Here is a 94,342-nt window from a genome sequence, read left to right on the forward strand (position 1 = left end):
GGTGTAGGTCTGGAAGGTGGGGTGTGGAGGGGAGGATGGGTTTTTTTTTTTTACGCGTCTCGTGGGGCTCGGAGATGTGTATAAGAGACAGACATCGGGCTGACGCTCGACCCGGCGGATGCCGTGGGCCAGGCGACCGTGACGGAGAGGCGCGCCGGGTGAACCGTGCGCGCCGCGAATTAGGCTCGAGGCCGTGCTCGGTTCATCTGTCGAGGTGCATGTCGATCGTGAGAGCGTCGCCGCCGGCGACGATGTCGTCTCGCATGCCGCGGTGGTGCGCGTGCGGCGGGGTGCGCGGCTCAGCGCTGTCATCGAGCAGGTGTCGCCGGATGTGCGCGTGGCCGGTTGGTCGTGGGTCGTGAAAGTCGATGGTGTGACCGCCGCGGTGTGGTCGGTCGATCACGGGGTGCAGCTGCTGATCGCCGACCGCCGGGTGACGCAGAAGTCGGTGACGATCCTGTTCCGCTACTTCCTGCAGATCGACCCGGTATGGCTGTTCGCTCGTCTGGAGCAGGGGGCCCGCCCGAACCGCGAGGCGCTGCGCGCCGAGTATCAGGCGCGCTGACGGCTCTCGCATCGAGGCCGGTCATTCTGCACAATGGCCGATGCTGAGAGGTACTCCACAGGTGCCGGGATGCGGAGCGGTGAGCGTCGGGGCGGATGCCTATCGTCGCCTGCATGAACTATCGCGAGCACCTGGTCGTTCCGTCGTCCGTGCGCGTCGAGGTGTCGGTGCCGGGTCACCCCGAGTGGGACAGGACGATCGAGCTTCCGAAGCACTCGCCTGAGACATGGCTGTGGGAGGCCTACTTGCTCAGTGTCGGTATCGAAGCGTGCGACGAGGAGGTCGCCGCACTCAGGTATCGCCACCCGCACGTCTACTGTGGCGAGAGCTGGGTGGTTCGAGACGAGTGGTCCGCGCCGTTCGCGGCCCGTGCCGTGCGTTACGCGGGTGATGACTTCTTCGGCGATGATCCAGCCGCACTCGCCGATGCAGCGGTGCGAGTGCCGTCGTTTCCGTTCGAACTCGACATCACCGTTGAGCGCGCGTCCGGTCGGCAGGCGGGAGACGCGAGCGTGTCGATCGTGGGTGCCGGCGTCGACAGTTCGCTGCGGCCCTCGAGGGACTGGCAGACGAGCGCGCAGCCGCTGGATCTGGATCAAGCCAACCGCGAGCTCGTCCGTCGCTTCGGCATCGTCGTGCCGTTCGTCCGCTCGGAGTCCCTGCGCGCCATTCCCGACGACACCTCCGCGGGCTCGCTGATCGCTGATCTGCTCGCACCGCTGACGCCGGTGCGGCGGCTCGCCCTTCGGGCTCATCTGAACGCCACCGACCTGCTCGACGCGAATCAGCTGGACATCGACGCGGTGCGACAGGCGACTCACGCGCTGCGCGCCCTGATCGATGCGGTCGGACCGGACGGCGCCGACCAGGACGCCACCACCGGGTGGCTGCCGACCGACGTCGTCGACAGGGTGGTCGCCGGCGTCGAGTGGGATGCTGAGACCGCGGCGGCTCTGCTCAGCTCGTTCGCCCGGCGTGCCGGGCTCATGCGGCGGCTGAGAGGACGGGTCGTGGTCACCGCACTCGGGAAGCAGCTGATGTCCGATCCTGTCCGGGCATTCCCGCGCATCGTCAGCGCGATCGCAGATGGGGCGAGAAGGTACTCGTACTCGTACTCGTTCGACACCAGCCGTTTCTCTCGCGCCGCGGCTCTGCTCGCACTCGCCGATGGATCCGCAGCATCGTACGACGAGCTCGCCGGATACCTCGAGCAGGCGCAGGCGGCGCGTGACACAAGAAGCTACGACGAGTACGGCGACTGGTACGACTCCGGCCGTTCCCGCGCGGGGCTCGATCGGGGCGAATCGGATCGCGTGCTCCGCGAGCTCACCGACGGACTGCTCGCGCTGTCGGCTCCCGGTGCCTTCGGCCTGGTCGCACCGCACATTCGGGCGGTGGCGCGTCTCGCCTTGCAGCGTGGCTGAGCGTTGGGTGCGGGGACTCTTGAGCACCGCGCCAGACGAGAGCGGCTCGCAGATACCCGAACAAAGTTTCGGTAATTGCTTGATTTCTTGATCGAACAGAAGTACTATTGATGCATGTCGAAGCTCACGCCGTTGATCGAAGCGATGTCGTCGCTCGATCGATCGTGGGGCGATGCGGAAGATGCCACGGATCTGACCCGTGAGCAGTTGATCGCCATCGACAGCGCTATCGGGATGGTGAAGCGTCGATTGGATGCCGTGCACGCCGACGTCGCCGCGGGGATCTCTCGCGAGTCGCGTCCTGAGCTCGGAGCAGGCAGCCTGGCCAAGCAGCAGGGGTACCGCACGCCGGCGAAACTCATCGCCGCGACCACCGGCGTCTCGACGGGGGATGCGATTCGACTCATCAAGGTTGGGGAGGCGACGGCTCCGCGGGCGGATCTGCTCGGTGATCGGCTTCCCGCGCGCTATCCGCTGGTGCGGGAAGCCCTGTCTGACGGTGCAGTCAGTTCGCAGGTGGCCGGGCTCATCATCAGCCTGCTCGATCGGTGCCGTATCGCTGCAGGGCCTGAGCGGACGAGCGAGGGCGAGCGGATCCTCACCGAGGCCGCGGTCGGGCTGTCTCTGGACGACGTGCGCAAGCTGATCGTCCGTGCCGAGGCGTGGCTGGACCCGGACGGAGTGGAGCCGCGCGCGGAAGAGCAGCGCGCGAAGCGGTCACTGACGATGTTCGAGCGTGACGGGATGGTTCACCTGAACGCGCTGCTCGACCCCGAGAGTGCCGCCCCGGTGATCACCGCGATCCGCGGATACGTCACCGCTGCATTCGCGGCCCGACAGGACGCACCGGATCCCGAGGCGCCGGATGCCGATCGCCGTACCGTCCCGATGCTGCAGGCCGACGCTCTGAGCCTGTTCGGATCACACATGCTCGGCTGCACCGCGCAGACGCCCGCGCTCGCAGGGGCGACGGTGGTGGTGCGGATGACTTTGCAGGATCTTCAGGCGGGCACCGGTTCGGCGACGATCGACGGGATCGATCAGCCGATCAGCATCAGCGCCGCTCGCCGGATGGCCGCCGACGGCGGGATCATCCCGTGCGTTCTCGGCGGAGACAGTGAAGTGCTCGACTGGGGGCGTAGGCGACGACTGTTCACCCCGGCCCAGCGTCTCGCTCTCGCCGAACGCGACGGCGGATGCGCCATGTGCGGGCTGCCGCCCGGCATGGCCAAGGCGCATCACATTCGATGGTGGCAACGCGACGCCGGACCGACCGACCTGGCGAATGGAGTCTTGCTCTGCGAGACCTGTCATCATCGCATCCACGACAACGGGTGGGACATCCGCATCGACCCACCCGGACACGGCAACACTGTCTGGTTCGTGCCACCACCGCACGTCGACCCCGCTCGCACGCCTCGCCGGGGTGGGAGAGCACGCTTCGACATCGCGGCCTGATCGTGCGCGTCGGTGATCGTCGTGCGGTCACGGCGCATCCGCCAGCTGTAGTGCCTGGTTCAGGTGGGGCCAGCGGTGATTCGTCAGGCTCGGTGGCCAGGGTGGGGTCAGTGGCGCGTCGGCAGGCTCGGGATGGGTCAGTCGCTTCGTCAGGCTCGGTGGCCCGGGGTGGGGTCAGTCGCGTCGTCAGCCTCGGCCGCCCAAGCCGGGGTCAGCCGCTTTGGCTGGCTCGGCGGCCCCGGTGCGCCTCAGTCGGCTTCGTCAGGTGCAGTGGCCCATGTAGGGCTCAGGGCCAACAGTGCCCGCTCAGGCCGACCCGCTCCACGGCGCCGGCACGATCACCCAGGCGACGCTGGCTGCCGTGCCGCCGGTGACCTCCCAGGTGTGCGGCTCGCGGCCGGGGAAGGTCAGTGCATCGCCGGCGCGCAGCGCGACCGAGCGGTCGGCGAAGCGCACGGTCACCTCGCCTGAGATGACGTGCAGCACCTCGACATCGCAGTTGATCGTGTACAGCTCCGCCCCGCCGTGGGCGTGCGGTTCGAGCTCGGAGCGCAGCAGCTGCACCCGCTCCTCGCTGCGCGGCGAGAGCAGGCGCTCGTCGGCGTGCATGCCGCCGAGATTGATCCGCGGCGCGTCAGCGAAGGTGACGTGCTGGATCTCGGGCTCCGTAAACAGCGCACCGACCGGCAGCGAGAGCACCTGACACAGCTGCACGAGGGTCGACACGCTGGGGGAGGTCTCGTCGCGCTCGACCCGGCTGAGGAAGCCCTTCGACAGGCCACTCGTGGCGGCCAGCTGGCTGAGCGACATGCCCTGACTGCTGCGCGCCGCGCGCAGTTTCGCGCCGATCGGCGTGGTCACTGCATCGGCGTGCGGGTGGATGGCGCGCATGGGCACTCCTCGACACAGGACGGCGTCCTCTTGACGCACGCCGTGCGACGCGCGTATGGTCACTCAAAGGTTGCCTCCAACGTACCAAAGGTTGTCAAATATGCAACACCCTGTTTCGGGTGAGAACGAGCTCCCCGCCGACACCACCCCCTCGCCTGCCACCGCGCCGCGCGGCCCGGTCGACGCCAGCGTCGTTCCGCGCTTCGCCGGCATCGCCACCTTCGCGCGCCTGCCCCGCCTCGACGAGGTCGAGCGGGCGGAGGTCGCCATCGCCGGCATCCCGTTCGACAGCGGCGTCAGCTACCGACCCGGTGCTCGCTTCGGCCCGTCGCACGTGCGCGAGGCCTCGCGTCTGCTGCGGCCGTACAACCCCGCACAGGACGTCTCGCCGTTCGCCGCGCAGCAGGTCGCCGACGCCGGCGACATCGTCGCCAACCCGTTCGACATCTCCGCCGCCGTCGCCGAGATCGAGGCCGGCGCGCGGGCGCTGCGCGCCAAGGCCGACCGCCTCGTCATCATCGGCGGCGACCACACCATCGCGCTGCCGCTGCTGCGCGAGGTCGCCTCGGTGCACGGGCCGGTCGCGGTGCTGCACTTCGACGCGCACCTCGACACCTGGGACACTTACTTCGGCGCCCCGACCACCCACGGCACACCTTTCCGCCGGGCCTCCGAAGAGGGCCTCATCGATCTCGCGGCGAGCATGCACGTCGGCATCCGGGGTCCGCTGTACGACAAGAGCGACCTCGAAGACGACGAGCGGCTGGGCTTCGCCATCATCACGAGCGAGTATCTCGAGACGCACGGTGTGGCATCCGCGATCGAGCGCATGCGCGCCCGCATCGGCGACAAGCCGCTCTACATCTCGATCGACATCGACGTGCTCGACCCCGCGCACGCCCCCGGCACCGGCACCCCCGAAGCGGGCGGCATGACCAGTCGCGAGCTGCTGCGCATGCTGCGCGCGCTCGCCGACTTCCGCATCGTCGGCGCCGACGTCGTCGAGGTCGCTCCCGCCTACGACCATGCCCAGCTCACCGCCGTGGCGGCCAGCCACGTCGTCTACGAGCTGCTCAGCGCGATGGCCCCGCGCACCCCGCAGCAGCAGCCGCCGCAGCAGCAGCAGCCGCCGCAGCAGCCGTCCACGGAAGAGGTCGCATCATGACCACCCCCCAGCCCGCAGCGGTCGAGGCGGCCGCCGCCGCGATCGTCGACGCGTTCGCGGCGACCGACACCGAGCGCTACTTCGCGGCGTTCGCGCCGGATGCCACGTTCATCTTCCACACCGAGGCCGCCCGCCTCGACAGTCGAGCCGCGTACGAGCACATCTGGGCCGAGTGGCTCGAGAGCGGATGGCGCGTGCTCTCGTGCGCATCCACTGACAGCCGCGTGCAGGTGTTCGATGGGGGCGGCATCTTCACGCACACCGTCGACACCACCGTCAGCACCGCCAACGGCGACGAGTCGTACCGCGAGCGCGAGACCATCGTCTTCACCCTCCACGGCGATCAGCTGATCGCCGTGCACGAACACCTCTCGCCGCTCACCGGCACCCCCTGATCAGATCCACGCGCCCGCGTGACGACGCGATCGCAAGGCAAAGGAGCTTTACGATGTCCCTCTATACCCGCCTCGAGCAGAAGCTGCAGACCCAATCCGACGATGCCGGACCCATTCGCGGCACCTATTCCACCGGGCGCCTGCTGATGATCTGGCTGGCCGCGAACCTCGTGGTCACCACCCTGCTGACCGGAACACTCTTCGTCCCCGATGTGCCCTACGGTCTCGTGCTGCTGCTCATCGTCGGCGGCACGGTCGCCGGCGCTGCCGTGCTCGTCGCGGTCGGCACGATCGGGCGCCGCACCGGACTGCCCACCATGGCCCTCACCCGCGGCCCGTTCGGCATCCGTGGCAGCCTGCTGCCGGTGGCCGCTAACGTCGTCATCCTGATGGGGTGGAGCTGGGTGCAGGCGATGCTCGCCGGCATCGCGCTCGACTACGTCGTGATGACGTTCACCGGCTTCTCGAACCCGGTGGTCTTCGCCGTGCTCTGCCAGACGATCGTGGTGATCCTCGCGATCTTCGGCCACGCCGGCGTCGCCAGGGTCGAGCCCTGGTTCGCGGTCGTCATCCTCGCGATCGCGGCGTACATCTTCGTGACCGCCTTCACGACGTTCAGCCCCGCGGAGTTCACCTCGATCGCCACCCCGGATGCTCCGTTCTACACCTCCGGTCTCGTCTTCGACGTCGTGCTCGCCACCGCCATCTCGTGGACCGTGCTCTCGGCCGACATCAACCGGCTGGGTCGCACCAACCGGGCCAGCGTGGTCGGTGCGGGCGTCGGGTACACGCTCTCGACGATCATCTCGATGACCCTCGGCGCGACCGCGATGGCCTACGTCGTGCTCAACGGCGGCGACGCGGTGGCCTTCGACCCCGTGACCATCATCGAACCGTTCGGCTGGATCTTCGGCGTCGCCATCTTCCTGTCGGTGATGGCCACCAACACGATGGTCGTCTACGGCATGGTCACCACCGTCGTGAACGCGGTGCCGGGAACCCGGATGCGGTTCCTTCCCACCGCGCTCGTGCTGGGCATCCTGTCGATCGTCGGCGCGACCTTCTTCGGTCTGCTCGATCAGTTCACGACGTTCTTGGTGACCATCGGCGCTCTGTTCGCGCCGATCTTCGCGATCATGATCGTCGACTACTACATCATCAAGCGCGCCTCCTACGACCACGACATCCTCGACGCACGCGGCGGACGCTACTGGTACCAGGGCGGCATCAACTGGCTCGCGGTCGGCGCATGGGTGGTCGGCGCGGTGCTCGCCTACGTCTGGGCGTACGTGCTGCCGCTGCCGTTCGGATCGACCGCCCCGGCGTTCGTGATCACGTTCGTGCTGTACCTGCTCGTGTCGTGGCCCACGCGATCGCAGGACGGCGCCGGCCACGTCGGCAACCTCGCCGAAGAGCCCGTGCCGGCGGGGCGGAGCTGAGCGGATGCCGAAGCTGCGCGACCTGAGTCATCCCATCCGCGACGGGATGATGGTCTACCCCGGCGACCCGCATGTCGCGATCAGCCCGGCGCTGACCGTGGAGCGTGACGGTGTGCAGGTCGAACGCGTCGATATGGGGTCGCACACCGGCACCCACATCGACGCTCCGGCGCACACCGTCGCCGGTGGCCGCACCATGGCCGAGGTCACTCTCGACGAGCTCGTCGGCGATGCGCTCGTGCTGCGCGTTCCGGGGCTGGCGGATCGGCAGCGGTACGGCTGGGACGATCTCGCCGCCGCGGGGCAGATTCCGGATGCTGTTCCCGCGATCGTCATCATCGACACCGGCTGGGCGCAGTGGTTCGGTCAGGACCGCGCGACCGACCACCCGCATCTGCACCCGGATGCTGCGGCCGAGCTGTGGCGGCGCGGCATGCGCGTGCTCGCCGTCGACACGCTCAGCCCCGATGAGACCGGCGGTTCGTCGGCGGAGTTCCCGGTGCACGGGATCGTGCTGGGCGGCGACGGCCTGATCGTGGAGAACATCTGCGGCCTCGCCGACCTGCCCGCCCGTGTGCAGGTCGGGTTCTTCCCGTTCAAGCTGCAGGGCGACGGCGCGCCGGTGCGGGCGGTGGTGTTCGAGCGAGAGTGATCCGGCCTACGCGAACCCGCCGCTCAGGCGCCCGTGGAACGTGCCGCTCGCGTCATTCATCCCCGTGATCTCGACCGTCTTGCCGTATGCCGCGTACTTCGTCTCGATGGCATCCAGAGCGGCGACGGTCGACGCGTCCCACACGTGCGATCCGGAGAGATCGATGACCACCCGATCGGGGTCATCGGAGTACGAGAACAGTGTGGTCAGGTCGTTGCTCGAGGCGAAGAACAGCTCGCCCGTCACGGTATAGGTCGCCACGCCGTCGGAGACGACGCGGGTCACGTCGACCAGGTGCGCCACTCGCCGCACGAACAGCACCGACGCGACCAGCACGCCGCCGACCACCCCGACGGCGAGGTTGTGGGTCAGCAGCACGAGCACGACGGTCGAGACCATCACGAAGGTCTCGCTCTTGGGCATCCGCTTCAGAGTCGACGGGCGCACGCTGTGCCAGTCGAAGGCGCCGATCGCGACCATGATCATCACCGCGACCAGCGCTGCCATCGGGATCGTCGCGACGAAATCGCCGAACACGACCACGAGCAGGAACAGGAAGACGCCGGCGCAGAACGTCGAGATGCGGGTGCGTGCACCCGACTCCTTCACGTTGATCATCGTCTGGCCGATCACCGCGCATCCGCCCATGCCGCCGAACGCGCCCGACAGGATGTTCGCGACGCCCTGCGCCCACGCCTCGCGTCCCTTGCGCGAGTGAGTGTCGGTGATCTCGTCGACCAGCTTCGCGGTGAGGAGGGACTCCATCAGCCCGACCAGCGCGACGGCGATCGCGAACGGCGCGATGATCGTGAACGTCTCCCAGGTCAGCGGCACGTTCGGGATGAACAGCGACGGCAGGCTCCGCGGCAGCTCACCCTGATCGCCCACCGTCGGCACGGCGATCGCGAACGCGAGCACGACCCCGGTCACGATCACGACCGAGACGAGCGGCGCGGGGATCACCCTGGTGATGCGCGGCATCACGATCATCACCGCGATTCCCAGCGCGACCAGCGGATATACCAGCCACGGCACGTCGATCAGCTGCGGGAACTGCGAGCTGAACACGAAGATCGCCAGCGAGTTCACGAACCCGACCATCACGCTGCGCGGGATGAACCGCATCAGCTTCGCCACCCCCAGCACCCCGAAGATCACCTGGAACGCCCCGGCGAGCAGCACCGTCGCGATGAAGTAGTCGATGCCGTACGTCGGCGCCACCGGAGCGATCACCAGCGCCACGGCACCCGTCGCCGCGGTCACCATCGCCGGTCGCCCGCCCAGGAACGCGATGGCGACCGCCATGATGAACGACGAGAACAGTCCCACCTTCGGATCGACCCCGGCGATCACCGAGAACGCGATCGCCTCCGGGATCAGCGCCAGCCCGACCACGAGACCCGCGAGCACCTCGCGGGTCAGCATCCGCGGGCTCTTCAGCGCGGTCAGCACTGACGGGTTCGGCCGGTAGCGGGCGGGATCATCGACGGATGCGGTGGACATGAGTGCTCCTGAAGACGCCTCGCAGGGGTGAGGCAGACGTTCAAGAGTAGAGCGGATGCCGTGGATCGGCGATCTCGGAGTCGGGAGGTGTGCAGGCGCGCTGGCCGGCAGCGCAGGTCGAGACGCTGAGCGGAGGGCATCACGCCGGCGGCATATTCGGCAGGTACTCCGCCACGATCCACCGGCTGATCGCCTCGACGACGTACTCGCGCTCGCCGTCGGTGAGCGCGTGCCCCTTGTGGACGCCGTGCCAGCGCGACAGGCAGGTGCGGCAGCAGGTGGCGGTCGCGTGCTGTGCGACGAAGACCGGATGCCCGCGGTACGGCGTCTGCTTGCCGTCGTTGCGCGGCTCGGCCGGCGCCAGCCGCTGATCGACGATCTCGCGGGCGTGACGACGGACGGTCTCGATGCCGCGCAGATCGACGATCGCACGGTCGCGTCCGTGCAGGTGGAATCGCGCCCGGAACGGATGCTGCCCGATCCGGCGCAGCCGGTCATCCAGATCATCACTCATTGCAGACATTGTGACGACAGGCGCCGACATTGGCCATCACCGCCGCGATTGTCAATCCCGCGCGCGGTCTGGCCGGCCCGGCGTACGCTTCCCGCATGTCCGACACACACGATTCCGAAGAGACCCTCGGCGCCGAAGACCCGCAGAACCCCGCCGCGAAGGATCCGTCCGACTGGGTCACGGGCGATGAGCCGATGACCGCGCCCCAGCGGAGCTACCTCGACACCCTCGCTCGCGAGGCCGGCGAGGAGCTGCCGGGTGACCTCAATAAGGCCCAGGCATCCGAGCAGATCGAACGGCTGCAGCAGAAGTCGGGCCGCGGCACGTCGTGAGGACGCCGGCGCACCATCTGTGCGCCGGCGACGCGGCCATCAGTCGATGTTCGTGTACTTCTCGCCGAAGTCCTGCTGCTGCGCCGCCGCGCGATCCTGCATCTGCTCGTCGTGCGTCGGCGCCCGGTCGTCGGGGCGATCTTCCGCGGCGGCGTCGGACGACTCCCGCGAGTCGTCATCCTTGCTCAGGTCGGGGTCGGTGCCCTCGGCCTTCATCGGGTCGGTCGGGAACGGCGTGGGATCGGACATCGTGGCTCCTGTCGGTCGATGAAGGCCCAGCGTGGCATCCGGCGAACGGCGACGGATGCCCGTTGACAAACCCCCTCCGCCCGCAAGCCGTTCCGGGCGGGCGCAGGAGCGGCCGCGGCTCCGTCAGGAATCCGACCCCTCATCCGGCTCCCAGCGCAGCAGGTCTCCGGGTTGACAGTCGAGGGCCTGGCACAGGGCATCCAGTGTGGTGAAGCGCACCGCCTTCGCCCGCCCGTTCTTCAGCACCGCGAGGTTGGTCGGGGTGATGCCGATGCGCTCGGCGAGCTCGCCGACGCCCATCTTGCGGCGGGCGAGCATCACGCCGATGTCGACGATCACCGCCATTCAGATCACCTCGCCCAGCTCGTCGCGCAGCGTGCGCGCCTCATCTTCGCGCTCGATCGCCTGGCGCAGCAGTGCCTTCATCACGATCACGAGCAGCGCGAACCCGGCGAGCACCAACCCGGCGCCGGCGATCAGCCCGACCATCCCCGGCGCTACCTCCCCCGGCGCCAGCAGCGCGGCCAGCGCGAACGCCAGCACCGCAGCGGCCGAGATCGTGCCGACGATCACATCGACGTAGCGGAACGACGAGACCTGGAAGATCGAGCCGCGGCGCACGCGGGTCAGCAGCATCCAGACGCACACTGCGAACACCTGCATGGTCAGGATGCCGAGCGTCGCGATGCTGACGAGGGTGATGCGTCCCCACAGTTCCTCTCCCTCGAGGTCGCGCCAGACGGCTGGCACGATCATCACCTGGACGACCAGTGAGCCGGTGAGCGCGAGCGCGATCACGACTTTCAGCAGAAGGATGGTGCCGGTGTTCATAGCGGACGCCTCTCGTTGATCAACGATGGGAATCTATCGTTAATCGTTCGGTGGCGCCAGGGGCGCGGAATACAAGGGCGCCGACCCGTCGGCGAGCCCGCGCCGGCGCAGGCGAACAACGCGAGGGAGGATGAATCTCGCCCGAAATCTCCTGCGCCCGCGCGTTCGCCTACGCTCGCGTGAGGCGTGTCTCCGGCCGCCGACGCGCGTCACCGCTGACGCGCGTCACCCCCCCCCGCGCGTCAGCGTGCGGCCGCCACCCCGCCCTCGGCCTCCGCCGTGATGCGGGCGGCCATGCCCGTGAAGATGAAGCCGTGGAACGGCAGCACCGCCAGCCAGTACAGCCGGCCGAGCAAGCCGCGCGGGAAGAAGACCGCGCGCTGCTCGTAGCGGGTGCCGTCGGCATCCGGAACAGCCCGCAGCTCGAGCCAGGCCGAACCCGGCACGATCATCTCGGCTCGCAACCGCAGCAGACCGCCCCGCGAGCCGTCGCCGGACTCGAGCACGAGCGGCTCCTCCACCGCCTCGACGCGCCAGAAGTCGACCGCGTCACCCGGACGCAGAGTCGAGCGGCTGCGCCGACCCCGCCGCAGGCCCACCCCGCCGATCACGCGATCCATGACCCCGCGCACGGCCCAGAGGAACCGCGACGAGTACCAGCCGTTCTCGCCGCCGATCCCCGTGATCACGCGCCACACTTCGGCTACCGGCGCGGTGGTGTGCACGGATCTCTCATCGGTGAACACCGTGCGGCCTGCCCAATCCGGGTCGCTGGGCAGGGGGTCGCTCGGCGCGCCCGAGACCTCGGCATCCTGCCAGCTGGTCTCGACGCCGTCGGCATCCACCCGGCCCAGCGCCATCGCCACCGCCCGTCGATACGGGGTGAGGCCGCCCTCGGGCCGGGGGATCAGCTCGTCGATGGCGTGGTTCTTCATCACGCACTCGTTCTGCAGCGATTCGACCAGCGGTCGCGCGATCGATCGCGGCACCGGTGTGACGAGGTTGACCCAGTGCGATGCCAGCCGCGGAGTCAGCACCGGCAGCGACGCGATCGCCCGCTGTCGCAGCCCCGCCTCGAGGGCGTAGCCGTTCATCATCTGTCCGTAGCGCAGCACGTCGGGGCCGCCGACGTCGGCCGCCGTGTTCACCGACGCGTCGACGCGCGCCGCACCCAGCAGGTAGTGCAGGACATCGCGGATCGAGATCGGCTGGATGTGGTTGCGCACCCACTTCGGCGCGGGCATGTACGGCAGCACATCGGTCAGGTGCCGGATCATCTCGAACGACGCCGACCCCGACCCGATCACCACGCCCGCCTGCAGCACCAGCGTCGGCACACCCGACTCGAGGAAGATCTCGCCGACCCGCACCCGCGAGCGCAGGTGCGGCGACAGTTCGGCATCGTCCGGATGCAGCCCGCCGAGGTACACGATCCGGCTCGCGCCGGCCGCGGCCGCGGCATCCGCCACCGCTTCCGCCGCCGCGGTGTCCTTCTCTTCGAAGTCCTTGCCGCCGGTCATCGAGTGCACCAGGTAGTAGACGACGTCGACGTCGCGCATGGCCTCGGCCACGGCATCGCGATCCTGCGCCTCACCCTCGACGATCTCGACGTCGCGACCCCAGCCGAACGACTCAGCGCGCGTGGCATCGCGCGCCAGCACTCGCACGCGGTACCCGGCGTTCAGCAGTCGCGGGGTGAGGCGCCCGCCGATGTATCCGGTGGCGCCGAAGACCAGCACACGGCGCGCCGATCCGTCGTCACGGGGGATGGCGCGCAGCGCCGGTTCGCGCCCCGTCGGGGTGGTGAGCTCGCTCATGAGAAGAGAGTACGGGCGGATGCCGTGGCGCGGGGCACGGGTTGACGGCGGCGTCCGCGTCTGCCATCCCCTGAAGCGAGGCGACCTCAGGCCGGCGCCTGCTCGGCCTTCTTCTCGCGACGCAGACCGTGCAGCAGCGGCTCGGTGTATCCGCTGGGCTGCGCGGCGCCCTCGACGATCAGGCGACGGGCCGCGGTGTACGCGATGCCCGGCTTCTCACCCTCGCCGAAGGCGAGCTTCTCGTAGTTCGGGTCGCCGGCGTTCTGCTCGTCGACGACGACGGCCAGGCGGCGCAGGCTGTCGTCGATCTGCGCTTCGGTGATCACGCCGTGGGTGAGCCAGTTGGCCAGCAGCTGGCTCGAGATGCGCAGCGTGGCGCGGTCTTCCATCAGCCCCACGTCGTGGATGTCGGGCACCTTCGAGACGCCGATGCCCTGATCGATCCAGCGCACCACGTAGCCGAGGATCGACTGCACGTTGTTGTCGATCTCCTGCGCGACGACCTCGGGCGTGAGGTCGCCCTCGCCGGCGAGCGGCGGCACCAGCAGCGCGTCGAGCGCGTCGTCGCCGGTGGGGGTGAGCGTCGCGCGCACGGCGATCGGGTCGACCTGGTGGTAGTGCAGCGCGTGCAGGGTGCCGGCGGTGGGCGAGGGCACCCACGCGGTCGACGCCCCCGATTGCGGGTGCGCGATCTTCTTCTCGAGCATGTCGTGCATGAGGTCGGGCTCGGCCCACATGCCCTTGCCGATCTGCGCGTGCCCGTCGAGACCGCACTCCAGGCCGATCGAGACGTTGCGGTCCTCGTACGCCTTCATGAACGGCTGCTGCTTGATCAGCGCCTTCGGCAGGAAGGGGCCGGCGTGCAGGGAGGTGTGGATCTCGTCACCGGTGCGGTCGAGGAATCCGGTGTTGATGAAGGCGACGCGATCGGATGCCGCGGCGATGGCCGCCTTGAGGTTCGCCGAGGTGCGGCGCTCCTCGTCCATGATGCCGATCTTCATCGTGCGCGCCGGAAGGCCCAGCAGCTGCTCGGCGCGGCCGAACAGCTCGGCGGCGAACGCGACCTCTTCGGGCCCGTGCATCTTCGGCTTCACGACGTACATCGACCCTGTGCGCGAGTTGGTGCCCTTGTTCGGGCCCTCGAGCTCGGGCAGCGATCCGAGCGAGGTCATGATGGCGTCGAGGATGCCCTCGAACACCTCCTCGCCGTTGCGATCGAGCACGGCGGGGGTGCGCATCAGGTGCCCGACGTTGCGGATGAACAGCACGGCACGACCGGGCAGGGTGATCTCGCCGCCGTCAGCGGTCGTGTAGGTGCGGTCGGCGTTCGGCACGCGGGTGAAGGTGCGGCCGTTCTTTGTCACCGATTCGCTGATCGAGCCGTCCATGAATGCACGCCAGTTGCGGTAGCCGAGCGCCTTGTCCTCGCCGTCGACGGCGGCGACCGAGTCCTCCAGGTCGAGGATCGTCGTGATGGCGGATTCGAGGACGACGTCCTGCACGCCGGCGGCATCCGTCGAGCCGATCCGACCCGCGCGGTCGATGACGATCTCGGCGTGCAGGCCGTGGTGCACGAGAAGCACGGCGGTCGGGGCGTCCGCCTCGCCGGTGTATCCGACGAAGCCGGCCGGGTCGGCCATGCGCCGGTCGCCGTCTGCGGTGCGCACGATCAGGCCGTCGGCGTCGACGGCGTACCCGGTGGCGTCGCGGTGCGAGCCCTCGGTGAGCGGGGCGATCTGGTCGAGCAGCTCGCGGCCGCGCTCGACGACAGCGGCGGCGCGGGTGAAGTTGAACTCGGTGCCGGGCGCGAGGTCGCCGGTCTGGTCGATGGCGTCGGTGCCGTACAGCGCGTCGTACAGCGAGCCCCAGCGGGCGTTCGCGGCGTTGATCGCGAAGCGGGCGTTCAGCAGCGGCACGACCAGCTGCGGGCCGGCCATCGACGCGATCTCGGGGTCGACGTTCTCGGTGGTGACGGTGACCTCGGCGGGCTCCGGAACCAGGTAGCCGATGTCGGTGAGCAGCGCGCGATAGGCGTCCTTATCGGGCAGGCCGGGGTTCTCGCGGTGGAAGTCGTCGATCTTCTTCTGCAGCTCGTCGCGCTTCGCAAGCAGCTCTGCATTGCGGGGGCCGAGTTCGTGGATGATCGCACTGGCGCCGGCCCAGAACTCGTCGATGTCGCGCCCGCTCTCGGCGAGTGCCGCCTCGGCGAACTCGACGATGGGAGCAGCGACCGAGAGATCGGCGCGACTGAGGTGCGAGGTCATAGTTCCATTCCTTCTGTTCGAGCGCCGATGCGGCGCAGGGTCTCCAGGGCGATCTCCGCGTCCTGCGCGGGGGTGCCGCCGGCGACCCCGAGGCCACCGGCGTGCTCGTCGCCGAAGTAGATGGGCAGACCGCCGTCGATCGTCGTCAGCAGGCCGCCCGTGCCGAGTGGCAGGGCGACGGCGACGGCCTCGGGGATGAGGGCGGTGCGGCGGCGGGTGGATGCCGAGGTCGCGGCCTTGCGGCGACTCGTCTCGACACTGTGCGGCGTCGCGCCGTCGGCCATGCCGAAGGCGATCACGGTCATCGACGGGTCGGCCACCGACACCACCGGGCGGACGCCGCGTTCGGCGCCGATCTGCATTGCGAGGTCGACCGCCTGTGCCGCGGTGGCATAGGTGATGGCGACGATCCGGCGCGTGGTCGTCATGTCATTCCCCTCCAAAAGTGCAGTTCCAGATTAGGCACCGGTGCATCTTTCGGAGCGGCGATTTCATATGATGGAACTCATGGAGGGAACAGCTGCAACCCCAGGACCCCGCACCCCGTCGAGCGGCACCGCCCCGGCCGGAACGGTGCAATCCGTGGCGCGCGCCTTCTCGCTGCTGGAGGCGCTGTCGGCATCCGGAGGGGAGGCCTCACTGGCATCCATCGCCGGCCGGACCGGCCTGGCCGTGCCGACCGCGCACCGTCTGCTCGGCACGCTGCACCATCTCGGCTACGTGCGACAGCTGGAGGATCGCCGCTACGCGCTCGGCGCGAGCCTGATCTCCCTCGGCAGACACGCGGTGCCGCCGCTCGCCGACGCCGCCCAGCCGCTGCTGCGCCGGCTCGAGGACAGGTTCCACGAGACGGCCAACTTCGCCGTGCTCGACGGCGATCTCGTGCTCTACGCCGGGCAGGTCGCGTCGCGACAGCGCATGCGCATGTTCACCGAGATCGGCCGGCGCGTGCTGCCGCACTCCACCGGCGTCGGCAAGGCGATGCTGTCGACCATGCCCGAGCGGCAAGTGCGCGCGCTGATCACCCGCACCGGGCTGCCGCGCTTCACGCCGCAGACGATCACCGACGAAGAGGCGTTCATCACCGACCTGCGCCGCGCTCGCGGGCGCGGGTTCGCCGCCGACGACAGCGAGCAGGAGGTCGGCGTGCGGTGCATCGCGGTATCGGTGCAGGGACTCGGTCAGCCCGCCGCCGTGTCGGTCTCGGGTCCTGCGGCGCGGATCACCGACGCGACCGTCGTCGAGGTCGTGCGTGCGCTGCGCGAGGCTGCGGCAGAGCTCACCGAGCTCGCGGCCGAGCGGGTCGGGGCCGACGGCGCCTGACCGTGTGACGCCCCCTTGCCGAACGACAGCGAACGACATATCGTTAACTATCGTTCAACAACAGGAGGTCATCATGAACGGATCGTTCCCCTCCAGTGGGTTCAACTTCGGCTCGAGCAACGGTGCGGGCAATCCGCTCGCCGGCGTGTGGGAGGCCGTCGAGCAGCTGCGCAGCGGATTCGAGCAGCGCACCGGCGGCTCGCGCATGGCACGCGGTGACGTGCGCGCGGCGGTCATCTCGCTGCTCGCCGAGCGGCCGATGCACGGCTACCAGATCATCAGCGAGATCGGCGAGCGCTCGGGCGGGGCGTGGAAGCCCAGCGCGGGCTCGGTCTACCCGACCCTGCAGCTGCTCGCAGACGAGGGGCTCATCAGCGCCGACGAGCAGGGCGGGCGCAAGACCTACTCGCTCACCGAGGCCGGCATCGCCGAGTCCGAGACCCTCGCCGCCAAGCCCGCCCCCTGGGAGGGTGCGGGTCAGCGTGGTGGCAGCGGGTCGAGCCATCTCGGCGGCCTGCCGAAGGCGGGGATGGAGCTCGCCAGCGCGGCCGCGCAGCTGGGTCGCACCGGCACACCCGAGCAGGTGAAGGAGGGCGTCGAGATCCTCGAAGACGCCCGGCGTAGGCTGTACGCGATCCTCGCCGAGGGGTGACCGCGCCAGAAGGGGGTTCGGCAGCAGTGCATCGCGCTCGCTATCGCCGGATCCTGCGCTTCGCGGCACGCGCGTTCGTGCAGATCTGGTGGTTCGAGCTCGTGCTGCCGCGCTTCGGGCTGGGGCGCGTCGCCGATCGCACGCGGGATGCCCGGATGCTGCGTCTCGCCCGGCGCTTCCGCGCGCTCGCCGTGGAGCTCGGCGGGCTCATGATCAAGGTCGGCCAGTTCATGTCGTCGCGCCTCGACGTGCTGCCGCCCGAGATCACCGCCGAGCTCGCCGACCTGCAGGACGAGGTTCCCCCCGAGCGGTTCGACGACATCCGTGCAGCTGCCGAAGCGGAACTCGGGATGCCCCTGGCTCAGGCGTTCGCGTCCTTCGACCCGGTGCCTGTCGCGGCGGCATCCCTCGGCCAGGCGCATCGCGCCACCCTCGCGGCCGCGGACGCGGCCGACACCGGACTCTACCGGGTGATCGTGAAGGTGCAGCGTCCCGGCATCGACGGGATCGTCGCGGTCGATCTCGCGGCCCTGCGCCGGGTGTCGCGCTGGGCATCGCGCGTGCGCGCCGTCTCATCGCGCGTCGATGCGCCCGCGCTCGTCGAGGAGTTCGCCGCGACCTGCAACGAGGAGATCGATTACCTGCACGAGGCGGCCAGCGCCGAACGTTTCGCCGAGAACTTCGCAGCGGATGCCAGGGCCGCGGCGCCCGCGATCGTCTGGGAGCGCTCCACGCGACGGGTGCTCACACTCGAAGACGTCACCGCGATCAAGATCAGCGACACGGCGGCGCTGCGCGAGGCCGGCATCGATCCCGCTGACGTCGCGCACGTGTTCGCCCAGGTGATGCTCGACCAGGTCTTCACCCACTCGTTCGTGCACGCCGACCCGCATCCGGGGAACGTCTTCGTGACACCCCTCGACGGCGGCGACTGGCGCTTGACCTTCATCGACTTCGGGATGATGGCCGAGGTGCCCGACGGCATCCGGGCGGGTCTGCGCACCCTCGTCATCGCCGTCGCGGCCCGCGACAGCCACGGCATGATCGTCGCCGCGCAGCAGATCGGCGTGCTTCTGCCCTCGACGAACACCGTCGAGCTCGAGCGCGCCCTCACCATGCTCTTCGCGCGGTTCGGCGGCATGGGCTTCAACGAGCTGCGCGACGTCGACCCGCGCGAGCTGCAGCGGTTCGGGTTGGAGTTCGGCGAGACCGTGCGGTCGCTGCCCGTGCAGTTCCCCGAGAAGCTGCTGCTGCTTCTGCGTGCGGTGTCGCTCACCTCGGGCATGTGCAGCGCGCTCGATCCGGCGTTCAACATCTGGGAGCCCGTCGAGCCGTATGCCACCAAGCTGCTGCGCGACGAGAGCGGCAACCTCATGCAGGACCTCGGCGCGCAGGTGATGTCGAACATGTCGTCGATGTGGCGGCTGCCCGCCCGTGTCGACGGCGTGCTCGACCGCCTCGACTCGGGCTCGCTGACGTTCGACATCTCGAGCCTCGAGCTACGGCTCGACCGCATCATCCGGGTCGCGTACCGCGCGGTGTCGGCCGTGCTGTTCGGCGGGATGCTGATCGGCGGCGTGCTGCTGCTCGAGCCCGCCTCGGGCTGGGGCGTCGGCCTGATGTGCGTGTCGGTGCTGCCGCTGCTGCACGCCCTGTTCGGGAAGCGGTAGCGCCGGCGGATGGTCAGGCGGGGAGGACCTCCCGCAGCAGGTCGTCGAGGGTGACGACGCCGAGCAGGCGGTCGTCGGCGACGACGGTCGCGAGCTGCACGCGCGCCCGGCGCATCCGGGTCAGCGCATCGTAGGCCGACGCCGACGGTGCGAGCACGAACGCCTCCCGCGCGATCGCCGACGCACGGGTGTGCGGCGGGGTCGATAGCGTGTCGCGCACATGCGCCACGCGCGACGTCGGGCCCTCGCCCACCAGGATCCGCAGGTGACTCGACTGCGCGGCCACGGCCTGCAGATCGGCGACGGTGGCCGTCGCGGCGACCGAGGTCGGCACACGGTCGGTGCGCACGATGTCGCCGACGGTCAGGGTGCTGAGGTCGATCACGTTGGCGATCGGCGCGGAGTACACCTCTTCGAGCGTGCCGGCGGCACGGGAGTGCGCCACGAGCTCGCGGATCGTATCGGCATCCTGACCGCCCGCCGCCGCCTTCTCGACCGGCTCGACACCCGAGGCCTTCACGAGCCGGTTCGCCATGTGGTTGATCCACAGCAGGAACGGGCGCAGCGGCCAGGTGAGCGCGCGGGCCGCGAGGCCCGTGGCCTTCGCCGCCGTCTCGGGGTGCGCGATCGCCCACGACTTCGGCGCCATCTCGCCGATGACGAGGTGCAGGAAGGTGACCACGATCAGCGCGATCACGAACGCGACGACGTCGGCGAGCACGTACGACAGGCCCCATTGCTCGAAGACCGGCGCCAGCGCGTCGTCGATCGCGGGCTTCGTGATTGCCCCGAGGGCGAAGGTGCAGGCCGTGATGCCGAGCTGGGCGAAGGCGAGCATGACCGTGAGCTCGTTCACTCCGCGCAGAGCCGCGCGTGCCGAGGCGCTGCGGTCGGCCTCCTCCTCCAGGCGATGCCGCCTGGCGGCGAGCAGGGCGAACTCGACGATCACGAAGAACGCGCTCGCGAGGATCAGGGCTGCGGTGATGATCGTCACCATCCACCAGCTCATGACGCCACCTCCTCGTTCGAGCCGTCGTGTTCGTCGAGATCGAGCTCATGCAGGCGCAGGCTCAGGCGAGAGGGCACGAGTCGCGCCACCTCAATCACCTCGACATCCAGCGAGCGCTCGATGCGGATGCCCTGGATCGTCTCGGCCGCTCTCTCGGGGATGTCGATGCGCAGCGTGGTGCCCGCCGGCGGCAGGTCGCCGTGCACCCGGATCACCAGGCCCGCGATGGTCTCGTCGTCGTCGCGTGTGAGGTCGTGCCCGATGAGCCGCTCGACCTCGTCGAGGTGCACGTCTCCGGGCAGGGTCCAGTGCTGCTCGCCCAGGTGCACGACGCCCTGCGTGAGAAGGTCGTGCTCGTCGGAGATCTCGCCGATGACCTCCTCGGTGAGGTCTTCGATGGTGAGGACGCCGTCGAAGTTGCCGTACTCGTCGACGACGCACGCCAGCTCGTTGCGCGTCTGCCGCATCCGCTGCAGCGCCGCGGGAAGCGGCATCGTGGCGGGCAGCACGACCGCCTCGCGCATCATCTCGGTGACCCGGGTGTCGTCGCGGTGACCACCGCGCAGCACATCGATCAGCTCGACCACCCCGATCGGCGCACCCTGCTCGCCGACCACGGGGTACCGGGTGTGTCCGGTCGCCATCAGCGCGCGCACGGCGCCGACGGTGGTCTGCGGCGAGACGGCGTCGGTCTGGGACCGCGGGATCATCGCGTGCTCGACGTCGCGCTGGGGGAAGTCGAGGATGCGGTCGATGATCATCGACAGATCGTCGGGAAGGTCGCCGCTGCTGCGCGACTCGTCGATGATCGCCTCGAGATCGCGCGCGGTGGCGCTCGCGTCGACGTCTTCGAGCGGCTCGATCCGGGCCAGGCGCAGCAGGGCGTTGGCGGCCATGTCGAACACGGTGATCAGCCATCCGAACAGCATCAGGTAGATGCGGGTGGGCACCGCGAGGGCGCGGGCCAGTGGTTCGGGGTTCGCGATGGCGAGGTTCTTGGGGTAGAGCTCGCCGAAGATCATCGTCACGATCGTGGCCAGCAGCAGAGCGCCGATGGTGCCGATCGTGATCGAGACGGCCGGGGGGATGCCCGCTCCGCCGAGCAGCGTGCCGATCGATTCGCCGATCAGCGGCTCGGCGACGTACCCGATGAGCAGACCCGTCACGGTGATGCCGAGCTGGGCGCCCGAGAGCATGAAGGAGGTGCGCTTTGTGATCGCCAGCACACGCTTCGCCTGCGCGTCGCCCTTCTCTGCCCTCGCCGCCATGCGCGAGCGGTCGACCGACATGTACGCGAACTCCTGTGCGACGAAGAAGCCGCAGGCGGCGATGATCGCCAGCGTCAGGAGGATGCCGACGAGCAGTGTCAGCGCGGCAGCCAGCATCCTGGATCACCCCCTCTCTCAGCGAGGGGGTCGGAAGATCGACCCTCCTGGTCGGGGGAGGTGCGCGAAGTGCTCACGGGTGTTCTTTCTGTAGGGCACGGGTGGGCGTTCGAAGAGTATCCAGCACCCCTATCCGCGCGCTGAGAATCCCGCAATCTCACCCCCCCTCCTGCGTCGAGAGCACCACATGTCGCCGAGTGCACCGCGCGTTCGCGTCGACAGGTCGTGCACTCGGCGAGGTGCCGTGCTCTCGACGCGCGGAGACCGGGGGAGAAAGAGGCAGGAAGAATGTCGGTATTGCAGTGAGATGGCACCAAGCGTCACGAGGTTGGGGCGCCTCGCGCGCCGGCGACCCAGCTTTGTGGTGACACTTTGCTGCGCTGCGCATTGCTCGTCATCGTTGCGCCTCTGCTCCGCGACGGTTCGGTGCAAACGAGGTGAGCAGACACCGACGAGCGCGGTCCGCTCGCACGCTCGCGTTGCCGTCCCCGGTGAGGCCGCGGAACACGGCGTCGGGGATGTCGGGGCTCTCGTCGAACACCGGGCGAGGAAGTTGCTGTGGAGCGGCTCCCGCGGGCCGTACATGATGCGGGCGAGCGGCCTGCGGTTCGGCCCATGCGCGAGGAGCGATATCGGGCGCCGCTCGCGTGGCTGGGGTCCGAAGTCGCCCCCAGGCCGTGTGCTCTGCGGTAAGCCATCGAGAAACCGGCGGACCGGGTGCGCGGCACCCGCTCGGGAGGCCAGGTGGACGACGGTCTTGCCGACGGCGTCCACCTCGGCCGTTGAAGCGCCGCCGTCCGCTCTCCCCGCCCGGCGGCCGTCCGTCGATCCGGTATCGCCCACGAACGACGCCCCGCGATGCCCCTTCACGAGTGCAAGCGCCGACCTTCCGATCGCCGCGGGTCGCGGCGTAGACGGACCCGTCGTCGGAATCGGGTGACCAGAGTCGGTAGATGACGAAGACGACCGTCGGTTCGTCGATGGCCGGGAGCGATTCAGGCATCGGCACCTCTCGCGTCGGTCGGAAGCCGTGAAGGCGCATGCTGTTCGGAAGATGGGTGGGGTGGGCCGCTGACGTATGGCGCACTTCTCGATACGGTCGAGGAAGACCTCTCCCGACGGCACACCAAGGAGCGCACGAATGGCGAACGACCTCCCCAACCTCGCGGACACGATAGAAGTCGCCGCGACGACGCGTCCGGACTGCGACATGGCGATAGCTCGCGAAGTCGCCGAGATATTCGTGCACATGCTGGGCGACGGGCGTTCCGTCATCGACCCGTCGGTCGTCATCTGGACTGCCGAGGCGGCCGAGGAACTACGCCGCAGAATCGAGGACAACCCCATCCTCGGCACCGACGCCGGGCAGTGGGACAAGCTCGAGCACCAGCTCGCCGGCGCCTCTCGCGAGGTCGTGTTGCTGGCGGCCGAGCTCGTCTTCCTCCGCGAGCAGCCGGTCTTCAACGCGGCGCCGGCCACGCGGCGCGAACACCTCACGCGGGTGCTGAAGATGAGTGATCCTGTCGCGTCAGTACCCGAGTGGATGAGCGCCTGCCTTGACCGTCCGACCGAGCAAGCCGGGTTCAAAGGCGGGCAGGGATACAACGGCCGTCTGTGGCTGCATCTCATCTGGGCGGCCACGTTCGTCCGTGAGTGGCGCGGGCGGTCCGAAGAGGAACGATCGTCTGCCAAGTCTGACCCTTGGCGGATGCAGCAGATCATGCTCGACGCCGGAGACAGCGCCCATGACTTCCGAAACGCTATGCAGTTCCTGGCCTTTCCGGCTGCGTTCGATCCGATCTCGTCGACGAACATGAAGACGCGGATTCGATCCGCGCTGGCGGACCGGATCGGAGGGTCGTCGGGGGATGACGCGCTCTCACTGGATCGAGACCTGGTCTCGATCCGCGCCAAGCTCGCGAGTGAGATCGAAGGCACATTCAACTTCTGGTCACCCGATGTGCATCAACTGTGGGACACGGCAGCCGCATCGAAGCCGGCCGCCGTCGATGAGCCACGACCTCGGCACTACTGGCTCCTTTCTCCGGGGGCGCAGGCCTCAGGGTGGGATGAGTTCCAGGTCGAGGGCATCATGGCGATCGGGTGGACCGAAATCGGCGACCTCTCGCAATACGCCGATCGGGAAGCGATCCGGGCCGATCTGGCCAAGGCATCCGGCTCCACGTCGTCGATGAAGAATGATGTGCTGTGTCTCTGGCAATTCCAGAACGAGATCGCCGTCGGCGATATCGTCTACGCCAAGCGCGGCCGTAAGGAGATTATTGGTCGCGGCGAAGTCGTCTCGGAGGCGCGATTCGAGCCGGACCGCGATCTTTGGCGACACGTCCGCTCCGTGAAGTGGACGCACGTCGGTAAGTGGGAGCATCCAGGCGATGCGGTGCTGAAGACGCTCACTGACATAACTCCCTACCGCGATTATGTGGGCAAGCTGGAAGCGCTGTTCGCCGAGGACGATGTGGATGTCGCTGTAACCGAGGAACTCGTCGCTCCGGCCCCGCCTTACGACCGCGCCGCCTTCCTCGACGAGGTCTACCTCGATAGCGCCGCGTACGACCGGCTGCGCGCACTCCTGCTTCGCAAGAAGAACGTCATCCTGGCGGGCCCTCCCGGCGTGGGAAAGACGTACGCGGCCCGGCGTCTCGCGTACTCGATCATGGGCGCGAAGGATCGCACGCGCGTGCAGATGGTGCAATTCCATCAGAGCTACTCATACGAGGACTTCATGATGGGCTATCGTCCCACCGAGGCAGGCGGCTTCACCCTCGCCGAGGGGCCGTTCTACCGATTCTGCGAAGAGGCGCGGAAGGATGACGCGAGCAAGCCTTACTTCTTCGTGATCGACGAGATCAACCGCGGCAATATCTCGAAGATTTTCGGCGAGCTGCTGATGCTGATCGAGGCGGACAAGCGCGGACAGGAGCTTCGGCTGCTCTACAAGAACGAGACGTTCGCCGTGCCGCCGAACGTGCACATCATCGGCATGATGAACACGGCCGACCGCAGCCTCGCCGTGCTCGACTACGCGCTGCGTCGCCGGTTCGGCTTCTTCAACATGACCCCGGGCTTCGACTCGGCGGGCTTCACGGCCTGGCGGCAAGCGGAGGAGAACACCGGCCTCGACGCCCTCGTCTCGACGATCATCGACCTCAACCGCGCGATCGCAGACGATCCCGCGCTCGGCGCCGGCTTCGCGATCGGCCACAGCTACCTCTCGCCTCCGGCGGATGACGACGCCGACGAGGACTGGCTGCGATCGATCGTCGAAGACGAACTCGTGCCCTTGCTCGAGGAGTACTGGTTCGATGAGCCGGAGACGGCGCGCGCGTGGGCGATCAGGTTGCGGGCCGCCGGCGCATGATCGATCGCAGCATCGCCATTCGCAACGTGTACGTGATGCTCGCGTATGCGTTTGGCGCGCTGCGCAGCACTGGCACGGCCCGGATCGCGGCCGAGGAGTTCGACCACCTGCACGACCTGCTCGCCGAAATCCTCGCCGTCGGCGTCGGATCTCAGGTGAAGCGAGGCCTGCATCGCGACTACCTTGCTCGCAGCGAAGAGCTCGCGACCGTGCGCGGACGCATCGACGTCACGCGCAGCGTCGGAGCACGCACGCTGACACGCGGGCGCCTGATCTGCGACTTCGACGAGTACGAGGTCGACACCTCGCACAATCAAGCACTCAAGTCGGTAATCATCCTTCTCCTGCGCCACGGTGAGGTGAAGGAGCCGCGCCGCGACGCGCTCCGGCGCGTGCTTCCCTATCTCGACGAGGTGACACTCGTCTCTCCGGGGTCGATCCGGTGGGATGCGCTGACCTACCATCGCTCGAACGCGTCGTATCGGCTGCTGCTCGGGGTCTGCGAGCTCATCGTCCGGGGGCTTCTTCCCACCGAGGACGCCGGTGCGGCTCGTCTGTCGGAATGGATGTCGGACGATGAGATGAGCAGGCTCTACGAGCGTTTCCTCCGGCAGTACTATGCGTTTCATCACCCCGAGCTGTCTCCGAGCGCACCGACCATCGCCTGGGATCTCGATTCGCCGAGTCTCTTCAGCGGTCAGCTGCCCGCGATGAAGACTGATGTGACCCTGCGACGCGGCGGACGCACGCTCATCATCGATGCGAAGTACTACAAGCAGAACCTCCAGGAGGGCCGGTTCGGCACACAGACCATTGACTCGTCGAATCTGTACCAGATGCTCGCGTACGTGAAGAACGAGGACACGGCTTGCGACGGCAGCGTGGCCGGGCTTCTCCTCTACGCGCAGACGGATGCGGACGCGCAACCCGATCTCGACGTGGTGATCCAGGGCAACCGGATCGGCGCGCAGACGCTCGATCTCAACCAGCCCTGGGCGTCGATCGCCGCGCGTCTTGAGCAGGTGCTCGACTGGCTCGACCCCGTGCCGGAGGCGGTCACATCCTGAACCGAGGCTGATCCAGATCGAGCACGCAGCTTGGGTGACTTTGGTGACGTTCCGGGCCGAGGCGCCCGGCGCGCCGCTTGCCAGTCTGCCGATTGCAGGTGCCGCCTGCCCCCTGCGAGAGCTTGCGACACTGCGTGCCTGCCGCTGGTGATCCGGCAGGGGACGCGTAGCAGGCGCAGTCGAATCGGCGTTTCGCTGCATCGAATGCGTCGGCAAGCGGGACTGGTGCAACGTGAAGCCATCATGTGCAACGGGAACTCGTTCCCAACAGGAAGAAATAAGTTCTTGACAGCGGCATCCACACGTTCTAACGTACAACCAAATGGTTGTACGAACAGAACTCAGCGAAGCGGAGATCGACCGTGTGTTTCATGCACTCGCGATCTCGACCCGGCGTGACATCCTGCGCCGGACGATCGAGCGCGAGTACTCCGTCTCCACCCTCGCGGGCGACTACGAGATGTCGTTCGCGGCGGTGCAGAAGCATGTCGCCGTCCTCGAAGAGGCCGGCCTCATCGTCAAGCGCGCCGAGGGACGCGAGCGGCTCGTCCGCGCGAACCCCGAGATGATCGCCCGTGCGCGGGCGCTCCTCGCCCGATACGAAGAGCTGTGGCGGGCACGCATCGCCCGGCTCGATGACCTGCTGGCCGAGAAGCCGACTGACTCGGCCGACTCGGACGAATCCAATGAAGGAGTCTGAAATGCCTGTCACCGACATCATCACCGACAACGAGAGCCTGACGATGACCGTGATCGCCGATCTCGCCGCACCCGTCGAGCGCGTCTGGGCCGCCTACAGCGACTCCGAGCAGCTCGGCCGGTTCTGGGGCCCGCCGAGGGCGCCGCCGACCTTCACGTCGTGGAACCACGAGGTCGGCGGGCGCGCCACCTACACGATGCACGGACCGCGCGGCGAAAAGGCATCCGGGTACTGGGAGTTCCTCGCCATCGATCAGCCGCACCGCTTCGAGGTGCTCGACGGCTTCGCCGACGAGCAGGGCAACCCGAACGACGACCTTCCCGCGATGCGCATGGAGTTCACCTTCGAGCCCACCGCCACCGGCACCCGGATGCGCAACACCAGCCACTTCGCCTCACTCGAGGCGCTCGAGCAGATCGTCGCGATGGGCGCCGTCGAGGGCACGCGTCTGGCGATGTCGCAGCTGGATGCCGTTCTGCACGACCTCCGCGACTACGCCCAGGGCAAAGGCACCCGTGTCGAGATGCTCGACGACACCCACGTGCGGATCACCCGCCTCGTCGAGAGCCCGCGCGAGCTGGTCTGGCGAGCCCACACCGAGCCCGATCTCATCAGACAGTGGATGCTGGGCCCCGACGGCTGGGAGATGACGGAGTGCACCGTCGGAAACGAGCCAGGCGAGAGCTACCGCAACTCGTGGGCACCCATCGGTGACACCGAGGGCGAGCCGTTCGGCTTCGAAGGCGAGACGCTGCTCGTCGACGCCCCGCGCCGCGCGGTGACGACCGAGCGGATGCAGGGCACCGACGGCCCCGAGACACTGAACGACCTGAACCTGTACGAGGAGGACGGCGCGACCCTGATCACGGTGCTCATCGAGTACCCCGACAAGGAGACCCGCGACATGATCCTCGCCACCGGCATGGCCGACGGCATGGAGGCCTCGTACCAGCGGCTCGAATCCGCCGTCCTCACCGCCTGACCGGATCAGGGGCGGGCTCGATCAGCCGCGGCGGGTGCTCCACAGCGCGAGCCACACGAGCACCGGCTGGAAGAACAGTCGCGCGAAGCGCTTCATGTCGGTGTCGAGCCCGAACCCGTCACGGTGGTGCGTCCACTGCGACACGTTGCCGGGGAAGATCGCGACGAAGAACAGGGCGGTCAGCACTCCGACCAGCCGTCGACGGCGCCACGCGAACAGCAGCGCGGTGCCGAGACCGACCTCGACCGCACCCGACGCCACCACCGTGGTGTCTGGGTCGAGCGGCACCCAGTCGGGCACCTGCGCCTGGAACTCCTTGCGCGCGACGGTGAGGTGGCTGACCCCGGCGAAGGTGAGGAATCCGCCGAGGGCGATACGGGCGAGCATGCGAGCGGGAGACGTCATGCCCCGATGGTACGCGCCGTGTGGAAACCGAGGCCCGCCCGCCGATCGTCGCCCGAGCGTCCGGATGCCCGAGCTGCCCTGCGCACGAGACCGTCGAGCAGCTCGTCGTAGGGGGTGCCCGCCGCGCTGACCAGGCGGGGGAAGTGGGACTCGCGTCGCAGTCCGGGCATCGTGTTGATCTCGTTGAGGACGACCTCGTCTGCCGTCACGAAGAAGTCGATCCGCGCCAGCCCCGCCACTCCCACGGCGTCCGCCACGTCCAGCGCCGCGGCCTGCAGCTGCTGCAGCACGGGCGCGGGAAACGCGGCGGGGATCTCCAGCCAGCCGCCCGCGCCGGCGTACTTGTGGTCGTAGCTGAACGCGGTCTCCCCGTCGGGCAGGTGCACGAGGGAGCCGCCGGTGGCCTGCAACCCGTGAGCGCTTCCGCTCCACACCCCGACGCTCACCTCGGCTCCGCGGACCAGCGGCTGCAGAAGCACCACCGGGTCGAGCGCGAAGGCGACCCCGAGCGCTGCCCGCAGCTCGTGCAGTGACGACACCACGGCGACTCCCACGCTCGATCCGCCCGCATCGGGCTTCACGATCAAGGGCCAGTCCGCGACGCGGGCGAGAGCGGAGGTGAGCAGATCGGGGTCGGCGAGATACGACGACCGGTGCAGCACCCTGGTGGGGATCGTCGGCACGCCGCGGCGGGCGGCTGCGCGCGCCGTGGCGAGCTTCGACATGCCGATCCGGCAGGCGGCCGCAGAGCATCCGACATGGCGGATGCCTCTGATCTCGAGCTCGTGCTGCAGCCCGCCGTTCTCGCCCCACCCACCGTGCAGCACGGGGAAGACGACGTCGTCGGGTTCGAGCTCGTCGAGGATGTCGGCGGCGGTGAAGGCGGTGTCCACGCTCTCCATCCACCACATGCCCCCTCGATCGATCCGGATCGGCATCACGCGATGGTGGGCGGAGAGGGACTCCGCGACGTCGGCGCCGGATGCCAGCGAGACCTCGTGCTCGGTGCTGTCGCCGCCGGACAGGACGATGACCCGGCTCACGCGCCGACCTCCACCCGAGCGACGCGCGGACCGATCGCCGTCAGCACCTCTTGCGGGATCGTGCCCACCGCAGATGACCATTCCGCCAGAGACGGCTCTCCCCGAGCCGGATCGCCCAGCAGGATCACCCGGTCGCCCGCGGTCACCGGGGCGTCGCCCACGTCGATCACCGACTGGTCCATCGAGACAGCGCCGATGAGAGGACAGCGCCGCCCGCCGACGGTCACCGTCATCGCGCGCCCACCTCCGGATGAGCGGCGCGAGATGCCGTCGGCATAGCCCACCGGGATCAGCGCCAGCCGGGTCGCCGACGTGATCGTGGTCTGCCCGTAGCCCACGCTCTCGCCGGCGCACACGTCGCGCGTCTGGCTCACCCGCGTCTGCCACCTCGCCACCGGAGCGAGACCCAGTGGTCGCTCGGGCGTCGGCTCGACGCCGAAGAGGCTGGCTCCGAGCCGCACCAGATCGAGATGGGTCCGCGGGTCCACTGCCGCGGGGAGAGACGCGGCCGCGTGCCTGCGCACGCGCAGCCCCGCCGCCCTGACGAGGGCGACGGCGTCGTCGAGGTGCGCCAACGGCGCGGTGAACTGCGCGGGTGTCGTGCCGGAGAGGTGGGTCCACACCCCGACGACCCGCAGCAGACCGGATGCCGAGGCCGTTGCCGCCGCCTCGAACAGGCGCGCCCACTCCGCACGCGGAGCGCCGGAGCGGTTCATGCCGGTCTCCACCTCGATCTCCACCTCGGCCGCGACGCCGAGCGCGCCCGCTGCGGCGACGATGCGTCCCAGCTGGGGTACGGATGTCGGCGACAGGCGCACGCCGGCGGCGACCGCCGCTCGCACGGGGGCGTCGTCGTGCAGCATCCACGCCAGGATCGGTGCATCGATGCCCGCCCGTCGTAGCTCGATCCCCTCGGCGCATGTCGCGACGCCCAGCTCCGTCGCGCCTCCCGCTAGGGCCGCGCGAGCCGCGCGTGCGGCGCCGAGGCCGAACCCGCCGGCCTTGACAACGGCCATGACGGGCGTGGCGCACACCTCGCGCATGCGCGAGGTATTCGCCTGGATCGCCGCGGTCGACACCGCGACGATGGAGGGACTCGACCCCGTCGCGGTCGCGGTGGGAAGCGCTGCGGGGTCGATTTCGGAGAGGACTGCTGGCATGCTCCCAGTCCACGTGATCGCCGATATCCGACGCATCGGCGCAGCGGCGTACTCGCGTCATCCGCTCGGATGATCTCGCCCGACGCCGACGCCGACGCCGACGCCGACGCCGACGCCGACGACGCCGACCGGTCACCGGCCACACAGCTTCGCAACCGGACGCCGCCTACGGTTGAAGGATGCTCGATTGGACCTCGTGGACCGGAACCGCCATCGCCGTCGGCATCGCCCTGGTGGCCGCGATCGCCGCCGTACTCGCCCCGCACACCATCGCGTCGCTGCTGGGCCGCAGGGCCACCTGGATGCGCGACCTCTCGCACCGCGCGCGGCGCCCGTGGGCGGTGGTCGTGCTCATCGTCGCGCTCTGGATCGCCGCATCCGTCACGCAGCCCGCGCGTGAGGAATGGTGGCCGGCGGTCTCGCACGTGCTGCTGATCGGCACGATCCTCGCCGGGGCCTGGCTGCTCGGCACGGTCACCTCGTTCGCGTTCGAAGGTCTGCTCACCCGCGAGAAGACGACGTTCACGGGTGCCGACCTGCGCCGCCGTCGCACGCAGATCCTCATCATCCAGCGGCTCACGGTCGTGCTCATCGCGGTGATCGCGGTGGGGATGGCACTGTTCTCGTTCCCCTCGCTGCGCGTGGTGGGCACCAGCGTGCTCGCGTCGGCAGGCATCGTCTCGGTGATCGCGGGACTCGCGGCGCAATCGATCTTCGGCAACCTCATCGCCGGCATCCAGATCGCCTTCACCGACTCGATCCGGGTGGGCGACGTCGTCGTCATCAACGGCGAGTTCGGCCGGATCGGCGAGCTGAACCTCTCGTACGTGGTCGTCTACGTCTGGGATGAGCGGCGCCTGGTCATCCCGTGCAGCTACTTCACGACCAACGTCATCGAGACGTGGACCCGCCGCTCGGATGCCATCCTCGGCACCGTCTACCTCGACCTCGACTGGCGGGTGCCGATGGATGCCGTGCGCGCCAAGTTCGACGAGATCATGGATGCCTCCGACGCCTGGGACCGCCGCAGCAGCGGCGTGGTGGTCACCGACTCGCAGGGCGGCTTCGTCACCGTGCGCTGCACCGTCTCGGCCAAGGACTCCGACGATCTGTGGACGCTGCGCTGCGCCGTCCGCGAGCAGATGATGACCTGGCTGCAGCAGGAGCATCCTGACGCCCTGCCGCGCACGCGCGTCTCGCTCGAGAGCTGAGCGTCAGTCGCGGGTCGCCCACAGGGCCAGCAGCACCAGCACCGGCTGCAGGAACAGGCGCCCGAACCGCTTCATCTCGGTGTCGAGTCCGGGGGCGCTGCGGTGATGCGTCCACTGCGACACGTTGCCGGGGAACACGGCGATGAAGAACAGCGCGACGAGCTGCCCGACGCCGCGTCGGCTCCGGCGGGCGAGCAGCAGCGCGGCCCCAAGCGCGATCTCGGCCCAGCCGGATGCGACGACCGTGGCATCCGGATCACCCGGCACCCACTCGGGCACCGCGACGCGGAACCCGCGCCGCGCGAACGTGAGATGCGCCGCCCCGGTGAACAGCAGCAGCCCGCCGAGAGCGGAGCGGGTGATCGTCTGCGGAACGGATGCCATTCCGCGAGTGTACGCAGGCAGCGTCCGCTGTCGGGTCGCGCGAGCTCAGATCAGTCGGCGCAGCGCCTCTTCGAGGGAGATGCCCTGCGCGTCGGCGCGTTCGCGCAGCCGCGCGTGCTCGGTCGCGGTCAGCGAGACGGTGAGCTCGAGCGGGGCGGATTCCGCGGACTCGTCGAGTCCGTCGAGCAGATCCGCGGGCTCGGCCCAGAGCAGGGCGGCATCCTGCTCAGGGCGCGACGGAATCGAGGCGGAGACCGCCATCGCGCCGGCGAGTGCGGCCCCGGCATCCGACGCCGAGACGAAGCCGGGGCCACGACGCGGCTCCTGCTTCTGCTGATACGCCTTCGCGGCGGCGTTCGCGCGCTCGTCGGCGGCTTCGTTCAGCGGATGCCCGGCGTGTCCCTTCACCCACGTGAACTCGACGTCGCGGCCGCGCATCGCCTCATCGATGCCCTCGAGCAGCTCGCGGTTCAGCACCGGGCCGCCGTCGGACTTGCGCCAGCCGCGGCGCTTCCATCCCGGCATCCACTTGGTCACCGAGTCGATGACGTAGCGCGAATCGCACTCGATGACGAGCTTCTCGTCGACACCGGCGGTGGCGCGCAGCAGCTCGAGCACCGCCTGCAGCTCGCCCTGGTTGTTGGTGCCGTGCGGTGAGCCACCCGCGGCCCAGCGGTCGTCGTCGATGTACCAGGCCCAGCCGTTCGGACCCGGATTGCCGAGGGCGGAGCCATCGGCGGCGGCGGTGATCGTCATCCTTCCACCGTACGGCGTCGGTGGGACACAGCCCGAAGTCGGTACGCTCGAGGAGTGACCGGATTCGCGCTGAAGACCGTGATCATCGTGGTCGTGATCGCGCTGGTCGTGATCGTCATCGCGCGCATGTTCCACCGGCCGAGCCCCCAGACGTCGCGGTCGTCGGTCGCCACGCGACGGATACCTCTGCTCGCCTGGCTGGGAGCCGCGGTGCTGCTCACAGTGGGATTCCTCCTCGCGCTGGTGTCGTTCACCTCGCGCTACACCGACGAGCTGCTGCCTCTGCGGATCGCCGCTGTGGCGGCGCTGCTGGCCGGCGGCGTCGTGCTGTTCGTCGCTTCGCGGCGCGCCCGCAGGCGCTGAGCGCTGCTGACGGGTCGGCCGGCTACTCGCCTGCGTCCGGGACGTCCGCTGCGTCCGCCGGGGCGGCCGCCTCGGGCGCCGGCGCCTTCACGGGGAGGACGATCGTGGAGTACTGGGCGCTGAGCCCGACATCCAGCAGATCGAGCGACGGCGCCTCGTCGAGCCGCTCGGTCGGGTTCGTCTCGTCGAGCGGCTCACCGGGCAGTGCGGCCCACGCGCTGGGCTCCTGCGGCTTCTGTGTGAACAGTCCCATGTTCCTTATCCTCATCCGCCTCCGGCCCGGGGGTCGACCTCAGAAGTCGGCGATGACCAGCTTCTTCATCCCCAGCATGCGCTGATAGGCCCCGGGCTTCGCCAGCAGCTCGTCCATGTTCTGGGGCACGACCTGCCAGCTCACGCCGTACCGGTCGACCAGCCAGCCGCACTGCTCGGCATCCGGCACCGCCGACAGAGCGTTCCAGAAGTGGTCGATCTCGGCCTGGTCCGCGCAGCGGATCTCGAGCGAGACACCGGGGGTGAAGCCGAAGTCGTGCCGCACGTTCGAGTCCATGAACGAGAACCACTGCTCGCCGATGCGGAACTCGCCGAACATGATGCTGCCGGCCGCGGCCGTGCCGGAGGCCTGCTCGTACGCGACGACGGTGCCGTACGCGGTGTCGTCGAACAGCGAGAGGTAGAGATCGACGGCCTCGCGCGCCCTGTCCTGCACGTCACCCGAGAACATGATCTGCGTGATCACGAACGGACGCGGGTCGCCGGTCGGGTCGGTCAGCATCAGCTGCCAGCTGACACCGAATCTGTCCTGCACCCAGCCGTAGTGCGGGCTGAACGGGTACTCGCCGAGCGGCATGAGCGCCTGTCCGCCGTCAGACAGCGCAGCCCAGGTCTCATCGAGTGCGGTGCGCGCGGCATCGGCGTCGCCGTCGAACATCAGCGGGTCGAAGTTGAGCATGAACGAGATCGACGGAGTCGGACGGACAGTGTCATCGGAGTTGATCATCGTGATCCGGAACCCGGCGACGTCGAGGTCGACGACGACCGGCTCGCCCTCGAGGCCCTTCTGGAAATCGGGCAGCTCGTCGGGGTAGTGCATCGCGACGTGCGCGCTCGTCCGCGGCAGCGCCGTCGTGTAGAACTCGCCGGCCTCACCCGCGTTTCCGGCGAACCAGATGTTGGGAACGATCTTCTGCGTCATCTTAACTCCATCGTGCTGTCAGTGCTCGTCTTCGTCAGTGCCGGCATCGGCGCCGCGCACCGCGTCGACGAGCTCACGCCACGCGCCCTCGAGCCGCGTGTCGGGAACGACCTGCTCGAGCTGCTTGTCGCGCAGGCGGGCGTGGATGCTCCACACGTATCGATCGGCGCCACGGGCATCCGGATCGAGATGCTCTTCCCACGGACAGCGATCGACGAGCTCGATCCAGGTCGGCGCCTGCTCGGGTGCCGGTTCCGCCCGCCAGCGGCGGCGGAGCCCGGCGATGCCGCCACTGCGCACCACCGCAACGACGATGCGATCCTGCGCATCGTCCGTTCCCGCACCGTCAGCGGGGGTTTCGATCTCGTGCATCCTCGATCACTCCGACCGCGATCCACGCGTCGCGGACCGCTGACTCCACGGTAGACCCGATGCCGCTCGCCGCGGCGATCGTCTTCTCGGCGAACTCGGTGAAATCGGCCGTCGACGACAGATCGCCGATGAGCGCGCGATACCAGGCGAGTCCCGCGCCCTGCCACGCGTGCCCGCCGATCGCGGTCGCCGCCAGCGCGAAGGCGCGGTTCGGGATGCCGGAGTTGATGTGCACGCCGCCGTTGTCCTCCACGGTCTGCACGTAGTCGCGCATGTGCGCCGGCTGCGGGTCCTTGCCCAGCTCATCGTCGTCGTACGCGGTGCCCGGCTCGAGCATCGAGCGCAGAGCACGCCCCTGCACGGCATCCGTGAAGATGCCCTCGCCGACCAGCCACGACGCCTGATCGGCGGTCTGGCCGAGCAGATGCTGCTCGGTGAGCGCGCCCAGCACATCGGCGATCGACTCGTTGAGCGCGCCGGACTGGTCGCGGTAGACGAGCCCGGCCGTGCTCTGGATCACCCCGTGGCCCAGCTCGTGGCCGATGACCGAGACCGACCGGGTGAAGCCGACGAACACCTCGCCGTCCCCGTCGCCGAACACCATGCGCGAGCCGTCCCAGAATGCGTTGTCGTAGTCCTCGCCGTAGTGCACGGTCGCGTTGAGAGGCGCCCCCGCGCCGTCGAGCGAATCGCGCTCGAACGCGTCGAGCAGCATCTGGAAGGTCGCACCCAGACCGTCGAACGCCTCGTTGACCGTGTCGTCGGCCACCGGCTCGTCGTCTTCGGCGCGCACGATGAGCCCAGGCAGGGTCTCGGTGTTCTGCGCATCGAAGATCGTGCGGGTGGGGGCGGCCGCCACCTCGGCGACGAGATCACCGTTCTCATCGATCGACAGCTCGAGCGCCGCGTGGAACGCCGGTCGGCCCGCGATGAGCGTCTGCCGTGCGGCCTGGGCGGCGTGCGGGTAGCGCTCGGATCTCGCCAGGTGCGCCAGCAGGTAACCGGGGACGATGCCCTGGTGAACGGACGTGTATGCAGCATCGAAGGTGCTCATGTGCCGACCCTACGCCGGGGTGCGGACAACGCCCAGGGGTCTCAGCCGGGCCGCGTAGAATCGGCCCAATGACCGATGCCCCCTCGCTGCCCGCCTCCGGCATCGACCCCGACGACCTCGCCACCACCCTCCGGGTGCTCGCATCGCTCGACGAGGTCGATCAGCAGCATCCGGACTACCTGGCCGTCCGCCGTGCCACCGCCAACATGTTCAAGGCCGTCAAGCGCGCGCGTCGCAAGGAGATCCGGGATGCCATCGCCGAGGCCGACAAGGCCGTCGTCGCGCGCACCGCGACCGGCGCCCCCGACCGCATCGATGACGAGACGCGCGGCCTCGACCTGGAGTCCAGCGTCGTCGACGCCCCGATCGCCGGCGAGCTGCTCAAGCCCCGCAACTGCTACATCTGCAAGCAGCCGTACACGCTCGTCGACGCGTTCTACCACCAGCTCTGCCCCGAGTGCGCCCGCTTCAGCCACGGCAAGCGCAACGCCCGCACCGACCTCACCGGTAAGCGCGCCCTGCTCACCGGCGGGCGGGCGAAGATCGGCATGCACATCGCGCTGCGGCTGCTGCGCGACGGCGCGCACCTGACCATCACGACCCGCTTCCCGCGCGACGCGGTGCGACGGTTCTCGTCGTTGCCGGACGCCTCGGACTGGCTGCACCGGCTGCGCGTCGTCGGCATCGACCTGCGCGACCCCGCCCAGGTGATCGGCCTCGCCGACTCGGTCGCGGCCCAGGGGCCGCTCGACATCCTCATCAACAACGCCGCGCAGACCGTGCGGCGCTCGCCGGGGGCGTACTCGCTGCTGGCGGATGCCGAACTGCAGCCGCTGCCCGACGGCCCGCTGCCCGAGATGGAGACCTTCGGGCACACCGCCGACCCGCATCCGCAGGCGCTGCAGGCCTCGGTCGACGCGCACCCGCTGCTGTCGGTCGCGGCGCTGGGCGGCACGGTCGCCGAGCAGGGTGGACAGGCGCTCACGGCGGAGGACCTCGCACGTCTCGCCATGGCGCCCGGTTCGTCGTCGCTCGTCAAGCACGCCGACGGCACGGCTATCGACGCGGGTGGGCTGGTGCCCGACGTCAACCGGGTGAACAGCTGGGTGCAGTCGGTCGAGCAGGTCGATCCGCTCGAGATGCTCGAGGTGCAGCTGTGCAACACCACCGCGCCCTTCCTGCTGATCAGCCGGCTGCGCGCGTCGATGGCCGCGTCGAGCGCCCGGCGCAAGTACATCGTCAACGTCTCGGCGATGGAGGGGCAGTTCTCGCGCCGGTACAAGGGGCCGGGGCATCCGCACACCAACATGGCCAAGGCCGCGCTGAACATGCTCACCCGCACGAGTGCCGGCGAGATGCTCGAGACCGACGGCATCCTGATGACCGCCGTCGACACCGGCTGGATCACCGACGAGCGCCCGCACTTCACGAAGGTGCGCCTGGCTGAGGAGGGCTTCCACGCCCCGCTCGACCTCGTCGACGGCGCCGCACGCGTGTACGACCCGATCGTGCAGGGAGAGGCAGGCGTCGACCTGCAGGGCGTGTTCCTGAAGGACTACCGGCCCAGCCCCTGGTGACCCGGCGGAGCGGTTGTGCAGGCGCGGCGGACTGGGCGAGAACGCGGCGTCACGGCTCCTGGACTGCCGGGGCGCGCACGGTCCGGCGGTATCCGCCCTCGTGAGGTTCGACCGCCCCCGCCGCGACGAACGCGTCGATCCAGCCGCCCATCGGCCACTCGCCCCACCGCTCGGCGAACAGGGCGCCGTTGCGCAGGATGTCGTCGAGGTGGCGCCACGGCGGAGTGCCGGCCGGATGCCACTGGTGATAGGCGTGTGCACCGCCGACCCAGTGCAGACCGATGCCCAGCGAGCGGGCTCGCCGGCCCAGGTCGGTGTCTTCCGCGCCGTACCCCTCGTACCTCTCGTCGAAGCCGCCCAGCCGCGCCCACGTCGCAGGCGTCACCGCGAACGACAGCGACCAGAACAGGTCGTACTCGGCCGGACCCGCGGTCTCGACGACGCCGGTCGCCGGGTTCGGGCGCACCGGATGGGGTCGGGTCATCGCATCCAGCTCTTCGGCGGATGACGGCCGCTGCACGCTCTCCAGGTACGTGACCGGCCCGCACAGCAGACCGTCGGGGTGCGACCGCGCCGCCTCGACGTACCGGGCGAGCACCTCGGGCCCCGGCAGGCAGTCCACGTCGAGGAACACGAGCAGATCGACGCCCTGAGCGACCGCCAGCTCGGCAGCGGCGTTGCGAGCGGCGCCGACGCGCATGCCGTCGCGCCCGGGCGGAACATGCACGTGCAGGGCGCCGTCGAACGGGGGCGGGGGCTCGCTGTCGAGCCACGCCTCGATGCGCACCACCTCGTGCTCGGGCCGCGCGACTGCGTCGAGGAAACGACGCTGGCGGTGCAGGTGCGCGAGGCGATTCTGCGACGCGGGCGTGATCACACCGATCCGTGCGGTCATGAGGCGACCTCCTGTATGGCGTGGGCCGCCCGGGCTGCGGCGCCACGGGCACCCCAGCCGGTCCAGTCCGGGGTCGAGGCGGCGGCCCGCTCGACGAGCGCGGCGATGTGCTCCGGCGACGAGTCGGCGGGCGCCGTGTGGGCGAAGCCGGCGGACTGCAGCACGCGCGCGGTGTGCTCCTGCTCGCCGAACGGCCTGTCCTGGGGCAGCACCACCGCGCGTGCCCCGGCGGCAGCCAGGTCGGCCACGCCGTTCAGGCCGGCGGCGCTGACCACCACGGTCGCCCGGCAGAGCATCGGCCACACGTCGTCGACCCGATCGTCGTCGCGCGCGCCGGCGGTCTCGACCATCCAGCCCCGCGCGGTCAGCTGCTCGGTGGTCTGCTCGAGCTGCGGCGGATCGAGGGTGCGGCTGAGGAAGAGCACGCGGCGCGCGTCTCCGTCGGCGCCCGCGTGCCGATCCCGCCCGTCGTGCCGCGAGATCGCCCCGACGTGACGCACCCGCTCGCGGCGGTCCGACAGCTCCGCCGCATCGAAGAGGCCCTCGGCCCACGGCGCGACGATGCGATCCGCCAGGTCGTGGCCGAGACGGTGCGGGGCGTCAGAGCGATCGCCGGGCTGGGCGAACACCACGGTCGGCACGCCCAGAAGCCGCACGAAGGCGGTGACCTCGACGCTGACGTCGACGACGAACGCCGAGACCGGGGTGCGGGCGATCCAGTCGGCGATCATCGCCAGTCGCGTCTGATGTCCGTCGTGTCCGATCGGCGCCCAGTGCAGCGCGCCGCCGGCGGTGACGTCGCCGAGCTCGTGCGCCTCGCGGCGGATTCCGTCGGCCCCTACGACAGGATCGGCGTCGGCGGGCAGGCGGATCCACGTGGTGCCGCTGTCGAGCGTCGCCGGGGCGGGGAGGCTCGAGAACACGGTGACGTCCTCGTCGAGGTGGCGCCGGATCGCCTGCGTCCGGGTGCGGTGTCCCCATCCGTGGTGGTGCACGTACCAGCCGATCATGCGCCGACCGCCTCCGCGACCCTCGCCTCGTCCACGAGCGCGGCCGGGGTCTGGGCGGCGATGCCGAGCACGCGCTCCACCTCGCGATGACGCCGGGCGAGCGAATGCCGGGCGGATGCCGCAGCGCGAACCCGATCACGGAATGCGCCCGACGCCGACTCGGCGGCGAGGCTGACGGCGGCCCGAGCAAGGGCGCTCACATCGCGGGCGCGCACGACAGCGCATCCGGGCAGCCCGGCGAGCACTTCGCGCGCCCCGCCGGCATCGAACGCGACGACCGGCGTGCCGGTCATCAGCGCCTCGGCCAGCACCAGACCGAACGGTTCCGACCAGACCGGGGTGACCAGCGCGACCGACGACGCGCCGACCAGGGCGCACAGCTCGGGCTGACGCAGCGGTCCGACGTACTCCGCGCCGTCACCCAGGAGCGGCGCGACCTCACGGTCGAAATACACCGGGTCGCCGATGCGACCGGCGATCCGGATGCGTGCACCGGCGAGCAGTGCGGCTCTGATCGCGAGGTGCGGTGCCTTCTCGGGCACGATGCGGCCGAACCACACCCAGTGATCCCCGCCCGCTCCTCGTCGCCATTCGGTGCTGTCGACGCCGTTGGGGAAGACGAAGGCGTCCACGCCCTCCGCGGACCACGAGCGGGCGGTGTACTGGCTGACCGCGAGAAAGCGATGCGGGGCCGACGACGGCAGTGATCGCGCGGCGCGCACCATGTCGGGGAGGGGCGGCGTGTGCAGGGTCGTCACGACCGGAACGCCCAGGTCGCGACTCCACAGGATCGGGTCGCCGTGCAGGCTGTGGTTGTCGACGACGTCGACGCCGTCGAGCGGGTCGGTCAGTCGCGAGCGCACGCGTGCGAAGGCATCCGCCATCCGCCCGCGGTGGCCGGCCGGGTTCTCCGTGTCGGACGCGTCGTGCGTGCGATGCCAGCGCGGGCTCGGCAGGTGCAGGTCGGGGTCGGAGCCGAGGAAATCCGACCCGGCGGCGGCGCACAGGTCGACGCGGTGTCCGCGTCGGCGCAGCCACCGCACCCGATTCCACACCACCGCCTCGAGCCCACCCGCATGCGGCTGGCGCAGAGCATGCCGTTCGGGCGCGACGACCAGCACGCGCAGGCGCTGACCCGCGCTCACGCCTGCACTCCGGCGATGACGTCGCGGTAGAGGCGGGCGTGCGCGTCGCGCACGGCGCGTCTCTGATCGCGTCGCTGCGCACGCCGGCTCGCGACCACCTCGTCTGCCGACGGGGAGTCGTCGCGGGCCCACGTCACCGCGGCGGCCACCGTTCGCGGATCGTCGAGATCGACCACGCGGAAATCGGACGGATGCTGCGACCGGATGTGTCCGACGTCCGTTCCGGCCACCCGAACGCCCAGGTCGTAGCAGAGCTCGACCCATCCGGAGTGCGTTCCGTGCCGGTAGGGCAGCACGAAAAGATCGAGCCCGCCGAGCCACTGCTCGATCTCCGCATCGGTGAGATACGGCGTCCGCCGCACCCGCACGGCGGCATGCCCGTCGGCTGCGGCGACCACTCGCTCGGCGGTGCGATCGTCGCGCACGTTCTCGTTCAGCAGCACCTCGATCTCGACCGCCGGGCCCGACCGCTCGAGCAGCCGCGCGGCGTGCACCGCCGCGCGGACCGCGTTCTCCGCGTCGATGTTCGGGCGCAGGTCGCGCAGGTGGATGCCGACGCGCACGGTCTCGCCGTCGGTGACGCGTCCGGGGTCTGCGGCCTCGTCGAGAAGCGTCGGGTGGGCGAGCACCACGCTCGAGCGACCCCACCGACGCTCGATCTCCGCAGCGGCAGACGGCGTGAGTGTGATCAGTCGATCGGCGGCCGGGACGATCACGTCGAGCAGCGCTCGGTACGGATCCTGATCGACGATCTGCGGATTGTCGAGGTCATGCACCGTGAACACCACAGGGCGGCCCGCGCGGGCGGCCGCATCGAGACCGTCGCGCAGCTCATCCGCCGGGAACGACTCCAACCCGAAGTGCACGTGCAGCACGTCGAACTCGGCGGCGTTCTCGCTGAGCCATCGCGCGGTCATCGCGACCGGTGGCCACCACTGCTCGGGCGGGGCGCCCGGCACCGGAGGGTCGGGCAGCAGCGCGACCCGGTGCGGATCGGTGATGGCCTGGATGTAGGGGTGGACGGACGGGATGGAGGCGACCCGGATGGGCGCGGAGGCTGTACCGATGGTTCCTCCTCGAGTGGCTGAGCGGTCTGAGTGCGCAGATCGCAGGGATGGATGCGTGAAAAATCAACGGGGTCAAGCGGAAAAAGACAGAGGTATACCTTCGAAGCATGGACCCCTCCTCTCCCGACGTCACCACCGTTGCGCCCGCCGAGGCGGCGGTGCTAGGACGGCGTCGGCACTACGGGGAGTTCTACGGTCTGGCCCCTCTGCCCGAGAGCTTCGGCGTCGTGCTCGGCAACTGCCAGGCCGAGTCGCTGCGGCTCGTGATCGACACCGCGGATCGCCGCTTCATCCGAACCCCGCCGGTGCACGAGCTGACGGCCGACGATGCGCGGCGTCTGCACGACGTGGTGGCGGCCGCGCACACGGTGGTCACCCAGCCGGTGCGCGACGACTACCACGACCTGCCTCTCGGCACGCGCCAGGTGGCCGCGGCGACCTCGGCTCGGGTGCTCACGGTGCCGCCCGTGCGGTTCGCGGGGCTGCATCCGTTCCAGGCGGCGATCCGGGTGCCGGGGATCGATGAGGATCCGCCGGTCGTGGCGTACCACGACGTGCGCACCCTCGCGACGGCCGCCGGACTGCCGGTGTCGTCGTCCCTGCCGCCGGATGCCGTGCGGGCCGTCGCCCGCTCGTCTGTCGAGGTTCTGCGCGCGCGCGAAGCGGTGACCGACATCCCGGTCTCCGACCTCTTCGACACGGTCACGGCCGACCACATGCGCACGGTGAACCACCCCGGGAACGCGGTCTGGATGCCGCTCGGCGCCCGCATCCTCGAGGCGCTGGGCGCGGCAGACGGACCGGTCGACCCCGGACGTCCGCTGCTCGACTCGGTGCGCGCCCCGCTCGCCCCGGAGGTGGTCGAGGCATGGGGGCTGGCCGAGGAACCGCGTGCGGAGTGGATCGTGGAGGGACGGATCGTCGACGACGCGGCGGTGCGCGATGCCCACCTGGCCTGGTACGCCGCTCATCCCGAGTTCGTCGCCGCAGCCGTCGAGCGTCTGGCGCCGCTGCTGACCGTCTGGCGCACGGCATGACCGGCACGCCCCTGCTGCTCGTGCACCCCGGCGACCATGGCGTCGCCGTGTACGCCCGTGACATGGCGGCCGCGGTCGGCGCGCTCGGGGACGCGCGCACCGTCGACGCGGGCGAGGTCGGGCAGCTGCCGGAGGGAACGGCCGTGCACGCGCACTTCACCGACCGGCTCTGGGGCGCGTCGCCCGAGGATGCCTCTCGCGTGTTCGCCGATCTCGCGTCCCGCGTGCGCCTGAGTGTGACCCTGCACGACGTGCCGCAGGCATCCGACGGAGAGCAGAACCGGACCCGACGCCGGGCGGCGTACGCGCGGGTGGCGGCCGCGGCCCGCGCCGTCGTCGTGAACAGCGAGCACGAGCGGGCGCTGCTGCGCGAGGAGGACGTGTGGTCGGGTGCGGTCTCCGTCATCCCCCTGCCCGTCGAGCTCGAGGCGGATGCCGGGAGGGGCCGCCCGGACGGATCCATCGGCGTGCTCGGCTTCTTCTACCCGGGCAAGGGGCACGACGAGGCGGCGGATGCGGCGGCCGCGGCGGGGATCAGCAGGCTCACCGTGCTCGGGCGCGCGTCGGACGGGCATGCGGCCGAGCTCGAGACCTTCGTGCGGCGCGCGGCCGGCCTCGGCGTCGAGGTCGAGGTCACGGGGTGGCTGGATGACGACGAGATCGCCCGACGCGGCCGAGCGGTGAGCGTGCCGGTGATCGCGCACCGGCACATCTCGGCATCCGGCTCGCTGGCCTCATGGATCGGCTGGGGCCGACGCCCGGTCGCGGTGCGCAACCGCTACATCGATGAGATGGCGGCGCTGCGCCCCGGCACGATCACCGCCGTCGCCGAGGGCGACCTGGCCGGCGCGCTGCGGCACGCGATCGCGCACCCCGACACGACCTGGCACGGGCTCGCGCGCCTGCCCCTCTCGCGCGCCGACGTGGCGACGGCGTACCTGCGGCTGTGGGACGGACTGGACTCGTGACGGCGCAGGGGTCCGCCGGAAGGCAGGGGTCCGCCGGAAGGCAGGGGTTCGCCGGACGGCAGTGGGTCGTCGGCAACCGGTGGGACTCGTTCGACGGCATCCAGCCCGACCCGCTGCCCCGGGTGTCGGTGATCGTCTCGCACTACGATCAGCCCGCGGAGCTCGCCCGCACCCTGCACGCGCTCGCTGCGCAGGACTACCCGCCGCAGCTGCTGGAGGTCATCGTCGCCGACGACGGATCGCCCGGTGAGGTCGACGTGCCCGACGACGTGATCCTCGTGCGTCAGGACGATCAGGGGTTCCGCCTCGCGGCCGTGCGCAACCTCGGCGTGCGCGCGAGCACCGGCGAGGCGCTGTGCTTCCTCGATGCCGACACGTCGCCGGAGCCCGGGTACGTGCGCGCGCTCAGCAGGCTCCCCGCGCTGCTGCCCGAAGCCGTCGTCGTGGGACGCCGCCGGCATGCCGACTTCTCGGGCATCCCGCCGGAGGTGCCGGTGACCGAGGCCGCCGCCGGGCGAGACTTGCCGGAACCCGTCTGGCTGGCGGAGGGGTACGTGCGCAGCCGAGCTCTGCTCGACGCCGACGACCGGTCGTACCGGTTCGTGATCGGCGCGGTCATCGGCTGCTCGCGCAGCCTGTTCGATGAGGTCGGCGGATTCGACGAGACGTTCACGTCGTACGGCGGCGAGGACTGGGAGTGGGCGCACCGCATGTGGCAGGCGGGTGCGGTGTTCGCTCACGTTCCCGACGCGGTCGCCTGGCACGACGGCCCGGAGTGGGCCGACCGCGAGGGGTCGGGGATGGATCGGGCCAACGCCCAGACCCTGCGGATGCAGTCGTCCATCCCGGTGCCGGGCTCGTCGCCGCGGGCGCTGTGGCCCGGTGCCGCGGACCTCGTGGTTCGCATGCGCGGAGAGCACTCCCCGGCGGCACTGTTCGTCATGGCGGATTCGCTGTTCGCGGCGTTCCCGCGCGCCCGGCTGCTGCTCGACGACATCCCCGCGGCGCTCGATGAGGACCCTCGCGTCGCTCCGGCGCGCGACGACGTCGACGCCAGGGTCGTCTGGGAGATGAGCCGTCCCGTCGTCGTGCTCGATGCGACGTGGATCGTCGACCTCGTGCACGGCCTCGGCACCGGCGACGTGGGCACGGTCCAGCTCGTCGACGACGACGGCTCGTCGCTCGGGTCGCTGCGCGCCCGGAGGGCGGCCCGTCGAGCCGAACGGTGGGGTCACGAGGATGGGTTCCGGACTCGGCGGATGACGGCCGTCGGGACGCACGCGCTGAGACCCGACCCGCGGGTGGAAGCGTGGGTCGGCGGGTGGGGCGGCGTCGAGTCGTTCCGCTGACGGGTCGCGCCCGCCGCAGCTACAGTCTGGTCACGCCGGTCACGGCCACGACCGCCTCACCCGCCTCGTCGGACGCGCCGAGGTCGATCGTCGCGGAGATGCCCCAGTCGTGGTCGCCGGCCGGGTCGTCGAGGATCTGCCGCACGGTCCACTGCTGCGCGTCCTGCTCGATGAGCAGCAGCTGCGGGCTGCGGGCATCCGCACCGGTGCGGATCTCGTCGTGCTCGGCGAAATACGCGTCGAGGGCGTCGTTCCAGCCGTCGGCGCCGAAGTCGGCGTCGAGCGATGCCAGGGATTCGACGTCTTCGCGGGCGGCGAGCAGCACGCGGCGGAACATCTCGTTGCGCACCAGCACGCGGAAGGCGCGGGTGTTGGCGGTGAGACGCTTCGGCGCGGGCGGCACGACCGGTTCGTCGTGGCGGTCGACCACGCCGTTGTCGGTGCCCGCCATGAGCTCTTCCCACTCGTCCAGCAGGCTCGAGTCGACCTGACGCACGAGCTCGCCGAGCCACTCGATGAGGTCGCGCAGCTCGTCGGTCTTCAGCTGCTCGGGGATGGTCTGCGAGGCCGCGCGATAGGCATCCGACAGGTAGCGCAGCACAACCCCCTCCGACCGGGCCACCTTGTAATAGGCGACGTACTCCCCGAACGACATGGCCCGCTCGTACATGTCGCGCACCACCGACTTGGGGTGCAGCTCGAAGTCGCGGATCCACGGCTGCGACGAGCTGAAGGTCTCGAACGCCGCGCTCAGCAGCTCGTCGAGTGGCTTGGGGTAGGTGATCTGCTCGAGCAGCTCCATGCGCTCGTCGTACTCGATGCCCTCCGCCTTCATCGCGCCGACAGCCTCGCCGCGCGCCTGGAACTCCTGCTGACTGAGGATCGCGCGCGGGTCGTCGAGGGTGGCCTCGACGATCGAGATCATGTCGAGGGCGAACGTCGGCGACTCGGGCTCGAGCAGCTCGAAGGCCGCCAGAGCGAACGGGGAGAGCGGCTGGTTGAGCGCGAAGTCGGGCTGCAGATCGACGGTGAGGCGCACGGTGCCGTCTGCCCGCTCCACGACGCCGGACTGCAGCAGGGTGCGGTAGATGCCGAGCGCCCGCAGGGCCAGCAGCCGCTGCGCGGCTCGCGACTCGTGGTTGTCGTATACCAGGGAGCGCATATTCGCGAAGACGTCGCCGCCGCGGGCGATCACGTTGAGCATCATCGCGCTGGTGATCTGCATGTGCGACGTCAGCGTCTCGGGCTCCGAGCCGATGAGCTTCTGGAACGACGGCTCGCCCCAGGACACGAACCCGTCGGGCGCCTTCTTGCGGATGATCTTGCGCTTCTTCTTCGGGTCGTCGCCCGCCTTCTTCACCGCGGCGATGTTGTCGCTCTCGTGCTCGGGTGCCTGCGCCACCACCGTCCCTGCGGTGTCGTAGCCCGCGCGCCCGGCGCGCCCGGCGATCTGGTGGAACTCGCGGGCGTTCAGCTGACGCATCCGCGTGCCGTCGAACTTCGTCAGCGCGGTGAGCAGCACCGTGCGGATCGGCACGTTGATGCCCACGCCGAGCGTGTCGGTGCCGCAGATCACCCGCAGCATGCCGCGCTGCGCGAGCTGCTCGACGAGGCGACGGTATTTCGGCAGCATCCCGGCGTGGTGTACGCCGATGCCGAGCCGCAGCAGCCGCGACAGCGTCTTGCCGAACGCGGTCGTGAACCGGAATCCGCCGATCAGCTCGGCGATGGCATCCCGCTGCTCACGGGTGGCGACCTTCGCGCTCGCCAGCGCCTGCGCGCGCTCCATCGCCGCCGCCTGCGAGAAGTGCACGATGTACACCGGCGCCTGCCCGGTGGAGAGCAGCTCGTCGATCGTCTCGTGGATCGGCGTCGTCTCGTAGTAGAAGTGCAGCGGCACCGGACGCTCGACACCCGTGACCACCGCCGTCTCGCGACCGGTGCGACGGGTGAGGTCGGCGGCCAGCTCGGTGACATCGCCCAGGGTCGCCGACATCAGCACGAACTGCGCCTGCGGCAGCTCGAGCAGCGGCACCTGCCACGCCCAGCCGCGATCGGGATCGCCGTAAAAGTGGAACTCGTCCATCACCACCTGGCCCACGTCGGCGTCAGCACCCTCGCGCAGCGCGCGGTTGGCGAGGATCTCGGCCGTGCAGCAGATGATCGGCGCGTCGGCGTTCACCGATGAGTCCCCGGTGATCATGCCGACGCTCTCCGCGCCGAACACCTCGACCAGCGCGAAGAACTTCTCGCTGACCAGCGCCTTGATCGGGGCGGTGTAGAACGTGCGACGACCATCGGCGAGGGCCGCGAGATGCGCTCCGATGGCGACCAGCGACTTGCCGGTGCCGGTCGGCGTCGACAGGATCAGGTTCTTGCCCGACACGATCTCGATGACCGCCTCGTCCTGCGCGGGGTACAGGCTGATGCCGGTCGACTCCGCCCACTCGACGAAGGCCAGGTAGACGGAATCCGGATCGGCGCCGCGCACCGGAGAGGGATCGAGAGGCATGATGGTTCGATCCTTTCACGCCCGCCGGGTCAGGTCTCGTCGCGCAGCTCGCCGTGGATGCGCCGCAGGTCCTCCATCAGCGACCCGACGAGGATCCAGTGATCGGATGCCGGAGGGCGCACCACCAGAGGTGTGGTGAGGGCCGGCACGGGTGCGGTGCGGTCATCCGGAAGGCGCTCCGCCGACTGCACCGCCAGCCGCACGTCGTGCCCCGCGCGGTGCAGCTGCTCGGCGATCGCCCGCACCGTCTGGTCGCTGGCGAGCGAATCCTCGTAGTGGTCGATGTAGGCGCGCGTCATCCCGATCACCTGCGTGACCACGGGGGAGAGCCGATCGAACACGTCCTGCAGCTGGTCGAGATCCTCGCGGTGGCGCCCGCGGCGGGGGTTGAGTGCGAGCGACTCCTCGGCTGCCGTCAAGGATGCCTCGGCTGCCTCCTTCATGGGGCGCAGCAGCCGCGCTTCGAGCATCAGCTCGTAGAGCTGGGCGGCGCTGCGGGTGGTGGGCAGCGCGTCGGCGAGACGGTCGAGGGATGCGGCGAGCTCGCGACCGAGCATCCCGATGTCGCGCCGGGCAGGTGCCGAGAGAACCGGCGGGACGACGGCGACGTTCACGACGAATCCGACGGCGGCGCCGATGAGCGTCTCCAGGATCCGATCCAACGCGTAGTCGGGGTTCGATGACCCGAGAGCCAGCACCAGCACGGCCGAGATCGCCACCTGATTGCCCGTGCCCGTCGACGCGCGCAGCGCCCAGGCGATCAGCAGCGCGACGACCACCGCGGCCAGCACCACCCAGCTCTGCCCGCCGAGCAGCAGGCTCAGCAGCACGGCGATGACGACACCGAGGATCACCCCGGCGCTGCGCTCGAGCGCCTTCGACAGCGACTGGTTGACGCTGGGCTGCACGACCAGCAGCGCGGCGATCGCGGCGAACACCGGCAGCGGGCCGGGGATCAGCCAGCCGGCGATCAGCCACGCCGCGATCGTCGCGGCGGCCGACTTCAGCACCTGCAGCAGGGGAGCCCGGCGGGCGGCACGGATCGCGGCGGGGAAGCGCATGGGTCAACGGTAGCGCCGGCACGCGTGTGCGCGTCGGGCCTCGGCGGTGTCGGCCGGGAGTGGTTCGATGGGGGCATGGAGACCGGTCTGCGCGTTCTGGAGAGGAAGCTGTGGGCCACCGCGGTCTGCTTCACGTCGGGCGCCGTCATCGGCACCGCGGTGCTGTGGGGTGCTGCCCGGCCGTTCAGCGGAGACGGGTCGGTCATCATCCCGATCGCGCTCGTCGCCGCCGTGATCGCGGCGGTCGCCTTCATCGTCAGCACCCGGATGCACCGCGCCGGCGAGACCGCCCCCATGCCGCCGTGGCAGGCCGCCGTGTCGCACATCAGCGCGGCCGCGGTGACCGTCGCGATCGCCGGCGTCTCGGGCCTCGGCGTGCTGCTCGCCGGCGAGGTGCTCGCGACCGGACTGGAGGGACTGACCCTGCCCGCCGTCGCCGGCGGGGTGTTCACCGGTGTCGCGTCGGCACTCGGCGGCCGACTGGCCTTCCGCATGGGCGTGCGCCTGAGCACGCAGGACATCGCGGCGCTGCTGACGGCGTTCCTCGTGGTCGGCACCCTGTTCGCGATGCTGACCGCCGCGGATGCCGCGTGGTGGGAGCGCAGCTTCTCCGAACTCGGCATCGGAGCCCGCGGATGGGCGTTCAACGGCACGGTGATCGTGGCGGGACTGCTGATCGCCACCACCGGCTCCTACCTCGGCCGCGATCTGCACCGGATGCTCGGTGACGGCGCCCTGGCGTCGATCGCCGCCATCGTGCTCACCTGGGCCGGAGCGGGAGTCGCGCTCGCCGCGGTCGGGCTGCTGCCGCTCGACAGGGTTCCCGTCGCGCACGCGATCGCCGCCTTCTCGATGCTCGCGTTGATCCTCGTCGCGGCCGTGCTGACGACGCTGCTGCTGCGCGACGTCGCGGCGCTGCGGATGCTGACCATCGCTCTCGTCGGCATCGTGGTGATCGTGACGGTGATCGCCTTCGGTTTCCGGATGCTGTCGGTCGCAGCCCTCGAGGGCATCGTCGTCGGGCTCGTGCTGCTGTGGCTCACGACCCTCGTGCAGCTGCTCGCCGTGCTCGCGCCCGAGGCATCGCGGCCGTCCGCGCGCCGGTCGCCGCTGCGTGCCTGAGCGCGGCGCCGGGCTCGGGTGGTCCCCGCGGGGACGCTTCGCGGCCGTCACCGCGCTCGGGTGGTCCCAAATGGCCGCGTCATGGGTGGCGAGGCGGCCATTCGGGCCCACCCGGCGCGGTCAGCGCGCGGGGGCCGCCGGAGGCGCGGTGGATGAGCGGACGATGAGCTCCGGATGCAGGCGGGCTCGTCACCGGCATCCGTCCCCTCGATGTGCGAGATGAGTCGCTGCGCCGCCGCGCGACCCATCTCCTCGAACGGCTGACGCACGGTGGTGAGAGCGGGGGAGGCGTACGCGGCGAGGGCGATGTCGTCCACGCTGACCACCGAGACGTCCGCGGCGAGCAGAGTCGGCGTGGCGGTCATGCGTCCCCCTTGCGGCGCTGCAGCAGCGCGTAGACGATCGCGAGCACGCCGGCGATCACGGCCATGAGCAGCGCGTAGGCGGATGCCGGGCCGCTGCCCGACGGCGAGATCTCGCCCATCATCGAGTTGTAGGTCAGCACTAAGGCGCAGGATGTTTGCGCTCACAACCCGGAGGCGTCTGTGTTTAAAGCAGTCAACGACGAACCGCGGGTAGCGCTACCACTCTCGACCGTCCGCGGTGGTCGCGATCCGCGCGCGGCGCAGCGGGCTGCAGGTCAGAGGCCCGACGCGTCCACTCCGACACGACGCCGCAGGTCGACCAGCATCTCCGCCACGCCGTCGACCGGGGTCGGTCGGCCCAGGTGGTACCCCTGGGCGAGGCCGACCTCGAGTGCGCGCACGGCCTCGAGCTGCGTCTCGTCCTCGACGCCCTCGACGAGGGCGCGGGCGTCGACCTCATCGGCCGCCCCGAGGATGCTCTCGACGCGATGGCGCCCGTCGTCGTCCGCAAGAGAGTGCCAGAACACGGCACGATCGATCTTCACGATGTCCGGCCGCAGCTGACGCACCCGTTCCTCGTCGGCGAAGTCCACTCCCGCATCGTCGATGAGCAGGAAGCCGCCGAGCTCGTCGACCTGCTGGCGAATCGCCAGGCACTCCTCCGGCTCGGCGCCCTCGAACAGCTCGAGCCCCCACGAGCGGTCGCAGCGGCGAAGCGCCTCGGCCAGCCGCGGGAAGCCCATCGTGCGTCCGGAGACGTTCAGGGTGATGAATCCGTCCGCAGGCAGAGTCGTCGCCGCGTCGACGGCGCTCTCGATCAGCTGCAGCTCGAGCTGCGCACGCTGGCCGCGGTCCTCCGCCACACGCAGATGATCGAGTGGCGAGCCGCCGTCGTCGAAGCGGGCGAGTGCTTCGAAGCCGACGACGCGCATCGCGCGCACGTCGACGATGGGCTGGAAGAAGGCTCGCGCCTTCGGCAGATCAGACATACGGCTCCGGTCACTGAGAAACTTCAGTGTATTCCTCGTGGAACAGGGCGCCGGGGGCGGCGTTTCGCGGCTAGCCTGAATCCCGGGCAGCGCCGCCGGTGACGAAAGGGGCACACGTGGGTCAGCAGGACGTCCGCCGGGCCGATTCCGCTGAGCTCGGCTGGCTGAACGCCTCCTGGCTGATGCGGATCCGCAGACGCACATCGACCTACTCGATCGTCACGGCGATCATGTGCGCGTTCTTCTCGATCCTGCTGCTCATTGAACTGCTCGAGCGCGACATGTCGCCCGTCGAGGTCGGGTTCTCGGCGGCCCTCATGGCCGCCGGCTTCGTGCCCGCGGCGGCCGTCCTCCTGTTCGGTCGGCGCATTCCGCGGTACTGGGGCCTGATCCTGGTGCTTGTGCATGCGGCGGTGTCGGTCTACTACATCGGATTCTCGAGCGGACGACAGAACGCCGTCGCGAACGTGCAGGAGCTGCCGGTCATGGCGATGTACCTGGCCTGGTTCTACGGAGCCCGGATCAGCCGGCCCGTCGAGATCGCGATCCTCGCCGCCGTCGGCACGGCGATGGTGTTCGGCCCGTTCGGCGGCGACCCGATCCCCGGCGCGGCAGCGGCGGGGCTGTTCGGAGCGGCGAACGTGTTCGGCCTGGTCGTCATGAGCTGGATCTGCCTCGAGATCGGCTTCTTCGTCCGGCATCGGGTGCGGGTCGAGGCGCAGACGGATCCGCTCACCGGTGCACTCAACCGTCGCGGCCTGGTGCGGCACATGAGCGAGGAGCTCCGCCGTGCGTCGCGCACCGGCCGGCCGCTGACGATCGCGCTGATCGACCTCGACGACTTCAAGGCGGTGAACGACGAAGAGGGCCACGAGGCCGGTGACGCCGTTCTCAAGGAGCTCGTGATGCAGTGGGTGTCGCTGTCGCGAGTCGGCGACCGCGTGGCCCGTCTGGGGGGCGACGAGTTCGTGATGCTGCTGCCGGACACCCCGCAGTCGGGAGCGGCGGCGATGCTCGAGCGGATGCACGAGCTGACCTCGCACCCGTGGTCGTGGGGAGCGGTTCAGGTGCAGGAGGACGAGACGCTCGAAGACGCGCTGCGGCGGGCGGATGCCGAGATGTACCGCCACAAGCGCGGCCGATGAGCGCCAAGCCGCGCGCGCTCGCCGCGCGAGGGAATACCCCACGGGGGTATTTGGTAGTACTCTGAGTACATACCCCTCTCGGGTATCCCAGCGAAGGAGGAGCGATGAGCACCACCGAGTTCCAGGTGAGCGGAATGACCTGCGGTCACTGCGAGATGTCCGTGCGCGAAGAGGTCGAGAAGATCCCCGGCGTCGAGAGCATCGAGGTCAGCGCCCAGACCGGCCGTCTCGTCGTCGGCTCGGCCACCGCCGTCGATGCCGATGCGGTCATCGCCGCCGTCGACGAAGCAGGGTACCGCGCAGTCGTGTCCTGACGCGGACCGGATCTCAGGGAGCAGATCGTGATCAGCGAGCCGACACCCGCCGGCGCCGAGCAGACCCGCGTCGACCTCGACATCGGCGGGATGACCTGCGCATCCTGCGCGATGCGCATCGAGAAGAAGCTCAACCGGCTCGACGGCGTCAGCGCGAGCGTCAACTACGCGACCGAGAGGGCTCAGGTTCTCGTCGACGGCCCCGTCGACACGGCCGCGCTCATCGCCGAGGTCGAGAGCGCGGGGTACTCGGCGGCGGTGCCCGCGCCGCCCGCCGTCGCGGGTGCGGAGCCGGATGCCGAGTCGGCCGCCGACCACGAGCTGCGCTCGCTTCGGGAGCGGCTGATCGGCTCGGTCGTGCTGTCGATCCCGGTCATCCTGCTCGCGATGATCCCCGTACTGCAGTTCACCTACTGGCAGTGGGCGTCGCTCGCGCTGGCGGCGCCGGTGGTCGTGTGGGCGGCCTGGCCGTTCCACCGCGCGGCGTGGGTCAACCTGCGCCACGGCGCGGCCACCATGGACACCCTGATCAGCCTCGGCACGTCGGCCGCGTTCCTGTGGTCGCTGTACGCGCTGTTCCTGGGCACGGCGGGCATGCCGGGCATGACGCACGGCTTCTCGTTCGCCATCACCCGCAGCGACGGTGCCGGCAACATCTACCTCGAGGTGGCGGCAGGGGTGACGATGTTCGTTCTCGCCGGCCGGTACTTCGAGAAGCGCGCCAAGCGCCACGCGGGAGCCGCGCTGCGCGCGCTGATGGAGCTGGGCGCCAAAGACGTCGCGGTGCTGCGCGACGGTCGCGAGTCGAGCATCCCGATCGACGATCTGCGAGTCGGCGACGAGTTCGTCGTGCGCCCCGGCGAGAAGATCGCCACCGACGGCGTCGTCGTCTCGGGGACGTCGGCGGTGGATCAGTCGATGATCACCGGCGAATCCGTGCCCGTCGAGGTCGCGCCGGGGGATGCCGTGACCGGAGCGACCGTGAACGCCGGCGGCCGGCTCGTGGTGCGCGCGACGCGGGTGGGCGCCGACACGCAGCTCGCGCAGATGGCGCGCATGGTCGAGGACGCGCAGACGGGCAAGGCGGAGGTGCAGCGTCTGGCCGATCGCATCTCGGGTGTGTTCGTCCCGATCGTCATCGCGGTCGCGCTCGTCACGCTCGTCGCTTGGCTGGTGCTCGGCTTCCCGGCATCCGTCGCCTTCACCGCCGCTGTCGCGGTGCTCATCATCGCCTGCCCCTGCGCCCTGGGCCTGGCGACGCCCACCGCCCTGCTCGTGGGGACGGGGCGCGGTGCGCAGCTGGGCATCCTGATCAAGGGACCGGAGGTGCTCGAATCGACCCGCCGGGTCGACACGGTCGTGCTCGACAAGACCGGAACGGTCACCGAGGGACGCATGTCGGTCTCCGCGGTCGTGCCGGAGCACGGGGTGGATGCCGACCGTCTGCTGCTCCTCGCCGGAGCCATCGAGCACGCCAGCGAGCATCCGATCGCGCGAGCCGTCACGTCCGCCGCGTCCGAGATCTCGGATGACCCGGATGCCGCGCGGCGAGCCGCCGTGCGACCCGCCGTCGAGGGTGCGGATGCGGAGACGACGTCGACCCCGAGGCGGTCGCTGCCGGCGGTCGAGTCGTTCCAGAACCACGACGGGCGGGGCGTCACCGGCGTCGTCGAGGGGCACGCGATGGTGGTCGGGCGGCTCTCGCTGCTCGAGGACTGGTCCATCCACCCGTCTGCGCAGCTGCTCGAGGCGAAGGGGGATGCCGAGGCCGCGGGCCAGACGGCCATCCTCGTCGGGTGGGACGGCGCCGCGGCGGGAATGATCGTCGTCGCAGACGAGGTCAAGGCGACGAGCGCCGAGGCGATCGCATCTCTTCTGGCGCTCGGGCTGCGCCCGGTGCTGCTGACCGGTGACAACGAAGCCGCCGCCCGGCACATCGCCGGCCAGGTGGGCATCGACGAGGTCATCGCCGAGGTGCTGCCGGCCGACAAGGTCGCGGTCGTGTCGCGCCTGCAGGCCGAGGGGCGGGTCGTGGCGATGGTGGGCGACGGCGTGAACGACGCGCCGGCGCTGGCGCAGGCCGACCTGGGCATGGCGATGGGCACGGGCACGGACGTCGCGATCGAGGCATCCGACATCACTCTCGTCCGCGGCGACCTGCGCGCGGCGGCCGACGCGATCCGCCTCTCCCGGCGCACGCTCGGCACGATCAAGGGCAACCTGTTCTGGGCGTTCGCGTACAACGTCGCGGCGATCCCGCTCGCCGCGCTCGGGCTGCTGAACCCCATGCTCGCGGGCGCGGCGATGGCGTTCTCGAGCGTGTTCGTCGTGGGCAACAGCCTGCGGCTGCGCGGCTTCCGGTGATCCGCGAGGATCGACGGCGAGAACGCGCCGGCCTCAACCCTCGTCGGGCGGACCCGCCGGCCGCTGCACGCGCCGACCCCGCGGCGGCGCACCGTACAGCGCCACCGGACGACCCGCGCGCTCCTGCCCGGGCACGGGCCGCGAGCGGCGGCCGTAGATCAGCTCGGACGAGTCGAGCAGCCACGGCACGAGCGTGATCGTCACGCCGTGCACGAGCATCAGCTGCGAGGCGATGCGGCGCGCGCGCCGGTTGTGCAGCAGGCTCTCCCACCAGTGCCCGACGATGTACTGCGGCAGGTAGACGGTGACGACCGACGGGCCGTTCTTCTCGCGGTACTCGCGGATGAAGTGCTCGATGGGCTGCGCGAAGGTGCGGTACGGCGAATCGACGATCACCAGCGGGACCGGGATGCCGAGCTGCTCCCACTCGCGCTGCAGCACCTTCCCGTCCTCGGGCGTCAGGGCGATGTGCACGGCGATCGTCCTGTCGTGCTGCGCGGCGATCGCGTAGTCGAGCGCCTTGATCACCGGCTTTTGGAGGCGGCTCACCAGCACGATGGCGACGTCGCCCTGCGAGCCGAAGTGCGTCGTGTCGTCGATGCTGATCTCGTGCTCGACATCGCGGTAGTAGCGCTTCACTCCCAGCATCAGCACCGCCAGCAGCGGGATCGCGAAGAACACCATCCACGCGCCGTGGGTGAACTTCGTGATCGTCACGATCACGAGCACGGCGACCGTCATCACCGCGCCCACGGAATTGATCACCAGACCCACGTGCGCGGAGCGCCGCTCGGCTGCGACCTCCGACAGCCGGCGGTGACTCGTCTCGCGCAGCAGCCGGCGCCAGTGCCGCACCATGCCGATCTGACCCAGCGAGAACGACACGAAGACGCCGATGATGTACAGCTGGATCAGAGCGGTGAGGTTCGCCTGGAACGCCACGAGCACCGTGACGGCGCCGATGCCGAGCAGGATCATGCCGTTCGAGAAGACGAGCCGGTCGCCGCGGGTGTTCAGCGCCTTCGGAGCGTAGCCGTCGCGCGCGAGCACGGCCCCCAGCAGCGGGAAGCCGTTGAACGCGGTGTTCGCGGCGAGCAGCAGCACGCAGGCGGTCGCCGCCTGGATGACGAAGAACAGGATGCTGCCGCCGCCGAACGTCGCCGCGGCGATCTGCGCCATGAGGCTCGGCTGCGGGCCCGAGCAGTCGAAGCCCTGCAGATCGCACGGGTTCTCGGCGTAGCGCACCCCGGCGATCAGCGCCATCGCCGTGAGACCGGTGAACAGCAGCGCCGCGACCCCGCCCATCATCGTGAGGGTCAGCTGAGCGTTGCGGATCTTCGGGCTGCGGAACGCCTGCACGCCGTTCGACACGGCCTCCACGCCGGTCAGCGCCGAGCATCCGCTCGAGAAGGCGCGAAGCACGAGCAGCACGATCGCGGCCTGCGAGATGCTCTCGGCCTCGACGGTGTAGCTCGCGCTCGCCGCGACGGGCGCATCGCCGAGGAAGGTGCGGAGCAGGCCGGTGCCGATCATCAGCACCACCGAGCCGATGAAGACGTAGGTCGGGATGGCGAACACGGTCGACGCCTCGCGCACGCCGCGCAGGTTGACGATCACGATGAGGATGACGAAGCCCACCGCCAGCTCGACGCGCCACGGGTCGAGCGACGGCACGGCCGAGATGATGTTGTCGACGCCCGACGCGATCGACACGGCGACGGTGAGCACGTAGTCGACGAGCAGCGCAGCCGCGACGACGACGCCGGGGATCTCGCCGAGGTTGGTCGAGGCCACCTCGTAGTCGCCACCGCCCGACGGGTACGCCTTGATCAGCTGGCGGTAGCTGAGCACCACGACGATCAGCAGCAGCACGACGGCGGCCGCCACCCACGGGCTCAGCGTCAGGAACGACACCCCGCCGATCAGCATGATCATCAGCATCTCCTGAGGCCCGTACGCGACGGAGCTCAGTGCGTCGGACGCGAAGATGGGCAGCGCCATGCGCTTGGGGAGCAGCTGATCGTCGACCTGCTGGGTGGTGAGGGGTTCGCCCAAAAGGATGCGCTTCGCGTGCAGCGGGGCGTCCGCGCTCTCACGCATTTCGTTTGCCACGAGCGGCGACACTACGCCTGCTGACACCCCCGCGCAACACGTGACGTTCGGCCGCCACCCCCAGGGGATTCCGAAGGCGAGCGCGTAGCGTCGAGGACATGACGATTCTCCCGATCGACGACGCCGCGATCGCCGAGGCGAAGCAGCTGCGGGACGCGTTCCAGCGCTTCCTGCGCGAGTACGAGTTCGGGATGCGCGAGGTCGAGACGAAGATCTCGATCCTGCGCGACGAGTTCACCCACATGCACGCGTACAACCCGATCGAGCACGTCAAGAGTCGCATCAAGACGCCGGACAGCATCGTCGAGAAGATCGCCCGCAAGGGGATCGAGGCCGACTTCGACGTGATCCGCCGTGAGATCACCGACATCGCCGGGGTGCGCGTCACCTGCAGCTTCGTCAGCGACGTGTATCAGCTGTTCGATCTGCTCACCCAGCAGGACGACGTGACCGTGCGTCGCGTCAAGGACTACATCGCCGAGCCCAAGCCCAACGGATATCGCAGCCTGCACGCGATCGTCGAGGTGCCGGTGTTCCTCTCCACCGGCCCGGTGGCGATCCCGGTCGAGGTGCAGTTCCGCACCATTGCGATGGACTTCTGGGCGAGCCTCGAGCACAAGATCCACTACAAGTTCTCCGGACGGGTGCCGGCGCACCTCGTGCAGAGCCTCACCGACGCCGCCGAGGCGGCCGGCGAGCTCGACGAGCGCATGGAGCGGCTGCACCGCGAGGCTCACGAAAGCAACCAGCGCGTCATCGAGGTCTGAGGCGCCCGCGCCTCAGTCGAGGAACTCCCGGGCCGCCGTGGCCATCGCCGTGACGCCGACCTCGATCGTGGGGTGGATCACCGGGGCGTAGAACGGCGAGTGGTTGGTCGGGACGTCCCTGTCGACGGTGCCGTTCGCCAGGGCGTCCGCGTACAGCTGCGGGTCGACCCCGCCCCAGAACCAGAACACCAGGGGCACTCCGGCGTCGCGGGCGAACCACGACACGTCCTCGCTGCCGGTGAACAGCCCCGGATCGATCACCGACTGCTCGCCGAACACGCCGCGGAAGGCCGAGACGACCCGCTCGGTGGCATCCGGGTCGTTGATGGTGGCCGGCAGCCGGTGCAGGGTCGAGATCTCGGGCTCGCGCTCGGCGCCGGATGCCGTCGCCTCCGCGCGGATGACGCGCTCGACTCTCTCGAGCACCTTCTCGCGCAGCTGCTCGTCGGGGTAGCGCAGGCTGAGCTGCAGGGTGGCATCCGCGGGGATGATGTTGTTCTTGGTGCCGGCGTGGATCGCGCCGACCGTCACGACGGCGAGGTCGCGCGGATCGACCTCCCGCGAGACGACCGTCTGCAGCCGCATGATCGTCGCCGCGGCCATGACGATCGGGTCGATCGTCGAGTGCGGGCGCGACCCGTGGCCGCCACGACCGTGCAGCACGACCTGGATGCCGTCGGAGGCCGACATCTGCGGACCCGGTCGCACGCCGATGGTGCCCGCGGGCAGGGGGGTGACGTGCTGGCCGAGCACCACATCGGGGCGCGGGAAGCGGTCGAGCGCACCGTCATCGAGCATCGCCCTGGCGCCGGCGCCGTACTCCTCGGCGGGCTGGATCACCACCACGACCGTCCCGCTCCACTGGTCGCGCTCGGCGACCAGTCGCTCGACCGCGCCGATCATGGCGGTCACATGCATGTCGTGGCCGCAGGCGTGCATCACCCCGACGGTGCTGCCGTCCGGATCGACACCGGTCGCGGTCGACGCATACGCGAGTCCGGTCTCCTCGACGACGGGCAGCGCGTCCATGTCGGCGCGCAGCCAGACCACGGGGCCGGGCTCGCCCGAGCTCGCCGACGGGTTCGACAGCACACCCACCACGCCGGTGATGCCGACGCCCTCGTGCACCTCGAGCCCGAGCTCGCGCAGATGAGCTGCGGCGATGCCGGCGGTGCGCGTCTCCTGGAACGACAGCTCGGGATGCTTGTGCAGGTCGATGTAGAGGGCTTCGAGGTCGACGGTCATGCGATGAGCCTAGCCCTGGGGTATCCGTCGATCGGGGCGCAGGCCGCCGCCGCGTGCTAGTGTTGTCGTGTCCCTCCGCCGGAGGCTTCACTCTCAACAGCTGAGCGTCTCTCGCTCCAGCCATCACCCCGATCCCGACCCGCGTGTGAGTGCCGCGGATCCGGATCCCCCCGATCCCGTCGAGCCATGCGCCCCGCGCCGCTCGGTCGGCATCGTCATATCGTGCACGCCGGACAATTCAGCGTGGCACCCCGGTCGCATCAGCGGCCAGATCAACAGAAAGCAGAAGCACATGGCCACTGGCACTGTGAAATGGTTCAACTCCGAAAAGGGCTTCGGCTTCATCGCTCCCGATGACGGCTCCGACGACCTCTTCGCGCACTTCTCGGCAATCGAGGGCAACGGCTACAAGGAGCTCACCGAGAACCAGAAGGTGGAGTTCGAGCCCGAGCGTGGCCCCAAGGGCATGCAGGCGGCGAAGATCCGCGCGCTCTGATCTGAGCGTCGACAGAACCGGCCGGGACCCACGAGGTTCCCGGCCGGTTCTTTTGCGTCTGGTCAGGTCGCCGCGTTCTTCCGGTAGCGGCGGTTGCGCAGCCCCAGCAGGGCGGATGCCAGCAGCGCGGCGCCCACCGACGCGGTGAGGATCGCCACCTTCGCCTGATCGTGATGCGGGTCCGCGACGTCGAAGCTGAGCTCGGCGACGAGCAGCGAGACCGTGAACCCGATGCCGGCCAGCAGACCCACGCCGATGATGTCGATCCACTGCAGGGATGGATCGAGGTCGATGCGGCGCACTCGGGTGACGGCCCAGGTCGCGAGGGCGATCCCGACGGGCTTGCCCACGATCAGGCCGAGGATGATGCCCAGCACCACCGGGTCGCCGAGCGCCGAGAGCCATCCCTCGGCGCCGCCGACGGCCACACCGGCTGAGAAGAACGCGAACACCGGTACGGCGATTCCGCTGGAGAGCGGGCGGAACCGATGCTCGAACACCTCGGCGAGGCCGGGGCCGCTCTGCTTCTCGGTCGCCGCCCGGCGGTGCAGCACGGGGATCGTGAAGCCCAGCAGCACACCCGCGATCGTCGCGTGGATGCCGGACGCGTGCACGAGCGCCCAGGCGGCGAAGCCGATCGGCAGCAGGATCAGCCACGCCGCCGACGGGCGCAGGCGGAAGAACTGACGGTACCGCTGCGCGATCAGGCCGTACGCGGTGATCGTGAGCAGTGCCAGCACGAGCGGCACGATCTCGATGGTGTCGGTGTAGAACACCGCGATGATGGCGATCGCGACGAGATCGTCGACCACGGCGAGAGTCAGCAGGAAGATGCGCAGAGCGCTGGGCAGGTGTGAGCCGATGATGGCCAGCACCGCCACCGCGAAGGCGATGTCGGTGGCGGTGGGGATCGCCCACCCTCTCGCCGCACCGGGCGCTCCGCTCGTGACCGCGACGTAGACGAGGGCGGGCACCGCCACACCGCCGAGGGCCGCCACCACCGGCACGACGGCGGTGCTGAACCGTCGGAGGTCGCCGGCGACGAACTCGCGCTTGAGCTCGAGGCCCACCAGGAAGAAGAAGACCGCGAGCAGACCGTCGGCCGCCCACTGCCCCAGGGTCAGATCCAGATGCCACGGCTCGTAGCCGACCCGCAGATCGCGCAGCGCGAAGTAGCCGTCGGCCCACGGCGAGTTCGCCCACACCAGTGCGAGAGCGGCGGTGACGACGAGCAGGATGCCGCCCGTGGTCTCGGTGCGGAGGATCTCGCCGATGCGCCGGGACTCGGCGCGGGACGAGGTCGGGAACAGCGGGCGCAGGAGAGAGGAGAAGCGCGGCATGCGGGCCTTCCGGGTCGACGGACGATGACGTCGACCAGGCTTCCCGACACTCCTCTTCCACCCTATCCCGCCGCGTGCGGCGGCGCTGAGGGCGGATGCCCGGCATCCGCCCTCAGCCCTGGCTCAGTGCCTGCGACCCGAGACGGGGATCGGCCCCGTGACGCTCAGCTCGTCCTCCCAGCACTGGATGCCCGTGACCTCGGGCATCCGCTCCCGGGTGAACACCGGGTCGAGGCCCGCCCGACGCTGATCGAGGTAGTCGCGCAGCAGCTTGAACGCGACGCCCGAGAGCAACGCGATCGCGATGAGGTTGACGATCGCCATGACGCCCATGATGCTGTCGGCCGTGTTCCAGATCAGGTCTGCCGAGGCGATCGAGCCCAGGAACACGACGAGCACGACGAGCGCGCGGTAGGTCTGCAGCACGCCGCGCTTGGCCCGGATGAACTCGATGTTCGACTCGCCGTAGTAGTCGGGGTGCGGTCGGTGAGCGTGCGGAACATCTCGGGGATCAAGCGGAACTGCACGACACCGGAGCGGAACGTGAAGTAGAGGCCGAGCAGCACCAGGATGGGCAGCACCGCCCAGGACCAGAGCTTGTCGCCGAAGAAGAGCACGAAGTCGTTGAGCGCGTCCATCCGTCCAGTATTCAGTGCCGCGGCGTGGGATCGAGACAGCGCCGAGCGGATCCGGCACACCCGGGGGTCCGGCTCAGCTCCCGCCGGATGCGGGCGGATGCTATACGGGTGCGGTCGTGCCGCGCGTGATGAGCTCGTACGGCAGGTCGGCCACGGCCGCGGCATCCGAGGCGCCCTCGAGCTGCGCGAGAATCGCCGACGCCGCCCGCTCGCCCTGCGCGAGCGGGAACTGATCGACCGTCGTCAGCCCGAAGAACTCACCGAGCTCGTGACCGTCGATACCGACGATCGAGAGGTCCTGCGGCACGCGGATGCCGAGGTCGCGGGCGGCGACCAGCGCGCCGATGGCCATCTCGTCCGAGGCGGCGAAGATCGCAGACGGCCGGGGCCCGGTGCCGCCGAGCAGCCGTCTGGCGGCACGGTATCCGCCGTCGACGGTGAAGTCCGCCGGCTCGAAGAGCGCCGGATCCGGGGTGATCCCCGCCTGCGCGAGCGCCTGCTCGAAACCGGACCGGCGGCGCGACGGCACCCGGAAGTCCGCCTCGAACTCGGCTGCTGCGCCGATGTGTGCGATGTCGCGGTGCCCCAACGCGATCAGATGCTCGGTGGCCAGGCAGGCGAGCGCGGTCTGATCGAGCGAGAGCGTGCGCAGGCCGGGGTTCGGGCCACCGATGCCGATCACCGGCAGGCCCAGCCCCTGCAGCTGCGAGGTCTCGTGCTCATCGAGCTCGATGGCGACGGCGATCACGGCATCGACGCGCTGGCGCCGCAGAAAGGTCGAGAAGACCTCGCGGCGCACGGCGGCATCGGCCGTGATGTTGTACAGCGTGATGTCGTAGCCGGCGCGCATCAGTGCGCTGGTCGCGCCGGAGAGCACCGTGCTGAAGAACCAGCGGTCGAGAAAGGGCACGATGACCCCGACGTTCTGCGTGCGACCGGATGCCAGGCTCGACGCCCGCGACGACACGACGTATCCGAGGGAGTCTGCCGCGGAACGCACGCGCTCTCGCGCGCGCTCCGACACGTGCCCGCGCCCGCTGAGCGCGCGCGAGACGGTCGCCGTCGACACCCCAGCGAGCCTTGCGACCTCGTCGATGCTCACCACATCGTCAGCCTATCCCGGCTGACGATCCGCTCAGCCGCGGGTGAACCAGGCGGCCGTGTTCGGCGGCAGCGCGGTGCCGGTGAACGGCTCGCTCTGCACGACGAAGGTGACGTCATCGCCGAGCTCGATCGGCTCGGCGCCGAGGTTCGCGACGACGTGCAGCTCGCCGCGGCGGAAGGCGACAGCAGAGTCGGCCACGTCGTCCCAGACGAGCGAGCCGCTGCCCAGGCGGCGCGCCGCGCGCTCGCTGAGCAGCTTCTTGTAGAGGTTCAGCGTCGAATCCGGCTGGCGCTCCTCGGTATCGCGCGCGAAGTGCGCCCACTCCGCGGGCTGCGGCAGCCACGAGGCGCCGGTGTCGTTGAATCCGAACGCGGGGCCCTCGGCCGTCCACGGCAGCGGAACGCGGCATCCGTCGCGACCGTAGCGCTCGCCGTTCGTGCGGAACCACGTCGGGTCCTGTCGGAACTCGTCGGGGATCTCCATCGCCTCGGGAAGGCCGAGCTCCTCGCCCTGGTAGACGTACGCCGAGCCGGGCAGCGAGAGCATCACGGTGGTCGCCGCGCGGCCGCGTGACAGACCGATCACCGGGTCGGGCTTGCCCTGCGAGTTCGGGCCGATGCCGTCGCCCTGCGGGCTGTCGGCGGTCAGCGCGAGACGCGAGGCGTGCCGGATCACGTCGTGGTTCGACAGCACCCAGGTGCTGGGTGCGCCCACCGCTCCGAACGCGTCGAGCGATTCGCGGATGACGAGGCGCAGCTCCTGGGCATCCCACGGCGTCATCAGGTAGGGGAAGTTGAAGGTCTGGTGCATCTCGTCGGGACGCACCCAGAGCGCGGTCTTCTGCAGCGTCGGCAGCCAGGCCTCGCCGCACAGCGCGCGATCGCCGTCGTACTCGGCGAGCACGCTGTGCCAGTCGCGGTAGATGTCGTGCACCTCGTCCTGACCCCAGTACGGCACGTTCTCCTCGCCGCCGCCCATCGAGTCGGCGTCGGCGACGGGGGCGTAGTCGGGCAGCCCCGCCTCCTTCATCATCCCGTGCGCCACATCGACGCGGAATCCGTCGACGCCGCGATCGAGCCAGAAGCGCAGGATGCTGCGGAACTCCTCGCGCACCTCGTCGTTCGTCCAGTCGAAGTCAGGCTGGGTGGCGTCGAAGATGTGCAGGTACCACTGGCCCGGAGTGCCGTCGGGCTCGGTCACGCGCTCCCACATGCCGCCGCCGAACACGCTCTCCCAGTTGTTCGGGGGCAGCTCGCCGTTCTCGCCGCGTCCGTCGCGGAACACGTAGCGGGCCCGCTCGGGGCTGCCGGGCGCGGCCTTCAGTGCCTCCTGGAACCACACGTGCTGGTCGGAGGAGTGGTTCGGAACGAGATCGACGATGACCCGGATGCCGCGGGAGTGCGCCGCGTTCAGCATGACGTCGAAGTCGTCGAGCGTGCCGAACAGCGGGTCGACGTCGCGATAGTCGGCGACATCGTAGCCGGCGTCGCGCTGCGGGCTCGTCATGAACGGGCTCAGCCAGATGGCGTCGATGCCGAGGCTCTTCAGATCGTCCAGCCGGCTGGTGATGCCGGGCAGGTCGCCGATCCCGTCGCCCGAGGCGTCGGAGAAGGACCGGGGGTAGATCTGGTAGATGACGGCGGTGCGCCACCACTCAGAGCCGGGTGCTGCCATCTGCTCACGCTGTGCCATGCCCCTACCCTAATGCAAGCGCTTACAGGACGATGTTCACCGGCGGCTCGCCCGCCAGCATCCGGTCGATCTGCCGTCGGACGAGTCGCGCGATCCGCGGATTCATGGCCGTCGATGCGCCGCCGCCATGCGGCGTGATGAGCAGGTTGGGGGCGGTCCAGAGCGGATGCCCGGCGGGCAGGGGCTCCTCTTCGAAGACATCGGATGCCGCCCGGATCGTGTTCGCGTTCAGGGCGGCGACCAGCGCATCGGTGTCGACCAGTGGTCCGCGGCCGACATTCACCAGCAGGGCGCCGGGCGCCATGCGCGCGATCCGTTCGCCGTCGAAGAGATGATGTGTGGAGTCGCTGGCCGGCAGGCTCAGGGCCACGATCTCGGCCTGTGGCAGCAGGGCGTCCAGTTCGTCCATGCCGTGCACGCTCATCTCGCCGACACCCTCGACCTGCTCGGTGCGCGCGGTGCGCGCGACCGCGGTCAGGTCGACCTCGAACGGCGCCAGGCGCCGGGCGATCGCCGTGCCAACGCCGCCGAAGCCGACCAGCAGTACGCGCCGGTCGGCGAGGCTCTCGGTGAAGACCGGCGCCCACTCGCCGCGGTCCTGCGCGCGCACGAACCGGGGCAGCTGCCGCTGCGCGGCGATCATCATGCCGACTGCGAGCTCGGCGGTCGAGGCTTCGTGCACACTCGCGGCGTTCGCGAACGGGATGCCCTCCGGCAGCGCCTCGGCCACGCCGTCGTAGCCGATCGACTGGCCCTGCACGAGGCCGACGTCGAGGCCCTCGAGCGCGCTGAGCACGCTGCTGCCGCCCATGTACGGCGGCACGACGATGTCGATGCGCTCAGCGGGAGCGGGGGAACGCAGATCCCAGACCTCCAGCTTCACATCGTCGGGCAGATCGCCGAGGCCCGCGGCGAGACGGTCGGTGGGCACGGTGACGAGAAGGCTCACGCTTCGACCCTAGTCGCGGGCGGCTTCGCACCGCGATGGTTGCGATTCATACTGAATGCTGTATTCTGCATACAAGAAGCGACGGCGCTTCCAATGGGTCGACGCCGCTAGGACCGCCGAGCGAGAGAGCCGACTTGACCACGACGATCTTCGAGAACGCGCGCGTGCATCTGGATCTGGATGCCGAGGGGTCCATGCAGCAGCCGGAGGCGATCGTCGTCGTCGATCAGCGCATCGCTGCGATCGGGTCGGTCGCCGACTGCCGCGAGGCGGCCCCTGCCGCAGCCGCTCGCATCGACCTGCAGGGTGGCCACGTCACTGCAGCGTTCATCGACGCGCACGTGCACACAGTGCAGCTCGCCACACGCTCCCTCGAGATCGATCTGTCTGCCGCTGACGGATTCGAGCGCCTCGCGCTGCAGTCGGGGGCAGCGCTGCGCGCCGGCGGCCCAGGTTGCACAGACAACGGCTGGCTGCTCGGTGCCGGGTGGAATGCCGGTGCCTGGGACGACCGCCGTCCGGCGGATCTCTCCGCTCTGGATCACGCCACCGGTGCCACGCCGGTCGCGCTGCACTCTGCCGACCTGCACGCGTACTGGCTGAACACCGCCGCTCTCGACCGCCTCGGGATGGACCGCAGCCTCGTGCCGGACGGGATCGTCGCCGAGGCGCCGGCCTTCGCCGTGCAGCATGAGATCGAGCGCAGTATCCGCGGCACGATCGAAGACCGCGTCCTCGGTGTCCTGCACGACCTCACGAGGGCCGGAGTGGCCGGTATCCACGACATCGACGACCGGATCGCCCGCGAGATCTTCCAGCGATCGGCGGCCGAGCGCGCCCTGCCGCTGCGCGTGCACAAGCTCACCATCGACGCCGAGCTCGACGAGGTGTCGGACGCCGGCATCCGCACCGGCAGCGGAGACCAGTGGCTCGACTACGGCGGGGTGAAGCTCTTCTCGGACGGCGCGCTCGGCTCGCACACCTGCCACCTCAGCGAGCCGTTCGCCGATCTTCCGGACAGCACAGGCATCGAGGCGATCGACACGGTCGACCTGCGGCGGATCATCGCACGCTGCGCATCCCGAGGATTCTCGACGGCGATCCATGCGATCGGCGACGCCGCGGTGCGCAATGCCGCTGATGCGCTCGTCGCATCGCGCGGCCCGTCGGGCAGCGTGGGCGCACCGCACCGCATCGAGCACGCCCAGCATGTGCGCCGCGAGCACCTCGCCCTGCTCGCTCGCAGCGGAGCCGTCGCCGTGATGCAGCCGGAGTCGTGCACGTCGGACATTGACATGGTCGAGCGGCGACTCGGCGGACGCGACCTCGTCTCCTACGGCTGGCGCACTCTCCTCGACCACGGAGTGCCGGTCGCCTTCAGCTCCGACGCGCCGGTCGAGGGCATCCACCCGCTGCACGGCATCCACTCGGCCATCACGCGCGAGCGAGCCGACGGCACCCCCGCCGGCGGGTGGCAGCCGCACGAACGGCTGACCCGGTCCCAGGCCTGGCGCGCGTACACCGTCACCGCCGCCAGAGCGGCCGGGCACGTCGATCGCGGACGGCTCGCCCCCGGCATGCTCGCCGACTTCATCGTGCTCGACCGCGATCCCCGCACCGTCGACGCCGCCGCCCTTAGCGACGCCCAGGTGGTGCGCACCGTCGTCGGCGGAGCGACCCGATGGGACGCGCACGACCCGCACCAGCCACCCGTCACCCAGTGACAGCCACACAGAGAGATGAACACATGAACACCACGCAGGCCAGAGTCGTCCTGACCGCCGCCGCCGTCGCCGGCGCCCTCATGCTCGTCGGATGCGGAGGCAAGCCGGTCGGCGCCACCGATGCGAACGACGGCGGCGACACCGCCGCCGCGGCCGTCGACATCCCGGCCGGCGACCTCGCCGCCGACGTGCTGAAGGGGCTCGAGGTCGACCCCGAGCTGGCCGAGCGCGTTCCGGCCGACATCAAGAAGAACGGACTCACGGTCGCCACCGCGGACGGATACCCGCCGATGGAGATGTTCGATGAGGACGGCAAGGCGATGATCGGCGTCGACATGTCATTCGCCCGCGCGCTGGGCGCGCTCTGGGGCGTCGAGGTCACCATCGAGAACTCCGATCCGAACGCGATGGTGCCCGGCGTCGCCTCCGGCCGCTACGACATGGTCATCTCGGGGCTCAACGACACCGAGGTGCGCCGCGAGAAGGTCTCGTTCGTCGACTACGCCAAGTCGGCCGGCGCTTTCGTCGTCGCCAAGGGCAACCCGAAGGGCATCAAGACGCCGGACGACATGTGCGGGAAGACTCTCGCGGTGCTCGACAACGGCTACTACATGCAGCTCGCCGAGACGTACAGCGAGGACTGCGTCGCGTCGGGTGCCGAGAAGATCCAGATCCTCGGCTTCGCCAACGATCCCGAGGCGCTGCTGCAGCTGCAGAACGGGCGCGCGGATGCCGGGATGAACGACTTCCCCGTCGCGCAGTACCGCGTGAGCCAGTCGGACGACAAGCTCGAGGCCGTCGAGATCCCTGGGGAGGCGCTGTTCGGCATCGGCATCGCGCCCGACGCGCAGGAGCTGATCAGTCTGACGCAGGACACCATGAACCAGCTCATGGACGACGGCTCCTACGCCGACATCCTGGAGGCCTGGGACCTCGCCGGCATGGGCATCGACGAGGCGACGATCAACATGGGCAACTGAGATGACCGCCTCGTCTCCTGATGTGACGCGTGCGGCCTCCTGGCCTCACGCGGGCAACATCGTGCGTCTGCGGCACCCCGGTCGCATCATCGTCGCACTCGTCTGCATCGCGGTGGTCGCCGGGTTCGCGTACGCGCTGGCGGTGAATCCGCACCTGTCGTGGGCCGATGTCGGCTACTACATCTTCTTCCCGAAGATCCTCGCCGGCGTGGGGGTGACGATAGCGCTGTCGATCATCTCCACGGTGATCGGGCTCGTGATCGGCGTCGTGCTGGCGGTGATGAAGCTGTCGTCGAACCCCGTCGCCCAGCTGCTGAGCACGCTGTACATCTGGTTCTTCCGCGGCACACCCGTGCTGGTGCAGCTGATCTTCTGGTTCAACCTCGCCTTCCTGTTCCCCACGCTGGTGCTCGCGATCCCCGGGACGAGCATCGGGTACGAGTGGGACACGAACACGGTGATGACGGGCTTCAATGCGGCGGTGCTCGGCCTCGCCCTGAACCTCGGCGCGTACGCGGCCGAGATCGTGCGCGCCGGCATCCAGGCCGTCGACCTCGGGCAGTCCGAGGCCGCGAGCTCGCTGGGGATGACCTCGTCCCAGCGCCTGCGCATCGTCGTGCTCCCCCAGGCGCTGCGGATCATCATCCCGCCGTTCGGCAATGAGTTCATCGGCATGCTGAAGACGACGTCGCTGGTCTACGTCGTCGCGGGCAACGACCTGATGACGAACGCGAGTCAGATCTACAAGGAGAACAGCAAGATCATGGAGCTGCTCATCGTGGTGAGCCTCTGGTACATGCTGCTCACCGCGATCGCCACCTACCTGCAGAGCAAGCTCGAGAAGAAGTTCGGCAACAGCACGGTCGTGCCGGCGACGAGGCGGCGCACATCGCTTCCGTCCGGAGACGGCGGGCTGTTCAGGACCGGTGTGATCCGGGTGCCGACGGAGGATCTGAAATGACCGAGAAGATCATCGTCGCGGAAGGCGTGCGCAAGTCGTTCGGGCATGCCGAGGTGCTGCGAGGCATCGACTTCACCGTGGAGCGAGGGGAGGTGGCGTGCATCATCGGCCCGTCCGGGTCCGGCAAGTCCACCTTCCTGCGCTGCCTGAACGCGCTCGAGCGCATCGACGATGGCGTCATCCGCGTGAACGGCGAGACGGTGGGGTACACCCGGCGGGAAGACCGGTTCCACGAGTGGCGCCCGAAGGACTTCGCGCGATTCCGACGGGACATCGGCATGGTCTTCCAGCGGTTCAACCTGTTCAACAACATGAACGCTCTCGAGAACGTCATCTGCGCTCAGGTGAAGGTGAAGGGGATCTCCCGCGCGGATGCCGTGGAGAACGCGCACTATCAGCTGGAGCGCGTGGGCATGCGCGACCATGCTCACAAGTACCCGAGCCAGCTGTCGGGCGGGCAGCAGCAGCGCGTCGCCATCGCGCGGTCTCTGGCCATGCAGCCCGCCGTGATGCTGTTCGATGAGCCGACCTCGGGTCTCGACCCGGAGCTGGTCGACGAGGTGCTCGAGGTCATGAAATCGCTCGCCGAGGCCGGCATGACGATGGTGCTGGTCACGCACGAGATCGGATTCGCGCGCGAGGTGGCCGACTCGCTGACGTTCGTCGACGGAGGGGTGGTGGTCGAGACGGGGAGGCCGAGGCAGGTGCTCTCGAGCCCGTCCAGCGATCGCACACAGCGCTTCCTGTCACGAGTGCTCTGACCCCGCCTGCGGTCTCGGTATGGTCACGGCGATTGACAGCGGATGTGTTCTGTATACAAAATACTTAGGTCCCACTCCGTGGCCGGGCCACCGGCTCTTCCAATGACGAAAGAGGTGGCGGCATGCTCCGCTCCAAGTATCGGAAGTACCTCGCCGGCATCGCCGTCGGCGCGCTGACCATCGGCCTCGCCGCCTGCAGCGGTGGCGGCGGTCGCGCCGGAGGCGTCGACGCCGACGGCAACGCCACCGTCGTGTGGTCGACCTGGGGCACGGCCGACGAGCTGACCCGTTTCGAGGAGTTCAACAAGGACTTCATGAAGCGTCACCCCGACATCAAGGTCAAGCTGCAGCCCGTGGCCGCGTACGGCGACTACCACTCGAAGCTGCTCGCGCAGCTGACCAGCAACACCGCTCCCGACGTGTTCTACATCGGCGACGACATGATCGGGCAGTTCGTCGACTCCGGCCGTCTGATGCCGCTCAAGGAGCTGATGGATTCGAAGGACAGCAAGACCAAGCACGACGACTTCTTCCCCGGCCTGTTCGGCGCGGCCGAGAAGGACGACGAGGTCTACGCGGCCCCGAACGACTCGAACCCCGACGTGCTCTGGTACGACAAGGAGGCGCTGAAGGCCGCAGGCGTCACTGAGGACCCGGCCACGCTCGCCGAGAACGGGGAGTGGACCACCGATAAGTACCTCGAGATGAACGCCAAGCTGCACGACGCGAAGCTCACCGGCTCGATGTTCTGGAACTACTGGGCGACGCACTGGAGCTGGCTGTCGTCGCAGGGCGTCGACGCGCCGTACGACGACAGCGGCGCGTTCGTGGGCAACAAGGACTCCGACACCGTCGAGGCGATGCAGCAGCTCGGCGACCTGTTCCAGGACGGCACCTTCGTCGTCGCCGACACCCTGCCCGACGGCGCGGGCGCCGACAGCGTCTTCGTCACTCACAAGGCGGGCTTCTTCGTGCAGGGCCGGTACACAATCGGCACGCTCAAGTCGGCCGGCGTCGAGGACTCGTACGACATCGTGCGCTGGCCGACCCGCGACGGCGAGCCCGCTCCCACCGGCGTCGCCGCCTCGTACCTCGGCATCAACGGCAAGACGAAGGTCAAGGACGCCGCGTTCACCTTCTGGACCGAGTTCCTCAGCGCCGAGGGGCAGATCTTCCGCCTGAAGGGCGGCGGCAACGCCGTGCCGTCGATCAAGGGTGCCGACGAGGTCGTGCTCGAAGACGGCTACCCCGCTCACGCGCAGACCTTCCTCGATATGCGCGACGTCGGCTTCGAGGACTACTCGGCCGAGGCGCGCGTCCCCGGCCTGCCTGTGGCCATCAGCGAGGAGTTCCAGAAGCTCTACGAGGGCAAGACCGACGCTCAGCAGAGCCTCGACACCGTCGCGAAGCTCGTCGAGGAACGGTCCAAGAAGTAACCATGGCTCAGCTCACCGAGGCAGGACGGATGCCGCAGGTCACCCCTGCGGCATCCGCCCAGCCGATGCGCAAAGAGGCGGCGTGGCGCCGCCGCGACCGACTCTGGGGCTACGTGTTCGTCGGCCCGCAGCTGATCGGCATGGGCCTGTTCGTCGTCCTGCCGTTCGTCGCGAGCCTCGTGCTCGCGTTCGCGGACTGGGACGGCCTCGGTGAGCTGACGTGGGTCGGCGTCGACAACTTCGTCGACCAGCTGCAGGACCCGCTGCTGGGCCGCTCGATCCTGAACACGCTGCTGATCGCGATCGTCACCGTGCCGATCGGCCTGGCCCTCGCGGTGATCGTCGCCGTCGCCCTCGAGCGGCTGAAGACGCGTGCCCTGTACCTCGTCCTGTTCTTCTCGCCGGTGGTCACCGCCACCGTCGCCGTCGCCATGATCTGGCAGCAGATGTTCCGCGTCGACGGCGTGCTCTCGACCACCATCGCGAAGGTGTTCGGCATCGACCCGCCGAACTGGCTGCAGGACCCGCGCCTGGCGCTGCTGGCGGTCTGCATCGTGACCATCTGGTCGTCGCTCGGCCTCAACGTCGTGATCTTCCTCGCGGGTCTGCAGAACATCTCGCCGTCCGTCATCGAGGCCGCCCGCATCGACGGCGCAGGCGCCGTGCGGCTGCTGCTCAGCATCCGTCTGCCGCTGCTCTCGCCGATCGTCTTCTTCTCGTCGGTGATCGCGTTCATCTCCTCGCTGCAGACGTTCGACATCGTCTACGTGCTCGTCTCGGGAGGCGGACCCGACAACGCGACCCGGACGATCGTCTACCACATCTACGACCTCGGCTTCGGGCGGTTCGAGTTCGGTCCGTCGAGTGCGGCGAGCATCATCCTGCTCGTGCTCACGCTGGTCATCACGGCGATCCAGTTCGCCGCACAGAAGAAGTTCGTGCACTACGAGGACGATCCGGAATGAGCGGCATCATGACACCCCCGCTGACCGAGGGCCGCCAGAGCCCGACCACCGACTCGACAGTCGCGATCGTCGCCCCCGGCACGAAGCGACGCCGGCCGGGCGGAGCCGCGAGACGTCGCACCGGGCCGGTGCTGCTGCACATCGTGCTGATCCTCGCCGGCATCTCGATGGTCTTCCCGTTCATCTGGATGCTGCTGACCTCGCTCAAGACGCTGCCGCAGCTGCTGCAGAACCCGCTCGAGTTCCTCCCGAACCCGTGGACGGTCGACAACTACAGCGAGGCGTGGAACGCGGTGCCGTTCGGGCAGGCGTACCTGAACAGCCTCTACATCACGGTGCTCGTCGTCGCCGGCACGCTGGTCACGGCCTCGATGGCCGGCTACGCGTTCGCGCGCATCCGTTTCAAAGGCAGCAAGGTGCTGTTCATCGTCTTCCTCGCGACGCAGATGATCCCCGCGCAGGTGACGCTGATCCCGTTCTACCTGCTCATGTCCAACCTCGGCTGGGTCGACTCGCATCTCGCGCTGATCGTGCCGGGCATGATCGCCAACCCGTTCGCCGTGTTCCTCATGCGGCAGTTCGTGCTCTCGCTGCCGAAGGAGCTCGAGGAGGCCGCGCTGGTCGACGGCGCGGGACGGCTGCGCACGTTCTTCAGCATCGTGCTGCCGAACCTGCGTCCTGGGCTCGCCGCGCTCGCGATCATCACCGCGCTCGGCGTGTGGAACGCCTTCCTGTTCCCTCTCGTGCTGCTGAACTCGCCTGATCTGTTCACCGTGCCCTTGCTGCTCACCTCGTTTCAGGGGCAGCACGGCTCCATCAACTACGGGCTGGTGATGGCCGCCTCGGCGATCGCCACCGTGCCGATGCTGATCGTGTTCGTCATCGGGCAGCGGAAGATCCTCAACAGCATGGCGGCCTCGGGCCTCGGAGGACGGTGATGATCGACGCCGTGACGACCGACGCCGTGACGCTCTCGAGTCTCGCCGGAAGGCATCTCGACCTCGTCTCCGCGCCCTTCACCCTGCCGCGCTCCCGTGTGCTCGTGTTCCGCGCCGACGACGGGGGAGTGCGGGTGCACACCTCGGAGTACGAGAAGCGGCTCAGCGACTGCCGGGTGCTGGACGCCGTGCGGGTGACGGATGCCGCGGGTCGAGTGCTTCCCGTCGCAGACGTGCAGCCGCACCGGATCGCTTTCGGTGTGCACACCGACGCGCCTGCCGCGTCGCTCACCTTCGACGGCCCCGGTGCGCTGAGCATCGGGGGCGCCGAGGGCGCGCAGATGGTGCTCGTCCATCCCGACGGGCGGCAGGAGCGCCACGAGCTCTCGGCCACGGGCATCCGGATCCGCATCGGCGCCGACCGCACCGTGGTGGTCGAGACCGGCCACCACGCCGCAGCGCTCGACGCGTGCGAGCGGCAGTGGCTGGACTGGTTCGCGAGATGCCCTCGGGTGCGCGACGATCTGCAGCCGATGACCGCCTTCTGCTGGTGGGTGCTCGGGGCGAACATTGTCGAACTTCCGGCGCTGGGAGACGCGCGAGCGGTCGTGCCGTCGAAGATCGGCTACGTCGGGCTGTGGCAGTGGGATGCGTACTTCATCGCCGTGGGACTGCGCCATGGCGCCCCCGAGCTCGCCCGCGAACAGCTCGACATCGCCTTCCGGTTCCCGTGCGACGACGGCCAGCTGCCCGATGTGGTGCACGAGCAGGGCATCCTCGCCAGCAGCGACGATCTGCCCGAGAGCGACCGCGCGACCCTGCGTCGCGCGGGTTCGCAGATCGCCGACCCGTCGAAACCGGTGCCGCTGACCAAGCCGCCGCTTGCGGCATGGGCGCTGCGCAAGGTGCTCGATGTGCAGGACGACCCGGCGTGGGCGCGCGAGCAGCTCGGCCGGGTGATCCGATCGCAGGACTGGTGGTTCGCGAGCTCCGATCTCGACGGCGACGGGATGCCCGAGTACGGGCATCCGTACTCGTCGGGCCTCGATGACAGCCCGATCTTCGACGGGCCGATCCCCACAGCGGCTCCCGATCTCGGCGCGTATCTCGTCTGCCAGGACCGCGAGATCGCCGCCCTGCTCGACAGGTACGAGCCGGATGCCGAGACAGAGCGCTTCCTCGCCCGCGCGGAGCGCACGCAGACGCTGCTCGACGGGATGTGGGACGACGAGGCGGGACGCTTCCTCGCGCGCGGCGCGGGAGAGGACATCCGCTCCGACACCGTCGTGGGCCTGATGCCGCTGCGCACCGGTTCCCTGCCGGACGATGTCCGCGACGCGCTGCGCGCGGCGATCGACGACCCCGCGCGGTTCGCGCTCGAGTGGGGCATGCCGACCGTGGCCGCCTCCGACCCGGACTTCTCGCCCGAGCGCATGTGGCGCGGACCGATCTGGATCAACACCAGCGCGCTCGTGGCCGAAGGTCTCGAAGCCTCGGGATACCCCGAGCGGGCTCGGGAGCTGCGCGAGCAGACCGTGCGCCTCGTCGTGCACGGCGGCGGACCGCACGAGTACTACAACCCGCGCACCGGGCTGAAGGCCGAGCGCGCGACGACCGCATTCGGCTGGTCGGCGGCGCTGTTCATCGACCTCGCCGTCGCGCTCAGCTGAAGTCCTCCCAGGGCCTCACAGCGAGTGGTGTTATCGTCACCATGCGCGTACTGTATTCAATATCCAATAGACGTGACGAGGAGGTCATGATGAAACGACGCGGCATGCTGGCGGTCGCACTCACCGCGACGGCGGCGATCGCCCTGACGGGATGCGCATTCGGAGGCGGAGCCCCCGCATCCGACGGTGCGGATCTCAGGAACGACGCCGCGGCCTCCGGAGAGATCACCATCTGGTCGTGGGATGTGGCCGCGACCGCACTCAAGCGCCTCGGCGCCGACTACGAGAAGAAGCACGACGGCGTGACGATCAACGTCGTCGACATCGGCTACGACAACGCCTACGACAAAATCTCCGTCGGCCTGCAGGCCGGCACCGGCCTGCCCGACATCATCACCCTCGAGACCGACAAGAACCAGAGCTATCTGAGTCAGTTCCCCAAGGGATTCACCGACCTGAGCCCCGTGTTCGGCGATGCGAAGGACGACTTCGACCCGTTCAAGTGGGACACGGGAACCGATGCCGACGGCAAACTGCGGGTGGCCCCGTGGGACTCCGGCACCGTCGGCCTGTTCTACCGCACCGACTACTTCGATGCGGCCGGCATCGACCCGGCATCCATCGCCACCTGGGACGACCTCGTGACCGCCGGCGAGACGATCAAGGCGAAGACCGGCAAGACGCTGCTCACCGCCGACCTGTCGGACGGCGGGCCCTTCTTCATGATGCAGCAGCAGCAGGGTCAGGGCCTGTTCGACGAGAACGGCGACATCACCGTGAACAGCCCCGAGGCCGTGCAGACCCTCACCCTGCTGCAATCCATGCAGCAGAAGGGTCTGATCAAGAACGCCAAGGGCTGGGACGCGAGCGTCACCAGTGCCAAGGACGGCGACTCCGCCGTCACCCCCGAGGCGGTCTGGTGGATCGGCACCCTCGAGGGTGAGGCCCCCGAGCTCTCGGGCACGTACGGCGTGCGCGATCTCCCCGTCTTCGAGAAGGGAGGCGCGGCGACGTCGAACAACGGCGGCTCCGGGCTCGCCATCCCCACGCAGGCGAAGAACCCGCAGCTCGCCGCCGACTTCATGGAGTTCGTGCTCGCCGACGCCGACAACCAGTCGAGCATGATGCAGCAGGAGGGCCTGTTCCCGTCATACCTGCCGGCGCTGGAGTCGGACTACTTCCAGAAGCCCAGCGAGTACTTCGGCGGCGAGAAGGTCTTCCAGATCTTCGGCGAGCTGACGAAGCAGATCCCCTCGATCACCTTCACCTCCGATCAGTCGGTGGCGGCCGACGCCGTCTCGAACGCCGTGGCGGCGGCGGTGCTCAACGGCGAGGACCCGAAGAAGGTGCTCGACGACGCCGCATCGCAGATCGCCAACTCGACAGGCCGGAAGATCGCGGGCTGATGGCTGTGCTCAGTCCCACCCGGGGTGACGCCGCGACGCGGCGCACCCCGGGGGATGCCCGGGCGCCGAGTCCCGGGCGCCGCTTCGGTGCGCGCATGCAGCGGCCCGGGCTGTGGTTCGTGCTGCCTGCCGCCGCGCTGCTGGTCGTCTTCTTCGCCTATCCGCTCGCGGTGTCGCTCATGCAGAGCTTCTTCCGCACCGAGGGCGGCGTCTCGACGTTCGTCGGCATCGACCAGTACACCCGGATGCTGCGCGACCCGCTCGTCGCGAAGAGCCTCGGCAACGCGCTGCTGATCCTCGTCGTGCAGGTGCCGCTCATGATCGCCCTCGCGGTCGGCCTGGCGTACCTGCTCAATCAGTCGTGGCTGCGCTTCCGCTCCGGCTTCCGGCTCATCACCTTCCTCCCCGCGATCACCACGCTCGTCGCCTACTCGGTGGTGTTCCGGGTGATCATGACGACCGACGGCGGTCTGCTGAACCAGGCGCTCAGCCTGTTCGGCGTGGGGCCGATCGACTGGTTGAACAACGAGTTCTGGGCCCGCGTCGCGGTGATCGCCTCGATCACCTGGCGCTGGACCGGCTACAACATGGTCATCATCCTCGCCGGCCTCCAGGCCATCCCGCCCGAGCTGTACGAAGCCGCCCGCATCGACGGCGCCGGGCGCTGGCAGACCTTCTGGCACGTCGTCGTCCCGCAGCTGCGCCCGGTGCTGATCTTCACCAGCGTCACCTCCACCATCGGCGCACTCCAGCTGTTCGACGAGAACTTCATCCTCACCGGCGGCGGGCCGAACAACGCCACGCTCACACCGGTGCTGTACCTGTACAAGATCGGCTTCCAGCAGTTCGACTTCGGCTACGCCAGCGCGATCGCCTGGATGCTCGTCCTCCTCACCGCGATCATCGCGATCGTGCAGTTCCGCATCATGAGGGAGAAGCCGTGACCACTCAGCTGATCCCGACCGGAAAGGCCCGGCGCACGGGCGTCCCAGAGCGGCGCGGAGAGCCGCTCGTGCGCAGACTGGTGCTCCGCGCGCCGGTGTACGTGCTGCTGGTCTTCGCCGGCATCCTGGCGCTCGTGCCGTTCCTGTGGATGGTCATCGCTTCCACGCACCGGACATCCGACCTGTTCGTCACGCCCCTGCCGCTGCTGCCTGGCGGGGAGTTCTGGCAGAACCTGGGCAGGCTGCAGGAGAGCATCGGCTTCGGGCAGGTGATGCTCAACAGCGTGCTCGTGGCGGTGATCTACACTGCGTTCAGCGTCGTGGTCAGCGTGATGTGCGGCTACGGTCTCGCCACGTACCGGTTCCGCGGGCGCGGGGTGCTGCTGGGCGCGATCCTGGTGACGATGATGATCCCGATGCAGGTGCTGCTGGTGCCCCTGTTCCAGATGATGGCGAGCCTCGGCTGGATCGACAGCTATCAGGCGCTGATCGTGCCCTTCCTCGCCAACGCGTTCGGCATCTTCCTCATGCGCCAAGGATTCCTCGACTTCCCGGTCACCCTCATCGAGGCGGCGCGCATCGACGGGGCGTCCGAGCTGCGCACCTTCTACCGGATCGTGATCCCGGTGGCGAGGCCGCAGATCGCGGCGCTGATCATCTACACGTTCATCAGCCAGTGGAACTCGTTCATCTGGCCGTTGCTCATGCTGAACACCGAGGCCAATTACACGATCCCCGTGGCGCTGAACACCATGATCGGGCTCAGTCGGGTCGACTACTCCGGGCTGATGCTCGGCTCGCTGCTCGCCACGCTGCCGCTGTTCATCCTGTTCCTGGTGTTCCAGAAGCAGTTCGTCGCGGGGCTTCTCGGTGGTGCGGTCAAGGGCTGACGCCCGGCTCCGCCCCCGCCCCCGAACCACTCCTCGCTCCCGTATGAGTTCGTNNGAACTCATACGGGAGCGAAAGGCGGGAAGCGGTCAGGCGGTGAAGTAGGCGCTGGACGCGTTGTCGAGGATGCGGCGCATGCCCTGCATCCAGTTGACCTTCAGCGCCTCCACGGCCGCGGGCACATCACCGTCGGCCAGCGCACGTGCGATTGCCGCATGCTCAGCGGCGACGCGCTCGACCTTGACGTCCTCGGCCACGAGCAGCGACTCGTACCGGTGGAACGAGCCGCGCACGCTCTCGATGACGTCGAGCAGGCGCTTGTTGGGGCACACCGAGAGCATGAGCGCGTGCCATTCGTCATCGCGGCTGATCACGAGCTTGTGCTCGACCAGTTCGTCGCTGAACGCGTCTGCCAGTTCGACCAGGCGTGCCCCGACCGCCTTCAGCTCGTCGACGGGAGACAGCTCGAGGGCCAGGCTCTCGAGCGCGGCCATGACGGGAGCGAGGTCTTCGAACTCGCCCGCGCTGAGGGGTACGAACCGGAAGCCCTTGCCGTTCTCGCTGGTGATCTGCCCTTCGGACTCGAGGGCGATCAACGCCTCGCGCAGCGGTGTGCGGCTCACGCCGAGCTCGGCGGCGAGCTGCACCTCGTTGATGCTCTCCCCGGGCTTCGCCAGCCCGGTGCGCATGCGTTCGAGCAGTTCGCCGCGCACCTGCGAGCGGAGGTTCTTTCTTTCGATCGCCATGTGGTTGCCTCCCGAGCGTCAGCCTAGGGCTTGACCGGTTCCCGGATTCGCCATAGTGTGTTGTATACAGAATACATTGAACAATGTGTTTCGTCCATATCTCAGTGAGGAGCCTTCGTGACCGAGCACCGCGACGATGAGCGCATCCGGGAGGTCCGGATCGACGCTCTCGCCTACGGCGGCGACTACAACCCCGACCAGTGGTTGGAGGAGACCTGGCACGAGGACATCCGCCTCATGAAGGAGGCCGGCGTCACGATGGTGAGCCTGCCGATCTTCAGCTGGCCGCAGCTCGAGCCGGAGCCGGGCGTGTATGACTGGGCCTGGCTCGACCGCATCCTCGACCTGCTGCACGAGGCCGGCATCCGCATCGACCTCGCCACCGCGACCGCCACCCCACCGTCATGGCTGCTGCGCGAGCACCCCGAGATGGCCCCCTGGGACTCGGAGGGGCACCGGCTCGAGTTCGGCTCGCGGCAGACCTACTGCCCGTCGTCACCGATCTGGCGTGAGAACGTCGCGCGCATGGCCCGCGCGATGGCCGAGCGCTACGGCGATCATCCGGGCCTTGCGATGTGGCACATCTCGAACGAGTACGGCGATCACATCTCGCGCTGCTGGTGTCCCGAGTCGGCCCGACACTTCCGCCGCTGGCTGCAGGATCGCTACGGCGACCTCGACGGCCTCAACGAGGCGTGGGGCGTGAACGTGTGGGGTCAGCGATACACCTCATGGGATCACATCGAGACGCCCAAGAAGGCGCCCGGCCCGATCAACCCCACGAAGCTGCTCGACTTCGAGCGGTTCTCGTCGGATGCGATGCTCGAGCTCTTCCAGGTCGAGATCGACGTGCTGCGCGAGGTCACGCCTGACATCGCAGTCACCACGAACTTCATGAGCATGTTCCGCGACCTCGACTACTGGGACTTCGCCGCCGTCGAGGACGTCGTCACCGACGACGCCTACCCCGAGCCCGCCGATCCGACCTCGCACGTCGGCGCCGCACTGAACTACGGACTGATGCGGTCGCTGAAGGGCGGCCGGCCCTGGCTCCTGCTGGAGTCGTCGGCCAGCGCGACCAGCTGGCGCGACATCAACGTGCCGAAGGTGCCGGGCAGGATCCGGGTCGAGAGCCTGCAGGCCGTCGCACACGGCTCAGACGCGGTGATGTTCTTCCAGTGGCGTCAGGCCAAGTACGGGCAGGAGAAGTTCCACTCGTCGATGCTCGGCCACCGCGGCGAGAAGTCCCGCAGCTACCGGGAGACCAAGGCGCTCGGTCTCGAACTCAGGAAACTCGAGGCGGTGCGCGGCACTCGGGTGCGCTCCAGCGTGGCGCTCGTCGTCGACTGGGACTCCTGGTGGGGGTCGAGCGCCATCGAGTCGCTGCCCTCGCAGCGCCTGCAGTGGGCCCAGCAGGCTCGCGCCTGGCACCGCGCCTTGCACACGCTCGGCCACCCCGTCGATACCGTCCGCGCCACGGGTCCGTTCGAGAAGTACGACGTCGTAGTGGTGCCCAACCTCTACATCGCCGAGCAGCCGCAGGCCGACGCGCTGCGCGCGTTCGTCCAGCGGGGCGGACACCTGATCGTCGGACCGTTCTCGGGTGTGGTCGATGCCACCGAGAAGGTGCACGACGGCGGCGCCCCCGGGCCGCTGCGCGAGCTTCTCGGCATCGAGGTCGACGAGCAGTGGCCGATCGCCGACGGTCTCGTCGAGCGCATCGCCTACGGATCGGCCGATCCGGGCGCCGGCGCCATCGACGTGCCCAGCTGGGCGGAATGGATCGAGACGGATGCCGATGTCGAGGTCCGCGGTCGCTACGCGTCCGGCGTGGTCGACGGCCTGCCCGCCGTCACCCGTCGCAGCAGCGGTTCGGGCTCCGCGAGCTACCTGAGCGCCATGCTCACTCCGGACGGCATGCTGACCGTGTTCGCCGATCTTCTGCGCGCGGCAGGCCTCCCCGTCCGCGAGCAGACCGAGGTGAACGCCGAGGCGGTCACCCGCTCAAACGATGACACCGATTACACGTTCCTGCTCAATCACGGCGCAGAGCCCCTGGCGTTCGAGGTGCCGGCACCCGGAGTCGACCTGCTCACCGGTGGCCATGTCTCCGGCGTCGTCGAGCTCGACGGCTACGGCGTCGCTGTGGTCGCCGCTCCCCGTGCGACCGAGATCCCGTTCATCACACTGACCACACCCACTGCGAAGGAGCAGGCATGACGCATCCGTTCGTGCATCCGTACATCCCCAACACCGCGCCCGAGTCGCGCGCCGCGATGCTCGCCGCCGTCGGCGCCGCAACCGTCGACGAGTTCTACGCCGACGTCCCCGAGTCGCTGCGTCTGGGCCGTCCGCTCGAGCTGCCTGAGCCGTTCGTCGCCGAGCAGGACCTCGCCCGTCACGTGCGCGGCCTGCTCGCGAAGAACCGCTCGACGCAGGAGCGCCTCAGCTTCCTCGGCGCGGGCACCTACAACCACTACGTGCCCGCGGTCGTCGACGAGGTCATCAATCGCAGCGAGTTCCTCACCGCCTACGCGGGCGAGCCGTACGAGGACCACGGCCGGTTCCAGGCGCTGTTCCAGTACCAGTCGCTGATGGCCGAGCTGCTCGAGATGGACGTCGTGAACGTGCCGACCTACGACGGCTACCAGGCAGCCGCCACCGGGCTCGCCATGTCGGGCCGCATCACCGGCCGCTCGCGCGTGCTCGTCGGCAGCGACGTGCTGCCCGCCAAGCTCGCGAAGGTGGCCGACTACGTGCGGGCGCACCTCACCCTTGAGCACATTCCGACCGTGAACGGCACCGCCGACGTCGCCGCGATCACCGCGGCGCTGGGCGACGACGTCGCCGCCGTGTGGATCGAGACCCCGAGCGCGACGGGAGCCGTCGAGGCGGCCCTGCAGCAGATCGCCGACGCCGCACACGATGCCGGCGCCGTGCTCGTCGTCGGCACCGACCCGATCGGCTACGGCGTGCTCACCCCGCCGGCGCTGCACGGCGCCGACATCGTCACCGGAGACATCCAGTCGCTCGGCCTGCACCAGTGGTTCGGCGGCGCGCACGGCGGGTTCATCGCCGTGCACGACGACACGCGCTTCGTGATGGAGATGCCCTCGCGGCTGTTCGGGCTCGAATCCACCGACGTGCCTGGCGAGTACGGCTTCGGCGACGTGGCGTACGACCGCACCTCCTTCGCGCACCGCGAAGAGGGCAAGGAGTGGGTGGGCACGGCCGCCGCCCTGTGGGGCATCGCCGCCGGCGTGTACCTCGCCCTGATGGGGCCCGAGGGCATGGCCGAGCTCGGTGAGACGCTGCTCGCCCGCACCCGCTATGCGCAGCAGGCGCTCGCGGCGATCGAGGGCGTCACCCTCGACGACCAGGCCGTGCACCTGCGCGAGTTCACCGTAACCCTGCCCATGGCCGCATCCGATGTCGTCACGGCGCTGCGCGCGCAGGGCATCGAGCCCGGCGTCGTCGTGGGCGAACACCGCCTGCTCGTGTGCGTCACCGAGGTGACCACGCAGTCCGACATCGACACCCTGGCCGCGGCGCTCGCCGCCGTCACCGCACCCGCCTTCGCAGAGGAGCAGAACTGATGGCCCTCCCCGTCGCACCCAAGCCCGCACTGCGCCGCTTCCAGCAGGCCCGCTGGGACGAGCCGATCATCTTCGAGCTGTCCACCCCCGGTGAACGCGGCGTGCTCGTCTCGCAGGTCGAGCCGGGCATCCGCGAAGCCGTCGGCGACGTCGTCGCCGACCTGCCCGCCTCGCTGCGCCGCCTGGCGAAGGCCAAGCTGCCCGAGATGGGCCAGATGCGCGTGCTCAAGCACTACCTGCGCCTGTCGCAGGAGAACCTCGGCGCCGACTTCAACGTCGACATCGGCCAGGGCACCTGCACCATGAAGTACGCGCCGAAGATCAACGACCAGCTGGCCGGCTCCCCGCAGGTCACCGCCTTGCACCCGCACCAGGACCCCGCCGACGCGCAGGGCGTGCTCGAGATCCTCTGGCAGCTCGAGCGGATGCTCGCCGAGATCTCCGGCATGGACGAGGTCTCGCTGCACACGCAGGGCGGCTCTGCCGCGATCTGGTCGAACATCGCGATGATCCGCGCCTACCACGAGGCGAACGGCGAGGCCGAGCAGCGTCGCGAGGTCATCACGACCATCTTCAGCCACCCGTCGAACGCCGCCGCAGCCAAGGCGGCCGGCTACGAGGTCATCACGGTGTACCCCGACGCCGACGGCTACCCCTCTCTCGATGCGCTGAAGGCCGCGCTCTCGCCGCGCACCGCCGCGATCATGGTCACCAATCCCGAGGACACCGGCATCTACAACCCGGCGATCCGGGAGTGGGTCGACGCCGCGCACGCGGTGGGCGCCCTCGCCTCGTACGACCAGGCGAACGCCAACGGCATCCTCGGCATCACCCGCGCCCGCGACGCGGGCTTCGACGTGTGCCACTTCAACCTGCACAAGACGTTCGGCACCCCGCACGGTTGCGGCGGGCCCGGCTCGGGTGCCAACGCGGTGAGCGCCGCGCTCGCTCCGTTCCTTCCCGGCCCCCGCGTCGTGCGCGACGACGACGGCACGTTCGCCGTCGCTGAGGCCGGACCGCAGTCGATCGGCGCGGTCGGCCCGTTCTTCGGCGTGATCCCCGCGCTCGTCAAGGCGTACTCGTGGATCATGGCGCTCGGCGCCCCCGGTCTGCTGGCGGCCGCCGAGACCGCGGTGCTGAACAACAACTACCTCATGTCGAAGGTGCTCGCGATCCCGGGCGCCTCGGCGCCGTACGCCACCGGCCGTCGCCGGATCGAGCAGGTGCGCTACTCGTGGGAGGAGCTGTACCAGGAGACCGGCATCTCGTCGGAGGAGATCGGCATCCGGATGTCGGACTTCGGCATGCACTACTGGACCAGTCACCACCCGTACGTCGTGCCGCAGCCGTTCACCCTCGAGCCGACCGAGTCGTACTCGATGGCCGAGCTCGACGAGTACGCCGACGCGCTGGCCGAGGTGGCCCGCGAGGCGCGCGAGACGCCGGAGGTGGTGCGCACGGCCCCGCACAACCAGACCGTGCACCACACCCACCACGATGCGCTGGACGACCCCGAGCGCTGGGCGGTCACGTGGCGTGCGTACGAGCGCAAGTACCCGATGACCGAGTCGGGGCACCGCGTCGCCGCAGCCGGAGCATGATCCGGTGATCGGACTGGTCGTCAACCCTGTCGCCGGAGTCGGCGGGCCCGCGGGCCTCGCTGGCTCCGACGGCGCGGAGGTGCAGCGCCTCGCGGTCTCGCGCGGCGCCCACTCGCGCGCCCAGGCGCGCGCGACCATCGCTCTGCGGGTGCTCGCCGCCCGGCATCCGGCTCTCGTGATCGCCACCACGTGCGGCGCGATGGGCGCGGATGCCGTGCGCGCCGCCGGCCTGGAGGCGTGGGTCGTATACGACCCGGCATCCGCGGTGCAGTCCACGACCACGGCATCCGACACCTCGGCCGCCGTCGCCGCGCTCGCCGAGGCCGGGGCGACGCTGATCCTCGTCGCCGGTGGCGACGGCACGCTGCGTGATGCCGCGGCGGGACTGGCGGGTACGGCGCCGCAGCCTGCAGTCCTGGGCATCCCGTCGGGCGTGAAGATGTACTCCCCGGTTTTCGCGGTCAGCCCCCGGGCAGCCGGCTCGCTCGCGGCCGACTGGGTCGATGGCGGCCTGCCCCTCACCGACCGCGAGGTGCTCGACATCGACGAGGCGGCGATGCGCCGCGCGCGCGTCGACCCGCAGCTGTTCGGGATGCTGCGCGTTCCGTTCCGCGTCGGCCGCACGCAGGCGCGCAAGGCCGCGACCCCGGCATCCGAAGCGGCAGCTGTCGCGTACGCCGCCCGCGGAGCTGTCTCGCGGATGCGGCCGGGCGTGCGTTACCTTCTCGGCCCGGGCGGCACCACCGCCGAGATCGCCAGGCAGCTCGGCATCGAGAAGTCGCCGCTGGGAGTGGACGTTCTCCTCGACGGTCGGCAGCTGCTGCGATCGGCGAGCGAGGAGCAGCTTCTCGACGAGATCGGCCGGGGGCCGGCGCAGGCCGTCGTCACCGTGATCGGCGGGCAGGGCTTCCTGCTCGGCCGCGGGAACCAGCAGCTCTCGGCAGCGGTGATCAGCGCCCTCGGCGACGACCCGCTCATGGTCGTCGCCCCCGAGCAGAAGCTCATCGACCTGAGCGGCCGCGCGCTGATCGTCGAGACCGGCGATCCCGCCGTCGACGAGCGGTTGTCCGGCCACATCCGCATCATCACGGGCACCGCGACGACCAGCCTGTACCCTGTCGCCGCACCCGACCTCGTCCCCTGACCCCCGTCCCACACCCGCAATCATTAAGGAAACCCATGCGTCTCGAGAACAAGAACGCCATCGTCACCGGCGGAGCTGGCGGCATCGGCCGCGCCACCTCGCTCGCCTTCGCCGCCGAAGGCGCCTCGGTCGCCGTCGTGGACCTCAACGCCCAGGCCGCCGAGGCCGTGGCGCAGGAGATCCGCGCGGCAGGCGGAACGGCTGTCGCCATCGCTGCCGACGTCTCGAACGAGGATGACATCGTCCGAGTCGTGGAGACGGCGAAGGAGTCGTTCGACGGCATCGATGTCGTGTTCAACAACGCCGGCATCATCCGCCGCACCACGGCCGTCGAGACCACCGTCGAGGAGTGGGATCGCGTGTTCGGCGTGAACGTGCGCGCCATCTTCCTGATGTGCAAGCACGTCGTGCCGATCATGAAGGCGAACGGCGGCGGCTCGATCGTCAACACCGGCTCCGGATGGGGCCTGAAGGGCGGCGGTCAGGCGATCTCGTACTGCGCGTCGAAGGGCGCGGTGGTGAACATGACCCGTGCGCTGGCCATCGACCATGGTCCCGACGGCATCCGGGTCAACTCCGTCAACCCGGGCGACGTGGACACGGGGATGCTGCGCGACGAGGCTCGCCAGCTGGGACAGGACCAGACCGGATTCCTGGCCGAGGCGGCCGAGCGCCCGTTGAACCGCATGGGGCAGCCGAGTGAGATCGCGGCGGCTGTCGTGTGGCTCGCGAGCGATGAGGCGTCGTACGTGACCGGGGCGGCGCTGGTCGTCGACGGTGGCGGCATCGCCTGATCCGCTGATCAGCTGCTGAGCGATCCTTCGGTTGGTAAGGCTGGCCTAACCCGTGTTACGTTAGGCGAGCCTTACCGAACCCGGCGCGTCCTGCGTCGGTCACCGAATCCGAAGGAACGCCCGTGCGATCTTCCCGTCTCCTCGCCCTCGCCGCCGCAGCAGCCCTTGCCGTCGGTCTCGCCGGCTGCGCCTCCGCAGCCGATGACAGCTCCGATGACTCGAACGCCTCCACCGGTTCGTCCGGCGAGTCGTTCCCCGTCACCGTCGAGCACGCCTTCGGCGAGACCGTGATCGACGCCAAGCCCGAGCGGGTCGCCACCGTCGCCTGGGCGAACCACGAGGTGCCCCTGGCGCTCGGCATCGTCCCGGTCGGCATGAGCAAGGCCACCTGGGGAGACGACGACAACGACGGCATCCTGCCCTGGGTCGAGGAGAAGCTCGACGAGCTCGGCGGCGAGCCGCCGGTGCTGTTCGACGAGACCGACGGGATCGACTACGAGGCCGTCGCCGACACCGCCCCCGACGTGATCCTCGCCGCGTACTCCGGGCTCACGCAGGAGGAGTACGACACGCTGTCGAAGATCGCTCCCGTCGTCGCCTACCCCGAGGTCGCGTGGGGCACCTCGGTCGAGGACATGATCGAGATGAACTCCGAGGCGCTCGGCCTCGAGAAGGAGGGCGACGCCCTCATCGAGCAGCTCGACGCCGACGCAGAGGCCGCGCTCGCCCAGCATCCGGAGCTGAAAGACGCGAAGGTGCTGTTCGGCTACTTCGACATGAGCGACCTGTCGAAGATCGGCTACTACACCGCCGCCGACACCCGCCCCGGCTACCTCCACGAGCTCGGCCTGCCGCTGCCGGGGATCGTCGAGGAGAGCGCCGACAGCGACCAGTTCTACCTCGAGATCTCCGCTGAGGAAGCGCAGCGGTTCGACGACGTCGACCTGTTCGTCACCTACGGCGACGAGTCCACCGTGGCGACCCTGCAGGCCGACCCGCTGCTGTCGAAGATCCCCGCAATCGCCGAGGGACGCATCGCGATCCTGCCCGACGCGACGCCGATCGCCGCATCCGCCAACCCGTCGCCGCTGTCGATCCCGTGGGGCCTGAACGATTACTTCGACATCCTCGCCGCGCCGCTGGCGAAGTAAACCCTTTCCGCCTGCGGGGACCCCGTTCGTGACCTCCACCACCACCGCCGCACCAGCACCAGCCGCCGCGCACCTGCGCCGGCCGGCGCTGGCGCGCGCGTCGTGGCTGATGGCTGGCGTCGTAGCGCTGATCGTGCTCAGCATCCTGTCGATCTCGTTCGGCGTGCGGGCGGTGACGATCGACGACCTGCTCACCGCGCTGTCGGGGCAGAACGAGACGATCGAGCAGGCCGCGATCATCAAGCGGATGCCGCGCACGGCGCTGGCCCTGCTCGTCGGTGCCGCGCTCGCCATGGCGGGCGCGGCCATGCAGGCCGTCACTCGCAACCCGATCGCCGAACCCGGCATCCTCGGCGTCTCCAACGGCGCCTCCCTCGCCGTGGTCGTCGGCATCGCCTCGTTCGGGCTGAGCGACCCGTTCGGGCAGATGGCCTTCGCGATCTCGGGCGCCGCGGTGGCGGCGGTCTTCGTGTACGCGGTCGGCTCGCTGGGCCGTGGCGGTGCCACCCCGCTCAAGCTCGCCCTCGCGGGTGCGGCGACCTCGGCCGCCTTCGCCTCGCTGATCAGCGCGATCATGCTGCCGCGGGTCGATCTGCTGCAGACGTTCCAGTCGTGGCAGGTGGGCGGCGTCGGCGGTGCGGAATGGCCGCGCATCGCGGTCACCGCGCCCGTGCTGGCGCTCGGCGCCCTCATCTGCCTGCTGAGCGCACGCGGGATGAACTCGCTCGCGCTCGGCGACGATATGGCCAGGGGCCTGGGCGAGAACGTCGCCCGCACGCGGATGCTCGCCGCGCTCGGCGCCGTGATCCTCGCCGGCGCCGCCACCGCGATCGCCGGCCCGATCGGTTTCGTCGGTCTGGTCGTGCCGCACGTGTGCCGGATGCTGATCGGCACCGACCATCGCTGGCTGATGCCGTTCTCGGCGATGGCGGGAGCGGTGCTGCTGACCGCGAGCGACGTCATCGGCCGGGTGATCGCCCCGTCCGGGGAGGAGATCCAGGTCGGCATCATCACGGCGATCGTCGGTGCGCCCTTCTTCATCTGGATCGTGCGCAGGCAGAAGGTGCGCGAGCTGTGAGCACACGCGAGCGCACGGCAGGCGCACATGCCCCGATAGAGACCAGCATCCCGACCGCGCACACGCTCGAGCGGCCGGCCGACACCGGCGCGCAGCGCGTCGTGCGCGTCATCGCCGGCCGCCGCGCGCGCCACCGTCGCCACGCCCTCGCCACGATCCTGCTGGGCGCTCTGGTGTGCGTGCTCTTCGCTGTCGCGCTCATGGTCGGCGACCGGTTCTACAGCCCCGATCAGATCGTGCGGGTCGTGCTCGGCGAATCGGTGCCGGGGGCCTCGTTCACGGTGGGCGAGCTGCGGCTGCCCCGGGCCGTGCTGGCGGTGCTGACCGGGCTCGGCTTCGGGATGGCCGGCGTGACGTTCCAGACGCTGCTGCGCAATCCGCTCGCCTCGCCCGACATCATCGGCATCTCGCACGGCGCCGGTGCCGCAGCGGTGATCGGCATCATCGTGCTCTCACTCGACGGCCCGGCGGTGTCGCTGCTCGCACTCGGCGGCGCGCTCGCCACGGCCGCGCTGATCTACGCCCTCTCGATCAGAGGCGGCTTCGCGGGCACCCGACTGATCCTCATCGGCATCGGGGTCGCCGCGGTGCTGCAGAGCGTGATCTCGTACCTTCTCTCGCGGGCTGCGAGCTGGGACATCCAGACCGCCATGCAGTGGCTCAGCGGCAGCCTCAACAACGCCTCGTGGGAGCGCGTGCTGCCGATGGCGATCGCCGCCGTGATCGTGATGCCGCTGATGCTGTCGCAGGGGCGTTCGCTCGCCGCCATGCAGCTGGGCGACGACTCCGCCGCCGGCCTCGGGGTGCGGGTCAACGCGACGCGCATGCTGTTCATCCTCGGGGCGGTCGCGCTGCTCGCCTTCGCTACCGCCGCCGCCGGCCCCATCGCCTTCGCCGCGTTCATGGCCGGGCCGATCGCCGCGCGCATCACCGGCCCCGGCGCGAACCTGCTGCTGCCCAGCGCCTTCGTCGGCGCGGCGCTCGTGCTCGGCAGCGACCTGCTCGCCCAGTTCGCCCTCGGCGCCCGCTATCCGGTCGGAGTCGTCACCGGCGTGCTCGGCGCGCCCTTCCTCATCTACCTGCTGATCCGCACCAACCGCTCGGGAGGCTCCCTGTGACCGCGGCGCACACTCTCGCGGCCGAATCCGTCACGCTCGCGTACGGCGACCGCACGGTGATCGAGGGGCTCGATCTGTCGATCGCGCCCGGCCGGATCACCTCGATCGTCGGGGCGAACGGATGCGGCAAGTCGACGCTGCTGCGGGCGCTGGCGCGCCTGCTCAGCCCCGCCGGGGGCCAGATCGTGCTCGACGGCGCATCCGTGCACGCCCGCCCGTCGAAAGAGGTCGCCCGCGTTCTCGGGCTGCTGCCGCAGTCGCCCGTCGCGCCCGAGGGGATCGCAGTGGCCGACCTCGTGGGTCGGGGGCGACACCCGCATCAGCGGATGCTCGCGCGCTGGAGCGCACAGGACTACGCGGTCGTCGCCGATGCGCTCGACGCGACCGGCATCAGCGAACTCGCCGATCGCAGCGTGGACGAGCTCTCCGGCGGTCAACGGCAGCGGGTGTGGATCGCGATGGCGCTCGCGCAGCAGACCGACATCCTGCTGCTCGACGAGCCGACCACGTTCCTCGACGTCGCCCACCAGGTCGAGGTGCTCGATCTGCTCACCGACCTGAGCGGCTCGCGCGGCACCACCATCGTGATGGTGCTGCACGACCTCAACCTCGCCGCCCGGTACAGCGACGAGCTGGTGGCCATGAAAGACGGCCGGGTGCACGCCGTCGGCGCCCCGGAAGAGATCGTCACCGCAGAACTCGTCCAGGAGGTCTTCGGCCTCGCCAATCAGATCACCGTTGACCCCGTCTCGGGCAAACCGATGGTCACGCCCATCGGGAGGCATCATGTCCGCTGACACCACCACGAAGACCCGGCCCACCTACCTGCTGGCGCTCGCCGAGGTGCGCGCCGTCGAGCGCGTCTCGCCGAACTTCGTGCGGATCACCTTCGGCGGGGACGACCTCGACGAGCTCGGCACCCCCGGCGACACGTTCGACTCGCGCATCAAGCTGATCTTCCCGCCCCGACCGGATGCCGTGCCGCCGATCGACCGTGACGGCGATGACTGGTGGGGATCGTACCTGGCCGTGCCGGAGACCGAGAGAGGCTCGATGCGCACCTACTCGGTGCGCGAACTCACCGTGACGGATGCGGGCACCGAGATCGTCATCGACTTCGTGCTGCACCTGAGCCCCGGCCTCACCGGGCCGGCCTCGCGGTGGGCGGCCGACGCACGCGTGGGGCAGCCGATCTTCATCGTCGGCCCGCGCCGCGGGATGTCGGCCCGCGAGCACGGCGGCGCGGAGTTCGCGCCCGGCGAAGCGCGCTCGGTGCTGCTGGCCGGCGACGAGACGGCGGCGCCGGCGATCGCGCGCATCCTCGAGGACGCCCCGCGCGACCTGCGGGGCACCGCGTTCATCGAGGTGCCCGAGCCGGCCGATGTGCTCGAGATCGCCGCACCCGCAGGCGTGGAGATCACCTGGCTGCCGCGCACCGACGGCGATGCGCACGGATCGGCGCTGATCCCGGCGGTGCTCAGCCATCTCGGCGACGCGCACACGCACGTCGACGTGCGCGATGTCGACACCGAGGACCTTCTCTGGGAGACCCCGGCCTACTCCAGCCTCGGCGAGCAGATCGCCGCGACCCACGCGCCCGCCGACCGGTACTTCTGGATCGCCGGCGAGAGCGGCGTGGTGACCACGCTGCGTCGTCACCTCGTCAAGGACATCGGCGTCGATCGTGCGCAGGTGGCGTTCATGGGGTACTGGCGCCACGGTGTCGCCATGCGCGGCTGAACGACCTCGAACGCCACGGCACCCGGGAGTAGTCTGAGCGCATCCGATGGAGGAGGCGTCATGACGGTTCCCGAGATCAACTACTGGGCGGTGCTGGTCGCGACCGCGTCGAGCATGGTGGTGGGCGCCGTCTGGTACGCCCGCGGCGTGATGGGCGAGCGGTGGGCGCGGCTCGCCGGGGTCGACCTCGAGCATCCCTCCCGCCGCCCGCTGTGGCCGATGATCACCACGGTGCTGGTCGGTTTCATCACCGCGTGGGTGCTCGCCGGCGCCGCCACGATCGCCTGGCATTTCTACGAGGGCTCGTACTTCTGGGCCTCGCTGGTCACCGCGGTCACCCTGTGGGCGGGGTTCACCGCGGCGCGCTTCATCACGCACGACGCGTTCGAGGGGCGCTCGACCCGGCTGACCACCGTCAACATCGGTCACGAGCTCGTGACGGTGCTCGTGATGGCCGTGATCATCGGCGTCTGGCCGCCGGCAGGCCTCTGACGGCCGCGGAGCGGATGCAGCGACGCGGATGCGTCGCGGCTACGCCGCGATGCGCGCGACCGCGGCGATGGCGCTCTCGAAGAAGCCCAGACCGTCGACGCCCGAGCGCATGGCGGCACGGGTGTCGGGGCCGAAGCCCGCCTCGGTGGCGTGCTCGGGGTGCGGCATGAGGCCGACCACGTTGCCGCGGTCGTTGGTGATGCCGGCGATGTCGCGCAGCGACCCGTTGGGGTTGACCCCGGCGTAGCGGAACGCCACGAGTCCCTCGCCCTCGAGGCGGTCGAGGGTCTCGTCGGCGGCGATGTAGCCGCCCTCGCCGTTCTTGAGCGGGATGACGATCTCCTGGTTCTTCGCGAACGTGTTCGTCCAGGCGGTGTCGTTGTTCTCCACCGTCAGGCGCTGGTCGCGACGCACGAAGTGCTGGTGATCGTTGCGGATGAGGCCGCCGGGCAGCAGGTGCGCCTCGACGAGCATCTGGAAGCCGTTGCAGATGCCGAGAACCGGCATCCCCTTCTCGGCTGCGGCCCTGACCTCGGCCATGATCGGCGACAGGGCCGCGATCGCCCCCGAGCGCAGGTAGTCGCCGTAGCTGAATCCGCCGGGCAGCACGAGAGCGTCGACGCCCTCGAGATCGTGCGAACCGTGCCACAGGGCGACGGGCTCAGCGCCGGCGATGCGCACCGCGCGCTGCGCGTCGCGGTCGTCGAGCGAGCCGGGGAAGGTGATGACGCCGATGCGCACGCTCACTGCGCGACCCCGACTCCCACGACATCCTCGATGACGGAGTTCGACAGCACGTCCTCGGCCAGGCGCCGAGCCTCGGCGAGCACGTCGTCGGTGACCTCACCATCGACCGTGAGCTCGAAGCGCTTTCCGATGCGGACCTGGCTGAAGCTATCGACGCCCAGGCGGGCGAAGGCGCCGGAGACGGCCTTCCCCTGCGGGTCGAGCAGTTCGGCCTTGGGCATGACGTCGACGACGATGGTGGGCATACCCCCGATTCTAGGCGATGCGATCGGTGCTCATGCAGCGTGCGTCCGCTCGGCGATACGCGGCCGTCGCGTCTGTCAAGGGGTGAGGGGAGGGGTGGTCGCCGTTCAGCTGCCTCGCTAGTGTCGGCGCCATGAGAAGACGGCGAGTGACAGGCGCGGGGGCGCTCGTGCTGCTGGTCGCGTTGACCGGCTGCGGGATGCGGATGCCCGCCGATCCGCACGGCAGTCTCGAGCGGATCGAGGGCGGCACTCTGCGCGCCGGAGCGACCGAGCAGCCGCCCTGGGTCGACGTGCACGACGGCGGAGAGCCGACCGGGTCGGAACCGGAGCTGGTGCAGGAGTTCGCCGAGCAGCTGGATGCGCGGGTGGAGTGGACCACCGGCAGCGAGGCCGACCTGCTCACGGCGCTGGAGCGCGGCGAACTGGACCTCGTGGTCGGAGGGTTCCTCGATGACACACCCTGGACGGATCGCGGCGCGGTGACGCGACCGTACACCGAGCGCGAGACCGAGGAGGGGCCGCAGAAGCACGTGATGATCGTGCGGATGGGCGAGAACGCCCTGCTCACAGAGCTCGAGACCTTCCTGCACGAGGAGGCCGGCTCATGACGACGCGATTCGGCCGGACCGAGCTTCCCGAACGGCAGGAGAAAGCGCTGCGCAGGGCGATCCGCTTCGAGTGGTACACCCTGCTCTTCCTCGCCGTGGCCATCACGATGGTGTACCTGGTGATGGGCAGTTCCCAAGCGATGAAGGCGGCCTGGATCGAGGATCTGCTCTCACTCGCCCCGCCGATCGCCTTCCTCGTCGCGGTGCGCATCGTCAACCGGCCGCCCAGCGGCCGCTACCCGTACGGCTATCACCGTGCGGTCGGCGTCGCCCACCTCGTGGCGGCCGTGGCGCTGATGGCAATGGGGGCATTCCTCATCATCGACTCGCTGACCGGTCTGATCGGCGGCGAGCATCCGCCCATCGGCACCGTCGTGCTGTTCGGGCAGCCGATCTGGCTGGGATGGCTGATGGTCATCGTGATGGCGCTCACCATCCCGCTTCCGATCTACTTCGGTCGGGTGAAGATGCGCCTCGCGAAAGAGCTGCACGACAAGGTGCTCTACGCCGACGCCGACATGAACAAGGCCGACTGGCAGACCGCCGTCGGATCGATCGTCGGCGTGCTCGGCATCGGCATCGGATGGTGGTGGACGGATGCCGTGGCGGCGCTGCTCATCGCCGGCAGCATCCTGTGGGACGGAGTGCGCAACATGCGCGCCGCGATCACCGACCTGATGGACGCCGCCGCGACGACGTTCGACGACGACAGGGTGCACCCCCTGACCGGCGAGATCGACGAGCTGCTGCGTTCGCTGCCGTGGGCGCAGGAGGTGGGATCGCGCGTGCGCGACCAGGGCCACGTGCTGCACGTGGAGTCGTTCGTCGTGCCGCGCAGAGGACGCACGCCGAAGCTCGCCGACCTGATCGCCGCTCGCGAGGCGTGCATCGACCTGGACTGGAAGGTGCAGGACATCGTGATCGTGCCGATCGACGAGCTGCCCGAGGAGGTCGGCGGGCGCCGGGAGCGCCAGTCGGAGCGGAACGAGTGAGAGGGTGCCCGCTCAGGCCGAGTGGAAGACGGTGTGCAGATCGCCGATCGCCTCGCGGCCGCCGAGTCCGTCGATCTCGAACAGCACGCTGATGCCGGCGACGTGATAGCCGAGCCGCTCGACGATCTGGCGTCCGGCGGCGAGGGTGCCGCCGGTGGCGAGCACGTCGTCGATCAGCAGCACGCGCGTGCCCGTCGGAAGGTCGTCGTGCATCTCGACCGTGGCCGTGCCGTACTCGAGGGCGTAGTCGACGGCCGCTGCGGGCCGCGGCAGCTTGCCCGCCTTGCGGATCGGGGCGAACCCGACGCCGGCGGCGATCGCGGCGGCTCCGGCGAGGATGAAGCCCCGGGCCTCGATCCCCGCGACGATGTCGAAGCTGCCGGCGAAGGGCTCGATGAGCGCCGCGGTCGTGGCGCGCAGCGCCCTGGCATCCGCCAGCAGCGGCATGATGTCGCGGAACAGGATGCCCGGTTGCGGGTAGTCGGGGATCGAAGCGATCAGGGACTCGGCGCGCGCCAGTTCGGGACTCACCTGCCAAGGTTACCGAACGGCTCGGCGGCACGCCCATGGGAGCGCTCCCAGCAAGTCATGGCATCATTGTCACCATGACCCGAACCTTTCCCGACGGCTTCCTCTTCGGCGCGGCCACCGCGGCCTATCAGATCGAGGGCGCGGCCTTCGAAGACGGCCGCACGGCGTCGATCTGGGATGCCTTCGCGCGCGTGCCCGGAGCCGTCGTCGGCG

At 69.6% G+C, this 94,342-nt stretch carries 93 protein-coding genes; 52 read left to right on the forward strand and 41 right to left on the reverse strand.

Annotated elements, in window-relative coordinates; all coding sequences use genetic code 11:
• Positions 1 to 193: 193 nt before the first annotated feature.
• The 3 genes from BFN01_RS07425 (at position 194) to BFN01_RS07435 (ending at position 3,447) form a co-directional block, all read left to right on the forward strand.
• Entirely contained in the window at positions 194 to 565 is a 372-nt protein-coding gene (locus tag BFN01_RS07425; RefSeq protein WP_071643189.1) for a hypothetical protein, read from the forward strand.
• A 113-nt stretch (positions 566 to 678) separates the two neighbouring features.
• Positions 679 to 1,989: a hypothetical protein gene (locus BFN01_RS07430; RefSeq protein ID WP_071643191.1), complete on the forward strand. Its 1,311-nt coding sequence runs from the start codon at positions 679 to 681 to the stop codon at positions 1,987 to 1,989.
• A 114-nt stretch (positions 1,990 to 2,103) separates the two neighbouring features.
• Positions 2,104 to 3,447, forward strand: a complete 1,344-nt coding sequence (locus BFN01_RS07435) for an HNH endonuclease signature motif containing protein (protein WP_071643193.1) — start codon at positions 2,104 to 2,106, stop codon at positions 3,445 to 3,447.
• 306 nt (positions 3,448 to 3,753) lie between these two features.
• On the opposite strand, the gene BFN01_RS07440 is transcribed toward BFN01_RS07435, so the two are convergent.
• Complete coding sequence (locus BFN01_RS07440) at positions 3,754 to 4,338, reverse strand: helix-turn-helix domain-containing protein (protein ID WP_071643195.1); 585 nt, start codon at positions 4,336 to 4,338, stop codon at positions 3,754 to 3,756.
• A 100-nt stretch (positions 4,339 to 4,438) separates the two neighbouring features.
• Between BFN01_RS07440 and speB the strand changes: the two genes are divergently transcribed.
• Genes speB through BFN01_RS07460 form a run of 4 tightly spaced genes read left to right on the forward strand, consistent with a single transcriptional unit; the run spans position 4,439 to position 7,989 of the window.
• Positions 4,439 to 5,503, forward strand: coding sequence for an agmatinase (gene speB, locus BFN01_RS07445; protein ID WP_083428701.1), 1,065 nt, complete (start codon positions 4,439 to 4,441; stop codon positions 5,501 to 5,503).
• Positions 5,500 to 5,898 (forward strand): nuclear transport factor 2 family protein, encoded by a 399-nt coding sequence (locus BFN01_RS07450; RefSeq protein ID WP_071643197.1) that lies wholly within the window; start codon positions 5,500 to 5,502, stop codon positions 5,896 to 5,898. Before speB ends, BFN01_RS07450 begins: the two co-directional genes overlap by 4 nt.
• A 53-nt stretch (positions 5,899 to 5,951) precedes the next feature.
• Entirely contained in the window at positions 5,952 to 7,337 is a 1,386-nt protein-coding gene (locus tag BFN01_RS07455) for a cytosine permease (RefSeq protein WP_071643199.1), read from the forward strand.
• Between the two features lie 4 nt (positions 7,338 to 7,341).
• Positions 7,342 to 7,989, forward strand: coding sequence for a cyclase family protein (locus tag BFN01_RS07460; protein WP_071643201.1), 648 nt, complete (start codon positions 7,342 to 7,344; stop codon positions 7,987 to 7,989).
• Positions 7,990 to 7,995: 6 nt separating this feature from the next.
• On the opposite strand, the gene BFN01_RS07465 is transcribed toward BFN01_RS07460, so the two are convergent.
• Together BFN01_RS07465 and BFN01_RS07470 are read right to left on the reverse strand one after the other, a co-directional pair.
• Positions 7,996 to 9,492, reverse strand: a complete 1,497-nt coding sequence (locus tag BFN01_RS07465) for a SulP family inorganic anion transporter (RefSeq protein ID WP_071643203.1) — start codon at positions 9,490 to 9,492, stop codon at positions 7,996 to 7,998.
• A gap of 139 nt (positions 9,493 to 9,631) precedes the next feature.
• Positions 9,632 to 10,006, reverse strand: coding sequence for a DUF4186 domain-containing protein (locus BFN01_RS07470; protein ID WP_071643205.1), 375 nt, complete (start codon positions 10,004 to 10,006; stop codon positions 9,632 to 9,634).
• A 95-nt stretch (positions 10,007 to 10,101) separates the two neighbouring features.
• Here BFN01_RS07470 and BFN01_RS07475 point away from each other — a divergent pair, with 95 nt between their 5' ends.
• On the forward strand, positions 10,102 to 10,338 hold the full coding sequence (locus BFN01_RS07475) for a DUF3072 domain-containing protein (RefSeq protein ID WP_071643336.1): 237 nt from the start codon (positions 10,102 to 10,104) through the stop codon (positions 10,336 to 10,338).
• 39 nt (positions 10,339 to 10,377) lie between these two features.
• Here the strand turns inward: BFN01_RS07475 and BFN01_RS07480 are convergent, their stop codons facing one another.
• The 6 genes from BFN01_RS07480 to BFN01_RS07505 form a co-directional block, all read right to left on the reverse strand.
• Positions 10,378 to 10,587, reverse strand: a complete 210-nt coding sequence (locus BFN01_RS07480) for a hypothetical protein (protein WP_071643207.1) — start codon at positions 10,585 to 10,587, stop codon at positions 10,378 to 10,380.
• A gap of 123 nt (positions 10,588 to 10,710) precedes the next feature.
• Entirely contained in the window at positions 10,711 to 10,932 is a 222-nt protein-coding gene (locus BFN01_RS07485) for a helix-turn-helix transcriptional regulator (RefSeq protein WP_071643209.1), read from the reverse strand.
• Positions 10,933 to 11,418, reverse strand: a complete 486-nt coding sequence (locus tag BFN01_RS07490) for a DUF2975 domain-containing protein (protein WP_071643211.1) — start codon at positions 11,416 to 11,418, stop codon at positions 10,933 to 10,935. It abuts the gene before it with no gap.
• Between the two features lie 242 nt (positions 11,419 to 11,660).
• Entirely contained in the window at positions 11,661 to 13,235 is a 1,575-nt protein-coding gene (locus BFN01_RS07495) for an SDR family oxidoreductase (RefSeq protein ID WP_071643212.1), read from the reverse strand.
• Between the two features lie 86 nt (positions 13,236 to 13,321).
• Positions 13,322 to 15,499 (reverse strand): malate synthase G, encoded by a 2,178-nt coding sequence (locus BFN01_RS07500; RefSeq protein ID WP_071643214.1) that lies wholly within the window; start codon positions 15,497 to 15,499, stop codon positions 13,322 to 13,324.
• Positions 15,496 to 15,927 (reverse strand): heme-binding protein, encoded by a 432-nt coding sequence (locus BFN01_RS07505; protein ID WP_071643216.1) that lies wholly within the window; start codon positions 15,925 to 15,927, stop codon positions 15,496 to 15,498. Before BFN01_RS07505 ends, BFN01_RS07500 begins: the two co-directional genes overlap by 4 nt.
• A 79-nt stretch (positions 15,928 to 16,006) precedes the next feature.
• Between BFN01_RS07505 and BFN01_RS07510 the strand changes: the two genes are divergently transcribed.
• The 3 genes from BFN01_RS07510 to BFN01_RS07520 all read left to right on the forward strand — a co-directional run bounded on the left by BFN01_RS07510 (position 16,007) and on the right by BFN01_RS07520 (position 19,144).
• Complete coding sequence (locus tag BFN01_RS07510; RefSeq protein WP_071643338.1) at positions 16,007 to 16,822, forward strand: IclR family transcriptional regulator; 816 nt, start codon at positions 16,007 to 16,009, stop codon at positions 16,820 to 16,822.
• A 73-nt stretch (positions 16,823 to 16,895) separates the two neighbouring features.
• The gene (locus BFN01_RS07515; RefSeq protein ID WP_071643218.1) at positions 16,896 to 17,474 is read left to right on the forward strand and encodes a PadR family transcriptional regulator; all 579 of its coding nucleotides are present in this window, start codon (positions 16,896 to 16,898) and stop codon (positions 17,472 to 17,474) included.
• Between the two features lie 26 nt (positions 17,475 to 17,500).
• A complete protein-coding gene (locus BFN01_RS07520) occupies positions 17,501 to 19,144 on the forward strand; it encodes an AarF/ABC1/UbiB kinase family protein (protein WP_256221072.1) in 1,644 nt (547 codons plus the stop codon).
• A 13-nt stretch (positions 19,145 to 19,157) separates the two neighbouring features.
• On the opposite strand, the gene BFN01_RS07525 is transcribed toward BFN01_RS07520, so the two are convergent.
• Together BFN01_RS07525 and BFN01_RS07530 are read right to left on the reverse strand one after the other, a co-directional pair.
• On the reverse strand, positions 19,158 to 20,153 hold the full coding sequence (locus BFN01_RS07525; RefSeq protein WP_071643222.1) for a CNNM domain-containing protein: 996 nt from the start codon (positions 20,151 to 20,153) through the stop codon (positions 19,158 to 19,160).
• Entirely contained in the window at positions 20,150 to 21,538 is a 1,389-nt protein-coding gene (locus BFN01_RS07530) for a hemolysin family protein (RefSeq protein ID WP_071643224.1), read from the reverse strand. The genes BFN01_RS07525 and BFN01_RS07530 overlap by 4 nt, the downstream gene beginning before the upstream one ends.
• A 1,417-nt stretch (positions 21,539 to 22,955) precedes the next feature.
• Here BFN01_RS07530 and BFN01_RS14980 point away from each other — a divergent pair.
• From BFN01_RS14980 to BFN01_RS07550, 4 genes are all read left to right on the forward strand, one after another.
• A complete protein-coding gene (locus BFN01_RS14980; RefSeq protein ID WP_256221073.1) occupies positions 22,956 to 24,917 on the forward strand; it encodes an McrB family protein in 1,962 nt (653 codons plus the stop codon).
• Positions 24,914 to 25,984: a 5-methylcytosine-specific restriction endonuclease system specificity protein McrC gene (gene mcrC / locus BFN01_RS07540; RefSeq protein WP_071643342.1), complete on the forward strand. Its 1,071-nt coding sequence runs from the start codon at positions 24,914 to 24,916 to the stop codon at positions 25,982 to 25,984. Before BFN01_RS14980 ends, mcrC begins: the two co-directional genes overlap by 4 nt.
• Positions 25,985 to 26,306: 322 nt before the next feature.
• Positions 26,307 to 26,684 carry a helix-turn-helix transcriptional regulator gene (locus BFN01_RS07545; RefSeq protein WP_071643226.1) on the forward strand — a complete coding sequence of 126 codons (378 nt, stop codon included), beginning with the start codon at positions 26,307 to 26,309 and terminating at the stop codon, positions 26,682 to 26,684.
• A gap of 1 nt (position 26,685) precedes the next feature.
• The gene (locus BFN01_RS07550) at positions 26,686 to 27,666 is read left to right on the forward strand and encodes an SRPBCC family protein (protein WP_071643228.1); all 981 of its coding nucleotides are present in this window, start codon (positions 26,686 to 26,688) and stop codon (positions 27,664 to 27,666) included.
• Between the two features lie 21 nt (positions 27,667 to 27,687).
• Here the strand turns inward: BFN01_RS07550 and BFN01_RS07555 are convergent, their stop codons facing one another.
• From BFN01_RS07555 to alr, 3 genes are read right to left on the reverse strand one after another with little or no spacing between them, the layout of a single operon-like run.
• Complete coding sequence (locus BFN01_RS07555; RefSeq protein ID WP_071643230.1) at positions 27,688 to 28,071, reverse strand: DoxX family membrane protein; 384 nt, start codon at positions 28,069 to 28,071, stop codon at positions 27,688 to 27,690.
• The gene (locus BFN01_RS07560) at positions 28,068 to 29,114 is read right to left on the reverse strand and encodes a hypothetical protein (RefSeq protein WP_071643232.1); all 1,047 of its coding nucleotides are present in this window, start codon (positions 29,112 to 29,114) and stop codon (positions 28,068 to 28,070) included. The genes BFN01_RS07555 and BFN01_RS07560 overlap by 4 nt, the downstream gene beginning before the upstream one ends.
• On the reverse strand, positions 29,111 to 30,274 hold the full coding sequence (gene alr / locus BFN01_RS07565) for an alanine racemase (protein ID WP_177243830.1): 1,164 nt from the start codon (positions 30,272 to 30,274) through the stop codon (positions 29,111 to 29,113). The genes BFN01_RS07560 and alr overlap by 4 nt, the downstream gene beginning before the upstream one ends.
• A 179-nt stretch (positions 30,275 to 30,453) precedes the next feature.
• Between alr and BFN01_RS07570 the strand changes: the two genes are divergently transcribed.
• Positions 30,454 to 31,485 (forward strand): mechanosensitive ion channel family protein, encoded by a 1,032-nt coding sequence (locus BFN01_RS07570; RefSeq protein WP_071643234.1) that lies wholly within the window; start codon positions 30,454 to 30,456, stop codon positions 31,483 to 31,485.
• A 3-nt stretch (positions 31,486 to 31,488) separates the two neighbouring features.
• Here BFN01_RS07570 and BFN01_RS07575 read toward each other — a convergent pair whose 3' ends face one another.
• Together BFN01_RS07575 and BFN01_RS07580 are read right to left on the reverse strand one after the other, a co-directional pair.
• The gene (locus BFN01_RS07575; RefSeq protein WP_071643236.1) at positions 31,489 to 31,869 is read right to left on the reverse strand and encodes a hypothetical protein; all 381 of its coding nucleotides are present in this window, start codon (positions 31,867 to 31,869) and stop codon (positions 31,489 to 31,491) included.
• 45 nt (positions 31,870 to 31,914) lie between these two features.
• Positions 31,915 to 32,625, reverse strand: a complete 711-nt coding sequence (locus BFN01_RS07580; RefSeq protein WP_071643238.1) for a ribonuclease H — start codon at positions 32,623 to 32,625, stop codon at positions 31,915 to 31,917.
• Between the two features lie 54 nt (positions 32,626 to 32,679).
• Between BFN01_RS07580 and BFN01_RS07585 the strand changes: the two genes are divergently transcribed.
• A complete protein-coding gene (locus BFN01_RS07585; protein ID WP_071643240.1) occupies positions 32,680 to 32,988 on the forward strand; it encodes a hypothetical protein in 309 nt (102 codons plus the stop codon).
• 22 nt (positions 32,989 to 33,010) lie between these two features.
• Here BFN01_RS07585 and BFN01_RS07590 read toward each other — a convergent pair whose 3' ends face one another.
• From BFN01_RS07590 to BFN01_RS07605, 4 genes are read right to left on the reverse strand one after another with little or no spacing between them, the layout of a single operon-like run.
• Entirely contained in the window at positions 33,011 to 33,241 is a 231-nt protein-coding gene (locus BFN01_RS07590) for a hypothetical protein (RefSeq protein ID WP_071643242.1), read from the reverse strand.
• A gap of 39 nt (positions 33,242 to 33,280) precedes the next feature.
• Positions 33,281 to 34,183, reverse strand: a complete 903-nt coding sequence (locus BFN01_RS07595) for a VOC family protein (RefSeq protein ID WP_071643244.1) — start codon at positions 34,181 to 34,183, stop codon at positions 33,281 to 33,283.
• A gap of 18 nt (positions 34,184 to 34,201) precedes the next feature.
• Entirely contained in the window at positions 34,202 to 34,555 is a 354-nt protein-coding gene (locus tag BFN01_RS07600; RefSeq protein ID WP_083428705.1) for a protealysin inhibitor emfourin, read from the reverse strand.
• On the reverse strand, positions 34,530 to 35,609 hold the full coding sequence (locus BFN01_RS07605; protein ID WP_071643246.1) for a M4 family metallopeptidase: 1,080 nt from the start codon (positions 35,607 to 35,609) through the stop codon (positions 34,530 to 34,532). The genes BFN01_RS07600 and BFN01_RS07605 overlap by 26 nt, the downstream gene beginning before the upstream one ends.
• A gap of 68 nt (positions 35,610 to 35,677) precedes the next feature.
• Here BFN01_RS07605 and BFN01_RS07610 point away from each other — a divergent pair, with 68 nt between their 5' ends.
• Complete coding sequence (locus BFN01_RS07610; protein ID WP_071643248.1) at positions 35,678 to 37,186, forward strand: SDR family NAD(P)-dependent oxidoreductase; 1,509 nt, start codon at positions 35,678 to 35,680, stop codon at positions 37,184 to 37,186.
• Positions 37,187 to 37,235: 49 nt separating this feature from the next.
• Here BFN01_RS07610 and BFN01_RS07615 read toward each other — a convergent pair whose 3' ends face one another.
• From BFN01_RS07615 to BFN01_RS07630, 4 genes are read right to left on the reverse strand one after another with little or no spacing between them, the layout of a single operon-like run.
• On the reverse strand, positions 37,236 to 38,081 hold the full coding sequence (locus BFN01_RS07615; RefSeq protein WP_071643250.1) for a galactosyltransferase-related protein: 846 nt from the start codon (positions 38,079 to 38,081) through the stop codon (positions 37,236 to 37,238).
• Positions 38,078 to 39,091 (reverse strand): glycosyltransferase, encoded by a 1,014-nt coding sequence (locus tag BFN01_RS07620; protein ID WP_071643252.1) that lies wholly within the window; start codon positions 39,089 to 39,091, stop codon positions 38,078 to 38,080. Before BFN01_RS07620 ends, BFN01_RS07615 begins: the two co-directional genes overlap by 4 nt.
• Positions 39,088 to 40,236, reverse strand: coding sequence for a glycosyltransferase (locus BFN01_RS07625; RefSeq protein WP_071643254.1), 1,149 nt, complete (start codon positions 40,234 to 40,236; stop codon positions 39,088 to 39,090). Before BFN01_RS07625 ends, BFN01_RS07620 begins: the two co-directional genes overlap by 4 nt.
• Positions 40,233 to 41,348 (reverse strand): glycosyltransferase family 4 protein, encoded by a 1,116-nt coding sequence (locus BFN01_RS07630; protein ID WP_083428706.1) that lies wholly within the window; start codon positions 41,346 to 41,348, stop codon positions 40,233 to 40,235. The genes BFN01_RS07625 and BFN01_RS07630 overlap by 4 nt, the downstream gene beginning before the upstream one ends.
• Before the next feature lie 62 nt (positions 41,349 to 41,410).
• Between BFN01_RS07630 and BFN01_RS07635 the strand changes: the two genes are divergently transcribed.
• From BFN01_RS07635 to BFN01_RS07645, 3 genes are read left to right on the forward strand one after another with little or no spacing between them, the layout of a single operon-like run.
• Complete coding sequence (locus tag BFN01_RS07635; RefSeq protein WP_071643258.1) at positions 41,411 to 42,340, forward strand: WcbI family polysaccharide biosynthesis putative acetyltransferase; 930 nt, start codon at positions 41,411 to 41,413, stop codon at positions 42,338 to 42,340.
• The gene (locus BFN01_RS07640; protein WP_071643260.1) at positions 42,337 to 43,308 is read left to right on the forward strand and encodes a hypothetical protein; all 972 of its coding nucleotides are present in this window, start codon (positions 42,337 to 42,339) and stop codon (positions 43,306 to 43,308) included. The genes BFN01_RS07635 and BFN01_RS07640 overlap by 4 nt, the downstream gene beginning before the upstream one ends.
• On the forward strand, positions 43,305 to 44,657 hold the full coding sequence (locus BFN01_RS07645) for a glycosyltransferase family 2 protein (RefSeq protein ID WP_071643262.1): 1,353 nt from the start codon (positions 43,305 to 43,307) through the stop codon (positions 44,655 to 44,657). Before BFN01_RS07640 ends, BFN01_RS07645 begins: the two co-directional genes overlap by 4 nt.
• A 19-nt stretch (positions 44,658 to 44,676) precedes the next feature.
• Here the strand turns inward: BFN01_RS07645 and BFN01_RS07650 are convergent, their stop codons facing one another.
• Positions 44,677 to 47,169, reverse strand: coding sequence for an RNA helicase (locus BFN01_RS07650; protein ID WP_071643264.1), 2,493 nt, complete (start codon positions 47,167 to 47,169; stop codon positions 44,677 to 44,679).
• 29 nt (positions 47,170 to 47,198) lie between these two features.
• On the reverse strand, positions 47,199 to 48,230 hold the full coding sequence (locus tag BFN01_RS07655; protein ID WP_071643266.1) for an aromatic acid exporter family protein: 1,032 nt from the start codon (positions 48,228 to 48,230) through the stop codon (positions 47,199 to 47,201).
• Between the two features lie 75 nt (positions 48,231 to 48,305).
• On the opposite strand from BFN01_RS07655, the gene BFN01_RS07660 reads away from it, so the two are divergent.
• A complete protein-coding gene (locus BFN01_RS07660) occupies positions 48,306 to 49,352 on the forward strand; it encodes a DUF998 domain-containing protein (protein ID WP_071643268.1) in 1,047 nt (348 codons plus the stop codon).
• Between the two features lie 47 nt (positions 49,353 to 49,399).
• On the opposite strand, the gene BFN01_RS07665 is transcribed toward BFN01_RS07660, so the two are convergent.
• From BFN01_RS07665 to BFN01_RS07670, 3 genes are all read right to left on the reverse strand, one after another.
• The gene (locus BFN01_RS07665; protein WP_371261004.1) at positions 49,400 to 49,717 is read right to left on the reverse strand and encodes a substrate-binding domain-containing protein; all 318 of its coding nucleotides are present in this window, start codon (positions 49,715 to 49,717) and stop codon (positions 49,400 to 49,402) included.
• On the reverse strand, positions 49,714 to 49,857 hold the full coding sequence (locus BFN01_RS15190; RefSeq protein ID WP_256221074.1) for a hypothetical protein: 144 nt from the start codon (positions 49,855 to 49,857) through the stop codon (positions 49,714 to 49,716). Before BFN01_RS15190 ends, BFN01_RS07665 begins: the two co-directional genes overlap by 4 nt.
• Before the next feature lie 135 nt (positions 49,858 to 49,992).
• On the reverse strand, positions 49,993 to 50,706 hold the full coding sequence (locus BFN01_RS07670; protein WP_071643270.1) for an EAL domain-containing protein: 714 nt from the start codon (positions 50,704 to 50,706) through the stop codon (positions 49,993 to 49,995).
• A gap of 116 nt (positions 50,707 to 50,822) precedes the next feature.
• Here BFN01_RS07670 and BFN01_RS07675 point away from each other — a divergent pair, with 116 nt between their 5' ends.
• The 3 genes from BFN01_RS07675 to BFN01_RS07685 all read left to right on the forward strand — a co-directional run bounded on the left by BFN01_RS07675 (position 50,823) and on the right by BFN01_RS07685 (position 54,529).
• On the forward strand, positions 50,823 to 51,851 hold the full coding sequence (locus BFN01_RS07675) for a diguanylate cyclase (RefSeq protein ID WP_071643272.1): 1,029 nt from the start codon (positions 50,823 to 50,825) through the stop codon (positions 51,849 to 51,851).
• Positions 51,852 to 51,955: 104 nt separating this feature from the next.
• Positions 51,956 to 52,165 (forward strand): heavy-metal-associated domain-containing protein, encoded by a 210-nt coding sequence (locus BFN01_RS07680; protein WP_071643274.1) that lies wholly within the window; start codon positions 51,956 to 51,958, stop codon positions 52,163 to 52,165.
• Between the two features lie 90 nt (positions 52,166 to 52,255).
• Positions 52,256 to 54,529, forward strand: coding sequence for a cation-translocating P-type ATPase (locus tag BFN01_RS07685; protein ID WP_071643348.1), 2,274 nt, complete (start codon positions 52,256 to 52,258; stop codon positions 54,527 to 54,529).
• A 33-nt stretch (positions 54,530 to 54,562) separates the two neighbouring features.
• On the opposite strand, the gene BFN01_RS07690 is transcribed toward BFN01_RS07685, so the two are convergent.
• Positions 54,563 to 56,629, reverse strand: coding sequence for an APC family permease (locus BFN01_RS07690; protein WP_177243833.1), 2,067 nt, complete (start codon positions 56,627 to 56,629; stop codon positions 54,563 to 54,565).
• 110 nt (positions 56,630 to 56,739) lie between these two features.
• On the opposite strand from BFN01_RS07690, the gene BFN01_RS07695 reads away from it, so the two are divergent.
• A complete protein-coding gene (locus BFN01_RS07695; protein WP_071643278.1) occupies positions 56,740 to 57,408 on the forward strand; it encodes a GTP pyrophosphokinase family protein in 669 nt (222 codons plus the stop codon).
• A gap of 12 nt (positions 57,409 to 57,420) precedes the next feature.
• Here the strand turns inward: BFN01_RS07695 and BFN01_RS07700 are convergent, their stop codons facing one another.
• On the reverse strand, positions 57,421 to 58,653 hold the full coding sequence (locus BFN01_RS07700; protein WP_071643280.1) for an amidohydrolase: 1,233 nt from the start codon (positions 58,651 to 58,653) through the stop codon (positions 57,421 to 57,423).
• A gap of 292 nt (positions 58,654 to 58,945) precedes the next feature.
• Between BFN01_RS07700 and BFN01_RS07705 the strand changes: the two genes are divergently transcribed.
• Positions 58,946 to 59,149: a cold-shock protein gene (locus tag BFN01_RS07705; protein ID WP_071643350.1), complete on the forward strand. Its 204-nt coding sequence runs from the start codon at positions 58,946 to 58,948 to the stop codon at positions 59,147 to 59,149.
• Between the two features lie 62 nt (positions 59,150 to 59,211).
• On the opposite strand, the gene nhaA is transcribed toward BFN01_RS07705, so the two are convergent.
• The 6 genes from nhaA to BFN01_RS07730 all read right to left on the reverse strand — a co-directional run bounded on the left by nhaA (position 59,212) and on the right by BFN01_RS07730 (position 64,873).
• Positions 59,212 to 60,489, reverse strand: a complete 1,278-nt coding sequence (gene nhaA, locus BFN01_RS07710; RefSeq protein WP_071643282.1) for a Na+/H+ antiporter NhaA — start codon at positions 60,487 to 60,489, stop codon at positions 59,212 to 59,214.
• Between the two features lie 123 nt (positions 60,490 to 60,612).
• The gene (locus BFN01_RS15800) at positions 60,613 to 60,915 is read right to left on the reverse strand and encodes an alanine:cation symporter family protein (RefSeq protein ID WP_256221076.1); all 303 of its coding nucleotides are present in this window, start codon (positions 60,913 to 60,915) and stop codon (positions 60,613 to 60,615) included.
• On the reverse strand, positions 60,846 to 61,127 hold the full coding sequence (locus tag BFN01_RS15805) for a hypothetical protein (protein WP_256221077.1): 282 nt from the start codon (positions 61,125 to 61,127) through the stop codon (positions 60,846 to 60,848). The genes BFN01_RS15800 and BFN01_RS15805 overlap by 70 nt, the downstream gene beginning before the upstream one ends.
• Positions 61,128 to 61,227: 100 nt before the next feature.
• Positions 61,228 to 62,232, reverse strand: a complete 1,005-nt coding sequence (locus tag BFN01_RS07720) for a LacI family DNA-binding transcriptional regulator (RefSeq protein ID WP_071643286.1) — start codon at positions 62,230 to 62,232, stop codon at positions 61,228 to 61,230.
• A 30-nt stretch (positions 62,233 to 62,262) separates the two neighbouring features.
• Positions 62,263 to 63,924 (reverse strand): glycoside hydrolase family 13 protein, encoded by a 1,662-nt coding sequence (locus tag BFN01_RS07725; protein ID WP_071643288.1) that lies wholly within the window; start codon positions 63,922 to 63,924, stop codon positions 62,263 to 62,265.
• 22 nt (positions 63,925 to 63,946) lie between these two features.
• Positions 63,947 to 64,873, reverse strand: coding sequence for a 2-hydroxyacid dehydrogenase (locus BFN01_RS07730; RefSeq protein ID WP_071643290.1), 927 nt, complete (start codon positions 64,871 to 64,873; stop codon positions 63,947 to 63,949).
• 134 nt (positions 64,874 to 65,007) lie between these two features.
• Here BFN01_RS07730 and BFN01_RS07735 point away from each other — a divergent pair, with 134 nt between their 5' ends.
• The 11 genes from BFN01_RS07735 to BFN01_RS07785 all read left to right on the forward strand — a co-directional run bounded on the left by BFN01_RS07735 (position 65,008) and on the right by BFN01_RS07785 (position 77,548).
• The gene (locus BFN01_RS07735; RefSeq protein ID WP_071643293.1) at positions 65,008 to 66,597 is read left to right on the forward strand and encodes an amidohydrolase; all 1,590 of its coding nucleotides are present in this window, start codon (positions 65,008 to 65,010) and stop codon (positions 66,595 to 66,597) included.
• Between the two features lie 23 nt (positions 66,598 to 66,620).
• Positions 66,621 to 67,577, forward strand: coding sequence for an ABC transporter substrate-binding protein (locus BFN01_RS07740; RefSeq protein ID WP_071643295.1), 957 nt, complete (start codon positions 66,621 to 66,623; stop codon positions 67,575 to 67,577).
• A 1-nt stretch (position 67,578) separates the two neighbouring features.
• Entirely contained in the window at positions 67,579 to 68,538 is a 960-nt protein-coding gene (locus BFN01_RS07745; protein ID WP_071643296.1) for an amino acid ABC transporter permease, read from the forward strand.
• Positions 68,535 to 69,299: an amino acid ABC transporter ATP-binding protein gene (locus BFN01_RS07750; protein WP_071643298.1), complete on the forward strand. Its 765-nt coding sequence runs from the start codon at positions 68,535 to 68,537 to the stop codon at positions 69,297 to 69,299. The genes BFN01_RS07745 and BFN01_RS07750 overlap by 4 nt, the downstream gene beginning before the upstream one ends.
• Positions 69,300 to 69,421: 122 nt before the next feature.
• Positions 69,422 to 70,735 carry a sugar ABC transporter substrate-binding protein gene (locus BFN01_RS07755; RefSeq protein WP_071643300.1) on the forward strand — a complete coding sequence of 438 codons (1,314 nt, stop codon included), beginning with the start codon at positions 69,422 to 69,424 and terminating at the stop codon, positions 70,733 to 70,735.
• Positions 70,736 to 70,737: 2 nt separating this feature from the next.
• Positions 70,738 to 71,700, forward strand: a complete 963-nt coding sequence (locus tag BFN01_RS07760) for a carbohydrate ABC transporter permease (RefSeq protein WP_083428710.1) — start codon at positions 70,738 to 70,740, stop codon at positions 71,698 to 71,700.
• An 8-nt stretch (positions 71,701 to 71,708) separates the two neighbouring features.
• Entirely contained in the window at positions 71,709 to 72,638 is a 930-nt protein-coding gene (locus BFN01_RS07765; RefSeq protein WP_256221078.1) for a carbohydrate ABC transporter permease, read from the forward strand.
• Complete coding sequence (locus BFN01_RS07770; protein WP_071643302.1) at positions 72,638 to 74,308, forward strand: amylo-alpha-1,6-glucosidase; 1,671 nt, start codon at positions 72,638 to 72,640, stop codon at positions 74,306 to 74,308. The genes BFN01_RS07765 and BFN01_RS07770 overlap by 1 nt, the downstream gene beginning before the upstream one ends.
• A gap of 86 nt (positions 74,309 to 74,394) precedes the next feature.
• Positions 74,395 to 75,714: an ABC transporter substrate-binding protein gene (locus BFN01_RS07775; RefSeq protein ID WP_256221079.1), complete on the forward strand. Its 1,320-nt coding sequence runs from the start codon at positions 74,395 to 74,397 to the stop codon at positions 75,712 to 75,714.
• Positions 75,714 to 76,658 (forward strand): carbohydrate ABC transporter permease, encoded by a 945-nt coding sequence (locus tag BFN01_RS07780; RefSeq protein ID WP_256221080.1) that lies wholly within the window; start codon positions 75,714 to 75,716, stop codon positions 76,656 to 76,658. The genes BFN01_RS07775 and BFN01_RS07780 overlap by 1 nt, the downstream gene beginning before the upstream one ends.
• Positions 76,655 to 77,548 (forward strand): carbohydrate ABC transporter permease, encoded by an 894-nt coding sequence (locus BFN01_RS07785; protein WP_083428712.1) that lies wholly within the window; start codon positions 76,655 to 76,657, stop codon positions 77,546 to 77,548. Before BFN01_RS07780 ends, BFN01_RS07785 begins: the two co-directional genes overlap by 4 nt.
• Before the next feature lie 87 nt (positions 77,549 to 77,635).
• Here the strand turns inward: BFN01_RS07785 and BFN01_RS07790 are convergent, their stop codons facing one another.
• On the reverse strand, positions 77,636 to 78,292 hold the full coding sequence (locus BFN01_RS07790; RefSeq protein ID WP_071643304.1) for a GntR family transcriptional regulator: 657 nt from the start codon (positions 78,290 to 78,292) through the stop codon (positions 77,636 to 77,638).
• A 117-nt stretch (positions 78,293 to 78,409) separates the two neighbouring features.
• On the opposite strand from BFN01_RS07790, the gene BFN01_RS07795 reads away from it, so the two are divergent.
• From BFN01_RS07795 to BFN01_RS07845, 11 genes are all read left to right on the forward strand, one after another.
• Positions 78,410 to 80,512 (forward strand): beta-galactosidase, encoded by a 2,103-nt coding sequence (locus BFN01_RS07795; protein ID WP_071643306.1) that lies wholly within the window; start codon positions 78,410 to 78,412, stop codon positions 80,510 to 80,512.
• Entirely contained in the window at positions 80,509 to 81,888 is a 1,380-nt protein-coding gene (gcvPA, locus tag BFN01_RS07800; RefSeq protein WP_071643308.1) for an aminomethyl-transferring glycine dehydrogenase subunit GcvPA, read from the forward strand. The genes BFN01_RS07795 and gcvPA overlap by 4 nt, the downstream gene beginning before the upstream one ends.
• Positions 81,888 to 83,489, forward strand: coding sequence for an aminomethyl-transferring glycine dehydrogenase subunit GcvPB (gene gcvPB, locus BFN01_RS07805; protein WP_071643310.1), 1,602 nt, complete (start codon positions 81,888 to 81,890; stop codon positions 83,487 to 83,489). The genes gcvPA and gcvPB overlap by 1 nt, the downstream gene beginning before the upstream one ends.
• A 4-nt stretch (positions 83,490 to 83,493) precedes the next feature.
• A complete protein-coding gene (locus tag BFN01_RS07810) occupies positions 83,494 to 84,633 on the forward strand; it encodes an ATP-NAD kinase family protein (RefSeq protein WP_071643312.1) in 1,140 nt (379 codons plus the stop codon).
• A gap of 35 nt (positions 84,634 to 84,668) precedes the next feature.
• Positions 84,669 to 85,427, forward strand: a complete 759-nt coding sequence (locus BFN01_RS07815) for an SDR family NAD(P)-dependent oxidoreductase (RefSeq protein ID WP_071643314.1) — start codon at positions 84,669 to 84,671, stop codon at positions 85,425 to 85,427.
• Between the two features lie 122 nt (positions 85,428 to 85,549).
• A complete protein-coding gene (locus BFN01_RS07820) occupies positions 85,550 to 86,578 on the forward strand; it encodes an iron-siderophore ABC transporter substrate-binding protein (RefSeq protein WP_071643316.1) in 1,029 nt (342 codons plus the stop codon).
• A 28-nt stretch (positions 86,579 to 86,606) separates the two neighbouring features.
• Positions 86,607 to 87,656 carry an iron ABC transporter permease gene (locus BFN01_RS07825; RefSeq protein ID WP_071643318.1) on the forward strand — a complete coding sequence of 350 codons (1,050 nt, stop codon included), beginning with the start codon at positions 86,607 to 86,609 and terminating at the stop codon, positions 87,654 to 87,656.
• A 47-nt stretch (positions 87,657 to 87,703) separates the two neighbouring features.
• On the forward strand, positions 87,704 to 88,774 hold the full coding sequence (locus tag BFN01_RS07830) for an iron chelate uptake ABC transporter family permease subunit (RefSeq protein WP_083428715.1): 1,071 nt from the start codon (positions 87,704 to 87,706) through the stop codon (positions 88,772 to 88,774).
• Positions 88,771 to 89,571 (forward strand): ABC transporter ATP-binding protein, encoded by an 801-nt coding sequence (locus BFN01_RS07835; protein WP_071643320.1) that lies wholly within the window; start codon positions 88,771 to 88,773, stop codon positions 89,569 to 89,571. The genes BFN01_RS07830 and BFN01_RS07835 overlap by 4 nt, the downstream gene beginning before the upstream one ends.
• Positions 89,561 to 90,514 carry a siderophore-interacting protein gene (locus tag BFN01_RS07840; protein ID WP_071643322.1) on the forward strand — a complete coding sequence of 318 codons (954 nt, stop codon included), beginning with the start codon at positions 89,561 to 89,563 and terminating at the stop codon, positions 90,512 to 90,514. The genes BFN01_RS07835 and BFN01_RS07840 overlap by 11 nt, the downstream gene beginning before the upstream one ends.
• A 60-nt stretch (positions 90,515 to 90,574) precedes the next feature.
• Entirely contained in the window at positions 90,575 to 91,006 is a 432-nt protein-coding gene (locus BFN01_RS07845; protein ID WP_071643324.1) for a DUF1761 domain-containing protein, read from the forward strand.
• 39 nt (positions 91,007 to 91,045) lie between these two features.
• Here the strand turns inward: BFN01_RS07845 and purQ are convergent, their stop codons facing one another.
• Positions 91,046 to 91,753: a phosphoribosylformylglycinamidine synthase subunit PurQ gene (gene purQ, locus BFN01_RS07850; RefSeq protein ID WP_071643326.1), complete on the reverse strand. Its 708-nt coding sequence runs from the start codon at positions 91,751 to 91,753 to the stop codon at positions 91,046 to 91,048.
• Complete coding sequence (gene purS, locus BFN01_RS07855) at positions 91,750 to 91,998, reverse strand: phosphoribosylformylglycinamidine synthase subunit PurS (RefSeq protein WP_071643328.1); 249 nt, start codon at positions 91,996 to 91,998, stop codon at positions 91,750 to 91,752. The genes purQ and purS overlap by 4 nt, the downstream gene beginning before the upstream one ends.
• Positions 91,999 to 92,129: 131 nt before the next feature.
• On the opposite strand from purS, the gene BFN01_RS07860 reads away from it, so the two are divergent.
• Together BFN01_RS07860 and BFN01_RS07865 are read left to right on the forward strand one after the other, a co-directional pair.
• Positions 92,130 to 92,606 (forward strand): transporter substrate-binding domain-containing protein, encoded by a 477-nt coding sequence (locus BFN01_RS07860; RefSeq protein WP_071643330.1) that lies wholly within the window; start codon positions 92,130 to 92,132, stop codon positions 92,604 to 92,606.
• Positions 92,603 to 93,598 (forward strand): cation diffusion facilitator family transporter, encoded by a 996-nt coding sequence (locus BFN01_RS07865; protein ID WP_071643332.1) that lies wholly within the window; start codon positions 92,603 to 92,605, stop codon positions 93,596 to 93,598. The genes BFN01_RS07860 and BFN01_RS07865 overlap by 4 nt, the downstream gene beginning before the upstream one ends.
• A gap of 12 nt (positions 93,599 to 93,610) precedes the next feature.
• Here the strand turns inward: BFN01_RS07865 and BFN01_RS07870 are convergent, their stop codons facing one another.
• Entirely contained in the window at positions 93,611 to 94,129 is a 519-nt protein-coding gene (locus BFN01_RS07870) for an adenine phosphoribosyltransferase (protein ID WP_071643334.1), read from the reverse strand.
• Positions 94,130 to 94,203: 74 nt separating this feature from the next.
• Between BFN01_RS07870 and BFN01_RS07875 the strand changes: the two genes are divergently transcribed.
• The coding region (locus tag BFN01_RS07875) for a family 1 glycosylhydrolase (RefSeq protein WP_177243832.1) at positions 94,204 to 94,342 on the forward strand (139 nt) is incomplete at its 3' end.

This window comes from Microbacterium sp. AR7-10, assembly GCF_001878835.1.
Lineage (GTDB): Bacteria > Actinomycetota > Actinomycetes > Actinomycetales > Microbacteriaceae > Microbacterium > Microbacterium commune.

What these genes read in the sequence shown, in the direction of transcription:
- BFN01_RS07430 (WP_071643191.1), top strand. Translation starts at nt 679, where the DNA reads ATGAACTATCGCGAGCACCTGGTCGTTCCGTCGTCCGTGCGCGTCGAG.
- BFN01_RS07435 (WP_071643193.1), top strand. Translation starts at nt 2,104, where the DNA reads ATGTCGAAGCTCACGCCGTTGATCGAAGCGATGTCGTCGCTCGATCGA.
- BFN01_RS07440 (WP_071643195.1), bottom strand. Translation starts at nt 4,338, where the DNA reads ATGCGCGCCATCCACCCGCACGCCGATGCAGTGACCACGCCGATCGGC.
- speB (WP_083428701.1), top strand. Translation starts at nt 4,439, where the DNA reads ATGCAACACCCTGTTTCGGGTGAGAACGAGCTCCCCGCCGACACCACC.
- BFN01_RS07450 (WP_071643197.1), top strand. Translation starts at nt 5,500, where the DNA reads ATGACCACCCCCCAGCCCGCAGCGGTCGAGGCGGCCGCCGCCGCGATC.
- BFN01_RS07455 (WP_071643199.1), top strand. Translation starts at nt 5,952, where the DNA reads ATGTCCCTCTATACCCGCCTCGAGCAGAAGCTGCAGACCCAATCCGAC.
- BFN01_RS07460 (WP_071643201.1), top strand. Translation starts at nt 7,342, where the DNA reads ATGCCGAAGCTGCGCGACCTGAGTCATCCCATCCGCGACGGGATGATG.
- BFN01_RS07465 (WP_071643203.1), bottom strand. Translation starts at nt 9,492, where the DNA reads ATGTCCACCGCATCCGTCGATGATCCCGCCCGCTACCGGCCGAACCCG.
- BFN01_RS07470 (WP_071643205.1), bottom strand. Translation starts at nt 10,006, where the DNA reads ATGAGTGATGATCTGGATGACCGGCTGCGCCGGATCGGGCAGCATCCG.
- BFN01_RS07475 (WP_071643336.1), top strand. Translation starts at nt 10,102, where the DNA reads ATGTCCGACACACACGATTCCGAAGAGACCCTCGGCGCCGAAGACCCG.
- BFN01_RS07480 (WP_071643207.1), bottom strand. Translation starts at nt 10,587, where the DNA reads ATGTCCGATCCCACGCCGTTCCCGACCGACCCGATGAAGGCCGAGGGC.
- BFN01_RS07485 (WP_071643209.1), bottom strand. Translation starts at nt 10,932, where the DNA reads ATGGCGGTGATCGTCGACATCGGCGTGATGCTCGCCCGCCGCAAGATG.
- BFN01_RS07490 (WP_071643211.1), bottom strand. Translation starts at nt 11,418, where the DNA reads ATGAACACCGGCACCATCCTTCTGCTGAAAGTCGTGATCGCGCTCGCG.
- BFN01_RS07495 (WP_071643212.1), bottom strand. Translation starts at nt 13,235, where the DNA reads ATGAGCGAGCTCACCACCCCGACGGGGCGCGAACCGGCGCTGCGCGCC.
- BFN01_RS07500 (WP_071643214.1), bottom strand. Translation starts at nt 15,499, where the DNA reads ATGACCTCGCACCTCAGTCGCGCCGATCTCTCGGTCGCTGCTCCCATC.
- BFN01_RS07505 (WP_071643216.1), bottom strand. Translation starts at nt 15,927, where the DNA reads ATGACGACCACGCGCCGGATCGTCGCCATCACCTATGCCACCGCGGCA.
- BFN01_RS07510 (WP_071643338.1), top strand. Translation starts at nt 16,007, where the DNA reads ATGGAGGGAACAGCTGCAACCCCAGGACCCCGCACCCCGTCGAGCGGC.
- BFN01_RS07515 (WP_071643218.1), top strand. Translation starts at nt 16,896, where the DNA reads ATGAACGGATCGTTCCCCTCCAGTGGGTTCAACTTCGGCTCGAGCAAC.
- BFN01_RS07525 (WP_071643222.1), bottom strand. Translation starts at nt 20,153, where the DNA reads ATGAGCTGGTGGATGGTGACGATCATCACCGCAGCCCTGATCCTCGCG.
- BFN01_RS07530 (WP_071643224.1), bottom strand. Translation starts at nt 21,538, where the DNA reads ATGCTGGCTGCCGCGCTGACACTGCTCGTCGGCATCCTCCTGACGCTG.
- mcrC (WP_071643342.1), top strand. Translation starts at nt 24,914, where the DNA reads ATGATCGATCGCAGCATCGCCATTCGCAACGTGTACGTGATGCTCGCG.
- BFN01_RS07545 (WP_071643226.1), top strand. Translation starts at nt 26,307, where the DNA reads ATGGTTGTACGAACAGAACTCAGCGAAGCGGAGATCGACCGTGTGTTT.
- BFN01_RS07550 (WP_071643228.1), top strand. Translation starts at nt 26,686, where the DNA reads ATGCCTGTCACCGACATCATCACCGACAACGAGAGCCTGACGATGACC.
- BFN01_RS07555 (WP_071643230.1), bottom strand. Translation starts at nt 28,071, where the DNA reads ATGACGTCTCCCGCTCGCATGCTCGCCCGTATCGCCCTCGGCGGATTC.
- alr (WP_177243830.1), bottom strand. Translation starts at nt 30,274, where the DNA reads ATGCCAGCAGTCCTCTCCGAAATCGACCCCGCAGCGCTTCCCACCGCG.
- BFN01_RS07570 (WP_071643234.1), top strand. Translation starts at nt 30,454, where the DNA reads ATGCTCGATTGGACCTCGTGGACCGGAACCGCCATCGCCGTCGGCATC.
- BFN01_RS07575 (WP_071643236.1), bottom strand. Translation starts at nt 31,869, where the DNA reads ATGGCATCCGTTCCGCAGACGATCACCCGCTCCGCTCTCGGCGGGCTG.
- BFN01_RS07580 (WP_071643238.1), bottom strand. Translation starts at nt 32,625, where the DNA reads ATGACGATCACCGCCGCCGCCGATGGCTCCGCCCTCGGCAATCCGGGT.
- BFN01_RS07590 (WP_071643242.1), bottom strand. Translation starts at nt 33,241, where the DNA reads ATGGGACTGTTCACACAGAAGCCGCAGGAGCCCAGCGCGTGGGCCGCA.
- BFN01_RS07595 (WP_071643244.1), bottom strand. Translation starts at nt 34,183, where the DNA reads ATGACGCAGAAGATCGTTCCCAACATCTGGTTCGCCGGAAACGCGGGT.
- BFN01_RS07600 (WP_083428705.1), bottom strand. Translation starts at nt 34,555, where the DNA reads ATGCACGAGATCGAAACCCCCGCTGACGGTGCGGGAACGGACGATGCG.
- BFN01_RS07605 (WP_071643246.1), bottom strand. Translation starts at nt 35,609, where the DNA reads ATGAGCACCTTCGATGCTGCATACACGTCCGTTCACCAGGGCATCGTC.
- BFN01_RS07610 (WP_071643248.1), top strand. Translation starts at nt 35,678, where the DNA reads ATGACCGATGCCCCCTCGCTGCCCGCCTCCGGCATCGACCCCGACGAC.
- BFN01_RS07615 (WP_071643250.1), bottom strand. Translation starts at nt 38,081, where the DNA reads ATGACCGCACGGATCGGTGTGATCACGCCCGCGTCGCAGAATCGCCTC.
- BFN01_RS07620 (WP_071643252.1), bottom strand. Translation starts at nt 39,091, where the DNA reads ATGATCGGCTGGTACGTGCACCACCACGGATGGGGACACCGCACCCGG.
- BFN01_RS07635 (WP_071643258.1), top strand. Translation starts at nt 41,411, where the DNA reads ATGGACCCCTCCTCTCCCGACGTCACCACCGTTGCGCCCGCCGAGGCG.
- BFN01_RS07640 (WP_071643260.1), top strand. Translation starts at nt 42,337, where the DNA reads ATGACCGGCACGCCCCTGCTGCTCGTGCACCCCGGCGACCATGGCGTC.
- BFN01_RS07650 (WP_071643264.1), bottom strand. Translation starts at nt 47,169, where the DNA reads ATGCCTCTCGATCCCTCTCCGGTGCGCGGCGCCGATCCGGATTCCGTC.
- BFN01_RS07655 (WP_071643266.1), bottom strand. Translation starts at nt 48,230, where the DNA reads ATGCGCTTCCCCGCCGCGATCCGTGCCGCCCGCCGGGCTCCCCTGCTG.
- BFN01_RS07660 (WP_071643268.1), top strand. Translation starts at nt 48,306, where the DNA reads ATGGAGACCGGTCTGCGCGTTCTGGAGAGGAAGCTGTGGGCCACCGCG.
- BFN01_RS07665 (WP_371261004.1), bottom strand. Translation starts at nt 49,717, where the DNA reads ATGACCGCCACGCCGACTCTGCTCGCCGCGGACGTCTCGGTGGTCAGC.
- BFN01_RS07670 (WP_071643270.1), bottom strand. Translation starts at nt 50,706, where the DNA reads ATGTCTGATCTGCCGAAGGCGCGAGCCTTCTTCCAGCCCATCGTCGAC.
- BFN01_RS07680 (WP_071643274.1), top strand. Translation starts at nt 51,956, where the DNA reads ATGAGCACCACCGAGTTCCAGGTGAGCGGAATGACCTGCGGTCACTGC.
- BFN01_RS07685 (WP_071643348.1), top strand. Translation starts at nt 52,256, where the DNA reads ATGACCTGCGCATCCTGCGCGATGCGCATCGAGAAGAAGCTCAACCGG.
- BFN01_RS07690 (WP_177243833.1), bottom strand. Translation starts at nt 56,629, where the DNA reads ATGCGTGAGAGCGCGGACGCCCCGCTGCACGCGAAGCGCATCCTTTTG.
- BFN01_RS07695 (WP_071643278.1), top strand. Translation starts at nt 56,740, where the DNA reads ATGACGATTCTCCCGATCGACGACGCCGCGATCGCCGAGGCGAAGCAG.
- BFN01_RS07700 (WP_071643280.1), bottom strand. Translation starts at nt 58,653, where the DNA reads ATGACCGTCGACCTCGAAGCCCTCTACATCGACCTGCACAAGCATCCC.
- BFN01_RS07705 (WP_071643350.1), top strand. Translation starts at nt 58,946, where the DNA reads ATGGCCACTGGCACTGTGAAATGGTTCAACTCCGAAAAGGGCTTCGGC.
- nhaA (WP_071643282.1), bottom strand. Translation starts at nt 60,489, where the DNA reads ATGCCGCGCTTCTCCTCTCTCCTGCGCCCGCTGTTCCCGACCTCGTCC.
- BFN01_RS15805 (WP_256221077.1), bottom strand. Translation starts at nt 61,127, where the DNA reads ATGGACGCGCTCAACGACTTCGTGCTCTTCTTCGGCGACAAGCTCTGG.
- BFN01_RS07725 (WP_071643288.1), bottom strand. Translation starts at nt 63,924, where the DNA reads ATGGCACAGCGTGAGCAGATGGCAGCACCCGGCTCTGAGTGGTGGCGC.
- BFN01_RS07740 (WP_071643295.1), top strand. Translation starts at nt 66,621, where the DNA reads ATGAACACCACGCAGGCCAGAGTCGTCCTGACCGCCGCCGCCGTCGCC.
- BFN01_RS07745 (WP_071643296.1), top strand. Translation starts at nt 67,579, where the DNA reads ATGACCGCCTCGTCTCCTGATGTGACGCGTGCGGCCTCCTGGCCTCAC.
- BFN01_RS07750 (WP_071643298.1), top strand. Translation starts at nt 68,535, where the DNA reads ATGACCGAGAAGATCATCGTCGCGGAAGGCGTGCGCAAGTCGTTCGGG.
- BFN01_RS07755 (WP_071643300.1), top strand. Translation starts at nt 69,422, where the DNA reads ATGCTCCGCTCCAAGTATCGGAAGTACCTCGCCGGCATCGCCGTCGGC.
- BFN01_RS07760 (WP_083428710.1), top strand. Translation starts at nt 70,738, where the DNA reads ATGGCTCAGCTCACCGAGGCAGGACGGATGCCGCAGGTCACCCCTGCG.
- BFN01_RS07765 (WP_256221078.1), top strand. Translation starts at nt 71,709, where the DNA reads ATGACACCCCCGCTGACCGAGGGCCGCCAGAGCCCGACCACCGACTCG.
- BFN01_RS07770 (WP_071643302.1), top strand. Translation starts at nt 72,638, where the DNA reads ATGATCGACGCCGTGACGACCGACGCCGTGACGCTCTCGAGTCTCGCC.
- BFN01_RS07775 (WP_256221079.1), top strand. Translation starts at nt 74,395, where the DNA reads ATGATGAAACGACGCGGCATGCTGGCGGTCGCACTCACCGCGACGGCG.
- BFN01_RS07780 (WP_256221080.1), top strand. Translation starts at nt 75,714, where the DNA reads ATGGCTGTGCTCAGTCCCACCCGGGGTGACGCCGCGACGCGGCGCACC.
- BFN01_RS07790 (WP_071643304.1), bottom strand. Translation starts at nt 78,292, where the DNA reads ATGGCGATCGAAAGAAAGAACCTCCGCTCGCAGGTGCGCGGCGAACTG.
- gcvPA (WP_071643308.1), top strand. Translation starts at nt 80,509, where the DNA reads ATGACGCATCCGTTCGTGCATCCGTACATCCCCAACACCGCGCCCGAG.
- gcvPB (WP_071643310.1), top strand. Translation starts at nt 81,888, where the DNA reads ATGGCCCTCCCCGTCGCACCCAAGCCCGCACTGCGCCGCTTCCAGCAG.
- BFN01_RS07815 (WP_071643314.1), top strand. Translation starts at nt 84,669, where the DNA reads ATGCGTCTCGAGAACAAGAACGCCATCGTCACCGGCGGAGCTGGCGGC.
- BFN01_RS07840 (WP_071643322.1), top strand. Translation starts at nt 89,561, where the DNA reads ATGTCCGCTGACACCACCACGAAGACCCGGCCCACCTACCTGCTGGCG.
- BFN01_RS07845 (WP_071643324.1), top strand. Translation starts at nt 90,575, where the DNA reads ATGACGGTTCCCGAGATCAACTACTGGGCGGTGCTGGTCGCGACCGCG.
- purS (WP_071643328.1), bottom strand. Translation starts at nt 91,998, where the DNA reads ATGCCCACCATCGTCGTCGACGTCATGCCCAAGGCCGAACTGCTCGAC.
- BFN01_RS07860 (WP_071643330.1), top strand. Translation starts at nt 92,130, where the DNA reads ATGAGAAGACGGCGAGTGACAGGCGCGGGGGCGCTCGTGCTGCTGGTC.
- BFN01_RS07865 (WP_071643332.1), top strand. Translation starts at nt 92,603, where the DNA reads ATGACGACGCGATTCGGCCGGACCGAGCTTCCCGAACGGCAGGAGAAA.